Source organism: endosymbiont GvMRE of Glomus versiforme, assembly GCF_003546845.1.
This window is the reverse complement of record NZ_NWVA01000009.1, coordinates 461371-571166: the sequence shown is the minus strand read 5'-3', so window position 1 is coordinate 571166 and position 109796 is coordinate 461371. Positions and strand designations below refer to the sequence as shown.

The 109796-nt window shown below is 29.4% G+C and carries 100 protein-coding genes, 2 tRNA genes, 2 rRNA genes and 3 pseudogenes; 54 read left to right on the top strand and 53 right to left on the bottom strand.

Annotated features, from left to right (window positions below; translation table 4 throughout):
• Positions 1-372 precede the first annotated feature (372 nt).
• Complete coding sequence (locus tag GvMRE_RS14625) at positions 373-495, top strand: hypothetical protein (RefSeq protein ID WP_147411702.1); 123 nt, start codon at positions 373-375, stop codon at positions 493-495.
• A 2548-nt stretch (positions 496-3043) separates the two neighbouring features.
• Positions 3044-3199 carry a hypothetical protein gene (locus GvMRE_RS14065; RefSeq protein WP_172575444.1) on the top strand — a complete coding sequence of 52 codons (156 nt, stop codon included), beginning with the start codon at positions 3044-3046 and terminating at the stop codon, positions 3197-3199.
• Between the two features lie 149 nt (positions 3200-3348).
• Here the strand turns inward: GvMRE_RS14065 and GvMRE_RS13305 are convergent, their stop codons facing one another.
• Complete coding sequence (locus GvMRE_RS13305; RefSeq protein WP_147411701.1) at positions 3349-4044, bottom strand: hypothetical protein; 696 nt, start codon at positions 4042-4044, stop codon at positions 3349-3351.
• Between the two features lie 95 nt (positions 4045-4139).
• The gene (locus GvMRE_RS13300; protein ID WP_147411700.1) at positions 4140-5360 is read right to left on the bottom strand and encodes a serine hydroxymethyltransferase; all 1221 of its coding nucleotides are present in this window, start codon (positions 5358-5360) and stop codon (positions 4140-4142) included.
• A gap of 141 nt (positions 5361-5501) precedes the next feature.
• Here GvMRE_RS13300 and GvMRE_RS13295 point away from each other — a divergent pair, with 141 nt between their 5' ends.
• The 3 genes from GvMRE_RS13295 (at position 5502) to GvMRE_RS13285 (ending at position 11210) form a co-directional block, all read left to right on the top strand.
• The gene (locus GvMRE_RS13295) at positions 5502-8585 is read left to right on the top strand and encodes a hypothetical protein (protein ID WP_147411699.1); all 3084 of its coding nucleotides are present in this window, start codon (positions 5502-5504) and stop codon (positions 8583-8585) included.
• An 85-nt stretch (positions 8586-8670) separates the two neighbouring features.
• Positions 8671-9693, top strand: coding sequence for an AAA family ATPase (locus GvMRE_RS13290; protein ID WP_172575443.1), 1023 nt, complete (start codon positions 8671-8673; stop codon positions 9691-9693).
• Positions 9666-11210 (top strand): aminoacyl--tRNA ligase-related protein, encoded by a 1545-nt coding sequence (locus GvMRE_RS13285; protein ID WP_147411697.1) that lies wholly within the window; start codon positions 9666-9668, stop codon positions 11208-11210. Before GvMRE_RS13290 ends, GvMRE_RS13285 begins: the two co-directional genes overlap by 28 nt.
• Before the next feature lie 1368 nt (positions 11211-12578).
• On the opposite strand, the pseudogene GvMRE_RS14650 reads toward GvMRE_RS13285, so the two are convergent.
• The 4 genes and pseudogenes from GvMRE_RS14650 to GvMRE_RS13270 form a co-directional block, all read right to left on the bottom strand.
• Positions 12579-12791, bottom strand: a pseudogene (locus tag GvMRE_RS14650) (hypothetical protein); the annotation flags it as partial.
• 91 nt (positions 12792-12882) lie between these two features.
• Positions 12883-13836 (bottom strand): annotated as a pseudogene (locus tag GvMRE_RS14645) (hypothetical protein).
• A gap of 234 nt (positions 13837-14070) precedes the next feature.
• The gene (locus tag GvMRE_RS14060) at positions 14071-14211 is read right to left on the bottom strand and encodes a hypothetical protein (RefSeq protein WP_172575441.1); all 141 of its coding nucleotides are present in this window, start codon (positions 14209-14211) and stop codon (positions 14071-14073) included.
• Positions 14212-14835: 624 nt separating this feature from the next.
• On the bottom strand, positions 14836-15783 hold the full coding sequence (locus tag GvMRE_RS13270) for a hypothetical protein (protein ID WP_147411695.1): 948 nt from the start codon (positions 15781-15783) through the stop codon (positions 14836-14838).
• Between the two features lie 223 nt (positions 15784-16006).
• Between GvMRE_RS13270 and GvMRE_RS13265 the strand changes: the two genes are divergently transcribed.
• The 3 genes from GvMRE_RS13265 to GvMRE_RS13255 all read left to right on the top strand — a co-directional run bounded on the left by GvMRE_RS13265 (position 16007) and on the right by GvMRE_RS13255 (position 19567).
• Positions 16007-16714: an ABC transporter ATP-binding protein gene (locus GvMRE_RS13265; RefSeq protein ID WP_147411694.1), complete on the top strand. Its 708-nt coding sequence runs from the start codon at positions 16007-16009 to the stop codon at positions 16712-16714.
• A 33-nt stretch (positions 16715-16747) separates the two neighbouring features.
• Complete coding sequence (locus GvMRE_RS13260; RefSeq protein WP_147411693.1) at positions 16748-18919, top strand: preprotein translocase subunit SecA; 2172 nt, start codon at positions 16748-16750, stop codon at positions 18917-18919.
• Positions 18920-19039: 120 nt separating this feature from the next.
• Positions 19040-19567 (top strand): hypothetical protein, encoded by a 528-nt coding sequence (locus GvMRE_RS13255; protein ID WP_147411692.1) that lies wholly within the window; start codon positions 19040-19042, stop codon positions 19565-19567.
• A gap of 64 nt (positions 19568-19631) precedes the next feature.
• Here GvMRE_RS13255 and GvMRE_RS13250 read toward each other — a convergent pair whose 3' ends face one another.
• The 7 genes from GvMRE_RS13250 to GvMRE_RS13220 all read right to left on the bottom strand — a co-directional run bounded on the left by GvMRE_RS13250 (position 19632) and on the right by GvMRE_RS13220 (position 26029).
• The gene (locus GvMRE_RS13250) at positions 19632-20531 is read right to left on the bottom strand and encodes a hypothetical protein (RefSeq protein ID WP_147411691.1); all 900 of its coding nucleotides are present in this window, start codon (positions 20529-20531) and stop codon (positions 19632-19634) included.
• Positions 20532-20545: 14 nt separating this feature from the next.
• The gene (locus GvMRE_RS13245; RefSeq protein ID WP_147411690.1) at positions 20546-21379 is read right to left on the bottom strand and encodes a TatD family hydrolase; all 834 of its coding nucleotides are present in this window, start codon (positions 21377-21379) and stop codon (positions 20546-20548) included.
• Positions 21367-22782, bottom strand: a complete 1416-nt coding sequence (locus GvMRE_RS13240) for a hypothetical protein (RefSeq protein WP_147411689.1) — start codon at positions 22780-22782, stop codon at positions 21367-21369. The genes GvMRE_RS13245 and GvMRE_RS13240 overlap by 13 nt, the downstream gene beginning before the upstream one ends.
• Positions 22783-23014: 232 nt before the next feature.
• On the bottom strand, positions 23015-24697 hold the full coding sequence (locus GvMRE_RS13235) for a M17 family metallopeptidase (RefSeq protein ID WP_147411688.1): 1683 nt from the start codon (positions 24695-24697) through the stop codon (positions 23015-23017).
• 121 nt (positions 24698-24818) lie between these two features.
• Positions 24819-25232 (bottom strand): 30S ribosomal protein S12, encoded by a 414-nt coding sequence (gene rpsL / locus GvMRE_RS13230; protein WP_147411687.1) that lies wholly within the window; start codon positions 25230-25232, stop codon positions 24819-24821.
• A 20-nt stretch (positions 25233-25252) separates the two neighbouring features.
• A complete protein-coding gene (locus GvMRE_RS13225) occupies positions 25253-25570 on the bottom strand; it encodes a hypothetical protein (protein ID WP_147411686.1) in 318 nt (105 codons plus the stop codon).
• A 246-nt stretch (positions 25571-25816) separates the two neighbouring features.
• Entirely contained in the window at positions 25817-26029 is a 213-nt protein-coding gene (locus tag GvMRE_RS13220; protein WP_147411685.1) for a hypothetical protein, read from the bottom strand.
• Between the two features lie 1228 nt (positions 26030-27257).
• Between GvMRE_RS13220 and GvMRE_RS14620 the strand changes: the two are divergent.
• Positions 27258-27326 (top strand): annotated as a pseudogene (locus GvMRE_RS14620) (ubiquitin-like protein); the annotation flags it as partial.
• Between the two features lie 2472 nt (positions 27327-29798).
• Here the strand turns inward: GvMRE_RS14620 and GvMRE_RS13210 are convergent.
• From GvMRE_RS13210 to GvMRE_RS13190, 5 genes are all read right to left on the bottom strand, one after another.
• Entirely contained in the window at positions 29799-30155 is a 357-nt protein-coding gene (locus GvMRE_RS13210) for a hypothetical protein (RefSeq protein ID WP_147411684.1), read from the bottom strand.
• Positions 30156-30167: 12 nt separating this feature from the next.
• Positions 30168-30944 (bottom strand): hypothetical protein, encoded by a 777-nt coding sequence (locus tag GvMRE_RS13205; RefSeq protein ID WP_147411683.1) that lies wholly within the window; start codon positions 30942-30944, stop codon positions 30168-30170.
• Positions 30945-30978: 34 nt separating this feature from the next.
• On the bottom strand, positions 30979-32556 hold the full coding sequence (locus GvMRE_RS13200) for an NADAR family protein (RefSeq protein ID WP_216361654.1): 1578 nt from the start codon (positions 32554-32556) through the stop codon (positions 30979-30981).
• The gene (locus GvMRE_RS13195) at positions 32528-32716 is read right to left on the bottom strand and encodes a hypothetical protein (RefSeq protein ID WP_147411682.1); all 189 of its coding nucleotides are present in this window, start codon (positions 32714-32716) and stop codon (positions 32528-32530) included. Before GvMRE_RS13195 ends, GvMRE_RS13200 begins: the two co-directional genes overlap by 29 nt.
• A 198-nt stretch (positions 32717-32914) precedes the next feature.
• Complete coding sequence (locus tag GvMRE_RS13190) at positions 32915-33718, bottom strand: alanine--tRNA ligase-related protein (RefSeq protein WP_147411681.1); 804 nt, start codon at positions 33716-33718, stop codon at positions 32915-32917.
• A 463-nt stretch (positions 33719-34181) separates the two neighbouring features.
• Between GvMRE_RS13190 and GvMRE_RS13185 the strand changes: the two genes are divergently transcribed.
• Positions 34182-34724, top strand: a complete 543-nt coding sequence (locus tag GvMRE_RS13185) for a hypothetical protein (protein WP_147411680.1) — start codon at positions 34182-34184, stop codon at positions 34722-34724.
• A 93-nt stretch (positions 34725-34817) separates the two neighbouring features.
• Positions 34818-35471 (top strand): hypothetical protein, encoded by a 654-nt coding sequence (locus tag GvMRE_RS13180; protein WP_147411679.1) that lies wholly within the window; start codon positions 34818-34820, stop codon positions 35469-35471.
• 123 nt (positions 35472-35594) lie between these two features.
• Here GvMRE_RS13180 and lon read toward each other — a convergent pair whose 3' ends face one another.
• The 4 genes from lon to GvMRE_RS13160 all read right to left on the bottom strand — a co-directional run bounded on the left by lon (position 35595) and on the right by GvMRE_RS13160 (position 41819).
• On the bottom strand, positions 35595-38087 hold the full coding sequence (gene lon, locus GvMRE_RS13175; protein ID WP_147411678.1) for an endopeptidase La: 2493 nt from the start codon (positions 38085-38087) through the stop codon (positions 35595-35597).
• 80 nt (positions 38088-38167) lie between these two features.
• Positions 38168-38244: transfer RNA gene (locus tag GvMRE_RS13170), tRNA-Arg, on the bottom strand.
• A gap of 244 nt (positions 38245-38488) precedes the next feature.
• Positions 38489-38596: ribosomal RNA gene (rrf, locus tag GvMRE_RS13165) — 5S ribosomal RNA — on the bottom strand.
• 51 nt (positions 38597-38647) lie between these two features.
• Positions 38648-41819: ribosomal RNA gene (locus GvMRE_RS13160) — 23S ribosomal RNA — on the bottom strand.
• A 778-nt stretch (positions 41820-42597) separates the two neighbouring features.
• Here GvMRE_RS13160 and GvMRE_RS14055 point away from each other — a divergent pair.
• Genes GvMRE_RS14055 through GvMRE_RS14615 form a run of 3 tightly spaced genes read left to right on the top strand, consistent with a single transcriptional unit; the run spans position 42598 to position 43656 of the window.
• Entirely contained in the window at positions 42598-42750 is a 153-nt protein-coding gene (locus GvMRE_RS14055) for a hypothetical protein (RefSeq protein ID WP_172575439.1), read from the top strand.
• Between the two features lie 14 nt (positions 42751-42764).
• Positions 42765-43370, top strand: coding sequence for a protein-L-isoaspartate(D-aspartate) O-methyltransferase (locus GvMRE_RS13150; RefSeq protein ID WP_147411677.1), 606 nt, complete (start codon positions 42765-42767; stop codon positions 43368-43370).
• Positions 43371-43374: 4 nt separating this feature from the next.
• The gene (locus tag GvMRE_RS14615) at positions 43375-43656 is read left to right on the top strand and encodes an Hsp20/alpha crystallin family protein (RefSeq protein WP_147411712.1); all 282 of its coding nucleotides are present in this window, start codon (positions 43375-43377) and stop codon (positions 43654-43656) included.
• Between the two features lie 18 nt (positions 43657-43674).
• Here the strand turns inward: GvMRE_RS14615 and GvMRE_RS13140 are convergent, their stop codons facing one another.
• Positions 43675-43905 carry a hypothetical protein gene (locus GvMRE_RS13140; protein WP_147411676.1) on the bottom strand — a complete coding sequence of 77 codons (231 nt, stop codon included), beginning with the start codon at positions 43903-43905 and terminating at the stop codon, positions 43675-43677.
• 480 nt (positions 43906-44385) lie between these two features.
• On the opposite strand from GvMRE_RS13140, the gene GvMRE_RS13135 reads away from it, so the two are divergent.
• The 7 genes from GvMRE_RS13135 to GvMRE_RS13105 all read left to right on the top strand — a co-directional run bounded on the left by GvMRE_RS13135 (position 44386) and on the right by GvMRE_RS13105 (position 48719).
• Positions 44386-44622: a hypothetical protein gene (locus tag GvMRE_RS13135; RefSeq protein ID WP_147411675.1), complete on the top strand. Its 237-nt coding sequence runs from the start codon at positions 44386-44388 to the stop codon at positions 44620-44622.
• Between the two features lie 59 nt (positions 44623-44681).
• Positions 44682-44969, top strand: a complete 288-nt coding sequence (locus tag GvMRE_RS13130) for a hypothetical protein (protein ID WP_216361653.1) — start codon at positions 44682-44684, stop codon at positions 44967-44969.
• Between the two features lie 532 nt (positions 44970-45501).
• Positions 45502-45933, top strand: coding sequence for a hypothetical protein (locus GvMRE_RS13125; protein WP_147411673.1), 432 nt, complete (start codon positions 45502-45504; stop codon positions 45931-45933).
• A gap of 23 nt (positions 45934-45956) precedes the next feature.
• On the top strand, positions 45957-46304 hold the full coding sequence (locus tag GvMRE_RS13120; protein WP_147411672.1) for a hypothetical protein: 348 nt from the start codon (positions 45957-45959) through the stop codon (positions 46302-46304).
• Positions 46305-46476: 172 nt separating this feature from the next.
• Positions 46477-47166, top strand: a complete 690-nt coding sequence (locus GvMRE_RS13115) for a hypothetical protein (protein WP_147411671.1) — start codon at positions 46477-46479, stop codon at positions 47164-47166.
• A 3-nt stretch (positions 47167-47169) separates the two neighbouring features.
• Positions 47170-47754 (top strand): type II toxin-antitoxin system PemK/MazF family toxin, encoded by a 585-nt coding sequence (locus GvMRE_RS13110; RefSeq protein WP_147411670.1) that lies wholly within the window; start codon positions 47170-47172, stop codon positions 47752-47754.
• A gap of 152 nt (positions 47755-47906) precedes the next feature.
• Entirely contained in the window at positions 47907-48719 is an 813-nt protein-coding gene (locus tag GvMRE_RS13105) for a leucine-rich repeat domain-containing protein (RefSeq protein WP_147411669.1), read from the top strand.
• A gap of 246 nt (positions 48720-48965) precedes the next feature.
• Here the strand turns inward: GvMRE_RS13105 and GvMRE_RS13100 are convergent, their stop codons facing one another.
• Positions 48966-49427, bottom strand: coding sequence for a hypothetical protein (locus tag GvMRE_RS13100; protein ID WP_147411668.1), 462 nt, complete (start codon positions 49425-49427; stop codon positions 48966-48968).
• A gap of 152 nt (positions 49428-49579) precedes the next feature.
• Positions 49580-49900 (bottom strand): hypothetical protein, encoded by a 321-nt coding sequence (locus GvMRE_RS13095; RefSeq protein WP_147411667.1) that lies wholly within the window; start codon positions 49898-49900, stop codon positions 49580-49582.
• A gap of 1430 nt (positions 49901-51330) precedes the next feature.
• Between GvMRE_RS13095 and GvMRE_RS13090 the strand changes: the two genes are divergently transcribed.
• The 3 genes from GvMRE_RS13090 to GvMRE_RS13080 all read left to right on the top strand — a co-directional run bounded on the left by GvMRE_RS13090 (position 51331) and on the right by GvMRE_RS13080 (position 53628).
• Positions 51331-51555, top strand: coding sequence for a hypothetical protein (locus GvMRE_RS13090; RefSeq protein ID WP_147411666.1), 225 nt, complete (start codon positions 51331-51333; stop codon positions 51553-51555).
• Positions 51556-51602: 47 nt separating this feature from the next.
• The gene (locus GvMRE_RS13085) at positions 51603-52241 is read left to right on the top strand and encodes a polysaccharide deacetylase family protein (RefSeq protein ID WP_147411665.1); all 639 of its coding nucleotides are present in this window, start codon (positions 51603-51605) and stop codon (positions 52239-52241) included.
• A 148-nt stretch (positions 52242-52389) separates the two neighbouring features.
• Entirely contained in the window at positions 52390-53628 is a 1239-nt protein-coding gene (locus tag GvMRE_RS13080) for an AAA family ATPase (RefSeq protein WP_147411664.1), read from the top strand.
• 213 nt (positions 53629-53841) lie between these two features.
• On the opposite strand, the gene GvMRE_RS13075 is transcribed toward GvMRE_RS13080, so the two are convergent.
• The 4 genes from GvMRE_RS13075 to tuf form a co-directional block, all read right to left on the bottom strand.
• Positions 53842-54930 (bottom strand): hypothetical protein, encoded by a 1089-nt coding sequence (locus GvMRE_RS13075; protein WP_147411663.1) that lies wholly within the window; start codon positions 54928-54930, stop codon positions 53842-53844.
• Complete coding sequence (locus GvMRE_RS13070) at positions 54921-56096, bottom strand: class I tRNA ligase family protein (RefSeq protein WP_147411662.1); 1176 nt, start codon at positions 56094-56096, stop codon at positions 54921-54923. Before GvMRE_RS13070 ends, GvMRE_RS13075 begins: the two co-directional genes overlap by 10 nt.
• 159 nt (positions 56097-56255) lie before the next feature.
• Complete coding sequence (smpB, locus tag GvMRE_RS13065; RefSeq protein ID WP_147411661.1) at positions 56256-56699, bottom strand: SsrA-binding protein SmpB; 444 nt, start codon at positions 56697-56699, stop codon at positions 56256-56258.
• Positions 56700-56869: 170 nt separating this feature from the next.
• Positions 56870-58090 (bottom strand): elongation factor Tu, encoded by a 1221-nt coding sequence (tuf, locus tag GvMRE_RS13060; RefSeq protein WP_147411660.1) that lies wholly within the window; start codon positions 58088-58090, stop codon positions 56870-56872.
• An 86-nt stretch (positions 58091-58176) separates the two neighbouring features.
• Here tuf and GvMRE_RS13055 point away from each other — a divergent pair.
• A tRNA-Met gene (locus GvMRE_RS13055) sits at positions 58177-58252 on the top strand.
• 68 nt (positions 58253-58320) lie between these two features.
• Here GvMRE_RS13055 and GvMRE_RS13050 read toward each other — a convergent pair.
• From GvMRE_RS13050 to GvMRE_RS13040, 3 genes are all read right to left on the bottom strand, one after another.
• Positions 58321-59172, bottom strand: a complete 852-nt coding sequence (locus tag GvMRE_RS13050) for an RNA-guided endonuclease InsQ/TnpB family protein (protein ID WP_147411711.1) — start codon at positions 59170-59172, stop codon at positions 58321-58323.
• Between the two features lie 278 nt (positions 59173-59450).
• A complete protein-coding gene (locus GvMRE_RS13045; RefSeq protein WP_147411659.1) occupies positions 59451-59792 on the bottom strand; it encodes a hypothetical protein in 342 nt (113 codons plus the stop codon).
• On the bottom strand, positions 59774-60265 hold the full coding sequence (locus tag GvMRE_RS13040) for a hypothetical protein (RefSeq protein ID WP_147411658.1): 492 nt from the start codon (positions 60263-60265) through the stop codon (positions 59774-59776). Before GvMRE_RS13040 ends, GvMRE_RS13045 begins: the two co-directional genes overlap by 19 nt.
• Before the next feature lie 421 nt (positions 60266-60686).
• Here GvMRE_RS13040 and GvMRE_RS13035 point away from each other — a divergent pair, with 421 nt between their 5' ends.
• The 4 genes from GvMRE_RS13035 (at position 60687) to GvMRE_RS13020 (ending at position 64492) form a co-directional block, all read left to right on the top strand.
• A complete protein-coding gene (locus GvMRE_RS13035) occupies positions 60687-62447 on the top strand; it encodes a DUF885 domain-containing protein (RefSeq protein WP_147411657.1) in 1761 nt (586 codons plus the stop codon).
• Between the two features lie 22 nt (positions 62448-62469).
• Positions 62470-63039: an aminoacyl-tRNA hydrolase gene (gene pth / locus GvMRE_RS13030; protein ID WP_147411656.1), complete on the top strand. Its 570-nt coding sequence runs from the start codon at positions 62470-62472 to the stop codon at positions 63037-63039.
• A gap of 90 nt (positions 63040-63129) precedes the next feature.
• A complete protein-coding gene (locus tag GvMRE_RS13025; protein ID WP_147411655.1) occupies positions 63130-63693 on the top strand; it encodes a hypothetical protein in 564 nt (187 codons plus the stop codon).
• A 16-nt stretch (positions 63694-63709) separates the two neighbouring features.
• Positions 63710-64492: a GTPase gene (locus GvMRE_RS13020; RefSeq protein WP_147411654.1), complete on the top strand. Its 783-nt coding sequence runs from the start codon at positions 63710-63712 to the stop codon at positions 64490-64492.
• 1115 nt (positions 64493-65607) lie between these two features.
• Here the strand turns inward: GvMRE_RS13020 and GvMRE_RS13015 are convergent.
• Positions 65608-65931 (bottom strand): hypothetical protein, encoded by a 324-nt coding sequence (locus tag GvMRE_RS13015; RefSeq protein WP_147411653.1) that lies wholly within the window; start codon positions 65929-65931, stop codon positions 65608-65610.
• Between the two features lie 596 nt (positions 65932-66527).
• Positions 66528-66656: a hypothetical protein gene (locus GvMRE_RS14455; protein WP_281267983.1), complete on the bottom strand. Its 129-nt coding sequence runs from the start codon at positions 66654-66656 to the stop codon at positions 66528-66530.
• 778 nt (positions 66657-67434) lie between these two features.
• Between GvMRE_RS14455 and GvMRE_RS13010 the strand changes: the two genes are divergently transcribed.
• Complete coding sequence (locus GvMRE_RS13010; protein WP_147411652.1) at positions 67435-68256, top strand: hypothetical protein; 822 nt, start codon at positions 67435-67437, stop codon at positions 68254-68256.
• 1061 nt (positions 68257-69317) lie between these two features.
• Here the strand turns inward: GvMRE_RS13010 and GvMRE_RS13005 are convergent.
• Positions 69318-69821 (bottom strand): leucine-rich repeat domain-containing protein, encoded by a 504-nt coding sequence (locus GvMRE_RS13005; protein WP_147411651.1) that lies wholly within the window; start codon positions 69819-69821, stop codon positions 69318-69320.
• 499 nt (positions 69822-70320) lie between these two features.
• On the opposite strand from GvMRE_RS13005, the gene GvMRE_RS13000 reads away from it, so the two are divergent.
• The 7 genes from GvMRE_RS13000 (at position 70321) to GvMRE_RS14050 (ending at position 74151) form a co-directional block, all read left to right on the top strand.
• Entirely contained in the window at positions 70321-71682 is a 1362-nt protein-coding gene (locus GvMRE_RS13000; protein WP_147411650.1) for a hypothetical protein, read from the top strand.
• A gap of 20 nt (positions 71683-71702) precedes the next feature.
• On the top strand, positions 71703-72704 hold the full coding sequence (locus tag GvMRE_RS12995) for an AAA family ATPase (RefSeq protein ID WP_147411649.1): 1002 nt from the start codon (positions 71703-71705) through the stop codon (positions 72702-72704).
• A gap of 81 nt (positions 72705-72785) precedes the next feature.
• Positions 72786-72911 (top strand): dihydrofolate reductase, encoded by a 126-nt coding sequence (locus GvMRE_RS14610; protein ID WP_147411648.1) that lies wholly within the window; start codon positions 72786-72788, stop codon positions 72909-72911.
• A gap of 62 nt (positions 72912-72973) precedes the next feature.
• Complete coding sequence (locus GvMRE_RS12985) at positions 72974-73387, top strand: DnaJ domain-containing protein (RefSeq protein ID WP_147411647.1); 414 nt, start codon at positions 72974-72976, stop codon at positions 73385-73387.
• Complete coding sequence (locus tag GvMRE_RS12980) at positions 73388-73639, top strand: hypothetical protein (protein WP_147411646.1); 252 nt, start codon at positions 73388-73390, stop codon at positions 73637-73639.
• Entirely contained in the window at positions 73639-73863 is a 225-nt protein-coding gene (locus tag GvMRE_RS12975) for a hypothetical protein (RefSeq protein ID WP_147411645.1), read from the top strand. The genes GvMRE_RS12980 and GvMRE_RS12975 overlap by 1 nt, the downstream gene beginning before the upstream one ends.
• A 132-nt stretch (positions 73864-73995) precedes the next feature.
• Positions 73996-74151, top strand: coding sequence for a hypothetical protein (locus GvMRE_RS14050; protein ID WP_172575438.1), 156 nt, complete (start codon positions 73996-73998; stop codon positions 74149-74151).
• A 23-nt stretch (positions 74152-74174) separates the two neighbouring features.
• Here the strand turns inward: GvMRE_RS14050 and GvMRE_RS14605 are convergent, their stop codons facing one another.
• Positions 74175-74270 carry a helix-turn-helix domain-containing protein gene (locus tag GvMRE_RS14605; RefSeq protein WP_147411644.1) on the bottom strand — a complete coding sequence of 32 codons (96 nt, stop codon included), beginning with the start codon at positions 74268-74270 and terminating at the stop codon, positions 74175-74177.
• 611 nt (positions 74271-74881) lie between these two features.
• Between GvMRE_RS14605 and GvMRE_RS12965 the strand changes: the two genes are divergently transcribed.
• Positions 74882-75133, top strand: a complete 252-nt coding sequence (locus tag GvMRE_RS12965) for a hypothetical protein (RefSeq protein ID WP_147411643.1) — start codon at positions 74882-74884, stop codon at positions 75131-75133.
• A gap of 135 nt (positions 75134-75268) precedes the next feature.
• On the opposite strand, the gene GvMRE_RS12960 is transcribed toward GvMRE_RS12965, so the two are convergent.
• On the bottom strand, positions 75269-75712 hold the full coding sequence (locus GvMRE_RS12960) for a hypothetical protein (protein WP_147411642.1): 444 nt from the start codon (positions 75710-75712) through the stop codon (positions 75269-75271).
• Entirely contained in the window at positions 75712-75906 is a 195-nt protein-coding gene (locus GvMRE_RS12955; RefSeq protein WP_147411641.1) for a hypothetical protein, read from the bottom strand. Before GvMRE_RS12955 ends, GvMRE_RS12960 begins: the two co-directional genes overlap by 1 nt.
• A 294-nt stretch (positions 75907-76200) precedes the next feature.
• Between GvMRE_RS12955 and GvMRE_RS12950 the strand changes: the two genes are divergently transcribed.
• Complete coding sequence (locus tag GvMRE_RS12950; protein WP_147411640.1) at positions 76201-76842, top strand: hypothetical protein; 642 nt, start codon at positions 76201-76203, stop codon at positions 76840-76842.
• Positions 76833-77288: a hypothetical protein gene (locus tag GvMRE_RS12945; RefSeq protein WP_147411639.1), complete on the top strand. Its 456-nt coding sequence runs from the start codon at positions 76833-76835 to the stop codon at positions 77286-77288. Before GvMRE_RS12950 ends, GvMRE_RS12945 begins: the two co-directional genes overlap by 10 nt.
• A 400-nt stretch (positions 77289-77688) precedes the next feature.
• Here GvMRE_RS12945 and leuS read toward each other — a convergent pair whose 3' ends face one another.
• Positions 77689-80169: a leucine--tRNA ligase gene (gene leuS, locus GvMRE_RS12940; RefSeq protein WP_216361652.1), complete on the bottom strand. Its 2481-nt coding sequence runs from the start codon at positions 80167-80169 to the stop codon at positions 77689-77691.
• A 145-nt stretch (positions 80170-80314) separates the two neighbouring features.
• The gene (locus tag GvMRE_RS14450) at positions 80315-80449 is read right to left on the bottom strand and encodes a hypothetical protein (RefSeq protein ID WP_281267982.1); all 135 of its coding nucleotides are present in this window, start codon (positions 80447-80449) and stop codon (positions 80315-80317) included.
• 123 nt (positions 80450-80572) lie between these two features.
• Between GvMRE_RS14450 and GvMRE_RS12935 the strand changes: the two genes are divergently transcribed.
• From GvMRE_RS12935 to GvMRE_RS14045, 5 genes are all read left to right on the top strand, one after another.
• Positions 80573-83281: a DnaJ domain-containing protein gene (locus tag GvMRE_RS12935; protein WP_147411638.1), complete on the top strand. Its 2709-nt coding sequence runs from the start codon at positions 80573-80575 to the stop codon at positions 83279-83281.
• Positions 83282-83434: 153 nt separating this feature from the next.
• Positions 83435-84691, top strand: a complete 1257-nt coding sequence (locus GvMRE_RS12930) for a GTPase (RefSeq protein WP_147411637.1) — start codon at positions 83435-83437, stop codon at positions 84689-84691.
• Between the two features lie 2 nt (positions 84692-84693).
• Positions 84694-85464, top strand: coding sequence for a hypothetical protein (locus tag GvMRE_RS12925; protein WP_147411636.1), 771 nt, complete (start codon positions 84694-84696; stop codon positions 85462-85464).
• Positions 85465-85599: 135 nt separating this feature from the next.
• Positions 85600-86901: a hypothetical protein gene (locus GvMRE_RS12920; RefSeq protein WP_147411635.1), complete on the top strand. Its 1302-nt coding sequence runs from the start codon at positions 85600-85602 to the stop codon at positions 86899-86901.
• Between the two features lie 1018 nt (positions 86902-87919).
• Positions 87920-88090: a hypothetical protein gene (locus tag GvMRE_RS14045; protein WP_172575437.1), complete on the top strand. Its 171-nt coding sequence runs from the start codon at positions 87920-87922 to the stop codon at positions 88088-88090.
• Positions 88091-88280: 190 nt separating this feature from the next.
• Here the strand turns inward: GvMRE_RS14045 and GvMRE_RS12915 are convergent, their stop codons facing one another.
• Positions 88281-90173, bottom strand: a complete 1893-nt coding sequence (locus GvMRE_RS12915; RefSeq protein ID WP_147411634.1) for an ATP-dependent helicase — start codon at positions 90171-90173, stop codon at positions 88281-88283.
• Positions 90174-90503: 330 nt separating this feature from the next.
• Here GvMRE_RS12915 and GvMRE_RS12910 point away from each other — a divergent pair, with 330 nt between their 5' ends.
• From GvMRE_RS12910 to mutM, 4 genes are all read left to right on the top strand, one after another.
• On the top strand, positions 90504-90701 hold the full coding sequence (locus GvMRE_RS12910; RefSeq protein ID WP_147411633.1) for a hypothetical protein: 198 nt from the start codon (positions 90504-90506) through the stop codon (positions 90699-90701).
• Between the two features lie 110 nt (positions 90702-90811).
• Entirely contained in the window at positions 90812-91741 is a 930-nt protein-coding gene (locus GvMRE_RS12905; protein ID WP_147411632.1) for a lecithin retinol acyltransferase family protein, read from the top strand.
• Positions 91722-92075 (top strand): hypothetical protein, encoded by a 354-nt coding sequence (locus GvMRE_RS12900; RefSeq protein ID WP_172575435.1) that lies wholly within the window; start codon positions 91722-91724, stop codon positions 92073-92075. The genes GvMRE_RS12905 and GvMRE_RS12900 overlap by 20 nt, the downstream gene beginning before the upstream one ends.
• A 469-nt stretch (positions 92076-92544) precedes the next feature.
• Positions 92545-93537, top strand: a complete 993-nt coding sequence (mutM, locus tag GvMRE_RS12895) for a DNA-formamidopyrimidine glycosylase (protein WP_147411630.1) — start codon at positions 92545-92547, stop codon at positions 93535-93537.
• 189 nt (positions 93538-93726) lie between these two features.
• Here mutM and GvMRE_RS12890 read toward each other — a convergent pair whose 3' ends face one another.
• On the bottom strand, positions 93727-93915 hold the full coding sequence (locus GvMRE_RS12890) for a hypothetical protein (RefSeq protein ID WP_147411629.1): 189 nt from the start codon (positions 93913-93915) through the stop codon (positions 93727-93729).
• 98 nt (positions 93916-94013) lie between these two features.
• Between GvMRE_RS12890 and GvMRE_RS12885 the strand changes: the two genes are divergently transcribed.
• From GvMRE_RS12885 to gltX, 3 genes are all read left to right on the top strand, one after another.
• The gene (locus tag GvMRE_RS12885; RefSeq protein ID WP_147411628.1) at positions 94014-94697 is read left to right on the top strand and encodes a GTPase; all 684 of its coding nucleotides are present in this window, start codon (positions 94014-94016) and stop codon (positions 94695-94697) included.
• A 2021-nt stretch (positions 94698-96718) separates the two neighbouring features.
• Positions 96719-97063, top strand: coding sequence for a 50S ribosomal protein L19 (locus GvMRE_RS12880; RefSeq protein ID WP_147411627.1), 345 nt, complete (start codon positions 96719-96721; stop codon positions 97061-97063).
• A 69-nt stretch (positions 97064-97132) separates the two neighbouring features.
• Complete coding sequence (gene gltX / locus GvMRE_RS12875; protein ID WP_147411626.1) at positions 97133-98599, top strand: glutamate--tRNA ligase; 1467 nt, start codon at positions 97133-97135, stop codon at positions 98597-98599.
• A gap of 373 nt (positions 98600-98972) precedes the next feature.
• Here gltX and GvMRE_RS12870 read toward each other — a convergent pair whose 3' ends face one another.
• Positions 98973-99293, bottom strand: a complete 321-nt coding sequence (locus tag GvMRE_RS12870; protein ID WP_147411625.1) for a hypothetical protein — start codon at positions 99291-99293, stop codon at positions 98973-98975.
• Positions 99294-99460: 167 nt separating this feature from the next.
• On the opposite strand from GvMRE_RS12870, the gene GvMRE_RS12865 reads away from it, so the two are divergent.
• Both GvMRE_RS12865 and GvMRE_RS12860 read left to right on the top strand, forming a co-directional pair.
• Positions 99461-99739, top strand: a complete 279-nt coding sequence (locus GvMRE_RS12865) for a YneF family protein (protein WP_147411624.1) — start codon at positions 99461-99463, stop codon at positions 99737-99739.
• Between the two features lie 926 nt (positions 99740-100665).
• Entirely contained in the window at positions 100666-101517 is an 852-nt protein-coding gene (locus GvMRE_RS12860; RefSeq protein WP_147411623.1) for a 2OG-Fe(II)-dependent halogenase WelO5 family protein, read from the top strand.
• 391 nt (positions 101518-101908) lie between these two features.
• On the opposite strand, the gene GvMRE_RS12855 is transcribed toward GvMRE_RS12860, so the two are convergent.
• The 10 genes from GvMRE_RS12855 to GvMRE_RS12810 form a co-directional block, all read right to left on the bottom strand.
• Positions 101909-103483 carry an ATP-binding cassette domain-containing protein gene (locus GvMRE_RS12855; protein WP_342766883.1) on the bottom strand — a complete coding sequence of 525 codons (1575 nt, stop codon included), beginning with the start codon at positions 103481-103483 and terminating at the stop codon, positions 101909-101911.
• A 104-nt stretch (positions 103484-103587) separates the two neighbouring features.
• Complete coding sequence (locus GvMRE_RS12850; RefSeq protein ID WP_147411621.1) at positions 103588-103989, bottom strand: hypothetical protein; 402 nt, start codon at positions 103987-103989, stop codon at positions 103588-103590.
• Positions 103990-104102: 113 nt separating this feature from the next.
• A complete protein-coding gene (locus GvMRE_RS12845; RefSeq protein WP_147411620.1) occupies positions 104103-104441 on the bottom strand; it encodes a hypothetical protein in 339 nt (112 codons plus the stop codon).
• Positions 104442-104953: 512 nt separating this feature from the next.
• On the bottom strand, positions 104954-105190 hold the full coding sequence (locus GvMRE_RS12840) for a hypothetical protein (RefSeq protein WP_147411619.1): 237 nt from the start codon (positions 105188-105190) through the stop codon (positions 104954-104956).
• A gap of 102 nt (positions 105191-105292) precedes the next feature.
• Positions 105293-105622, bottom strand: coding sequence for a hypothetical protein (locus tag GvMRE_RS12835; protein WP_147411618.1), 330 nt, complete (start codon positions 105620-105622; stop codon positions 105293-105295).
• Entirely contained in the window at positions 105571-107235 is a 1665-nt protein-coding gene (locus GvMRE_RS12830) for a class I tRNA ligase family protein (RefSeq protein WP_147411617.1), read from the bottom strand. Before GvMRE_RS12830 ends, GvMRE_RS12835 begins: the two co-directional genes overlap by 52 nt.
• Positions 107236-107426: 191 nt before the next feature.
• The gene (gene rplI / locus GvMRE_RS12825) at positions 107427-107870 is read right to left on the bottom strand and encodes a 50S ribosomal protein L9 (RefSeq protein ID WP_147411616.1); all 444 of its coding nucleotides are present in this window, start codon (positions 107868-107870) and stop codon (positions 107427-107429) included.
• A gap of 129 nt (positions 107871-107999) precedes the next feature.
• Positions 108000-108290, bottom strand: coding sequence for a 30S ribosomal protein S18 (gene rpsR, locus GvMRE_RS12820; RefSeq protein WP_147411615.1), 291 nt, complete (start codon positions 108288-108290; stop codon positions 108000-108002).
• A gap of 6 nt (positions 108291-108296) precedes the next feature.
• Positions 108297-109022 carry a single-stranded DNA-binding protein gene (locus GvMRE_RS12815; protein WP_147411614.1) on the bottom strand — a complete coding sequence of 242 codons (726 nt, stop codon included), beginning with the start codon at positions 109020-109022 and terminating at the stop codon, positions 108297-108299.
• Positions 109023-109041: 19 nt separating this feature from the next.
• Positions 109042-109356, bottom strand: coding sequence for a 30S ribosomal protein S6 (locus tag GvMRE_RS12810; RefSeq protein ID WP_147411613.1), 315 nt, complete (start codon positions 109354-109356; stop codon positions 109042-109044).
• Positions 109357-109796: the final 440 nt, after the last annotated feature.

The following is a 109796-nucleotide window of genomic DNA, read 5'->3' as shown; positions in this document are numbered from 1 at the left end:
TAACTTACTATTCGGATAGGCTTTGAATAAACAATGGATATGGTCGATATCATGTTCTATTCATGGAGAGTTATGTAGTAATTAGGAGCAATGTATTTGAATATCTCTCTTTTAGTCGGTTTGACCTAGCATTATCAATTACTTTTCTCCGATATTTAACTACTAAAAACTAAATTTTTACGAATCTCCAGATTTTAAGAGTTAAATAGGAATAGTTATTTGTTTCTAACAGTTTTTTCTTCAAAACTAAATCACAACAAGTTATAGTCAAAGCGGGAGTAATGCGATGATATAACTAGGTATCATTCTACTATACCGTTTAAAAGTCAGGAAAGAATAGTAGAACATATTGCTAAGGCTGTTTCAGTAAAAATGGGTAAATTAGGAAGTGGGATTCATGAATATTGCTTAGCTAATAGAAATTGTGAACATTTTGCTTTTTCTTGCGTTTTAGGTATTAATTATTCCTCCCAATCAGAAGCAAGTCCTAGCTAAGTAAAGAATTTTTGCTCTTCTAAACATTGTTGTGAGAACAAATAATTTTATTAAAAATTTAAAAAAGCAATAAATAATAGATTGCAATTGCGAAAAAAAGTCTATAAGTAATTTTGATAAAGACTATGATGTTTAAACTCTTGCTAATTAAGGGTTAGAATTGCTTACTTGACAAAATAATAATTTAATTGTTCTTTGTACGATTAGCAAAATTTGCCAAAAAAAAGAATAATGTTAAAAATACGCATTATTCATAGATCATAATTTGATAAGTACAATACAAAAAAAATAAGGCTAAATTTCTCCTTAGATCTAGATAGTACTTTTAATTAAAGAATCAGATCTTGTTTTTGTAAATAGAGATGATTTGCAGCTCAAGAATAATGTTAATTTTTTTTATTTTGTATAATCAGCTTTTAAGTTTTTTATTTGTGAATACTTCTAATACAAAAAGAAAAATACAACAGATAAGAGTTGTTTAACCTAATTAAAGTAGAGTTATTTTTGCGTAGTAACTTTTGAACCCGCAATGAGGAAAAAATAAGAAATTGATTAAATATAGTTTAATTACTAATTTGACAATATTCAAATTTCTCTGATGCAAATTGTATCTTTATATTATAGACTATAGAGCTAATCAAAAATTAATTTGTCTATTGAACTCCACAATCTATTTCTAATTATATCAAATTAAATCTAGATACTTCTTTCTATTTTAGGAATTAATAGTTTTTTACTTATCCGGATTTAAAAGATCTATAATTGATCGTCTGTTATCGTTTTTTATATAAAGCAAAAGAGTAAGATCTAAATTTCATCTATTGTGTTTAAAAATGAGTGCAGAATATTCTCTTATTTCTGCTGATGAAATTCAGAAAGAAAAATTAACTTCAGGATATTTTTTTAGATCGCTCAAGATAGACATGAAAGAAAGTTTTTTAATCATTTTTCATAGTAACAAAACAAGTATGATATAAGAGTTATTTTTTATTTTTGTTCCAGATTTTACCCAAAAATGCCTGAATTCTGCCTGAACGATATTTTTTTAAGTTTGCAGACTTTTTCCCCTTATCATTAACGAAATTAATCGCGAGGGTTTTTTCGAAGATGCTTGTTGCGAAGAAGAAAGTGTTTTCAGCAGCAAATTTCTTCACCGCTTCTACGAAAAAAAATTTTTTTTGGGGAAAAGTGATAAAGAGAAAGAACTTTTAAAAAACGAAAATATTATCATCGTATTAATCGCAGAAAAGACAACCTATGTGGTAAATTTTTTTTAATTTGCGTTACGGGTATTTCCTAATTTCTAAAATCAATTCTTATCTTATGCTTTTTTTTCTTATATCAACCAAAAAAAAGTTCAGTGACAAAAACCTATCCATCGAAATATGCTTTTTTTTCGATGATGGAAGGTATGAAATAATTACTACAGTTCCAAAACACATTACAGCTCATAATTTCTTAAAAAAAGAAATCATTTTTATGCTTTCGGCTGGTACAGCCTATTTAGGTAAGCAAATATTTAATAAAAAACATAAGAGCTTTAAAAATATCTTTTTTTTGTTCTTTCTTTTTTTTCTACCTCCAAAAAAACTTTAATTTAACGAATATATTAATTACTATTAATAAAGGAGTTCATTGCCCACTTTTTTTTTCATGTCTTAAATCATCAATCAGGAGCAACAATGAAAAAAATGCTCTGGAAGAAGGGCTAATGAAATTCTCGAAACTCTATAAAAGCAAAGAAGTGTTTTTATTAGGATTGGTTATTTCAAAACAAAAAGATAGCAAAGAATGGGGAGAAAAAGTAACAGAAGGATCTATGGAGTTAGAAGAATATGTAGCTAAATTTCCAAGTGTTCACATGAAATCGTCGATTTAAATACATATTTAATTTTTCTCCCTTGTTATACACTTCTTGTTTGTGAACTTCTATCGCAAATACTTTTGTAGCAATTTGTCCATAAAATAGTGAAACTTAAAAATCTTAGAACAATTCTTTTAATTTTTATATTCTTTAGTTACCTTCTTCGATCTTTCAAATTAATTATCATGCTTTTTGTTTTGCTTTCAACAGAAATATCCCTATTTTCTTTCTGTTTCATTATTTTTTTATAATGAAGGTAGTATTAGGATTACCAAAAATAAAAGTTTTCTCTGAATATTTTAAAAGAACTAATTTAGAAGATGCTACCGTGTGCAAATTAAATTTCCACTTTTGACTTATCACCAATAGGGTTTTGTTAAAATAATTCATGTGGTAAATAATCAAACTTAATTTAACGAAAAATATTCTAGTAAAGAAGTAAAAGAAATAAAAATTGAAGATTAATATGACTTTGAAGGACAACTAGTTATTGAAGACTATTCTAACTTAGAAAAATTATACCTGCACGATATTGATAGCATAGATAAAGTAATTCTTAAAAACTTACCTCAACTACAAGAATGTACTATCTGAGATTGTGGAGCAAAGGAATTAATTATTGAAAATTGTCTTCAAATAGATAAGTTAAATGTTCGAACTAATTCTTTAACTAGTTTAGAATTTTTGCTTAATCTGAGAAACCTAACCGAACTAGAAATAGAAGGCAATCCTAAATTAATCAAGATTTTAGAACCTTACAAGCAGGATTGAAAAAAATGAAAAGGTCTCCAAATTCATAATCCAAAAGTTTCTTCATACTATATTCAATCCTTAATATAAAAGCACGAGGAAAAGGTAGAGAACAAAACCTCTTTAAAGAAAGAATCTGAATTGGAGACTCAGATAGAAATTTCTCCTAAAAGCGGAAAATAATTTTGCATATTATAGTATTATCAAAATTTGTGGAATGGTTCGGAAAGAAGTAGAAATTAGTAAATTGAAATTCATTTTTTTCAGTTTATTTTCTCTAACTCTTGGTAAGCTTCTTTGACAGCTTTAATTTTTTCAGCAATGCTTTTCTGATCAAGATTTTCAAATTTTCTTCTACTTCAGATAATAGAAAATTTGTGTTTCATAAACTTTCTTTTTATATCATAACCATAAAGAATGTCAGTTCCATAAAAAATGTCAATGTAATCTTTTTTCACTCATTCAGCAACTTGTTCTAGATAGCCAAGAATATTTTCTAAACCTTCTTTGGCTTGATGTAAAATTGCTTTAATTTTTCTTTCATAGATCTCAATAAGTTCCCTCTTTTGTCCTTCACTGAGAGTTAAGAAATATGAACCATCATAGTTTTGAAAACCAATATCTTCAATTGGTTGTAAGTTGTCAACAAGTTGTTTGATATTAAATCCAGTTTTATTATAAACAAAATCATTAGTTTCTTTAGAAAGATTAAGATTTTTATAATTGTTTCTGACTTCCTCAAAGTCTTTGTTGATTTTATCGATTTCAGTTTTTAATTCTTTAGCTTGATCTTGAAGTTGCTGGACTTTTTCCTTAGTTTCGGTCTTAGGGAGTTTTTTTAAGGAATAATAAGGAATGGCGATAATACCTATGGATACTATTATTATTGTTATTATTCAGGTTAATTCTTGTTTTTGTTTTGTTAATTTATTCACGGTTCACTAGTTTCTTTTGGAAAATATGTCTAGTTAAATAATGTAACTGATTTGCAATTTGTCATATCATCACATATTTTAGTTTTTAATTTCAATTAAACTCTTAAATTAGCTAAGTTAACAACTCTCTTTTTCATTATCTTTTTTAGATTATTATCATCAAGATTTTGTAAAATATCATGAATAATTTCACTTATTTCTTCAAACTCTTTTGATCCTAATCCACGATTTGTCAAAGCGGGTGATCCTAAACGGATACCACTGCTAATTATTGGTTTTTCTGTATCATTTGGCACCATTTGTTTATTACAAACTATTCCTACTTTTTCTAATATTTCAGCGGCTTCCTTGCCTGTTAGATTATAACTAGTTTTAACGTCAACAGTTAATAAATGAGTTTCAGTTCCACCACTAATTACTTTTACTCCTTTGCTTAAAAAATAGTCAGCCATAGTTTTAGCATTTTCTAACACTTTTTTTTGATAATCTTTGAAATTAGGTTGTAAAGCCTCATAAAAGCACTGGGATTTGGCCGCAATAATGTTTTGAGCCGGTCCTCCCTGATTACCAGGAAAAACAGCTCGGTCAATTTTTGACCCTAATTCTTTTTTGGCTAAAATTACTGCTCCGCGCGGCCCTCTTAATGTTTTATGAGTAGTAAAAGTAGTTACATCAGCATAAGGGACAGGATTAGGAAACAAATCAACAGCCACTAATCCCGCCGTGTGGGCGATATCAGCCAATAAATAAGCACCAACTTCATCAGCAATTTCCCGAAACTTAGCAAAATCTATTTGTAAACTATAACTACTATAACCGGCAATAATTAATTTGGGATTTATTTCCTGGGCTTTTCCCCTAATTTTCTCGTAGTCCAATTTTTGTGTGTCAAAATCTAAATTATAATGATAAACTTTGTAAATAGAGCCTGAGAAATTAACTTTGGCCCCATGGGTTAAGTGTCCTCCGGCTAACAAATCTAAACTTAATATGGTATCGCCAGGCTTTAAAAGGGCTAAATAAACTGCTTGATTGGCTTGGGATCCTGAATGAGGTTGAACGTTAGCATACTCCGCCCCAAATAATTTTTTTACTAGATTTATGGCTAATTCTTCTATTTTATCAATATACTTACAGCCTTGGTAATAACGGTTTCCTGGATAGCCCTCAGAATACTTGCTAGTTAACGGAGAGCCCACATAAAATAAAACCTTTGGAGAAGGACAATTTTCACTAGCAATTAAATTAAGAGTATTTTTTTGGCGCTTTAGTTCTTGTTGGTAATAATAGCTAAGGAGAAAGTTGCTCTTTATCATTATTCTTTGTTAATTTGTTAGTTAACATAAGTTTATATACATTAATAAGCATGATATAAGTAATAATTTTGATATTATCGAAACTGCCAGGAAAATATTCAGACAATAACAAAAAACATTAAAAAAATTAGGTTAAATAACATGAAATTAAAAATCGAAATTAACAAAAAACTAGAAAGAAAGGTTGAAGTATCGTTTGACAATTTTAAAATAGGAATATTAAAGCTTAGCATTATTAAATCTTCATTATTAGCAGGAGAAAAAGTAGAAAAAGAATTAAAGTATTCAGACAACAAAAAAACATTAAAAATTAATAAAGTAAAGGAAATTTGATTTCGATCACATGTTAAATTAATTGAGAAAATAAACCGCTTAATTAGTTTTAAAGAAGCATTGGTAGAAAAGCGAAATTCCGCTGTTAACGAAGATGGTAATAAATTAATCGTCATTATAGAAAATTTCCAAAATGTTTTTATTGCAAAAGACAATTGCATTGAGTTTAAAGATGATTGTTTCTACGAGAAAACAACACTAGAAATTGATTCAATAAATATTAATATTAGTTCTAATAAAAAGAAAATAGTTCCAGAAGATTTTAATGGTGATGTTAAGGATTTGTCAATTTTTAAGTTAGCCTTTTCAGACCTAGAAAAACTTCTAGATTCACTTGAAGCTAAATATAAAATTGATACTAAAATTAAATCTATTGACATTAAAGCTGATATTGATAATCTAAATCATTATTTAGTTAAAAATAATGATTTAGATGACAATCCAGAAAAAATTCTCTATAATTTAAATACTTCTGAAGGAGAATTATATTATAATAAAAATATTAACTGGTGGATTAAATTACTTTCTGAACTTGAAGTTTGAAAAGCTGGAGGATTTGATACTATTGAGGAAGTGCTGAAAGCCAATGCGAACGGCTTTCATATTTCTTCTAACCGATGTTTAAATCTTACTATTGGCGATGGTAAACTAGTAGAAAAGAAATCAGATGGTATAACTGATGACAATGATTCCAAGAACAATATAAAAGAAATTACCAAAGTTATCAAAAATAAAGAACTCTTTGGATTTAAAATGTTTGAAAATGATCAAGAAATTGAAACTCTTGATTTTGTGAATGATGATAAAAATTATTTTAAAAGTTTATTTGGTGTATTTTTCAAAGCTTCAAAAAAAATTGATTATTCAGCTAGACAATTAACTATTTTTCGTTCGAAAGAATGGTTTGGTGCCGAACATGATGGAATTAATTATATTAATAGGCGTTTGCCGCGACAGTGCCGCGGTTTTAAACCTTCTGATATAAAAGTTTATGATTCTTATGGCAATCACGGAGAAAGCATGAAAGATCTTTTTAAAGATTCTATTTCAAAGGGAAAAAGAATCACTAAAATTGCTAAAGATATTTGATACGCTCCAAGTTTGAAGGAAGCAATTAATTTAGCTTTTTTTGGCAAACACTATTTTGAAAACCCTTTTTCTGAAGAAAAAAATGGAACAATTCGACTTGATGAAAGATACTGGCCTCGATTAGAAAATAATTCTTCTAGTTTGCTTTATTTCAACGAAGTTGAGGAATGAAGCAAACTAGAAACTCTTGAATTTTATTATGATGCTATTAAATCAATAAAATGTGCTGGAAGTGAAGGTGGTGTATACGATAAGAATACTAACAATCTTGATGGAAAAAACGAATGAGGAAATAGAAATGGTTATTTGAACAATAGAAAGAGTAAAGAAATAATCGATAAGGCTTACAATATTGTAAAAAAATTTTTAGAAATAATCGATAAGACTTACATCTACAAACATGAATGAAAAAATGATAAGAAGGAGTTAACAAAATACTTAAAAAAAGCGTTAGAAAGTCCAGATTCTTTTGAGGGAATGATTGGTGAACATTGAAAAAATGAAATAAATAAAAAAATTAATTCAATTAATGAAAATCTTCTTATCGATGATGATAGAACATGAAAAAATAGAGACATTGATATACAAAATGAGATAAAAAAAGATGGTATCAGAAATTCAGATAAAGCTAAAAATGCTTTCGTTTGCCTCTTTAACAAAGCTAAAGACAAGAATGTTTTTGATAGACTAAAGCATTTAATTCCAGTGATATTAAAAGCAGAACTTGAATCAGAAATATTTAATGATGTTAAATTTGAGAGCATAAAGCAAACTCTAACTTCTTTAAAATTCTATCGAAGTGCCGACAAAAATAGTTTAGAAGGCATAGCGTGAAAACATGTTAATACGGAAAGAGGGGGTTTAGGAAAAGACTGAGCTAAAAGTGTCTGAGATTCTTTAGAACTAAAATCAAACGAACTTCTTTCCAATGCTAAAAGATACGCTGAGAATAAAATAAAACCAAAAGAAGCCTGCACTAAAATATTGTCCAATACAAAAATTAAAAATGATCCTGATAAAATCAAGCTTGTCGCAGATATTTTTGAAAAATGTACTGAAATTTGAGAGGGGAGGATAAAAATTGATAAGGAATCAAAGAAGAGGTTAGAAAAGGAATTGAAAAATTTAAAACAAGCAAACGAAGATAACTGAAATTCTATTAATGAGTGAAAATCTACAAGTAATGAAAAATATGCTGATGGAGCTTTGGAAAAAATCTCAAATAAAAATGGTGATAACGAATGATCTTTGGAAGAATTTTTAGAAGAAAAAACAGCCAATGATTTTGATGAAAAAAAAGAACTTGTTTTATCAATCGTTTCGTTAGATGAAAAAAATTTTTTAGAAGACATTCTTTTTCCGATTCTCAGGAAATTTGTCGAAAATAATGAGAATTTAGATATTAATCAAATTGATCAAAAAGAAAAGGAGTTTGTCAAAATATTTAGTAATTTGTCTACTACTCAAAAAGATATATCGAGTTTAGGTGAGGAAGAGTTAAACAAAATTAAAGAACAAATTAACAAATTTGAAACGGCTGAAATTAATTCTGAGAAGAATAAAATTTGAAATAAATATTCTGAAGTACGAACTAATATTAGTAATTACAAAAAAGAAATTAACAATCGTATAGCCGAAATCATAGATAAAAATGATCCTGAAGCTCTATCTCGGGAACAAAAAATATTTATAGGAACTTTAATTATAGCAATATCTGCGTTCATCGCTTTTATTTTATACCATAAAAAAGATAGTAAAAAGGAAGAAAAACAGACAAAGATTAATGATCATGATGCCTTCTAGTAATATTTATAAGCAAAAAAATCACTGAAGGAAATACAAATTTTTTTACTTTAGTTTTGTTTATTTTTTTCTAACATTGCTATTTATGGCAACTAGCATTTCTAACACTAACACAAAAATTAGACAGTTAAAAAAACAACTTGGAATTAAAGACGATTATTCAAGCCCTATTGAAATTGAGATAGGTAATTTAGGATATAAGTTTATTTTTCCCAAAAAAAAAGATCAGAGAAGCAACTGGACAGATGAAATTTATCAAAAATCTATTCGTGATAAAATAAAAAAAAAAATTAACTATTTCAAATTTATTGGTAATTTTCTTAATGAAAAAGCATCTCATACTAATAAAAACATGCTGTTTTTTGGTCCACCAGGCTCTGGTAAAAGTTACTATGCAGAAATACTAGCAAAAAATGAATCAAGCGCTTATACCATTATTTCAGCAGGAGAATTACAACAATATTTCGTTGGTTCAGGAGGATCAAAATGAAAACAAATTTTTGAAATGGCTAAGATATTAGCTAATAACTTACCCGCTAATTCTAAGCCAATAATAATAGTTATAGACGAATTTGATTCTCTCGCGGGAAAGGGTAAAAATAACCCATTTAATTCAAAAGATGATACGTTAGTCAACACACTTCTCACTACTATGGACGAAGTGCACAGATCTAAATTAAACATATGGGTTGTAGCAACAACTAATTATTATGACATGTTAGAAGATGCATCTGTTCGATCTGGTCGTTTTGATACAAAGATAAAAATTAGAAATCCTCGCGACCAAAAAGAATATAGTGAGCTATCAAGTAAATTAAAACATCTCGTCGAAAACGAAAAAAAAGAAATTGAAATATCAGTAGATTTTTGAGAAAAAGCTAAGGAAAGTGTATGAAACATAGCTTCCAGTGATAAAACATTCCTTAAAAAATCAGGCTTTTCTATTCTCTCTTTAAGATCAAAAATTCATGAAATTTTCGCTGATAAGATTCATGATAAATTAAAAAAAATTTTCGTTGGTGTTGATGATATTCCTAAGTTTGAGGAGTCACTTAAAGATGAAATAAAACTTTTAATTAAATGACAAAAAAATGCATTAAAGGAATAGTTGAGGGAGGAATATTTTTTTATGGAGCTACCAAAGGAAGCTTTGTTTTACCACCTCATGGCTATGCTCTCTGGAAAAATATCCAGAATATTCTGGATAAAAAATTTGCGGTTCGAGGAGTTCAGAATGTTCTTCTACCGACTCTCATCCCCTTAGATTTACTAGAAAGAGAAAAAGAACATGTTGCTGGATTTAGCCCTGAGTGCTTCTATGTGGAAAGAATAGGAGAAAAGAAGTTAGAAACTCCCTTAGTTTTACGTCCCACTAGTGAAGTATTATTTTACGAGTGATATCAGCAAATCCTCCGAAGTTATCAACAATTACCTTTTTTGTATAATCAATGGTGTTCGGTTTTTCGGGCCGAGAAAAATACCAGTCCTTTTTTTCGTAATACGGAATTTTTGTGACAAGAGGGTCACACTATTCATGCCAGTGGAGAGGAAGCCCGCCAATTTACCCTAGATATTTTGGCTGATTACCGAGATTACGCTGAAAATGCTTTAAACTTAGCGGTGATAGTTGGTAAAAAAACCGAGGGGGAAAAATTTGCCGGTGCCTTGGAAACTTACACGGTAGAATGCTTGCTACCAGATGGACAATGTTTACAATTTGCTACTAGTCATTATTTTGGAGATAATTTTTGCCGTTTAATGGAAGTCGATTTTCAAAATAAAAATAATAAAATGCAACACCCTTTTTCGACTTCCTGAGGCACTTCCACCCGAGCCATTGGAGCTATTGCTGAAACTCATAACGATAAATTAGGAATAATTTTACCTTTTGATGTTGCTCCGGTACAAATTGCTTTTATTTTGAGAGAAGAAAACGAAGAATTAATTAACTATTATCAAAAAACAAAAAACTTGCTAAACACTTTTCGATGCCAGTTATACAATAAATACAAACAGGCTAAATCAAATATTATTCAAGCTGATAAAGAAGGTTGTCCGCTCAAAATAATACTCGGCAAAAATGAACTGGAACAAAAAATAATTACCCTAGCAAGAAGAGATGATGTAAAAAGAAAAATTACTATTAGTTTGGAAAATAGCGAAACAGAGAAAGATTTTCTTCGTAATTTTGAAAACAATTTGGCAGAAAGTCTAGAAAAATATAATTTAGAGAACAAGACTAAAGAACAATTAATCGTAGAACGCGAAAAAACAGTGGACACAGTAAAAAAAGGATTTAAAAGAGACAAAATTATTAAAGTCATTAAGCAAGAAATAGCCGAATTTCAAAAAATTATTTACCAAAAAAGTGTTGATTTTCGGGATAATCATATTTTTCCAGTAAACGTTTTTTCCGAATTACAAAAAAAAATCAAAGAAGGGGCAAAAGGTATTTTTTTGATTTTTTTTTGTAATAATTTAGATTGTGAAACAAAAATCAAAGAAAAAGTGCCTTCATATAGTATTCGTTGTATTTCTTTAACTGAAAAACCTGAAGAAAGAGGAAAATGTATCTTCTGCGCCGCACCTGCTGTTAATTATGCTTATTTAGGCAGAAGTTATTAAGATAGATAGTATTGTATCAAAAAAATGTCATCGATAAAGCAAACTAAAAATCTTTAGTTTAAAAGAATATATAAACCCTTCTCCTTTTTCTATAACTAGCTGAACTGTTGCATCATGCCCTTTGGTTTTTATTTTATTTAATTCTTTTTTTTTTTCAAGTACTCAAGTTAGATGATATTTATTTATGTATTTTGACAATAAAGGAAATAACAAAACACAACACAAAAATTAATAATTTAAATTTAATTTAACTTTTTTGATGTTATATGGTCTTCAACTAAATATGCGAAGAATTAAATAACAAATACTGCTAAACGATCTAAATATTGATAAAATTGTAACCGAATAAAATACTAAAATGATAAGAAGAAATTTAGAAAAGCTATTTGCGAAAAAATATTTTCAAAACAATATTTTAGTAAAATATTAATTACCGAAGTTCAAATACGGATCATAAACGTTATCATCATCAGAGATATAATTTTTAACATAAGTCTTCCAAAGATCCGATGTGAAAAACAGAATAAGTACTAGATTTGAAAATACCCATAGAAGAACTAGATTTGTCCTAAATAGTTTGTAAAAATCTTCCTTTTTTGTAGCTTTATCACGGCAATATTGCTTTTCGAATTTTTTTGTGTTTTCTTTTAAATCATTTAAAATACTGCTATATTCATCATCAATATCTCTAAAAAACTTCGTAATTGTTATCTTTTGATTATTTTCTTCGGAAGATATGTCTAGTTTTTCAGTACGACAATTGCTGTCACCTTTTGTACCCCAAGAGATATCATGGGTATTACATAGAGCATAAACAGTGAGAACGTTGATATAAAAAGGAAAGAGTAGAATGTATTGAACTAAGCAAGTAAACATGTGCCAAGGGTCACAATACAAAATAGACGCTAGGGCGTATATTCCATAAGTTAAGAAAATTGAAATTATAATGTTCCAAGAATTGTCTTTTTTTAAAACATTCACGATACTAGTTTTGATGCTCGAAAAATTTTTAAAATCGATCGGGATTTTTATATTGCCCAAAGAGATAAAAACATTGTAAGCTGTACAACAAAGCATTGCTATCATAATGATTGCAAAAAGAATGACGCAGAAAAGGTATATAAACTTGTAACCTTGAGGACGATTACCCATTGAGCAAATGAAAATCGTTATCATAATAATTAAGTAAAAGGACTGAGCAATACTAAATATTTGAATGCCGTATCCTTGGAAAAGGTCAGCATTTTGATTGGATATAGTAACTTGAATCAAGAAATAAAAAGTTAAGAAGAAATTTCCCTTTTGTGTATAAAAAAATTAGTAAATCGAATAAAGTAAAAAACTTGAAAAATTCAAAAAAAATAGAGCCTAAATACTTACTAAGCTAAACCAATTGAATAATAATTGAATAGTCCCATATACAATTTCAATTTGTAGCAGCAATTTTCGATATGTTGATTGTCCAGAGCTCCAAATACGGTAAAAACTGAAAACTGAATAAAAACTGACAAAAAAAGATCCATTTAGCCAGCGTCGCCTCTGGGAAATAAACTCTGGAAGATTATCCGGAACATCTGTTTCTGCTTTAGCTGACTAGTTATTTAGAATGATATAATAATAATTTCTTTAATAATACATTTTAATAAATAAAATAATTAGTAAAAGTATACATTTATTTGTTTTTAACAACCTTAACGTATTTTAATTTCCAGGATTCATTTTTTTTCACAATTAATTCAAAGCATAAAATGCGATCCTCTGCCAAATACATATTAGCTTCAAAGACTCCTTTTTTGGCTTCATTATTCGCATGCATTACTTCGCCTTTCAAATAAGCTTCGAGTGGTTTTCCTTTTAAAGCTCTAAATCGGTAAGCAGAAAAAGCGCCAGGTAGCACAGAGATATAACCAAAAATTGATTCTAATGGTTTGTCCAGAATATTAGACATTTTATATTCAAAATTTTGTGAAGCAATTAAAGGATTAATAAGCTTTCGCCATCCTTTTCCTAGTTCAACTTTTATTTCTCCACAGGCTCCACCGGTACTAGGATCGTTTCTAAAAGCTAAACAGAATCAAAAGGTTTTAAAAAATCTCTAATATTGATTAAAAAAAAGTTCATGAGTTTATCTTTTACCTTTCCATAGTCGATAAATGGAGTTATCATAAGGTTTTGTTCCGACATCGAGTAATACACAGACTTCAGGATTTAGCTGAGAAGCAAAAGCATTAAAAGCCCAACGATGAGAATTCAATTTTTTGGAATTTTTTTCCTTTAAACAAAAAATCACTTGAATTGGTACGACATTATCTTTTGCTCCGCGAATGTTAAATTTATTATCCAACATTAATCGAGAAGTATATTCGAATAAGTGCGCCGTAACAGAACTTCCGTTGATATCATTTTTTATGACTCCGCTTTGATAAGCACCTATAGCCCCCAATACTCCCAAAGTTCGTTGATTAATTTTATCGCGTCCATCGGCTATTATTACCACAACTATCTTTTTCCAACTCTCGAATCCCCATGCTTTTATTCCTTCTTTCTTGCAAAAATGAGCTATATTTTTACTGACTGCAGAAATTGTTTTAAGAAACAATTTATCATCTTCATTATACAAGGTCATAATAATCATAATTTCGGTTTTCCTTTCGTAAAGATATGGCCGAAGGCGATAATTATCTCGAACAAAATCGTCTGGATCGCAAGTAACTGCTGTGTACCTCATAGTAATGAATTCTTCACAATTTTCGTTAGATTCTCTCTTTATTTTGTCAGGTACTGGACAGTCAACAGACCAAATTTTTCCTGTTTGTTTTTTCTTCTATTAAATAAAATTTTGTTAGATTTTTTTTATCTTTTAAAGTATTTTTAGAATTTTTTCTTTTTTTTTTACCTCTTCAATTTGTTTTTTAGCGTAGTTATTAAAATAAACAGATGTTGCGCGATCAACTTGTATTTCTTGCATTTCGTAGCGATAATTCAAATCTTGGTATGACATTATTTTATTCTAAAAACGTAAGTCTTTTTTAAACACTTTTAAAAAGTGTTTAAAAAAAATAAAAATAATAAAAAGATATTTTTTTATCAAAATTTTTTCTATTGACTTCACTTTCTTTTCTTTGTAATTTTTGCTTTCTAATATTGCTTTTGGTATCTCAAACTAGTTTTTTTTGTTTAAATATGATATTTATTACTTTCCTAATTTTGATACATAAAAACTCTAGACAGGTTTTATTTCAGCCTAACTAAAAAGAACGCATAAAACAAAAAAAATAAACAATAGAGATTTTTAAATAACAATACTCGTTTCAATTCCTTTCTTTTTGGTCAAGAACAATAAAAACATAAATTAAAAATTTGTACTTAATATGCCACTAAGATGATTTAAAAAAATGTCAAATAAGAAAAAATGTGAAAAGTATGTTTTTGACTTCGCTTCAAACAACCATCATATTTATCAAAAATGAACAATAGTATAAACTCATTGATATTCTTGTTAAGAATCTCGTGAGTAAAAAGATAGAATTAAGTAGGATTTATTATGGTGTTATTTTTTTATATACCCCCCGCTCATTGATATAAAAAAAGAGAATTTCCGATTTCATTACTCATATATAAAAGGTTAAAGATCTTGAATTTCATATCATCAATAATAAGCAGAAAGGAAAATTATTCCGCAAATTAAGGAAAAAGAAATAAACACAAAAGGATCAAAAAAATATTTCTCTATAGCAAAGGGCCAAACAAAGAATATTTTTAATGAGCCTCATATAAACGGAGAGAAAGATAAAATTCCTGAGATCATTCATCCTAATCTATTAAATGCTGAAGTAAAAAAAATATAAGGAGTTAAAAACAAACCAAAAAATAAAATTGGTCCGATGATAACAGTTCATAACAACAATGGGAAAAATCAACTAAACGAAAAAGCATTCATTCATAAATAATACGTTCCGAAAGGAAGGACAAAAAGAAAAAAGTTAGCAATAAAATAAAAAGTAAGAAAAGATAGAATTTTTGCTCAAAATAAATCATTTCTTCTCACTCCAGATGTTAAAATTAAGATATCAGCTTCTTCACCATTTTTTTGTGGATCAAAAAAAACATTATCTACGACATTAAATACTAATCAAAATAAACTTATCAGACCAGTAAGATTTTGCCAGGAAATGCCATTAATTAATCTTAAAAAATCCTTTCATTTAGAATACCTACCACTTTTGCAAAAAAAGAAACAATTATTATTACTGTAATGCAAAAAATTCACTCCTGAGATGCCGCCCTCATTTAAAAATTCTAGCTGTCTCATTTTTAATCTTATATTTGCCAACTTAACTTCGTCAGTACACTCTTTCATATTTTCGATTTCTTCTTTCATTAATTTTTCTGTTTTTTCTCGAAAAATTTTTGTATCTTTCAAAAAAAAATGATTAAAGTCATAAAAACTTTCAATCTCGTCAACTTTTTTTATTATACTCGTGTCAAAATTTTGCCTTCGAAAACTTTCTGTCGCTTCTCTTAAACCAAAGATAAAAACGAGATAAGGAATAAGGAATCAAGAAGTAAACATTAAAAAATTGATAATTAAAAATCTTTCTCAATTTCTTTTAAATATTTTTCTTAGATAAAATTTATATAATTTGCCGATTTGCAGCATATTTGCTTAAATATAAGAGGATTTTATTATTATTATGAGCCGTAATACCAACATTACGGAATTCGGGAGAGGGGGGTCTTTGTTAATTAGGCAATTTAAATATAGTTATACTTTAATAAATGTTTAGAAAAATAAAATGATTGAAGCAAAGCAAATAAGTAAAAAATACGATAGTAAACGCATTCTTAAAAAAATTTCTTTTGTAGTACGAGCAGGGACCATCCATGGTTTTGTTGGCCCAAATGGATCTGGAAAATCAACTTTTTTAAACATTTTAGTTCGACTAGTTTTGCCAGACGGAGGAGAAGCGTATATAGAAAAAAGATTAGTTCAACAAGAACCTTTTTTTAATGAACATTTAGGATATGTTCCAGCCGAGGCTAAATTTCCTCCAGAAATGACTGTAAAAGAATATATTCTCGATCGTGGTTATTTGCGAGATATTTCAACTACTGAGGTTTTGAGAAAAATTTCGATCAGTTCATTAGCTAGATTTTTAGATTGTAACTGTAATGAGCTTTCTACTGGTTGAAAAAAAATTCTACAATTGTTCATTTTAAAGCTCTATAAACCAGCAATAATTCTGTTAGATGAACCTTTCAATGGTTTAGACCCTACTTTTCGTTATGAACTGCTTAATAATTTAAAAAATATAAGAGCAAATGGCAAAACTATTTTAATATCGACCCATATTTTATCTGACTTACAAAAATTGGCAGATGATATTACTATGATTAATAATGGTAAAATAATCTATATTGATCCGAAAAATAGTGATATCGAAATTGCTTATAAAAATATTTTTGTTAATGAAGAAAGAAGGGAGAATTTTGAATTATTATAAATAATTTATTGTCATTTTTATTATTCGTTATTTATGTTTTATTATCTATGAAATAAAAGCACGTTAAAAAAATTTAATTATTTAAAAAACAGAGTGCTTAACCTAAGAAAAAAAGTAAATTCATTAACTAATGAACAGTTACAGATTAAGTTTAACTACTATAGACAAAAGATTCAAAACAAAAAAAAAGACCAGACAAAAGCGCTTAATAAATACTTGGTGCCGGTTTTTGCGCTAGTAAGAGAAGCTATTCATCGCCATACGGGGCTTTTGCTTTTTCCCACACAGGTATTTGGTGGGATAGTTTTACATAATGCTAATATTGCTCAAATGAATACAGGAGAAGGAAAAACTCTTACTGCTTTTTTGCCTATTTGTCTTAATTCTTTACTAAATAGAAATATATTCATCATTACTGTTAACAGCTATCTTACTCAAAGAGACTGGAGTTTAGCAAAACCAATATTAGATTTTTTTCAAATTAGTTCAGGAGTAAATTTGAATAATCTTTCTTTGGAAGAAAAAAAATTCTTATACGAAAATCATACCGTTATATATACCACAGGTAGTGAACTAGGATTTGATTATTTACGTAATAATCTAGTAACGAACATTAAGAATAAAGTAAAACAAGATTATTACTATGCAATTATTGATGAAGTAGATTCACTTCTTTTAGATGAAGGGATGAATCCTTTAATTATTTCTCGATTAGCTAAACAAGAGTCGACTATTCATTCTACAGAGTACCAATTAGCTACTAAACTAATCAACTCTTTAATAGAAAAGAAAGATTACAAAATTGAGCAAAAAGAAAAGGATATTTGATTAACCAATAAAGGGATAAAAAAAATCGAAGAATTTTATAAATTAGACAATCTTTTTGATTTTAAGAATCACCGTTATAATTTCCTAGTTCATAACGCTTTAAAGACTAAACATTTCTATCATAAAAATGTAGATTATGTAGTTGATAAAGAAAACGAACAAATAATCTTAGTTGATGCTCTAACAGGTAGATTAGTTCCTAATAGAGTATATGGATCTGGTATTCATCAAGCCATTGAAAGCAAAGAAAACTTGCAAGTTGGTATCAAAAATAAAACAATTGCTACTATTACTTATCAAAATTTTTTTCGTCTATTTGATAAGCTATCAGGAATGACAGGAACTGCTAAGAGTGAGGCCAAAGAGTTTCGTCAAGTTTATGGAATGGAAGTTATTACTACTCCTCCTTACAGAAAATTAATTAGAAAAGATCACAATGATTTAATTTTTTGAGATAAAAAAAGTAAATATAAGGCTATTGTTGACCTAATCAAAAAAAATAATATAACTAAAAAAAGACCTATTTTGATTGGATCACCTAGTGTAGAAATATCAGAGTATTTATCAACTTTATTAACCGAGGAAAAAATATCTCATAACAAACTAAATGCGGTTAATCACAAACAAGAAGCAGAAATAATTGCTCAAGCTGGCCAAGTAGGGACTATTACTATTTCTACTAACATGGCAGGACGTGGAACTGATATTATTTTAAGTGAGGAAAGTCGAAAAATCGGTGGTTTATTAGTTATTGGAGTAGAAAGAAATACTAGTCGTCGAATCGATAATCAATTACGTGGCCGTTCTGGAAGGCAGGGTGATCCCGGAGAAAGTCAGTTTTATGTTTCATTGGAAGACGAATTGGTGAAAAATTTTGGTATTAAAGAGCAAATAGGGAGAATTTTCAGCCAAAAACAACTAAAAGAACTTTTTTATCGTCCTTTAAGCGGTAAAATGTTTAATTATCTTATTTCAGAGCCGCAAGAAACTTTACGTAATATTTACTCTTATAACCGGCAGTATGTTCTTAATTATGATTTACTTATAAGTCGTCAAAGGCAATTTATTTATAACTACCGTAATAAATTATTAGAAGCAAATAATTTGACTAATTTAACTAAAATAATTTCAAGCGAGAGAACTAAAAGCACTTCAGATGATTTAGAATATTTGAAATCCAAATTGGTAAGAGAAATTGATAACTTTTGATCAGATTATTTAGAACATTTAAATAAGATTCGCACTTTAGTTCATGTTAGATATTATTTACCTCAAGAGCCGCAAGAAGCGTTTTTTTGGGAAAATATTAGCTCATTTCGTTCAGGTTATAGGCAATTAAAAAAAAAATTGAATAATATTCTTCTTATTGATAAGTAGTATAAACTGGAAAAAACAAGAAACGGAGATATAAGATATCAATTGACTACAATATGTAATACCTAGTTAATACTTGGTACTTTTCTTTTTAATCAATGAAAATATGTTAAAAATAACTATATGACAAAGGACGCAAAAAAATACCTTGACGAAAACATCATGAATAAAGGAAAAATTTATTCGCTAGATATTAGTAATCGTGATTTGGCTGAAACAGAAGAAAAAATAGATTTAAAAGAATTTACTAATTTAACTAGAATTAATGCTTCAAACAATAAATTTGCTAACTTAGAATGAATATTTACATTACCGAATAAGGAAAAGTTAAAATGACTAAACTTTTGAGGTAACGAAATAAACCAAGTAGATTTTGCTTACTTATTTAATAATTTTCCTAATCTAAACTTAATAAACTTAGAAAATAATCCTTTAGGAGGAAAAAATCTAAATGAACTAAATCCTCAACAATTTACTAATTTAGTTAAGTCGGTTGAAGAAAAAAAATTAAAAATAAATTCTTGGAAAGGAACTTTTTTAATCGACCTTTTAAAATATACTGAACAATTACTAAAAAAACAAAATCAAACCTCCCAAGAAGAATTAATAGCCCAACAATTTCAACAAACTTATTTGTCTAGAAATGATTAAGTTTAAGAAAAATTTTTTTTACTATTTCCCTAATTCCTGATTAAATTAATTTAATAATATGTAATTATTTCTTTTTCTTTCTCAAAATTAAAGCAATTAAGACTAAAATCACTCCTATTATCATTCCTATTTTAGTATTTTGAAATCCCTTTATTTTTTTAGAGAAAGAATGATTATCATTAGATTTGTTATCATTTTTCGTAGGTTCTGAAAAAACTCCTTCTTTGTCTGGTTTTGAATATTCGCTTTCATCGACTTCTTGCCAGCTATCTCAATCAAAATCTCAATTACTACCAAAAGACAAAGTATTATAACCAAACCTTTTGTCATTTCAACTACCAAAAATCTGACTCTTGATTTTCATAGTAAAAATTTTTCCTGTTGTTTCAGTTAGAATATTGTTGTTATAGAACTTACTTTTTAAGAGTACTGTTGATTCGGAAATTCCTCCACTACAAGAGTCATGGAAATCAAAGAGGAGTTGAGTAATTGGCGGCATTCCTTTTATTCCGAGGTTTAAGGGTTCGATTTTTAATAAATGGACATAATTCGTTTTTCTTATATCCATTTTTTGTTGGCTAATTATTTTAAAAGTAACAGGAGTATCTATTTCTCCTTCCGCTTTTTTTATTTTATTTGTTTCTTTCACTAGCAAACCGTCTCGATATCAAGAATTTTCTGATATTCCTTCGGCAATGTTTATAAAATCAAGCTTAAACTTTAAATTACTGAGAGGAGTGGAAAAGAAATCATCATTTTTGCGATTTTTTATTTGCCTAATTATTGAGGAGTTATCGTCAGGAACAATTAAAACCGGTAATTGACTGCCAACTAAAAATAGAATACTTTTTTCTCTCAAAGGTTGAAAAAGTAAATATTTCTGATTTTCCTGGTATAAAAAATCAGGCTGTTTGCCTAATAATGGCTTAATAAGTCGAAAAGAAACGATTTTTTCAGTATTCATAATATTTTCTTTGCTTAATTTTTAATGAAAGGAGCAAAAAATTCGCAAGTATTAGAGTAAATTTTTGAAGCGATTTTTTCGAGTTCTATTTTTCTAATTTCGGCTATTTTTTTTAAGGTATGAATTATATTAAGGGGATAGTTATTGGGTTGCTTTCCGCGTAATGGTTCAGGAATTAAATAAGGAGCATCAGTCTCTATAACTATTCTTTCTAATGGCATTTTTTCTAATGCTTCTCCTCATTTCTCCTTTCATTTAGCATTTCTATAAGTAATATTTCCGGCAAAGGAGACATAAAACCCTAAATCTATAAATTTTTGAGCTATTTCTCAATCTCCGGTAAAACAATGTAAAATTCCTTTTTTTATTTTCACTTCTTTTACTATTTCATAAGTATCTCAAAAAGCTTTTATGTATTCTTTTTTGTCACCTTCTTTGCCTCTAATATGCAATAAAACAGGCAAATTATATTTTTTAGCTAGTTCTAATTGCTTTTTAAATCAATATTTTTGCGTTTCCTGGGGAGTAAAAGTACGGTAGTAGTCTAAACCAATTTCTCCAATAGCAATAATTTTTTTATTAGTTAGTTTATCTTCTATTCATTGTAAATTTTTTTCCTTTAGATCTTCTTCGCTATTGGGATGCAAGCCAAGCGCGCCATATAAATTAGAAAATTCTTTTAATTGTGTGAGCAACAATAGATTAGTCAACATATCTTGTCCGGTGTTAAGAATATATTTCACACCTGCTTCTTTAGCTTCTTGAATAATTTTTTTGATGTCTTGGCCTCTATATTTTTCATCAGCCAGATGGCAATGAGTGTCAAAAATAGCTTTTATTTCCTTCATGAGGGTTTTTTTACTATTTTCACTACTAGATAACAGACTAATAAAACAATAATAGCAAATAATGATCCATACAATAAGTTTTTTGTCAAACTATCATTATTATTTTTTAACAGATTTTTTTTTTCTTTAGCTATAGTTGCTTTTACCTTGGCAATATCTGTAGACACTCGGTTTTTTATTGTTTCAATCTGGTCTTGCTCTCCGGCTAAGTTAATTTCATTAACAAAATTTTGGTTTTCAGGGGCTAATTTTGTTATTAGATTGCTTAAATCTTTACTTTTATCTAGTGCTTTTAATTCTTTCTCAATAAGTTTAATGTTTAATTTTTTTAAATTAGTTAATAAAACCGACGTTTCTTGATTAGATAAATCTATTTGTTTATTAACTAAATCATTTATTTTTTGAGAATAGTCTAAATAAATTGGTTTGTTGTGATAGGTTTTGATATCATTAATTAATTTTGCTAGTTTCACAGAGTCATTTTCCTTCTGAGCTTGTTTAATTAGAGGAGCTAGTTCATCTTTTTCTAATTCTTCTCTAGAGACTCTTTTATTTCTAATGTCGCTTAATACTTGTTGGCAAAAATCATTGATTCCAGGTTCGCTATTTTGGTTTTTTATGTGGTTTTTATAATCGCGATAAGTGGGGTCTAATTCTTGATAAATTGAAGGAGTTTTGGTCAATTCAGTTTCTATCTCAAGGATAGCGTTTGTTTGGACGGTTTTAATAGCATTAGAAAGGGGTGAACTACTACTACTAGGATGACTACCACCTATAGGAGGATTAGAAGGAGAAGTAACTTGATCATTACCAGCCTTTAATTTCTGTTCGGCATAATTAACCAAATTGTTTATTTTCTTTGAAAAAAAACTACCAGTAACTTTAAAAGGAAAATTAGAATCAACCGAAGACCTATCATAAAAAGTTTTTAATTCTCTCACCAGAATTAAAACGTTATCTGATTTGAACTCAACCTTTTCTAATTCTTTTTCTAATTCTTGGATTGTGACTTTAATTTCCCTAAATTTTTTTGTTTCATTAATATTAAAACGGTCAACAAGGAATATCCAAATATCTCTAATTGCATCTATGTCCCTTCCGTTATTGGCTTTACAAAGATTTTCGAATCAATTTCAATAATCAAGACTACAACTATTCTTAAAATAATACATTTGGAACATTCTATCTTTACCAAATATTTCATTAGATGGATTAATAAATGGAGAATAACTAATAAATAATTTTTCAAAAAAATTATCTTGTTCATCTTGGTCGATATTATCATCAAATCTTGACCCTGTTATTTTTCTTTTTATTTGCTCCAAGATCGACCTTTTTTTCTTGTTTAAAAGTTGAGGGACATCATTAATATCAATAGTCAAAGGATTATTGTTTCCATTCATAAATATTAATTTTATAAATAATTTGCTCTATCTCATTACTTTTATTGGCTTGAACATCACTAAAAATGGGGTCAAGATTAGTGATACTAGTTTTTTTTGTTCTGAATTTTTGATTTCCATAAATTCAGAATTGTGCTTAACCATTTTAGAAACAGGAGGTGTATTAGAAGATAAGCAATAAATAAGAGAATAAGAGTTGTTTTTAAATAAAAGAAAAAAAGTAAATCGGGATTTACTTTTGTAATATTTGAAATAAATCAATCAAAGTTTTTGTCATGACACCTGTTCCTCGTTTGGTTTTAGTTTTATTAGCTGTTCCTGCAATATCACAATGAATAAATGGTAACTTCCCCACAAACTCTTGCAAAAAAGCGGCTCCGTTGGAAGCTCCCATATAACGACTATTACTAATATTACTAATGTCCGCAATAGAAGTATTTTCTTTTAAGGCTTTGGTGTTTTCTGGAATTATTGGTAATTCTCAGTATCTTTCTTGTGATTTAGCAAAAGCTTGGCGTAATTCTCGGTAAAATTTTCGGTTATTAGTCAAAATACCAGTTAAATTTTCTCCTAATGATGCTACTACTGCCCCAGTTAGAGTGGCTACAGTGATGATTTTAGTGGCTTTTTCTTCACGAATAACGTAAGTAATTCCATCAGCTAGCACTAAACGACCTTCAGCATCAGTATTATTAACTTCCACTGTTTTACCATTCATTGATTTTACCACAGTCTCGGTAAGAGTAGCATGTCCTCCGATAGCATTTTCAGTTAAACAAGCAATCGCTACCACATTTATATTTGGATTTTTTTGAATTAAACCTAAAAAAGAAGCACAGACAACGGCAGCTCCTGACATGTCAAATTTCATTCCTTGTAAATATTGTGAAGGTTTTAAATCATAACCTCCGCTATCAAAAGTTATACCCTTCCCTACTAATCCCAAAATGTCTTTTTTGTTTTTTTTATCACCAAAATAGCGTAAAATTACTACTCTTGGCTCGTGATGACTACCAGCATTGACCGCTAATAATAAACCCATTTTCTTTTTTTCAATTTGTTCTTTATCTAAAATTACTACTTCGATATTTTTCAATTTACCAAAATTACCTTTAATTGCCTCGGCGAACTCTTTGGCATGTAATTTATTAGGTGGTTCATCTTGTAAATCGCGGGTTCAATTAACCGCTTCTATTTTAATTAAAGAATTATCTAAAATTGCTTGGGCTTGTTTGTTTTTAGTTATTAGATAGTAATTGGTTATTAATCGTCAATCGCGAGTTAAGCGATATCCACCTTTACTTTTACCATGAATACAAAAATCATATGTTTTTCCTTTCTCTGGTTCTTTTCTTTTTCCATAGCTTTCTAATCCATAATAAAGAATGCCATCTTTGTTGTTATAACTTTTTTTTGATTTTTCATTCTCGGTGTCTTTAATTTTTATTTCATAAGAGCCTTTTGGTTTTTCGTCTTTGTCTTTGTGAACTAATTCACACGACATTACTTTTGCTTGAATTTTTTCTGTAAATTCATGGCAATCATTTTCAAAACAAGAATGTAATTTTTTTTGCTTGTAATCAATAATTTGATGACTACCGAATAATATTCCTTCGCTAACCGCTTGGATTACTGCTTCTTCAGATAGATTTTTGGTGGCAAATGATTGAATATCAACGTTTCAGTTCCTTTCACTATTACCGGCAAAAGACACAAAAAAATTGTAAATGCTGTGGAAATTATAATCCCCATCTTCTTTGTTGAGGTATAAATAGCAAGTTTTTTCTTCGGAAATTAGAGTAGTTTTCCAATTCTTTTTGTCAATTAAAGAATGTAGTTCTTCTTCATTAGCTTCTGTAACCGTTCTTAAAGTTAGAAATTCTTTAGATTTTTTTTGGACAATTGATATGATCATAATAAATTGATAGTAAACGAGTTATTGTATTTTGGTTAATTTTTAGTTAATATTTTAAAAATAGCATCGCAAATATGTAGTTTCACATATCAAAAAAATCGTTTTATTCACCAACGCTAGCCTATTTTTCATTTTTTTTAGTTCCATACAAGGAACGTCCTTGTTTTCTCCCTTTTACTCCTTCAGCATTGCTATGACCACGAATGACATGGTATTTTACCCCTGGTAAATCTTGAGCACCACCACCACCAATTAAAATTCGGGAATTTTCTTGAAGATTATGTTTTTCACCAGGAATATAAACAAGAACTTCTTTTTTATTCTTTAGTCTAACTTTAGTACAAGCACGATTAGCTGAATTGGGTTTTTTTGGTTTACCGACAAATATTTTTATACATATTGCAGACTTTTGAGGACTGTTTTGAACAAAATAAACATTTTTAAGCGAATTTCAACCAATTTTCAAGGCTAGCTCTTTTGTTCTTTTAGTTTTTGGCACTCGTGGATTACGAATTAATTGATTAATGGTAGGCATATGTCTTTATTTAAATTCTACTAATCTATTTTAATATTGTATTTTCGGGATTGTCTTATCTTTTTATTATCAATGCCTTTTGAAAAACTAATTTTTGTTACCTCATTTCTGTCTTCTAGTCAATAAGCTACATTAGAAACGTGGACAGGTATCATAATATTTTCTAACTCACTCTTCTTGCTATCAGTAGTAGATCTAATATATTTTTTTCGGCTAATTTTTTTTAGATATACAAGCTGCTTTTTTAGATCTAGACGTGAAATATAATCAATAGAACCTCTATAGCTACCTTTCATTACTTTTACCTTATCGCCAGTTTTCAACTTAATCTTTATCATAATTTTTTAATTAATATAAAATTATTTTAGTTGTTATTAGTTGGTACAATGAAATTATATCATTTCCGAGTGAATAATTAATTTTAATAAAATGCATGTAACACTTAGAATTTACTTAAAGTTATAGAGTTAAAAAAAACAAAAAAAATAATAGTTTCAAAACAATATATATAATATAATGAATAACAATGTTTATTTATGTTAAAAGTTTTTCAATTTCTCTTGTAATATCGTTTCTTATAAAATCTAACAATTTTTATGTGAAAATAAATTAGTTTTTTGATAATTTCCTTCACTCAGAATTAATAATGCTTTGCTAAAGCTGTTGTTTTTGTTAATTTTATGGTTGTTTTTGTGAGTAGATTTGAGCGATTGTTTTAATATTTGAAGTTTCACTTTTAATTCTTTTTTGTCACCTTCTGAAGTTTTAGTTTTTTCCTCTAATTTCCGTCTTTTCATTTTTTTAATCTTTGCTTTTAATTCTTTCCTTTCTTGAATTTTTCCCTCCCATTGTCGCTTTCTTTGTTCATAAAGATTATCTACTGCTTCTGAATTGACAGAAGCAAATATTATAACATTGTATTTGTCTTTACAATCATTTTTTTCTTTGTTTGTTTTAAGGAAGTCATTATATTCACTTTTCCATACTTCTTCCAGATTTTCTAAATCTTCAAAACATGAACAGATAAAAACGTGAGTATTCTTTTTTTCGTGGATTTAATTAAAAAAAAGTATTACTACATACCATTGTTTTCATTTTCTGCGGTAGTAACTATAATATGGTGATTAGCGAGAAATAAACTAAAGATATTATTATCTTTTTCTTGCGAATTTTTTTTCAATAGATTTAAATATTCCTCTTTGTGATCCTTGCAAGAGTTTATGATTTCAGAATCTATATAGGTTTTTTGAAAAATTGTTTTTAGTAAAAATTTAAGCTTTTTTTTGATCTTTCCGATCATTTTTATTATTTAGCTTTCTAGCGAGATTTGAACTAGAAAAAATTTTTTCAGGACACGATATTTTTCTTTTTATGTCATAAAAAAAATAATTAGTGGATTTCTTTTTTTGCTAACATGAATGACTTTTGATAAAATTTTAAAAGTTAATTACTATGAAACACAGAATCAGAACAATAAAAGTTTTTGACATTGTTGTTGTTCATTTTTTTGTAACTTCTTAATTAGTGCAACAAGATTAATGATATAGCTCTTGTTTATAATTTATTTGATTTTGATACTACTCTGCAAAGAAAATATTGTTCATTTTCAGTTCTTATATTTAAACTAAAGGGTAATATATTTCTTTTAAATTTCTTAGTTCAACTAGCATGAATAATTCTCTGACAATTAAAATAAAGGTAAATTATTTTCACTTTTTAATATTAATTTTCTAAATTTAATAATTCTATACTAAACATAAAATTTATGATAAAAAGACACTTACTGGAAGAGAGGTAAACATAAAGAAAATAACTAGCAAAAAAATATGGATACGTTTTTTTTGTATTCATATCGATATTTTTTTATAGATTGAAATAATTACTGAGAAAAGCGATACGGTAAGTGAAACAAAATGTTAGCATTTCTAAGTTCAAATCTCTTACTTAAACTAACAGGATGTAAATTATTAGCACTGTAATAATATTCGATTAAATTTAAAAAAATAGACAGATGATCTCAAAAAAAAAATTGAAATGAAAGAAGGAATACCGTCTGATCAACAGCGCTTAATTCATGGGGGAAAACAAATGTAAATAGGCATTTGCTATTTGAATTATTTTTAGCGATCCATCTAAAATCATTTTTTTGTTAGAAAGATACTAAACCATTTGCGCGAATTTAGGGAAAATAAAAAAACTTTAACGGAATTAGGAGTAAAAGCAGGCAACTTACTTCACCTTGTGCTTGCTCTTCGTGGTGGAAAGCGAGGTTTTAAACACAAAAAATTTTAAGAAAATGAAAAAACTGAACTGATATGGGTTCTTAAATAATCTCGATACTTAATAAAGTTATATTCTACATTTTCCTTCTCATTCTATACAGCGCTCAGAGTAAGAAATTATATTGCTACGCTAAAATTAATCTGTGAATATTTACCTAATACACGTTAGTTTGCTTATTTTTAATTCCATAAACTAGTGAGAAGTATTCTACTAAATGAAAATGTAAAACAATTTTTCATGAATCGCGCTATGGATATGAATAATTAAAAAATATAATTCTTTGGCTTTTAAAAACATATTTTCTGAATTATCACCTATAAACCAGGTTGATTAATCATGATTCACGATGAGTTTTGAAATTGTTTCACTAAATTTATAAACAAAAAAAACTATTGTCAAAAAGAACTAATAATAGTTTAGTTTTCTATAACTTGTAGTCATGAGGGAGTAAATGTAATCGGTATTTTGTCAATTATGTAACTAATTGACTTTATACATTTTTATTATTTATTATTATGCTATCAATAATTCTTTATAGTTTAATTTTGTTGTAAAACCTTGTTAAACAAGAACTTTTTAACTTTTATGATACTATAAATAATTTCTGATATTGTAATATATTGTATGCACAAGTACATACAAAGAGAATTAGTAAAATCCCAATTTTTCATTATTATATGCTATTTTTCTTTCTTTCATAGCTCTTGTATTTCCACAATTGTAAAAAGATATTTAATTAATGTTAATTAAATAAGGCATTTTTCTTTCTTTAAAACTAGCAAATAGCGAACTTTTAGCACTAAATGAAGCTTAGCTTTTGAGAGTTATTATTTATTATAAATGCCTCGATCTTCTTCTTACATCCAAAATTTGTGCGAAGCGTGGGCATACGGTTTCGTAACAATGGTTGTATAATATAGTTTTTCTTTTTTTTTTTGTTTTATTTATTATTTATCATTAACAGTGGTAATATTTATTGTTTAGGTTTTTTTCCAGAACTTCATTCTTTCCATATTTTTTTATGTAACAAAAAAACCAACCTTAGCTAATTTTTTTAAGATCCCTTTTAATTTTGGGATCTTGATGAGTTATATATTTTTGTTTTTGTCGCGCGTTATTCCAAATGTAAACAGTTCTTATTGCAAGACGGTGTTTCATCTCCTAACAACAGCAACCATCGCTAAGCGACTATTTCTAAATTTGTTCTTTTTAATTCGTTTGAATTTTATTTGTAACAAGAATGGAAAGAGCAAAACAATATACAAAATTAGCTTTTTTTTATTCGCTTTGTGTTTATTTTCTTATGTAAGTAATTAAATATTAAGAAGTTCTGTTTTTCTTGTTTACATATTATAAATTAAATTTTTTTTTTTATTTTTCATTTCTAATTTAATAGACGACACAATTGTACAATACTTTGTCAGTAACCATCTTTCTTCGCTCTTGTGAACCAAAAAAAACCGGATTATTCTACACCATTTCTAACATTACAACATTTATGATTGATACATTAACAATTATTTTTGTTACAACTAATTTACATCAACGTTTTCTCACAGCCAGAAAATTAAAGAGAGAAATTGAAACTCTGCCAGGAGCCAGGATTAGTCCAGAGGAAAAATCTCTATTCTTTGCCGTTATATTTTGTAACTTAGTTCGTTGTTTGATAATAATTATTGCGAATGTTTCAGATGTTTTTAGTTTGTTGTTCGAGGATCACAAAAAACAGAACAAAAATTGCCTCATTATGTACGCTATATCTTCTCTTTTTTGGATTCTTATATCACATATTATAACTAATGATATAGAAATAGTTAAGTTTTTAAAAAGAAAAAATATGACAAAAATCTCTTCTGAACCACAGTCTATTATGAACGTTTAAGCAGTTGGTTTTTCTTTTACACAACCAACTGAAATCTTTAAATATCACACTCTTTTATGTTTTATTTATTCATATTTTTTTTATTCTTTTAAAAGTAGAGTAGTTACATTGGCTATAATAAAACTCACTCTTTTTGCTCTATTAATGTCTGAGAAATCTTCTAAATTTACTTAATTATTTAACATTTTTATTTATTAATGAAAATACTTTTTTTTGTGCTCTCTTTCGTAGTTGGAAACTAAGAGAATTAGAAAGATCTGGGTTTTTATAACTTTTAGATGTCGAGCTATTTCTGACGATTTGAAAGTCTTTTTTGTCATTAGATTACTTTAACAAAGTGAAATGAATATTGAATTAAAAAAAAGTATGAACTCATGCTCCAGTATTTATGTTAATCATTTTTAAACCTTTTTCTTTTTATTATATTCAACCTTCTCTCTGTTTTCTTTTTTTAGGCCGTTTTTTTTGTGCTTAAACAAAATAAATCCATTTGGCGCAAGATCTGAATTATTTTTGATTATATTTTTATTAGTTTTGTTCCGCTGAAATTTTTTTTCTAATTTTTCTAAATCTTTTAAATCAAAATAATTATTATTCATTCTTTTATTGGTTATTTTTCCCTTTCCTATTTTAGTTTTTTTAATTCCAATCAACAACTTTTCTAATCGACTAAAATTTTCTAGATAAGCGGGTATTTCTTTTTTTTTAATTTCTAATTGAATTTTGTCGGCTAGTTTTTTTAATTTTTTTTTATCCATTCAAGTTTGTTACTATTTTTGTGTTAGGGTTAATCCAGATTGTAGGCAGATTTGATAGACTTCTGTATCTTTCTTAATATTAACATACTCACTTTTTCATTGATGATCAAGAATTTTTCCTATTTCTTCTCCATTTTGTTTTCTAAGAGTCAATAGAATATTGATTAATATAATCAACAAGACATATTCGTTTGTCAGTTGATTTAGTTCTAAAAGATTTTTAACAGTAGAAAATCGTAAGACGATGTTTTTTAATTTTTCTGCTTTTACTACAATAACAAATGTTATTTTTTTGCAATGTTCATCTGTTGTGTATAAATCTTTGTTGTTTTCATTATATTCTTCTCTACTTATTCTATCAAGTTTTTTTCAATCAATACTATTGTCAGATTTGCGAGGCATGCTGCATGCCTCTAAGTAATGATAACTTTCTTTTAAGCTCTTTTGAAGTTGTGAGGTAAATTGACTTTCTGAAGTAGGAAAAAAGGTAAAAACGTTCCTTCTTTGACGTAGTACTTCTTCACATCATGTTTCTAAATTGACAAGGTCCTCTATTAAAACGCTTGAATATTTTTTTTTCACTTCTTTAGTACTGCTTACTAAAGGCATTATTTCTTTCTCAAAACGATCTTTTTCTTTAGTGTTTAAACTTTCTAAATATTTTTGCTTGTCGGAATCAGAAGTAATTTTTTTTTGCTTAAAGATATAGAAAGCAAGAACGCAGGTTATTATTGCAGCACTTATGATAATCAGGATTAATTTTTTTGTCCTATGTTTTATGATATTCATGATATTGATTTAATTTTTTAATGCTTTTTCAATATTATCTCTTTTCTTTTAACTTAACAGTAGCAGCATTGCAAAAAGCATAAGTAATTATTAAAATTAGACTAATTATAACCGTTGCAGAAAATCACATTGTCAGATTATTCATTTGGAAAAATTTATCATTTTTATCACGGAGATTAGATTGTTGATTTTTGCTTTGAGTAAATAACTCACAAATTTCTTTTTTTTTCTTTCTTGAAGCTTGTTTTTTGTGGTTAAGTTGGCTGTTAACAAATTTTTGTAGTTCTTTTTTTTTAATTTTAACAGTCTTTTTATCTCCTGATTTTAGGGCTTGTTCGAACTTGGTGACTAATTTTTCTAGGGTTTTTGTTCCAATATCATTTAAAATTTCTTTGCCGATTTCTTTGGCTTGGTTTATTGTATTATTTCAATTCATCAATTTTTGTTGGATAGCTGGTGTTAAGTCGGTCAGTTTTATTCCGCTTTGTTTTAGTTCATTCTCGATATTGTTTTTAATACTTTTTGCTTCTTCTTGCTTATCCTTTTGGGCTAATCTATCCTCAGCCACTTTAATATTCTTTTGTAATTCTCTGCTGGCTTTTTTGTCTAAAATGCTCTTTTTTTTTCTAGCTTCATCCAAAGCATTTTTTATATCTTCAACTTTATCACTATTTTTTAAATTATCATTAAGGTTATTAATTTCTTCCGGAGTTGGTGGGGGAGGAGTTGGTTTTGGCTTAGTATCTTCTCGGGTTTCATCATCGCCTTTTTTAGTTTCATCTTCTTCCTTGGGTGATGTAGTTTCTTCTCCTTCATCGGTGGTTGACTTGGGTTTTTCGGCTTTTGGTGTTTCGTATTCATCTTTCAAAGTTCGGCATTCCCCCCTTTCGGCAATTATTTCTTGGCGGATTTCCATTAATATTTTGCCTAATCAATTTTGTCCGCTACCATTGCCGCCATCACCCCAAAAGTTATCTTTGGGAGAATGTTCGACTAATCTTTTATCCCCAGTTTGCCATAATTTCTCTTTCAATTCAGAGTTCTGAGTAAACTTTTCCCGCACGGCTCATCTCATGGCTCGTAATCTCATGGGAACAACATCTTTGTCATAGGCTCAATCGTTCCTTATCCCTTTTCCTATCTTGTATTCATTCACACTATTACGGACTTCTTTGGGGCTAGGAGTTCTTTCAACAAATCATATTTTACCTGCTAGGCCATTTTGGCAAGAAAGAGAGGAGCCAACGATACCGCCACCTCTTGAATTATCCTTATCTCCAACAAAATTATTAGGGTCAGTTCATCAATCAGTAAGTTTACAAGCTTGAAAAAGATGTTCTGAAGTATATCAATTAAACTCTTTGCCTTCGTTCTTGTTTGGTTGGATAGCATCTCTTTTTAATTTTTTCCAAACTCTAAAATCATCGTGATAAAAATAATTATGTCCTTCGCGTATTCTTCCGTTTTCATCTAGAAATGCTCATGAACTATTTCATTGAATAGGCAATTTAGTGGTTATGGGACTAGGATAAAAGTTGGTTAGTCAATAATAAGGTCTATCTCTGTCGTAAAATCAAATTTCATTATTGGGTTGCTTTGGATATTTGTTCATTTAATAAATTATTTCCTCTGAATTTGTAATTTCCTAAGAGATATTGAGAAGCAACAGTACAAGAATGATTATCTTCTCTTGTTGGTGCTATTTCGAGATATTTGATACATTCTTTTTGCGTTTTTTCATCAATCACTCCACTTAAATCCATTACATGCATAGCAGTGATTGCCTAGCTTGTTCGTATTTTGCAGTTTCTTTTTTTGTTAGTTATTTTTAGTTTTGGATTAGACTTTCTCGTTTTAAGAAATGATTAATTTGTCAAGAACTGGTAAACATTTTTCTTCTTTATTAGTGTAGGGTTGTTTCTTAATTTTTCTTATATCTTTAAGTACTTAAAATCGGAAAGCAAATATAATTATTTTAAATCATTAGCTAAAACGTATTCTTCTATCAATTTAATAACTGGTTCTCATAAATCGATTTCAAAAGTACTCTTTTTGTCTTGCAAAACCATAGCAATTCGCTCTAATCCAGCTCCAGTATCAACACATTTTTCGGCCAAAGGCAGATATTCCTCCCCCTTATGATAAAACTCAGGAAAGACTGTATTACTTATTTCTAAAAACCTTTTACTATCTAAATCCGTAATTTTTTTCGGTAGTCCTTGGTCAGTTTGAAAATCGTAGTATATTTCAGTATTAGGTCCGCAAGGTCCATCGCCCATATCTCAAAAATTAGTTTTTTTTGTCCCCAAAATTATATGACTGCTTTTTATTCCTTTTTGTTTTTGCCAAATTTTGTAACTTACTTTATCGTTTTCCCACACAGTAATAAAAAGATGTTGAGGATTCATATTTAACCATTTTGGGGAAGTAAATCATTCTCAAACAATTGGGATTATTTCCGGCTTAAAATTACTACCAATGGAGAAATTACCTAACATTTCAAATAAAGTTTGATGATAAGATTGAGCATTAATATTTGCTATGTCGTCAGTGCGAATTACTCTTTGACAATTAGCCATATTACGAGCTGGAGCCAATTTAGGATTATTGAAATATTTTTTTAAAGTGGCTACTCCGGAATTAATTCATAATAAAGAGGGGTCATTTTGAGGAATGAGCGAGGCAGACTTTAATAAATAATAGCCTTTTTGTTGAAAAATATCTAATCAACTTTGTCTGATATAATTAATAGTAAATTTAGTTTGTGAGTTCATTATTATATTTTCTTGTTTAATGATCGGAACTAACCCTTTTAACAAATTGGAAACAAGTGAAAAAAACTATCATTATCCAAAGTTGCTTCTAAACCATTGGCAAAACGATTTAAAGCATTTTCACTAACATTAGGATAATTGACTTGTTAGGTAGATTTCAGTGATTAGTTTTATTTTTTTGAAAAGTAGGGCTAATTTTTTAGATTCGTTAAGAGGTAAACTTGCAAGAATGATTATATAGAAAATATCCTAATAAAAACAAGGCAGAATTAATTGATTTTGCTGATTTGAAAGTTGATGAAGAAAGTGAATTAGGTCATTTATCAATGACCTAAATTTAGAGAAAATCAAAAATGATAACAAAAATAATTTATAAATTACTAGTTTTTTTTGTATTTCCATGAAACGCAAACTATTACAAAAAAAGCAAATAATTCTCTTGTTTGTTATAATTAGTTTTTTAATGATTGGGGGAATTGTTTGAAAATATACTCAAAGCGATAACAATGGTCAATTATCTGAAGAAGAAGAATTGGAAAAATATCTTTTAGAAAAAAGATTAGAACTAAAAAAATATTTTGTGTTTAATTTGAAAGAATTGGTAAAAGGAAATTTTATTTTTAAAAGCGGTGAAAAAACGAAGGTTAGTGAAATGACACGTGGACTAACCTCTTTGCTTTCCCGAGATTTGACTAAGTTAACTGGTAAACAAAAAAAATTTATTTATTTTTTCGTTCTTTTTGTAGATAGTCCTGGTCTAAGTAATGGAAGTGAATTAGACCAAAAAATTATGGCCGGGAATCATTATATTGTTTTTGATAAAACAAAAATTAATAGTAAACAGAAAGAAAGCTGATTTAGGGATTTTGTTTGATTATATCGGGAAGGATTCAAAACCTTTTCTGATGGTATTTTTTTCGAACCTTTTAAACGACCATGAGTTCAGATTTTTGATAGTAAAGAAAAAGTTTTGGATTTTCTGAGAAAATATGACTTCCTTCTTTAAATTTCCTTTCGGAGTTATAGTTTAAATAAAGGGATAATAAAATAAAATTTATTGAAATGGATATCAATGGATAAAAAAAGTAATTTAATAAATATGAATGAAAAAATTATTAGAGATAGAATATTAAAAGAAATAAACAAGAAACGTTTAATTAGAAAAAATAAGGAAAGCGGTGAAGAATTAAAAAACTTTTCTTGACCCTCCTTATTTGCCGGAGAAGAATATAATTTGGGGTTTGAACTAGAATTAAGCCAAAATCTAAAAATCAAGAATCAGACCAATCTTATTGATTGTGAAAAGATAAATAATAAAAGTAAAGAATTTTTGGAAAATAAACTAAAAGAGATTTTCGATAATTCTCAGAATCAGCAATTAATTAAAAGTAAAGAATATCCAATAATTTGATTTAAAAATATTAATAAAATTGAAAATGAATCTTCATTTCAAAAATGTCTGCTGGCTGTTTTTGATACAGCTCAAAACACCTCTTTGTTCATTAAGGGGGAAAAAGTTAATTTGTCCCAGTTTATTTTGCTGGCAACGATTTCTACGCATGATACTAGTCAACTACCTAATCCTATTTTTTCTCGTCTAGACTGTGTCAACGTAGACACGGCTAAACCTAAAGAATTTTTTTTAGATAAATATTTTTATCCTATCCTGACATTCTCTTTTTTGATTTTTTTGGTTCTTATATTATTATCATTTCTACAATGAAAAAAAGATAATAAAAATCCCAGGTTTTAGTTTTATGTTAGCTAACGCATTAACAAATGATTCTTTTTTTTTAGCAAGTTTATCTTTTAGAATCATAGGCACAAAAGCATTTCACAACGAATATTTGTTTTTTCTTAAATCATATCATATATACTAAGTATCAACTTTTTTTTCGTTTCTCCTCTTTCTTTTGGCATCTCGGTGGTAAACAGATTTTTGGAGATTTTTAATAGAGTTTGTTTGTTTTTTGAAGATTATTTTTCAGACTTCTTCATAATCCTCTACGGTGATAATTTTTAATTCTTGCCGAATTTCCGCTGGAATATCCTCGATGTCTTTTTCATTATTCTTAGGAATGATGATGGTTTTTAGTTCACTACGATGAGCCGCAATGGCTTTTTCTTTTAAGCCACCAATCTCTCCTACATGCCCATGAAGAGTAATTTCTCCTGTCATCCCTATATCAGAAGGGATAACTTTACCGGTCAAAGCCGAAATAATTGCCGAAGTTAGAGCAACACCGGCACTGGGTCCTTCTTTGGGCGTGGATCCTTCGGGAGCATGAATGTGGATAACATTTTGGGAAAATACTTTAGGATCAATATTAAATTTCTTGCTTTGACTAGTGGCAGCTCTTAAATAATTAAGAGCCACTCGACAGGATTCTTTCATAATATCTCCCAAATTTCCTGTAAGTTCCGGATCACTTTCTTTACGGGGATAATAAACAACTTCTATTGGCAAAATGTCTCCTCCATAGCCAGTTCAGGCTAATCCAGTGGCTGACCCTGCACGAGGATGTTTTTGTTTGGTAGTAAACTCGAAATATCCTTTTTTTTTCAGGTACTCTTTTTTTAAATTTTCGGGGGTAATAGTTATTTTTTCCTTTTTATTTTCAGTAAGTTCAACAATAAATTTTTGGATAATTTGTTCAATTTTTCCACTTAGTCCCCGCACCCCTGATTCACGAGTATAATGGTTTATTATTTCTCTAATTGCTTCATCAGAAAATTGTATCTTTTCTTCCTCTATTCCCTTTTGATTTTCTTTCTTATCAACGGTAGTTCAGTGGTATCTTTTTAAAATAGTAGGAATTAGATAATTTTTGGCAATATTGAATTTTTCAACTGGAGTATAAGAAGAAAGATAGATAACTTTCATACGGTTTAATAAAGGAAAAGGAATTTCTCGTAACTCATTAGCCGCACAAATAAATATAACATTCGACAAGTCATAAGGAACCTCCTGACCTAAATAATAATCAATAAATTTTTTATTTTGTTGAGGGTCGAAAACTTCTAATAATGCATAAGACGGGTTGCCTCGAAAACTATGTTGCCCTATTTTATCTACTTCATCTATAAAGATAAGAGGATTTTGAACTTGAACTTTTTTCATTACTTGAATAATTTGGCCTGGCATAGCACCAGAATAAGTGCGGCGGTGTCCTTTTATTTCGGCTACATCATCAAGTCCCGCTACAGAAATACTAGCAAACTTACGCCCTAGTGCTTCGGCGATAGAAGACGCTATGGAAGTTTTTCCCACTCCTGGCGGACCACATAAAAGCATAATTTGTCCTAAAGGTTCTTTAGCCTTTCAAGAGGCGGCTAAATACCTACTAATTTCTTCTTTTACTTCTTCCAAACCATAATGTTTTTCATCTAATTTTTGCCGCACCAGTACCAAATCTTTGGATTCGGTGGTTTTTTGTCATCAAGGCAAGTTAATTAACCACTCGATATATTGCTTGACGATACTAGCTTCAGTCGAATTACTAGTGAACAAATCTCCATGGCGTTCTATTTCTTTATAAATAACCGTTTTTACATAATTAGGGTAGGGTTCTTTTTCTAATCTATCTAGATATTCTCCTATTCCACTACTCGTGCGAGATTTTTTTTCTCTCAGCTTTTTCTCAATGGTCTTTAATTTTTCTCGCAAGTAGTATTCTTCTTGTTGATTTCTAATCTCTTCTCGGGTTTCATCTTCGATGGTTTTTTCAATTTTTTGCTTGTTAGGTAAATTGATTAGGATTTCTAATCTTTCTCTCACGTCTAGAGAAGTTAATATTTTCTGCTTATTTAACTTATCAACATCTTGACTTTTTTGAGCAATAAAATCAATAACATTACTAATGTCTCCTTTCATCATAGTCATAGTCATAAAAGGAACCTTTTCGATTGAGCTTAACTTAACCTTCTTAAGGATGTTAGGAAGATTGCGTGCTAACTTTTCAGCTAATTCTTCTAATATGTTCTCATCTAACTCCGCTTCAGACAAAACTTGATATTCTCCATTTAATATCTTATCCTCTCTTTCTCAATCAGTTACTTTTACTCTTTCTAAGCCTTGCAATTTAATCTCTTTAAGATCTTTAAGAAAATTAACAATTGTTTTAAAATCAACTTCAAGGGGAATTCCTAAGTTTATTTCTGCTAGTGTTCCAACAGGCGAGAAACTTTGGGGCGTATTTATGTTAAAAGTTTTTTCCTCTCATGAAACAACTATCAGTTTTCCTTGATAGTTGTTTCATGCTATAGAAAGCAATTCTATTAAATGATTAGCATCATTAATAGATAAGTAGTTACTGCACTTTGGAAATAAAAAAAAGTCGTCTATTGATAAAATTGGAAGTGTGTTCATATTTTTCTAATAAAATTATTGACAATATCAATAACTTTCTGGCAGTCTATATAAATAATTCATTTTTTTAATCTAAATCATGGTGCCCATGAAGAGAATCGAACTCCTGACCAAACGCTTAGAAGGCGTTTGCTCTAATCCACTGAGCTACATGGGCCCATTAGATAATTTTTATTAGTTCTTGTTAATTATCATCACTTCACGATAAAAATTACATTTAAGCTTTTATCCTAACTACTTTTGGTAGATGGAGGGGGAAAAACTTGGATATCATAAAGAATCGGCTTTTATTTCAGTTAAAACGTCAATTTTCAGGATCAACAACATATTGAAATTCCTCTTTAGCAAAAATAATTTTGTTCGTGACTGATTTTAAAAATAATAATGATAAATCTAAAAAGTACTGGCAATGAGCTATTTTCCTTGTTGAAAGTATCTTCGCCACGTAAATGCTTGACTTCTGTATTCGGAATGGGAACAGGTATTGCCATTTAGTTATTGTCACCAGTACAGCTCATCAAAATCCTCTCAAAGCTGAGCGCAAACTATGAAGAATACCTCTAAATAAGTCCTCGATAAATTAGTACAATTAAACTCAATGTATTACTACACTTACATTTATTGCCTATCAACCTCCTAGTCTAGAAGGTATCTTACTCCTAACGGATGGGAAATCTTATCTTGAAGTTGGCTTCGCACTTAGATGCTTTCAGTGCTTATCCATTCCTAACGTAACTATCCAGCCGTGCCATTGACATGACAACTGGTGCATCATTGGTTAGTCCACTCTGGTCCTGGCGTACTGAGAGCAGATCTTCGCAAATTTCCTACGCCCACAACAGATAGGGACCAAACTGTCTCACGACGTTCTAAACCCAGCTCACGTACCGCTTTAATGGGCGAACAGCCCAACCCTTGGTAGCTTCTTCACCACCAGGATGCGATGAGCCGACATCGAGGTGCCAAACACTTCCGTCGATGTGATCTCTTGGGAAGTATTAGCCTGTTATCCCCGGGGTAACTTTTGTCCGTTTGGTGACGGCCTTACCACTAAGAACCGCCAGATCACTAAGTCCTACTTTCGTATCTGCTCGACTTGTAAGTCTCGCAGTTAAGCATCCTTATACCTTTACGCTCTACATAGGATTTCTATACCTATTGAGGATACCTTATGAACGCCTCCGTTACTTTTTAGGAGGCAACCGCCCCAGTTAAACTACCCACCAAACACTGTCCTTTCGGCTGTAAACCGACAAGTTAGAATTTTTTGCTCCTAAGAGTGGTATTCCTCCGACGACTCCGCTAGAACTGGCGTCCTAGCCTCACAGTCTCCCACCTATGGCTATCCAGTACAAAGAAGAAAAAAACCCAATATCAGGCTGCAGTAAAGCTCCACGGGGTCTATCCGTCTAGTTGCGGGTAACCGGCATCTTCACCGGTACTAAGATTTCACCGAGTCTATAGTTGAGACAGTGCACGAATCGTTACGCCTTTCATGCGGGTCAGAACTTACCTGACAAGGAATTTCGCTACCTTTGGACCGTTACAGTTACGGCCGCCGTTCACTCGGGCTTCAATTCAAAGCTTCATTAACAATTGCTTGTTAATTAACCTTTCCTCTTAACCTTGGAGCACTGGGCAGGCGTCACCCCCTATACATCCTCTTACGAGTTAGCAGAGAGCTGTGTTTTTGGTAAACAGTCGTTCGTGCCTCTTTACTGTGACCTAGGTTGCCCTAGGCACCCCTTCTCGCGAACTTACGGGGCTAATTTGCCGAGTTCCTTAACTATAGTTTGCTCGCTAGCCTTAGGATATTCTCCCTGACCACGTGTGTTCGTTCTCGGTACGGGTACCATAATCATATCTTTAGAAGTTTTTCTTGGAAGTAAAGCATTCAGATAATTCGTTGCCTACCCATCATATTTCAAGGTTATGCCTGGCGGATTTTCCTACCAGACCCTCTTTATACTTGGACCAGAATCAATAACTGGTTTATCTTAGCTGACTTCGTCGCTCCATCAGTAATTATGGTGAGTACAGGAATATTAACCTGTTGTCCATCGACTACGCCTTTCGGCCTCGCCTTAGGTCCCGACTAACCCAGGGTAGACGACCTTCACCCTGGAAACCTTGGTCATACGGCTAGAAGGATTCTCACCTTCTATCGTTACTCACGCCGGCATTCTCACTAGTAAAAACTCCATTAGTCCTCACGGTCTAACTTCAATGATTTTACTACGCTCCCCTACCGCTAGTTGGCAACAAAAAAATATTTTTAAACACCCTTAAAAGGACAGACTAAAACAACTAAAAAATAAATAAAAATAAAAGAAAATCAAGATTGTCTATTTTTAGCATTGCTCTATATCTTTTATATCGTTTTACTTCACACGCTGTTCGTCCGTTTAGATTCCGGACCTTAATAATTCAAGTTTATAAAGATGACTAATCTCTTTGTACTTTTTTGATAGTGTTTTAATAATAATTCTTTTATTACCAACTAGCCTATGGCTTCGGTATAGTATTTGAGCCCCCTTACATTCTCGGCGCTACCGTACTCGACCAATGAGCTGTGACGCACTCTCTAAAGGATGGCTGCTTTTAAGCCAACCTCTTGGCTGTCTTTGTACTGTAACTTCCTTCTACACTTAATACTATTTAGGGACCTTAGCCGATAATCTGGGCTGTTTCCCTCACGTCTATGGAGCTTATCCCCCATAGACTGACTACAAGATATTAAATAATGGTATTCGGAGTTTGATTACAAATGGTATCCGATTAAGGACCCTTTCATATTCAGTGCTCTACCCCCACTATTCTCAACTCTTGCGCTAGCCCTACAGCTATTTCGGGGAGAACCAGCTATCTCTAGGTTCGATAAGCTTTTCACTCCTAACCACAAGTCATCCAAGAGCGTTTCAACGATCACTGGTTCGGCCCTCCGTCAGATTTTATTCTAACTTCAGCCTGCTCATGGTTAGCTCACCTAGTTTCGGGTCTATAACTATTGACTTAACGCTCTATTAAAACTCGCTTTCGCTGTGGCTCCGTTTCTAAAAAACTTAACCTTGCCAATAACTATAACTCGCCGGCTCGTTCTGCAAAAAGCACGCTATTAGGCTTTAACGCCCTTTAACTTCTTGTAAGTGTTATGGTTTCAGGTTCTATTTCACTCCCCTTCCGGGGTTCTTTTCACCTTTCCCTCACGGTACTAGTTCACTATCGGTGACTAATGAGTATTTAGCCTTACGGGGTGGCCCCCGTTGCTTCCCACAAGATTTCACGTGTCTCGTGGTACTCAGGATTATAACAAACCACAATCAAAAGAATTATTAATTTCGAATACTAGGCTTTCACTTTCTTTGGCTTAGTTTTCCAACTAATTCTTCTATCAATAATTTTTGTAACTTCTGATTGCTTAATTATTATCCTACAACCCCAGTTGCTAAAACTACCAACTGGTTTGGGCTGTTCCCCGTTCGCTCGCCGCTACTTAGGGAATCACTATTTGTTTTCTTTTCCTCTGGGTACTAAGATGTTTCAGTTCTCCAGGTTTACTTTTAAGCATTATGAAACTTAAATATTGCTACATTACTAGCAATAGGTTGCCCCATTCGGAAATCTCTGGATCAAAGCCTATTTTCCAGCTCCCCAAAGCTTATCACAGGATATCATGTCCTTCGTCGCCTATTAGTCCCAAGGCATCCACCATACACTCTTAATAACTTACTATTCGGTAAAATCTTTTTTTGCGCTCAGTTTTCAAAGAAAGAGGGATAAATATATCCCTCAAAAATAAATAGAAGGCTTCTGCTTTCTGCTCATTTTTGAGGGATATATTATGGATCATCATTATCATTTTATTATCGATTTCTAATATATATAATATAAATTTTATGTGTTATCGTTAGTTAGTAAGTTATTGATAGAGAAGAAACATTTTATGAAAAAACGTTTCTCTTGTATTACTATTTTATATTTTTTTAGCATTGATATAAAAAATTTAATCAAGATGATAAACCTCAAGTTTATTACACTACCATATTAACAATTTTAAAAAGTTTAAACTGAATTAGTATGTTTTGCTACTCATCAGGTTGTAAATGGCGTACCTTTACCAATATCGCAGAAAGTCTTAGGACATTCCTCTATTAGAACTACTGCTTCATACTGGAAAAACAGTGAGGATCCAAAAGAAAAAGTTATTAGTGATAAATGACTAGTAGGGAAATTACCACCAAAACCTGTTAAAAACAAATCCCGAGAATTACCAAAACTACCGGGAAAAGAAAATAGAGAAAAAATTAACCTTTTTATTGAGAATAACCCAAGAAATTCCCCGCAAGAATTCTTAATAGCTAAAAAAAAACTTTTACAATCCAAAGTTAAGCAATTAGAACAGTAAATTAACCAAGTTAATTCTTTATTAGAAGCATCTAATAATGAAAAAAGAGCACAAGAACAAATTATTATTAATTTAAAAAATGATAAAGAAAACTTAACTAAACAATTGACTCAAGTTCAAAAAGAAAAAGAAAATTTATTAAAACTACTTTCGAGCGATCTCCAAATCCAACAAGCAAATTTATCTAATAAAGAACAAAACATCCCAGAACTCCATCAGCAATTAATCGCTCAAATTCAAGTTCTTACTAAAAACTAGTTAGTAAAACATAAATGAAATATCCCTATCCCCACTTAGAAGTCCAAGGTATTACTAGCCAAAAAGTTTTAACTACTATTCGTTCCCTACCTAGAGAATTGTTTATTTCTTCGGAATTCCAAGAAGTAGCCTACTGTGATTCAGCTTTACCGATTGACTGTGGTCAAACCATCTCTCAACCATTCATTGTCGCCTATATGACGGAAAAATTAGAGTTAAAAGAAACTGATAAGGTGCTGGAAATTGGCACCGGGAGTGGTTTTCAAGCTGCTGTTTTAGCACAATTAGCCAAGGAGATATATACCATTGAAGTTCACGAAGAACTTAGCAAAAAGGCCCAGTCATTATTAAATAAGTCAAATTTTAATAATATTCACTATAAAATTGGAGATGGTAAAAAAGGATGATTGGAACTTGCTCCTTTTGATAAGATTATTATTACGGCTGTTGCTACTGAAATCCCTTCTTTATTATTAGAACAGTTAAAAGTGGGAGGAAGAATGATTTTACCTCTCGAATTAGAAACTGAAGAACAATATTTAGTGTTAGTTAAAAAATTAGCAGAAGACAAAATAGAAAAACAAAAACTAATTCAGGTGAAGTTTGTAAATTTAAAATAATAAATTAATACTAAACGCTGAGTTACCGGGAGTTCCTAAGGAAAAAATTGATATTGAATTAGTCAATAATCAATTACGAATTCATGCTGAAAAGGAAGAAGAAAAAGAAACAACTAATAAGAAATATCATTTTTCTGAAATTAGTTATGGGTCTTTTACTAGAACTTACAATTTACCTCGAACTGTTAATAGTCAAAGTATTAAAGCTGATTATAAAGAGGGGGTCTTAACTGTTACTATTCCTAAATCAGAAGAAAATAAAGGTAAAAAGATTAGGATAGAATAATAAAAAAACTATCCCTCCCTAATCAGGAAGACAGTTCAAATGTTCAACACTTTTTAATCAGAAATCCAAGCCATAAACTGAACTTTCACTTTTAGTGACTTCATTCGCATAATCACTAACTCATAAGCGATAGTTATTTTTACTAATGTCTTGATCAGTAATAAATTTATCACAGTAAGGACATTGGAATTCTTTTAAATAACTGGATCTTTCAAAGGATCCACTAAATTTTAATTCAACTGCTCCCATGATTACTTAATAAATGCCAATTGCTTTTTGCTAGGTTGGGTTCTTTTTGGGAGACTAACCCCTTTCTTTTTTGCTTATGAAACTTTTCATACTTAAAAATAAGTCAACAAAATAAATTATTAAAAATTAATTTAAAAAACTAACTTTTAAACTCCTAATTTTAGGAAAATTTTCTTTACTTATTACTCAGTAATAAAAAAATTAGAAAATAGTTTGCTAGATGATAGGCTTTTTGCCGATCTGAATTTTCACTAATTAAAACTACGACTTCAAGGCTTTTATTGCTAATCGTGAAAATTTTTCATGATGTCTTTGGTATTCTTTTTAAACGAGAATTTGTGCTAATTGTTTGGCTTCTTCTTTGCTTAAATGTAAAATTATTTATATGAAAAGGAAAATTTCTCTTAATTATTCAACAGGTATTTTCTAAAAAAAATGATCTGAATATTTGGTTTTTCAAATCTCAATTAATCCTCTGTAATGAATAAAGAAGAAAAAAGAAGAATGATAGTGGTTTTTTTAGTCTTTTTATTAGCAATGATTGCTTCTAGAATTTTTATTTATAAAGTTTCTAAAAACACTAGGGATAGTAGTCAACAGTCTGAGAAACAAATAGAGAAGGCAGAAATTCCTCTCCAAGTTTTGTTAAAAGAACGCGTTAGAAGATCTGACTGAGAAAGCATAAAAACGAAAGGGTTTGTTTATTATCTCAGATAAAACTAAAAGCAAAAGGGTAATTTTTCCACTAAAAGTTAAAAAGTTCCTGGATCATGATCATGGAGGCAATTATCGTCCGAAGTGAGAGCGAGCGGGACGAGAGTATGCCGCTTTTACTATTGAGACTAAACCAATTAAAGTTGATTGAGAAAAAAAGGAGTTTAATAATAACCGACTTAGCGATTGTTTGAAAAGGTAAAAACAACGAAATTTCTGATATAGACTCTATCTTTCATGAAAGAGCAGAGATTGAAATAAAGTTAAGTGCTGATTTAGGTAAAGGACGAAATTTGGGAAAAAATTGGTTATTACGAGAAAACTGACGATGAACGAAGATTAGTTTTTAATAGAGAGGACAGAGAAAATTCGAGAACTAAATTACTGTCTCATTTAGCACAATTTCAAATAGTTTATAAACCAGCAAATTTGGATTATTTAAATTCTAAGATTGATGGTTATATGACTGACATAGAAAAATTGCAGAAACAGTATATGTAGTAAATAAAAGAAATTCAGATCACAATTTTTCAGCAATTAACCGCAGATGATATTAAGGCTTCTTTTTACTCTTATTCTTTTCAAAATCCCTAATTGACCAAATAGCCAAGGTTTTATTTATTAATTACTAAAATGATATACGTAGTATATAAGATGTAGAAAATTCAAGTAATTATTATGGTAAAACAATTTCAAAGGTGAATATTTATCACTAGTAATCGCAAAGTCACGCCTTAATGGCGGTAAAAGAAATATCAACGAAAAAAGGCTAAGCCTTGTCAGAAAAAACTTTAAAAAACCTTGATATTTAAGCATTTTTAATATATTAAATACGAAATAAAAGAATAATAACAAAAATGTCATGAAAAAAACATATCATGCATGTTGATATTACGCAATTTAGTGGACACTGAAAAGAAATTTATTTGGCAAATGAATGAAGAAAATGTTGGTCTTTATATAGAGACAGAGAGTAATTGAGATAAACATTGCGAAGCTAATGATTTGGTAAATTCTTGTCTAAGAAAATTAAGAAGAAGTGGCGGAGTTTCCTCGACTCTTTCTGGAGTTGAAGTGCAGAATGAAGATTATCTCCCTTTCCTGAATAGGTTAAGACTGTTCTTGCCAGAACACGAAAGAAATTCAAAGCATAAAGACAAGCTGGAGAAGACACTTCTCGCTTGTATTGGTTCAGTTAAAGAAGAACAAGAACACGAAAGAATTAGACAAGAATTAAAACAAAAATTAGAAAGAAAACAAAAGCAACAAAGACAAGAATATCATGTCTATCAAATTCAACTCAACTATAGATAATATTATTAATAATAAAAGAAATTATGATGGTGGCAAAAGAGTGTAGCTGAGGAGAAAAATTAAGAAAGTTATTGGGATTATTTCTTGTTTCAATATTGATTGGGATATTAGTTTCCTCTTTAAAAATTGTTTTAGATCAACTAGGGTCTTTACTCGGTGGTCGTAAATGTAAAAACAATTTCTGAGGTGCAATGATCGCTTTTTCTTCAATGACTTTTATTTTTTGTTTATTTTATTGGTTTTTCTCCTTCCCTCCTTATCCTTTTTCAAAAGCGCAGCAAAGGAATGAAAAAATAAGAAACATGTTACTAGTACCGGTGTTGATTATGATTTTATTAATTTCTCTGTGGAGAAAACTAGTAAATGTCTAATTAGAATAACTAACTAATAATCACTCCTAGTAGATATCATTGGCTTAATTGTCTAGTAGTGGTTTTTTTAAAAAGTATAAATAAAAACAAATAAAATTATGCCAACATTTAAAGTTTTAAAGAATTTCACTTTGACTAAACAATTCAAAGAAGTTATATAACTAAATTAATTATGGCTAACTATTCCTATAATGATCTAAAAATAGAATTTGAAGACTTGCGGGAGAATTGAATGCCGGCTACTTTTCCTCTTTTTCAGTCTCCCCCTGGTGATAATACTAGTGATGCTGATTCAAAGATTTACTCTAGAGTTGAATATAGTCAGACAGTAAATTTTTTTTCGGATGAGCAAGCCTTTAATCCTTTTTGCAAGCGAGTAAATTGTTATAATGTTAATTTACAGCACACTCATGCTCATCCTGAAACTAAACAAGAATACACGAAAAAAGTGGTTAGACTTTTAAAAAAGTGGCAAGATAAAGCTCGTTCTGATGGTAAATTAAATCAAGCTGAATTAAACCAATTAAGTAAGGTAATTGAACTTTGAGAGAAAAAAAATCCTTTTCAAGCCCAAGAAAAAGCTGTGCGTGAACATTGAAATAAAACTGTTTTTAATGTTTATCAGCCTGGTAGTGACGTATGTTTAAATATAGTTGATAAACTTAAAAAAGAAATTAAAGATGGAAATTTAAATGATTTAAAAAAAGGTAATAATCAGCAAGAGTCAGGATATGGCAAGCTTCTTTTTTATGGAGGAATTGCCGTGGTGGTTGTTTGTTTGATAGGATTAATTGCTTATAAAGCCTTAGAAATCTTCCTGAATACCAAAAAGAAACAGAAGAGTGAGAAGCCGCTAACTTAGAAGATGTTAAAAGTTAGTTCGTCCGAGATACCTCGAAGAGTTAAAAGAGGAGAAATTTACTGGGTAGAATTAGATCCGGTTAAAGGCAACGAAATAAGAAAAACCCGTCCTTGTCTGATTATCAGCAATGATGAACAGAATGAAGTCAGTCAAAGAGTAATGGTAATAAGAACTATTTTTTGCTTATTCTTAATAGGAAAAGAAGCAGTTTTGCGAGTAAGTAAAGCAGTTTCTTACAAAAAAACCAAAAAAGAACTAAATATTAGTCAAAGTATTGAGTTAATACCTCACACTTTAAGAAGATGTTTTGCTACTCATCAGGGTTACTATAATGAATGAAGGGAAAATCCATTTACACACGAAGAATGTAGCATAGAACAACAAGAAAAAATAGTAATAAAAGCACTTTTGGGAGATATTGAATTATTGAGTAGATTGCAAGATTTGCCTTATTTTCTTTTTAAAGGGATAAGTGAAGAAGAAAGACAAAAATTAGAGTCTAAATTGGTTCAATTAAGGGTAGAAATAAAACCAAAGAAAAAGAAGAATTATCCAAAAAAATTTTTTCAAGTACTCAAGAATGATTAGATCAGAATTATCCAGACAAAGAGGATGTAGAAACTATTGATTTCACTAATTTAATAACCGGATGGGAAGAAGAATGCGAATTAGTAATTGATAATTATCCTAATTTAAAAAAAATAATTACCACAACTGATTCTCAAAAAGCGTTTAAAACTTTGATAACCGAGGTAACTATTACTAATTGTCCTGAATTAGAATCGATAGATATTAGTACTTTTGTAAATAATCAACGATTAGTTTTAAATGGATTGTCCAACCTAGTTTCACTAAGTTGTGATTCAAACAAACTTACAGAATTAGAGATCAATTCCTCATTTCCTAAATTAAGAAGTCTAGTGTGTAGCAGAAATGAACTAGTTAGTTTAGATTTAGGTAATTTTAACAAATTAGAAACGGTTGAGGCTCGAGATAACTTTTTGCAAGAAATTAAATTTTCTCCTTCAAGTCTAATAAGACAATTAAGCCTTACTAACAATAATTTTCCTGAGCAAGATTTATCAATATTCAAAGATTTGACTAATTTAGAATTACTAAAAATAGCTAACAAATACTCCCCTAACTCTTATTATATGTTAACAAATGATGAAAAGATGAAAAAAGAAAAAGGCATTTATAATCGCTTTGTTGGTAGTTTGCAACTGCTAAAGGATTTGACTAATTTAGAGTATTTAGACATTAGCAATACTGATATTAGTTCAGGATTAGAATATTTACCATCAGATATTAAGTTTATTTATGGAATTGATAAAAAAAACTGGTCAAACAGTAAAGTCAAAAAAATATCTAAAGAACTAGAACTTTATCAAGGAAGTGTAAAAGATTGACAAGAAGATTTTAAAGAAAAACAACTCCACGATGAAGGGTTGCTAGATTTAGACTTTTCGGATGAAGAAAGTTCAATTCAAGCTCAGATAGAACAAAGCACTTCTTACTCAGCAAGTAAGATAGAAATTCCTCCTAAAAAATAGTTATTACTAGCTTACTACTGAAAAAATCTAGAAAAAGCAAAATATAAGCACAAAACAAGCTAATTTATTTTCGTTTTTTATAACATTAAGCAAAAATCGGATCACCAGCTTTACAGTTATTGTTTTGAGCATCACATTGCCCAACACTAAAAGTCTTTTTATTGCCGTCGCTGTTGGATTTATCAGCACACAAATTATGCTATAGAAAATAAGTGAAGCAAAAAGAAGGATAGAAATTAATTACAGTTACCGATTAAAATAATAATGGTTCAAATGAAAGTAACTTACTTGAATATCACATTGACGATTATGAGCAGCACCAATATTCTGGAATTTAGATCCATTAACTTCAAAATTGGCACCAGAATTAGAAGCTAATTTTTTTATCAGCGGCATTTGGATTCCGCCAAGGGGATTAGCAAACGCAACATTATTAGGAACGTTTGTAGCACTAGGAATAGTATTTGTAGATTTAATGATTGAAGCGTTAGGGCCATTTGTGAAAGTGACTATGGGACTTTTAGGTGCAATATCTGTGGCGGTAGGTGCGGAACTTGTGGCAGCAGGATCTTGGGCCTGTATTAACCCACTGAGTTCCTTATTTCTTGGTTTTCTATTGTAATGTTTAATAATATGAGTAACAAGATATAACCATGCAAGACCTAGCGCAATATACATACCTATTACACAGCAAGGATGGTTGACCATTACCAGGAGTATTACGTTCAAGCTTTCGATAATCTTGTGCGGTTTTAATAAGTTTTGTTTCCCTATCTTTAGCATCTGAAACTTCTATGGACATCAATATAAAAATAAAGGCATTAAATGCAATCTAAAATCCTTCGTCATGAATTTCTAACTTACGCAAAAAAGATAACTACTATAAATAATTTACCCTTTCTTTCATTTTGGCCAATTCTTCTTGCAATGTCAATAGTTAAGTCGGCAATGTCTTGTTGGTCACAAGCAGGAGCCTTGGCTAAAAGTGCCCTAACAGCGGCTCCTGACAAATTACCAAGTTCGGCTTCAAAACCAGTACCACTAGAGAGATCTTTCATGTTCTGGAAACATGCATCAGCCTGGGAAGTATGTTCTTGACCAAATCTTCTTTTCTCAAGATTTATTGCGCTAACGACTGACACAAGAGTTAAAACAACCAAAACAACAATTGAAAACTTCATAATGGATACTATTTTATTTAAGCTGCTTGAACATAAAATAGAGAATTTAGAATATTTCGTTATCGAGAGCAATTTAAGTAGAGAAAATGTAAAAAAAGTGCGGATCAAAAGCAGATTGTAATTTGGTGAAAAATTGAAAACCAAGATGAGATAATATATTTATAATTTGATCCAATTTTTTTCTTATTGATCATAATTATTCTTTATTTTTATTCGAAACTTATTTGAAACATAATCAAAATGAAAAAGCCTTTTTCATTTTGAGCTTGTAAATTTTTTGCTTCAATTATTGTTTGAATTTTTCACAAAACTCAAGGAGATATTAACTAACAAATAATATGTTTGAATAGTGTTTTAGCTAAATAATAAAGTTTGTTTTTTCGAGAATAATTTAATACATGTTATAAAAAAATACAGGTTTATATAATTCCATAAAGGTAAACTTTATTACTTTGTAGTTATTTTGTATGATGTTTCATGCTAAGAAGGTAACATTTTGACAAACTAACAAGGGAATTACAAATATTAGGTTTGTGTAACATTAGTAAAACGAGTTGTCTTGCTGTTCTCTCCTAGAATGTAAGCACAAACAGATTCTACACAAACACCTCTCAAAATAATTGAAGGACCATAAGAAGGATTACAAGTAAAGTTCGTTCCGGTACAACCATTATTATCTTGGACACATGTGTGAACAGAATTTTGATCTTGAAAAAGACATAGCAATAAATCATTGGGATCAGTGTTTGGATCAAGAACTTGATATACTCCCGGTCTAAAATTTTCTGGATCTATTATTAAGGGCGATAAAGATGGGCAGCTAGACGGAGTGAGAACATTTATTTAAGCCGTTGTTAAACTTTTTATCCTAAAAAGTAAAGAAAAAATTAGTTTTAACGAATATTGTCATAAATTGGAATAAGCATATCGCTTACCAACAAATATCATGATAACTAAGATAACTAAACTAAATTGCTGAATAAACTTTCATTTTTTTAAGCAGGATGATACACAACATCACATGTACGTTTTATTTATCATATTTTACAAACAAAAAAAGTACAAGAAATAAGATAAGAAAATAAAGAAATTTAATGCATATATTAATATTTAATATTAAAATGATTATTTTAGAAAAGAGAACAATAGCAAAAAAAAAATCTCTATTGCTTTTCACAATCTAAAAATTTGTCATATTATTTTTACTTTGTTTTACACTTATAGTAAGAACGTTTTTTTAAAAAAATAACAAAAATTTATCATGAAACAATTAATTTAAAACGATACGAAACAATATTTTATTCTGTGTTGCTGTTATCAGAAAACAAACATAAACAACTTGACATTTTTCGCGCAATTAAAAATCACAGTTCTTTCAGAAAAGAGAGCATTTTAATGAATTACCTGAGCAAAGTATTTTATTTGAAAAAATGACTAAATTAAATTCGTTGCAGAATTTAATTTTTTTTTTTATACTTACTTACTTTTCTTCGTTTTCATCATCTAATCCAACAAAAAAAGGAAAAAGTGATTTACAAGCAGCCTTTTTTACTAATTGTGCAGTCAATAATTCAGTAGCTTTAACTTTTGACGATGGCCCGGCTGAAGTAATAAATTTTAACTATTTAACGCTAATTTTCCGTAAATTAAACTAACTCAATATTTATTAAATTCTTATAATTAATCGCAGTTTGGTGATGAGTTACTTGACCTATTAAAAAAGGAAAACGTAAACGCAACGTTTTTCATCAATGGAAATAACTTCAATTGTATCTTCAACAAGACAGAAAATTTGCAACGAGCTGTAAACGAAGGACATCAATTAGCATCTCATACTTGGTCCCATCCTAACATGACAAAAATCAACAGAGAAGAAATTATTTATCAAATGAAAACTTTAGAAAATGCGATGCGTAAAATTGTTGGTCTAGTACCAAGGTACATGCGTCTACCTTTCGGAGAAGGTTTTAATAATGAACTAATTATGAAAACTCTAGGTGAATTAGACTACACGGTTGTGCAATTTAATTTAGATTCTGGTGATGGTCTTGGTATTAGTGTTATTGAGCAAAAACAGCGCTATATAGATGCTGTGAATAACAATCTTTTGAGTCCATTTTTGATTCTAAGCCATGAAACAAAAGAAACAACTATTAAAGAAGTCGTGCCCTTTGCTATAGATTTGTTTAAAAACAAAAATTATACCTTTTTAACAGTCGCTGAATGTTTAGGAAATGATATAAAAAACACCTGGTTTAAAGAGCAAACTATACCTTCTCAAAGGGATAAAACTTGGGTCTGCACTGAAGAAGACAAGCATATTGAGGAAATTAAAGAGTAAAAACAAAAACTAAATAAAACGATGAATTAGAAATATTTAAAGAGCAATCTTAATTATTTTTTTTAACAGGCTAATAAATCATCTTAAACTTTGAATAAAAAAAAAAAGAAAGTGAAATAATAAAACAAACTAATAATAAAAAATAAAAGTGACTAAAGCGGTTATTGAAAGATTAAAAAATAAAAAAGAATATTTAGAAGAGAAATGTAAATTGTTATTTAATCCTAGCATAGCAAAAGTTATTCTGCAAAACAAAATAAATATGCTTAACGAGCTAATAAATTCTTATAGTTCAATTTCTCCTCTAGCGTCTTTAACAAATGCTCGGCAAATATTTGAAAAACAAGTGGGATTTGAAGAAGAAAAAAAGAATATTTTAGAAAGGATAGAAATTGCAGAATACTGAGAGCCAAAAGGTGTTAAAAAAGAACCCTTTATTTTATGCCTAGTCGGACCATCAGGTATGGGAAAAACTACTTTTGCTCAAGTTGTAGCTCAAGCTCTAGAAAAGAAATTTTTTTCAGTAGCATTAGGTGGAATATTTGATGTTTCTACTCTTATTGGAAGTGAAGCTGATTCACTAGCTAACAATGCTGGGCAATTAACCCAAGCATTAATAGAAAGCAAAGTTTGCGATCCTGTAATTTTGCTAGATGAAGTTGATAAAACTAGCTCTTCTATCAAGAACTGTTTGTTAAATGTTTTAGATAATAAACAAAATCATGAAGTTTTAGATTATTACTTAGAAGTCAAATTAGATTTTTCTCAGGTAATTTTTGTAATTACTGCTAATGACCTAAAACAAATTGGTAAAAATTTGAGTGACCGAATGCTAGTTATTAACCTAAAGCCTTATACCCTTGAACAAAAGAAAGAAATTGCCAGCGTAATTATTCAAAAATGATTTACTAGTAACGCAGGTTTTGACAAAAATGAATTTGATATTACTAATGAAGCTCTAGAAAATTTAATTAGTAAGACAAACGAAAAGGGAATCAGAAGACTGGAAAAAGCTATAGATAAAGTTTTTGACTACTGTCTTCTCGAATGATTAAAAGAAGCAAAGCAAGGAAGAAAAAAAAGTAAAATAATCATTACTAAAAAAATAATAAACCAGATAATTTCTTATGATTTTTCTAATGCTTATCAAGAAAAGCCAGAAATTGGCTTGATAAAAAAAATAGGAAAGCAATTATGAAATTTAGAAAATAAAGTCCGAAACCTGCAAAATTGTGAGAAATTTAATCGAAATGTTAATAACCTGTGATTTGTTTTGTTTTTTATAATTTTAATATCAAAACTAATTTGTAGTTACTGAAAGAAAATTAAAAGTGAAGAAACCAAAAGTAAGAAAAAATGAAGTGCTTTAGAATCAGCAAAAAATTAGTGGTAAGAACAAGATAATCAAAAATGAAAAACTGAAGTTGCAAAAAAAGGCGCACTTCCGCAGATCATGAAAATTTAGACTTCTAATTTGCCAAATTTACGTAAGGATAATTGATAATTGCGGAGAAATTCATAGATGCTCAGTGTGGATGAATTCAATAACTACTATTTTTTTTATGTTATTCTCCATAAGAAAATTAAACAATTGGATTTACTAAAATGCTAATCGCTGTGAAGAATGAAGATTCTTTTTTTTATTGTTTTTTCAATAAAAAAAGCCAAAACCAACTAATCCTACGATTACTATCATAGTTATGCCTCCGATTAATTTCTTTTTATCCCCAAAAAACTTATTATCTGCGGTTGTAGTTGTTGAATAGAGAGAACTTTGTTCTTTTTCTAATAACAATTGTTGAACTTTTCTCTTTTGCTTTTCATAAGCCTGTTTTTTCTGACGAGATTGGCTGCCGATGAAGTTTTGTAATTCTTTAAATTTACTGTCAATTTGCTTTTTATCTTTTGTTTTTAGAGCTTGCTCGACAGCAGCGATGATTTCGTCTAGGTCTTTTTCTACTAACTTTTCTAATTCATGTTGCAATTCTTTTTTTATCTTCATGAGATCGCCAGCTTGTTCTACTAAAAGCGCGAGTTTTTCTTCTAATCCTTTTTCTTCATCTGGTTGGTTAGTATTAGTATCATTAACTCTTCTTATCGGCCCTTTTAATATACATTTCCTTTCGCCACCTATTGTTCCTTGCCATTTTGCTCGTCCTCTTCAACTAATAATATGCTCCTCGTTTTCTCTTATATAATCAAAAGTTTTATCGAGGTCGCTAGCATTATCAAAATCGAGTAAAATTGCCAACCTGTCGGATTGTGGAGTCAGATAACCACTGCCTGCTAATCAGTCTTCTTTTTTTTCTATTTGTAAATTAATTCTATATTCATTTAAATCCTTAGAGACTTTAATTTGTTTTGATTTCTTAATTACTTTAACTCATAATTCACTTGGAGCGGTATTTCAAAAACTAATTTTAGCTTTTCCGGATAAATCCAAAATATCTTTTCGAAACCTAGTATCCATTTTAAGTTTATCTTCATCTACCTCTATAACTACTTTATTATTTTCTATATCATTATGAAGAAATTTTTTATAATAGTCTTTGAGTCAATCTTCAAAACTTATAAAATCAATCGTGTTACCTTGATAATTAAAAGGTGCGACCTTTAATTGACTTCAGATTTTAAATTCTTCCTTGTTCTCATTCTCTGTGAGTATTCAGGTAATTATTTTTACTGTCATAGATTATTACAATGTAAACAAAGATTATTTACTAAATCCCGATAATTTCAACACCTAATACATTTTTCTTTATCAGTTTTTTTTACTTTAACCAGATAAAAATTGCCTTCTTGCATGTCTTCTTCTCTTTTTTTTTTAATTTCAACTTCGGATACTAATAATAATTCCTCTAAGTTAAGTTCGGAATAATTTCATTTATTTTTTTCTCTGAGATAAATTTCCAAACTGGCTTGGGAGTTAGTGGCGATAATTTTTTCTTGACGGGCTTTTTCGAGGGCTTGGTAAGCATTCTGACGTAAAGGTAAAAAAAAATCAGTAATTATGGCAAGATTTTTTTCATTATTAGAAGGAAATTTTAAGTTAGAAAAATTTACCAAATAAATGCTTTCTTGACCAGCAAAACCAAACCGAAAAGGAATATTTTGGTAAACTTCTTCTGCCAAAAAAGGCAACATTGGAGAAATAATTTTTAATAATCCTGCTAATAAATAATAAAGAGTGGTAATAATTTGTTTTCTTCGTAATGAATTTAGACTATCACAATATAAACTATCTTTGCTAATTTCAAAATAAAAAGAACTTAAATCATTAATACAAAAGTTCAATAAAGAGGAGTAGGTAGGATTAAAATTGTATTCATTATAATTTTTTTGTCTTTCCGCTACCAATTTTTCTAACTTATGAAGAATATAATAATCAATTAAGTTTAATTCTTTTTCTAAATCTTTTTCACTTTTTAATTCTGGTGTTATGTTTGTTAAATTACTAAGCAAAAAGCGCAAGGTATTCCGGATTTTTTGATAACTTTCTCGTAAGTTTTCCAAAATTGGAATGCTAACTTTTACTTCTTTGGTGAAACCAGAACTAACTACTCATAAACGGAGAATATCAGTCCCAAACTTTTTGATAAGGTCTTCGGGGTCAATAACGTTTCCCAAAGATTTCGACATTTTATATCCTTTTTCATCGACTACGAAACCGTGCGAAAGAACTTGCTGATAAGGTGCTTTACTAGTAAGTATAACTGAAGTGACTAACGAAGAATTAAACCAGCCTCGAAACTGATCTTGGCCTTCCACATAAAGAGTTGCTGGCCAATCAATTATTTTTTTAGTGCTGGGTAAACATACAGAAAGTTTATTGTTACTACTAATTTTTTTATTCATATTTTATCTATTTAGCCCTCTTACTAATGAAGCGCAAATAAAGCTAACTTAAGAAACTAAAACGGCGATTAAAATACCTAGTTAAAAAATCAAAAAAAAGTAGGGAAAAACTAACGGTCCGACCACATCGACCACATCAAGATTTTAAGTCTTTTAAGTTTAGTAAAATTCTTCTGGAAGAAAATCCTTTTCTTGTTCCTTTTTTCTAATTTGGTGTTTGCGTAAGTGTTGAGCCAGTGCAATTTCTAATTTTGCTCAACCTTTACTACTAATAAAAAGTTGTAAAGGGATAAGAACGTATTTTTTGGCTTTCATAACATTAACCAACTTATTTATTTCTCTCTTTTTAAGTAATAATTTTCTTTTTTTTTCAGCGCTATGAGTTGATTCTATAACATAAGAGCATTTATAAGTTGCAATATGCATATTTATAATATAGAGTTCCTTTTTTTGTGGTAATACATAAGCTTCGCTAATTGAGACCTGATAATTACGAAGTGATTTTATTTCATTACCCGTTAATACTATTCCTGCAACATATTTGCTGATTATTCGGTAACTATAGAGATATTTTCTGACTTGAGTAATTACTTTTTTTTCCATTATTACCACTTAAAAGCTTTAGATCTAGTAGGAATAAAAGTTACTTAATCATAGTCAAGAAAATCCACTATTTTTCCATAATAATTTTTAATATTTTAAGTTCTCTTTTTTTTTGTTTTGTTGAGAAATTTTTAATATTCCTTTTGCACTGATCTAATCATAGGTTTTTTTTATTCAATAACTTTTGTAACACTTCCTGTACCAACAGTGCGTCCTCCTTCTCGCATAATAAAATTGTCACCACTTTCGATAGCCATTGGCTTAATTAATTCAACTGTAAATTCTACTCTACTTCCTGGCTTTGCTTCTTCATCTTTATTTTCCAACACTATTGTTCCAGTTATGTCAGCAGTATTAAAATAAAACTGCGGACGATAGCCACTTTTAAAGTTACTATGTCGCCCCTTCTCCTCTTCAGATAATACGTAAGCATGGGCAAAGAATTTTTTATAAATTTTAGTTCCTTCTTTCTTACCAATTACTTTTTTAAGAATTTGACCTCTCTTTAAGCTTTCTTTTTTAACTCCTCGTAAGTTTATTCCAACATCATCACCAGCTCTAGCCTCTTCCAGTTCTTTATGATACATTTCTATGCTGACAGCAATGGTTCTTATAGCATCACCTTTTAAACCTATCACCTCTACTTCATCACCTTTTTTTAACACGCCTTGTTTTACTTTTCCACTCACTACCGTCCCACGGCCAGAAATAGTGAAAATTTCTTCAATGGGCATTCTGAAAATAGATGTTTCATCACGCTGTATGTCAGGAATATAATTATCAATTGCGTTTAATAGATCGATAATTGACTTTTCTCCCAACTCCGGATTACGTTCTTCTAGAGCACACAATGCCGATCCCGCAATAATGGGAGTATTTTCTGCATCGTAACCATGTTTTTTTATTTCTTCTTTAATTTCTTCTTCTGCGAATTTTATCTGTTCTAAGTCTAAAACAACGTCCACTTTGTTAATAAAAACTACCATGTACTTAATTCCCATTTGCTTTGCTAAAAGCAGATGTTCCTTAGTCTGAGGCATAGCTCCATCTTCTGCCGAAACAACCAATATTGCTCCATCCATTTGAGCAGCTCCACTAATCATATTTTTAATATAATCTTTATGTCCTGGACAATCAATTCAAGTATAGTGTCTTTTAGAAGTTTCAAATTCAACATGAGAAGTGTTAATCGTTATTCCTCTCTCTTTTTCTTCAGGAGCTTTATCAATCTCGTTATAATCTTTGAATTGTGCTAACTTTTCTTTTGCTAAATGTTTAGTTATTGCAGCTATAAGAGTTGTTTTGCCATGATCAACATGACCAACACCACCAATACTTATATGAGGTTTAGATCTATCGAATTTTTTTCCGCGAACTATATTTTCTGCCATAAATGTTTATTTTTTATTATATTGAATATATTTATTATTTTACTGTTTTGCTGAAAAAAGATAGAGGAGACTAAAATTTATCTAACGGCAGCGTAGCTCAGTGGTCAGAGCAAACGACTCATATTCGTTAGGTCGGAGGTTCAAATCCTCTCGCTGCTACCATAAATAATTATGAATATCGCCGAAAAAAACTGTCTTATGAACCCACTTTAGGTTTCAATTGCCTATGATTATAACACATTTCAAAATGTTTTTCCTCCAACTTCAGAAAGAAGGCTCTTATCGAACCCTAATTTGTAAATATTTTTAGCTGAGTTTATATCTCTATCATCTTTATAATTGCAATTTCAACATTCAAAAGCTCTCTGTGCTAAGTTAAGTTTTTCCTTACTTAATTCACCACAACAACTACACATTTGAGTAGTGTTTTTAGGATTTACTCGAACTAATCTCCGACCAGCGATTGAAGCTTTGTCAGAGATAACTTGGAATAAAATAGCTCATCTTGCCCTTTGAATAAATTTGGCTAAATTTCCTTTCTCTATCATTTCTTTTACCTTTAAGTTTTCAACAGCAATCTCATCATATTTCTTAACTAGTTCATTTACTACTCGATAAGTTTCGTGTTTAGCTTGATTAACCACTTTTTCTCATTTTTTAGTTAATTGAAGTTTAGTGTCTTTTCAGTTTTGCGAACCCCGAACTTTTTGGCTTAATTTTTGCTGAACTGTAACTATTTTTTTTTCGTTATATTGAAAAGTAGTTTTATAAGTATTGGGATGTTTTTTCTTATTATCTAACTGTTTAAGCCTCTTATAATCCTGCCAAGTTTTACAAACTCTCCTCGCTACATCTTGGAGTATATGAAATTGAACTTGTTTAGGTAAAGGATTACCATTTTTTATTTGAATTAAAGAATCTTGTAACTCAATTTTAGTTGGTTGTTTATCTCCTCTTTGGTCTCGTTTTCTAAATTGTTCTAAAAGGTAATTATAAAATCAAGAACAAGCTTCGAGAATTTGATTTATGGTTGCTTTGGTTTTATTATTTGGATAAACCCTATATTCGTAAGTTTTCTTCATTGAGGAAATTTTATTTGAAAATGTAATATTTATGCCGTTTAGGTTATTACTACACAAAGGAAACTCATTTGGAAAACTTTAAAAATGTGATGAAGTTGAGGCTTCTCAAAAAGTGAATTGAGTATAGGAGGATGGGGGTATGTTTAGACTTTAAAATTGGCTAACTGGGAACACAGATAGAAACTAAAGCCAGTTAGCCAATTTTAAAGATTAATAAGTAGCCAGCCAAACTCTACTTTTAGCTGGCTTAAAGTGGATTTGTTTATTGGAATGAGATATTAAGACCAGGTTTTTTTTAATTCCTCAATAATCTGATGGTCAATTTTATCTAATTTACGTTGGCACCAAGGCAATTTAAAATAATACCTATTGAGTGAGCGAAGCGAAGTAACTAGGAATGAAATAGCAAAAAGAAAAAATAATCCATAAAATAAGTAATCATTTCTTTTTCAAAAACTAGCACACAAAACAGAGGAAGTCGACAACTGCATCCAAAAAATCTCTTTTCAACTTTGACTAACTAAATCATGCTTTTTTACTTCTAGATGGTGTTTTTTGAGAAAAAACTCAAACAAACGGGAGTCTTTAGGAAAAGTTTTTTTTACTTCCTTATTTTCCATATTTCCTTACCACTAGGAGTTTTACATCCAGCACAAGCATGACCCGAACTACCAATAAAACTTCCACCCATGCTTCCTACTGAGCCAGCCATGCCAATAACTTCACCAACCTTCGCTAAATCCTCATTTTCACTAATCTCACCAACTACTTTTATTCCCAATCCTGTCGCGGTGCAAGCAGTTGACATTGCTCCCCCTAATGGAGGACAAATAGCAGTAGTAATTACCAAACCAGCACCAATTCCTGCACTAGCAGCAGTCTGCTTTGACTGCTTGTTCCCTGGACCATACTGGGAACCATGTAATAATCTATCCTGTCATTCAGCTTCGGTAATAATATCAGTTTCCTCATTTGGCTCATAAGTTTTCATAAACTCCTCATAACTTTGAGGTTGATAATTTTGGTCTAAATATGTAATTTCTTCTGTTTTTGGTATATTTTCTTTTGGAATTATATATTTGCTATTTGTCATTTCTTTAAATATTCATATATTAGTTAAACTAATACAAAGATAATTTTATGTTTTTGCTTTTGTCTCGAGTAATAATTAACTAATATTACATAATATTACAAAAAGTTCAAAAACACGCATTGGTGTTTCTGGATTTATTCTTTATCAAGGAAAAGAAAAACCACTACATTTATGGAGTTCGAATAAGTTTAAAATAACAATTATATTAGCATAGTTTTACTGATAGCTTTTATTATTTCATTTCTCAAAATATCTTAAAAGATCTATTTTGTTTTTTTTGGAGCTATGAATAGCTTTTTTTGTTTGCACAAAACTGACTTTAATTTTCAATGAAAATTTGATTTTTACTTTTAGAAAGACAAAAAAATTTATTTATTACTTACTTTAAAAACAATCTAATATAATTTTTAATTATACTAATATGAAAATTTACTCATCTTCTCTTAAAAATTTTGCTGTTGAATGCCAACTAATTTCAAAAAATGTTCAAAATAAATCAGTCTCTTCTCGTTTGAAGGAATTATTTGATCTAACTTGAAAAGAAGATTTACAGGATTTTCCCGAATTTGCTACCTATTTAGGAACAACAGATCATGATCATCGTTGAACTGACCTTTCTGAAGCTAAATTACAGGAGTACCACCAAAAAAATCAAATTAAGTTACAAACACTCAAGAGTATTCCTTATAATGAACTTGATGCTTCTGAACAGTTAAATTACGATCTATTTCAACAGCAACTTGACAATGAAATCAAATCCCACTTTTTTCATAGCGAATATTTAATATTGGACCAAATGTCTGGTGTTCAACAAGATATTGCTCGCATTTTGTTAATAATGCCCCAGCGAACAGAAAAAGATTGAGAAAATCGCCTTCAACGCTTAATTTCATTGCCTCTTTTGATAGACCAAACTATTAGTTTACTGCAAAAAGGTCTCGAAAAAAAAATTACTCCTCCCCAAATTACTCTTCGAGATGTTCCATCGCAGGTTAAAGAGCACACCGTGAAAGATTTAGAAAGAAATCCCCTTTTTGCATCTTTCAAGCAACTACCTATCAATTTTTCTGAAAAATTTCAAGAAAGAATCTTTACTCAGGCTAAAACGTTATTATGAAAAAAAGTTATCCCTGCCTACGAAAAACTTCATAACTTCCTAACCCAAACTTATCTTCCTAATTGTCGAACGGAAATTGCTTGAAAAAGTTTGCCACAAGGTCAAGAATGATATCAATTCTTGGTCGAAAAAATGACTACTACTTCTCTTACTGCTTCCGAAATCCACCAAATTGGATTAACTGAAGTAAAAAACATTCAAGAAAAAACGGACGAACTTTTAAAATCTACTGGTTTTCCTGGGACTTGTCAAAAATACTTTCAAAAACTCCATCAGGAACCACAATATTTTTACACTAAAAGAGAAGAAATAATCCAAGGCTATCAAGAACTTTCTCGAAAAATTGAGCCTAATTTACCCTTGCTTTTTGAGAAAATTCCGCAACTGGGCTACAACATAGAGTCCGTGCCAGAGTACTCTGAAAAATCTAATCCTGCAGCCTATTATATACCAGGAGCTATCTCCACACAAAGGCCAGGCATTTTTTTTGCTAACACTTACCAACCTGAAAAACGTCCTAAATGAGAAATGAAAGCTGTCTTTTTGCATGAAGCGATTCCTGGTCACCACTTCCAAATTTCTCTCGCCCAAGAAATAGAAAATATTCCTGAATTCCGAAAACATATAGACTACACTGCTTATGTGGAAGGTTGAGGTCTCTATGCTGAAAAATTGGGTTACGAACTAGGGGTTTACCAAAAAGACGTAGAATCACAGTTTGGACAATTATTTACCGAACTTTTGCGAGCAGTTAGATTAGTAATAGACACTGGGATTCATGAATTAGGTAAGAGCCGCAACTGGGCTATTCAATATTTTTCAGATAATTGTCATATGGAAAAACATGAGATTATTGTGGAAGTAGACCGCTACATAGTTTTACCTGCCCAGGCCTTGGCTTATAAAATAGGAGAACGAAAAATTTTAGAACTTAGGAAAGTAGCCGAAAAGCAGTTAGGAAAATCTTTTAACATTCGCAAGTTTCACCAGCTTGTTTTAGGTTCCGGAGTTTTACCTCTCAATGTATTAGAAAAAAGAGTACAGGAGTGAATAGCTAATCACTAAAATAAATGATTTATAATTAGCAATGAAATTAATTGTAGGCCTTGGCAATCCTGGCAAAGAATATGAAAATACTAGGCATAATTTAGGTTTTCAAGTTGTCGAATATTTGGCTAATAAATTAGGAATAAAACTAACTAAAAAAAAATTTAATGGCTTATATTGTTTAACTAATTATGCTGAAAAAGAGTTTGTTTTATTAGAACCGCAAACTTATATGAATAATTCAGGAGAATGTGTTTCGGCTTTTAGAAATTATTTTCAAATACCTTTGGAAAATGTTTTGGTTATTTATGACGATTTAGCCTTACCACTGGGAAAATTTCGTTTTCGCCCTCAAGGTTCTGGTGGAGGTCATAATGGAATAAAAAACGTTATTGAACTATTAAAAAGCAATAATTTTAAGAGGTTAAGGATTGGGGTTGGATATGATAGAAAATTCACTATTTGTGATTGAGTTTTAGGAAAAGTTAATTCCGAAGAAAAAAAAGAAATCGAAAAAAAACTACCTATTTTATTAGAAAGTCTATGTCTCTGAATTGAGCAAAATAATTTTGAAAAAATTATGAATAAATACAATAATTTTGAACCTTAAGTTTGTAAAATTGTTTGTAACTTATTTTTGTCAGGAAAAATGAAGTGCCAAAAAAAAATATTAATTAGCGCTGCCTTATTATCGATAGTTATGTTGGCAATTATGGGTTTTCTGGTTTTGAAGTCAAGAAAAGTAGATATTCCTAAATTTAACCAACAAGAAGAGTGGGGCAAAATTCATAAACTCTTTGAAAAAAATCCTGGATGAGTGGAAGCGTGAAAAAAAGAAGGTTATAATTATGAAGAGGCTCGGAAATGGATCTCAGTGGGAATAAATCCCTGAGAGTTGATTTTTTTATATTGATTAACAGAAGTTTTAAAAAAAACACGACCAGAAGTTTCTCCAACTTGATGGAAAGCCAAAAGTAATAAAGAAGAAATAAAATGAAACTTTAGAAAAGCAGCGGTGGAAAAAATTACTAATCCTGATAAAGATATTAGTCTCTCTGATTTAAAGAATGAAATAAAGAATTTTTGCTTGATTCCGGCGATTTTTGAGCTTAAAGTGAGTCTTGAAGAGGGTGAAGAAATGATGAAATTTACTGAACTTTCCCAATACGAAGAATTTTTGCAGAAAAAAGGAAAAAAATGGGAATACTATGAATTAACAGAGAGTTTTCTTAAAAAATGGAAAGAGGTAGAAAAAAATAATTAAAATTTTTGTAAATAACATGAGTAAAGATAATAATATAAAAAACATTTTTTTAATAGGAACAACGGGCAGCGGAGTGTCTACTCTTGGTAATGTATTGGTTAATAAAGATGGTAATTTTGAAGAGGTATTTAAAACCGAAAGAGGTCTAACGAGTATTACCAACGAAATTGAAACAGCGGAATTTGAAAAAAATGGCATCAGATATCGCGTGATAGACACTCCTGGGTATCTTAACGCTAACCTAACCCTGCAACAATGAGCCAAAAAAATGTCAGAAGCTTTTCAAGCGGCTCCAGAAGGAATAAACCAAATATTGTTTGTTTTTAAATCAGTAAGATTTTCCAAAGAACAAGTAGAACTATACAATTTTTTAAAACTAATAGACAAAAATATTAATCAATATATTACCGTGGTTGCTACTAAATTTGAGAGTTTTAAAAACCGAAAAAAATGCCAAGAAAATTATGAAGATTTAAAAGATGAAACCAAAGTTAACTCGGAAATTGCTTCTATATTTCGAGAAGTCCATGGCCTTATAATGGTTGATAATTCTTCTGAGAAAAAAAGTAAGGAAAAATCCCGAGAGAAATTAATCAATCATTTAGTAGCTAATTGCCAAGATAATTTTCAACTTATTAACGTGCAAGGAGGAAAGAAATTAGCAGACAAAAACAAATCCAAAGTTATTCTTATCTTTTTTATTATGGCTTTCATTCTCGGACTACTCGGAATTTTTTCAGTTCGACAACGAGAAAAAGCAAAAAAATCCAGGCCTTTAAGCAAACAAGTAGTTAGATAACTTAAAAAATTACTTAGAATAAAAAATTTTTGTCAAATGATATTAAAAAAGCAAAGATATTTAGTAAAGAAACTGTTGTGGAAAATAATTTTTGAAAAATATAGATAATGTAAACCAGAAAAAAATATAGCTAATCCGACATTTTTACATAACCAAAAAATACTGAAAAGAACAAATAATACTTTATTTATTATCTACTTTAAGTTACTTATTATCGGGGTCATTGTCGACCAAAATGTAATTGGTAAATCATGAGATAGATTAAGCACCGGAAAATGAAACCCTAGTTTTGAAATATTTAACAAGGTGGGGTTATTAAAAACTTTGGAAAATTGCCATATTTTCTATTTTTTATGGACATTTTAATCGCTTATTTATTGTCTGACCATTATTGTTTGTGTCTATTACGCTCCTTATTTTGCTAATAAAATTAGCCGTGACTTGCGAAAAAAATTAATGAGTAAATTTTTTTCGCCTTCGCGACGGAACCTATGATAAAAAAACTTTAAATATGATGCTGAATGTTTTATAGCAAGTGTCGTATTTACATCTAGCCAGTTATTTTGTCTAATTTTAAGTATTATTTATGCTTTTAGTTTAGTAAATGTTCTGGTGATAAGGCAGTTTGAATATTGGGTTTAGTTTAACTTTACTAATAATGTATAACTACTATACATTTTGCTGATATTTATTGATAAATTTTATACAAAAGAAGATTTAAATCTTCAAAAACTCTTAGAAAATCGAACTAAAAAAGAAGATATTTAGATAAATAAAAAGGATTTAATAATTAAAAAAGGCTTAACTAATAATTTCTACCAAGATTACAAAAAAACGGTTAACTATGTTCGAAAGGTAGCTAATAAAAGAGAGTAAATTCATACCCTTTTTCTTAAATAATTCTTAATTTCTTGTAGGAATGTTTTTACTATCTTTTACTCTTTACATATTTTTTTCAATTATTTTTTTGCTATTTCTTATCTGAAGAAAAAACATTTTTCTTATGAAAACAAAACCATATTAAAAAGATGTTTACATATTTTAATAGTTGATTAACTTGTTTGAATCATACATAAGGAAGTTATTTATTGAATCAAGTGTTTACTTTATTGAAACTAAACAAGCTTGAACCATATCTCAAAAAAATCTTCCTTAGTTTTAGTTTGGTTGAATTCTGCTTGCGTAATTAACCCGAGTAATTTGCTGATAAGACTGCCGAAACCTACGTCTTTAATTAAATCACCAACTTCCTCAAAAAAATTGTTATTACTTTTTATTGCCATTTTTTTTACAATTTTACCACTAACATAAAGAATTGTGCCAATTAAAAGAGCGATTATCATTCCATCTATAGCAGCTATTGATGCTCCCACGGCTTCTATTATCGCCATTTTTCCGACGAATTTTACCGTTTTACGAGCTGCTTTCCAAAAGTTCATAATTTTATTAATTTGTTAAAGAGAGGATAAAAAAAGATCTAGAAAAAATTATATAATTAGTCGGTAAAAAAATAATTTTTTAAAACCACTTTTATTTCATAATTTCATATAGAATATAAAGAAAGCTCACTATTTTATTTTAATCTAAAAGAATAAAGGGACAAATTACTTCGAATTTGTCCTATTTAAAAAAAATTAAAAATATGATTGGCCTCACTTTTTTCTCTAAATATAATGCTTAAGCATCATTACATAAAAAAAACTAGTATCACTCGTTATTAACGATGATTATCATAGTGAGAATGTAAATTACTTTCTTTTCGAAAGTCCAGATGTTGTTCACCTCTCCTATTTGAGCAACCATCTCTTTTTTTTCTTATGTTTAAAGCAAAAATTTCCGACTTTAACTAAGTTTTTTAGTTAGAGGCAAAAAGCTGCATTAGTTTGGTTGATGGAATTCCTAGTTTCTGTTTTTAGGCTTTGTAAAAAAAGAGCATTTTTAGTGGTAAACCATAAAAATATTATGAATTTCAGCATTTTTTTCCATTTTAGAATTACCTCAATTTACTGTACCATTAAATATTTACATAATATTTTTATGGATCGGTTACATTAACTTCTTTATTAGTTTTTTGCGATTTGTAATAAAGGAATTGGGCTGAATTTGTTATGCCCGAAGAATGGTTGACTTTCCTTTTTTTAGCTGGGCTTTTTTTATTGTTCATCAACTACTTCTAGTTTTCTAAACCAATCAAATTAGCGAGGTGTATTGGCAATGATCTTTTGTTTATTTTTGAAAGTTATTTTTTATAACAATGATTGTTTTTGAACAGAGATTAACAATCGTGCTTTCAAAAACTTGTTTTCAACATACAGATTTTATAAAGATAATATAATTTTGCTTTTTGGATTAGCTGCATTTTTTTTCTTTCTCTAATTCACATTAAGTTGGCTTTCAGAAGATTTTTTTACCACTGTTTTAGTTAAAAAACTATTTTTATTTTTATTGTAATCAATCCATTGTGACAAAACTTATTTTAGGACTTAAAAAAAATAGTCATTAAAAGAATTAAAATGTATTCCTAAAAAAAGAGAAAAAAAATAGTAAGGTGGTAATATTTTTCCCAACATTGCATTATTCCATAATCATTCTTGTTTGGTACCTCTATAAGATATTCATAATATTCTATTCTAAATTATTTTTGTGTTTCATAGTTCAGAAAAAGTCCTGTTTCTAGTACTTTTTCTATTCTTTCTGTACTTCTCTATTTCATCTTTTAGAACAAATAAACAACTAGTTAAGCGAGGTTTGCAGCCTTTACAAGGATGTTGTTATCGGCTTCATCTGCTTATTTTTTTAAATAGTCGCTATGGTTGTAAGTATTTGTGATTTATTAACTTTATAAGGACATTAAGTATTACAGAGACTTAGCAAAAATAGCTATGGCTGAATATAGCACTATTTGTGAACGATGCATCGGAAAGTTTTAAAATGCTTTTTATATGGTAAATGCCCAAAACTGAATAAACGACGACATCCCTTTTAGTCAAAGGAACAGTATTCGCGAATTATATATTTGACCTGTTAGCATTCAACAAACTAACCCAAGATATATAAGTCATTCTCAAGATAGTCCTAATAGATATTTTTTCCCCGACAACAATAAGTTAGAAGGAGTTCTGGATTTGTCTACATTTCCTAATTTAGAACAAATAACAGTAGAAAGCCAATTGATTACTGGTTTAATTTTGGTTAATTGTCAAAACATAAGAAGAGTTTGTGCTAATGATAATCTTTTAGAAGAAGTAATTTGACCTATTCCAAATTCCAATCAAGTTATACCGTTAGAGAATATCCAACTGACCAACAATAATTTCTTTGGTTGTGATTTGTTTGAATTTAGTAATTTTATTCATTTAAAAACTTTACTCTTAGGAACTGATGAAAGAGCTAAAATAGACCAAGGTATCTTTAATCGTTGAACTGGTTCTTTAATCCATCTTAGAAATATGGTTGGTTTGTTGGAATTAGATATCAATTGCACCGACATCAATTCTGGACTAGAATATTTGCCTGTTGATGGCGGTTTATACCGCTTTACTTTTGGCAAAATTGGAAGAGAAGAAGCAAGAGTAGAACGATTGCAGAACATTTTGCTTAGAGATATACCGAACGAAATAGTTTTTGAAGGAAGCAGAACTATCGATGACTGAGCCTTTAAAGGAACTTATGCTACTGAAAACTATTTCCGTAGTGGTTGAAGTAAAGCAATTGATATTAGAATATGGCAAAATCAATTTCAAGCTCAAATCCAATCTAACTAAAATGAAAATTATCAAATGTGAAATTACATTGAACTATTTCTACAGTTGTTTACAAAATTTTCATTTAAAAAACTTCCCCATTAAATGCTCCTTGTGATTTCATTCATCAAGGAGCAAAGTAACTAAAATTTTCTATCCGTTCTGATCAGTTAATATCATTTATGCTCGCGACCTATTTCGTTAATCATATTTATCATATCAAAAATCAGTTTAATCAGCTTTGACGATATATTATATTATTTTTTTATAATGTTTAAAAACTGGAGCATGATGTTTTAGCATTTGATATAAAATAGTCTCATAAACCAATTTGAGCGCCTATTTTAGAAACTAGGGTTGAGCACCGCATGTGAAAGACTTTATTATTTCCTAAGTAGATGGTCACATGATATGGAACTACCTATTGTTTCACTTTTTTCTATACTTTTATAATGTCTAGAGGTTTAAGATAATTTTCAGGATCTTCCGGATAGCCACAAGTTTCTATTTTTGTAACATATAATAATAAAATCTTAATCTATTGTTTGACAGTGATTCACTTATGAATAAGAACTATCATAAAAAGCTAATACTAGATTATCTCCTTTTAGTTTTCATTTTTCATTTGATCTCATCGACTTTTTCTTTCAGCATCAGATAATTATCAGATTTCTTCTTTTACATATTGTTAATTTTTGTATTTCGATACTTTGGCTCAAAGAAATTAATCATACAACTGCAAAGTTCTATTAAATCAAGTTTCAAAAGTTTCTAGTTTACGAATATTAGGGCTAGAAATATTTTCTTTTTTTTTGAATTTACTTAAATATTCTTTTATGATAAGAACAATAATTATTTCAAAAATAACTGGTGCTTAGAAAATGTTTATTAACGTTGTTTTGTAAATAATTTAGCAATAGAAATCCCTAAAAACTCTCTATAACATATATATAAAGGAGAAAAACATACTCCTGAGTTGATTAACTAGAATAAAAATTATACCTTACCCTATTCAATAAAACTATTAGCTATTCAACTAACATTTTGCTAAATATTAGATAAAGTTTAAAAAGAATAGAATATTATTTAAGAGGAATTTCAATTTGAGCCTCAAGTTGTTGTTTCAGCTTAATATTTTCCTCTCTTATTTTTTTTATGTGCTTTAAAAGGTCCAACAAAGGAGTGCCTTTTCAAGAATTAATTTTGAATTTGTTTGTCTCGACTTTTTCTACTAATTGAAAGAAATATTGATTACCTAAATCGCCTAAAATACTTAGATTTAATGGATTGTTCTCTAAATTTGCTAATTCTAGATTAGGAAAATTATTAAATAATTTGGCAAAATCTACATTTTCTATTTTATTTCCTCATAAGTTCAATCATTTTAGTTTTTTTTGACCTTCTTCTGGTAAAGTAAATAATCAATCTAGACTAGTGAATTCATTTCCATCAGCTTTAATGCTTGTTAAATTAGTAAATCCTCTCAAATCTATTTCTCCTGCTAATTCTTGTTTACTTAAATTAAGAGTGTACTGTTTCTCCTTATTAATAATCTTATTAACATATTCTTGAGCGTCTCTAGTCATTATCTCATATTTTAATATATATAATTTTAATTTTTCTAAACATCTATCTGTTGATGACAAGTAGAGTAGGCGATACCAGGTCAGTCTTTTCATTTTAGATGCTAAACACATTAGCAATTTGTGAACTAACTCTGCTTAATCCTTATGGATTTGAAGGTTGGGGGTCTTCTTGCGAAGGCATGATAAATTGGTGCAAAATCAGTATGTTGTTGCCAAAATTATAAAACTACAATATATAGCGTAAATAGTAATAAACATTTGATGTTACGTTTGAGGCTATATGAATTTTCTATAAAACCAGTTTTTCTGTTTATAACGTTTTAAACAAGTTCCTGGTTCAGCTCAATTCTTCTTTATGTTTTTTCTCATACTTATAATAGCATTTTTTTTATTAGCGGCTATCTCTAATCTTTCTGGCAGATGGGGCATTCCTAATTTTTGTAATGGTAAAGTTGGATTGGGTGATGTCCTTCCAATGATATGAAAAACTCTTGAAGATATGTTTTCTTTCAAAGAGGAAGGTTCAGGATATTTGATGATTGCCATGGCTTTTCTCACTTATGCTCTTTTTAAGAGCCAAGCAGTTCAGTCATTGTTAGCTTCCAAGAAAAAGTGGTTACAAAAGAAAAGGTTTACCATGGTAGTTATAATTACTATTGCGGCCTCTTTTTTATCTGCCATTATTGATTGAGAGAGTGAACTAATTCATTTTTACCCCACGTTACTTCCGCTTTTCTTAGACCTGGGATTTGATGCTTTTTCTCCTTTCCTTTGTCTTTACGGTGGATATGTGGCCGGGTCACTAGTCTTTTTAAGTCCAGAAAATAGGACTATGCTGCTAAACCGTTATGTTAACAAGTATGTCGGAAGCACTAAATTCACTATGGTCGATGCTTTGCCTTTTAGTATTCTTTGTTGAATAATCTTTACTACTATTGTCGTTCTGTTTAATGTTTGATACTGTAATAAAATCTCGCATAATTCTTCACGAAACCTTCAAGAGTTTTCCAAGAAAAAGTCCGAGAAAGTTCCACTCTTCAACTGAAAACGAAAACTTACTTTATTTCTAACTTTTTTCTTTGTTTTGATTGGAATTCTAGGATCAATTAGTTATTTCGCTAGTAAAAATAAAAATAAAAAAGAGTGAACTGCCGAAGAAAAAGAAAACTATAAGATAATAACTAATGAAGATTTAAATACCGAACCTAAATATACTGAATTAGGTAAAATAAAAATAGGAGAGGGAGAAGAAAGTGAAATGAAAATAGCCAAAGTTGAAGAAGAAAAAAAGAGTTATTGAGGGAAATTTGGCGAATGAGGTGCTAGACAATTAACTTATTGATACACCATCGGAGCAATGGTTATTTGTTTACTAAACTCGTTAGAAATTATTGAAACTTTAACCAAATCAGTTATAAAAACTGTTCCCCTTATCATCAATTGAACTCTGATTGCTACTACTTTTGGTATCCTAGATATAATGCGAATAAATATCAATTTTGGATTCCTGAAAGTTGATTCTTCTTATGCTCGCTTTTACATTCTTCCAGCCTTATTTGTGATATTTTCTATTTCAACTGTTATTCTCGGTTTTGTCGGTTATCTAGTTGGGCCACTAACCAAAATTTTAGCAAGCGTTTCCCGAAGAACGGCACTTTATGGATTTTATTCAATCCTTATGTCGCGTTATATTGCTACTAATGTAGGCCACTCTAATGTTAACCTTGATGTTTCTTTGCAGGCTGTTAAAGTGTCAAAAAAAGAATATTATAAAAAGACTTGATTATTGTGATTGATTTTATTTATAACTGGCTTAATTATTGTCATAACTACTCCTTGATTTATTGAACGAACTAAATAAAAATTAAAATTTACAATAATATGAGTGGTAATAATAAAGACCAAGAAAAAAAAGAATTAGAAACTGCCCTTAATAATTTGAAAATTATTGATAGTGTTAAGAAAGCAGAAAACAGATTAAATGAACACATTGGATTTGAACAAGAAAAAGAAACTTTTCTTGATCATATCAGGGTTTACAAAATGACTAATGGAAATTTCTGACCAGTAGAGAAGGTAATTTGTTATTTTAGTGCTCCCGGCATGGGTAAAACGACCTTCGTACACGCTCTGGCTGAGGCTATGGGTCGAAAATATGAAACAATATCTCTATCCGGTTTTCAAGAAACCGATGAATACTCAATTTTAGGTGATGAAAGCAAACCAAGTTTAGTAGCTTGAGCCATTAAAAAAAATGGTTGTAAAAATCCAGTTATCTTGTTAGATGAATTAGAAAAAGCCGAAGACCCCAAAGTTCAACAAGAGTTATTAGAACTTTTTAAAAAGTATCAAAGTAAAGAAAAATTTACGGATAAATACTTTCAAAAAGAAATAGAATTAAAGCATATTACCTTTTTTGCCACCATAAACTGAATTGATGACTTGAATCGAGAGTTGAAGGAGGAAATTGAAGTAACTGAGTTGGTAGACTTCACTCGAGACGAAAAAAAAGCCATCTTACGATTGAAAGCGGATGGTGTTCAAAAAAGTTACCAAGAATTAATTATTTCAGATCAAAATATTGAAGAAATACTTAACTACGTAAAAGAAATAGGAATTCGGCAATCTGAAAGAGTTTTGTACAAAATTGAAGAAGAATATATTTATTATAAAAACAAGAACAAAAAACCTGACTTTATGAAAAATTTCCAAATTTGGATAAAAAATAATGTTTTCCCTTACCAAGAAGAATTTCAAATTACTTTAAAACACTATTTGCTTTTTTCTCTTTTGGGAATTAACTTTGTGTTTTTAGCAAGTTTAATTTTTAGAAAATTCATATTGAAAGGAGACAATAATAAAGTTCTTTATGAAGAAAAATAAAAAATAAACCAATTTTAAAAAACATTTGAGCTATGGATCAAGATTTTCCTTATCGATAAAGATAATAGCTTATCCTGAAGAATGTCCTCAGAAATAAAATATTTTTCGCAAATCGCTTCTAATGGTATTGTTTTAATGGAAAGTAAAAACTTTGAAAGTATTGATAAGCTGTTAAAAAGCAGATTTAATATAGTTATTAACTCCTAGTGAAGACATAACAAGTGGAAATATGAAAACTAAAAGAGAAGACAACCCCGAATTATTAAACGATGGAAAGAGACGAAGCAGTAAAAATTTTAGAACTTGCCAGCCAAGCCACTAATTTAGATATTAAAAAGGCTTATCGGCGTTTATCTTTATTATGACATCCCGATAAATACGAACAAAATCCCGCCAAACATCTTGCTAAATCCAAAAAAGAAGCCGAAGCCAAGATGAAAGAAATTAATCGGGCTTATGGAATTTTAACTGAAAAAGTAAAGAAAATAAATAATGATTCTGAAATTTCTGATAATGATATTTGACTAGCCAAAACTAAAATTGAAGTTGCCTTGGAAATTTTTGATTTAGACTATGAGGATGTTTTTGAAGAAGGAGATAACGACTATCTGGAAATGCTTAATAAATGCCAAACCAAACAAGAATTAGACGACCAAGTTCAAAAATTATTATTAACAATTTAAATGTTCGCTCGTGCTTATGAAAATGGTTATCTTAAAAAAGATAAGGAGAAGAAAATAGATAGAGAACGAAAGGAAAAAGAAGATTTAGAAGAACAGAGGAAAATAATGAAGGAATTAGAAAAAAAGTTAGAAGAATTAAAAGAAATTAACAAGGAAAAAGTAGGAAATGAATTTATAATAGCAGTGATAGTGGTAATTGCTTTTTTAGGTTGGTGAGTCTGGCGGAAAATAAAAGGAGTTTTTTTTAAGTAATGTGAGGAATTATTAGAAAATATTTAATTTGGTTTTTTTTGGCAATAGTGGCTATTTTGGCTTTTTTCTTTTTCTGACCCGCCAGAAATAATAAAAACCAAGAACCAAAACGATTAAAAACAATAATTATTCAGTCGATCGAAAAACACGAAAAACAAGTCGGAACTGTTATTTTTTCACATGGTTTAGGCGAGATAACGCCGAAAAATGACAAGATTGATTAAATTCGCTTGCTAAAAACAATCCCCAAGTTAAACTTATTTTTCCGCAAGCTTCTTGTAATTATAATAGTTTTGCAGGTTGGATAGTAAATAGTTGGCATAATATTAAAGGTAGTAGGAAAGATGTAATGAATTTTGAAGCAAGACAAAGAAGGTTTATTGAAATCGGTTAAACAAATCGAACAAATTATCCAACAAGAAATAAATAAAGGCATAAATCCTGAAAAGATATTAAGGAATTGATTTGTTGAGACTTACTGGGCTGTTTTTGTTTCCCTTTATAAGCAATAATCCTTTCTTTAAGGAGTGTTTTGTTAAGAGAACAAAGTTCAAGCAAGAATTCAGTTAAAGATTTGTTCTTCCTTTTTGGTAGGATATAGTCTGTATTTATAAGTTGCCTTAATTTCCATAGTTGCTTGGTTAGAGTTCTAAACTCAATAAGTCAGACAATCCCAAGCGACTAAACTCTAATTGACTGACTAATTCAGTTAAAATTATGTTATAATTTTAACTCTTTTCGCAATTCATCTCACCACTTATAGAAGTGGGAGTATTCTTGCTAGGATTTAGATAAAAGTAATTTACGAAGGCAATATATTATTTTCTTTTTGATAAAGTTGACAAAGTCAAGTCATGATGAAAATTAAATTAAAATTGATCAAAAGGGAAAAATTTCTTAATTTTTCTGCTTACGCTTATAAGAAGATTTATAGTGCGTTTAAATAATTTTGATATATACGATGAATATATAAGAAAAAGGCTATGAAAAAAAAGAGTCACTAAAAAAAAAATAAAATTTTCCTATATTTTCTTTCTTGAATCTCTTTAAATCTTGTTATCTCAACCTTGTTTGTTGAACCTTATTTACGTTCATTTCTTAAAAATATCAAACCTCGGCGTAAATATTTTTCGTTGTTCTCTTTTGGGTTGGTTGCTTTACTGTTATTTCTTTTGTTTGCTTTTGGAACAATGGCAAACAAAACTTGAATACATTCCAAGCATGTAAAGAGAAGAATAAGATATGACTCAAAATGCAAAGTTTGCCAAACCAAACTATAGAGAAGTCCAGGAAAAATTTTTATCCGAGTTCGATTTATCTGGGCACTCGGAATTGGTTAAAAAAGATTTTTATAAAAAAACTTTACCTCGTTTGTGACTTTTTATGTTTACCGTGGGACTTGGAGGCATGGTGATGTCAATATTTTTTACTGAGCCAATACTGGAAATATCTTTTAAGCATAATTTATATAATAGTTCTTTGCCAATTCATTAACTAGTTTAACAAACTAGTTAGATTTTATTCTCTCCTGATTCTTTGCTATAAGAATTTGAGAAGGAGCTTTCTTAGCTAGTTGTGGTAAATTTACTAGAAAAAATAATTTTTACTTAAAATTACAGTTAGAACAGGCTAAACTCGCGAGTTAATTAACTCTTGAATTTCTGGTAAAGTTCACAAAAAAAGTTCCAATTGTTCGGTTAATATTCGGTGCCTTGAAGTATGAGGATCATCGATGTTAAGATAACCAGGATCATAGTCGAGTAAGAGACAATGAGATATTTCGTGAGCAATAGTTCGAACAAAGTGGGGAAAATTATAATCTTCATCTGTATTGACATTCATTAATTGCAAAGCATACTTATAATTAAAATGAACATTTTTGGTAATGATTTCAACCTTGCCTACTACTTCTCTAGTTAGTCTAGTACGTCCTTTTCAGTTATAACTCATTTCTCAGCCTCCAAATTTAATGTAAGAGGAAGAAATTGGAAGAGGCGAAATAAAAAAAAAAACTAAAGATCGACATTTTTGATAGACCTTGTTGATAGTATGTTCGAAAAAATCTTGTAGCATTACTTTTTACCTTTTTTTGGATAATTTGGTTCGCCAATGTCTTTTTGCGTACAATTAATCTCGCTTACTAAGCTTGAAATAGTTCTCTTTAGTAAGGATTTATTAATATCTCTTTTAAACTCTTCAGCAAAGTCTTTAAGCCATTTTTTATCCTTAAGAGGATTTTGTGTAACTGATTTGTTTGTTGTTACCATAATATAAATAGTTTTACTGAGGTAACGTTGTTTAGAAGAAAAATAGTAAAAAAGGAAGCTATTGCTATATTACTTCACTTTTTTTTGGTAAAAATTAGAAAATTATAATAATTTTCCTCATGAAAATAAACCTTACAAAAAGGACTTTTTTTAAGATTCTGGATTAACCATATTTTTAAGAGGAAAACGTTTCTAAACCATTATTGTTTTAGAAAGATTAGTTTTTTTTGCCAACATTAATTCGTAAAAATAAAAAAAACATTTTCTACTAGTAAAATGATGTAAAATGTAGTTATGATAAAAGCACAAGAGTGATTAGATAAAAATTACCCCAAAAACCAAAGAGGGGATATTAAGAAATTGGATATTTCAAAAAAAAACCTAGAAGGAACATTAGATTTAAGTGACTTTGTTAATTTAGAAGAATTGGATTGTTCTAATAATTTTTTTACTTGTATAACAATCGTGCACAACAACAAGCAATTATTAACTAATCAGTTGCTTGATTGAGAAGAAAAGGAGGAAATTGCTGAATCAAATTCTTCTAAATCTTCATCTATATCTGAAGAAATAAGAGAATTAAACAAATTAATGAAAAAACTAGCTAGAGTTGAAGAAGAAAAAGATCGAAAAGAAAATGCTCAATCACAAGTTGAACTTAATCGAATTCTTGTCCCAGATAACCTTACTAGTTTAGATATAAGCAATAACAACTTTTTACAGCAGGATTTAAGTATTTTTAGTTGACTAGTTAGTTTGCAAAGATTATTAATAGGAAACAGTGATGAAGAAAAATTTCAAAGTGGTATTTACAATAAATTCTGCGGTTCTCTGTCGTACTTAAAAAGTTTGACTAAATTAGAATGCCTCGATATTTCTAATACTGATGTGGATGGAGGATTAGCTGAATTGTCTAAAAATGAAAAGTGGATGTAACTAAGAGAAAATTAAATTTATATAAATTTGCTCAACCGAAAGAAAAAGGCAGTTATTATGATTATCAAGAATGAAACAAGGCAGAACGAGAATTGAGAATTAAAATTAAAAGTTATTATTCGTCTCTTAATCTAGAAGACAAAATCATAAAATGAAAAGAATTGTTAGAAACTATCAAGGGTCAAACAGGTGATCAAAAGGTTGTGAGTTTTACTGAACTTCTAAAGACAGATTATAACAAAACTAAAGAACAAAAATCAGATGGAAAAGAAATAAATGCAGGAGAATTTTTAATCGGAGCATTAGCGGGAAGAATTAGTGAAACAGTAAGAAAACAATTAGTAAAAATTTCCCAAGATTTAAAATCAGAAGAGTCAAAAAAAAAACTCGCAGAACTGCAAAAAGAATTAGTGTTCGAATATCTTCAAGAAAATAAGAAATTTTAGAAAAAGTTCAGTTTCAACGAGAGTTCAAAACAATAAGGTTTAGTTTGCCAAATAGCGTACTAGTTGATAAAAGAAGAATTAATAAACAAATAATAAATAACACAAACTTGATAATATAATAAACATACCTTAGTAAATGCTTACGAATAATAATAACGTCTTAGGTTTGTGTAAATAAACGCTTCTTGATTTTAATAGCTTTTCTTAAACCATTAATTTCTTGGTCTATTTCCAGGGTAGTAAGATTATTGTCCTCCTTGCTTGTAATAATTAATTTGAAGAGATAAAGTGAGATTTTTTTTAAGATTGCAACAAGGACTAGGGTAATTATGTGATAATTTTCATAATGCTAAATTCAGCAACACTTTTAATACTGTTGTTCATGCAAATCACCAAGAAGTTAAATAACAAAATTAATTAATTTGTTCTTTATAAAAATAGTTTTTGCGATTTTTTGTCCTTCTAGTATTTCGCTTATTTTAGGGTCATTTTTAGCTAGTTTTTCTATTTCTTTTTTTATTTTATTTTTGGGTATATTTATTAAACTTTTTTTCTTTCCATTAATTTGAATCACTATATTCACTTTTTCTGGAATAATCGACAATTCCTCTATTTTAGGCCAACTGCTTTTATTAATGGAATTTTCACTGAAATAATTTCATAATTCTTCGCTAACGTGAGGAGCCAAAGGGTTTAATAATTGACAAAAGGTTAAGGCATAGTCAATTGGTATCAAATCAGCTTTATAGCAACCATTAATAAAAGACATTAGCGAAGCGACCACTAAATTAAGTCTAACTCTTTGATAACCATCATCAACCTTTTTTACCATTTTGTGATAAGAGAAAGTTAATTCGTTGTTTTCGATATTTTTAGTAAACTTATGCTTATGAAGAGTAAAAAGGTTATAAATTCGGTCTAATCATTTTTTCATGGCTCACACGCCCTCGATATTAAAATTAGTAGTTTGTTCGATAGGTCCGATAAAAGCCTCATAAAGCCGCAAAGCGTCAGATCCATAATTTTCTACTAGTTCATTAGGACTAACAATATTACCTCGTGACTTAGACATTTTTTCGCCGTCGGCTCCTAAAATCATGCCCTGACAAATCAGTTTTTTAAAGGGTTCGGTTTGAGGAACTAAGCCAATTTTGTATAAAATTTTGTGTCAAAAACGAGCATATAATAAATGTAAATTAGCATGTTCTTGTCCGCCAATATAGATATCTACCGGCAATCAGTTTTTTATAATTTCTTGGCTCTCTTCACTATTAAGGGCTAAATAATTATCATTTTTTCTCAACAAAAAAGCAATATAATATCAACAAGAACCCGCTCACTGAGGCATAACATTAACATCTCTTTTTCCTTTTAGGCCGTTTTTATTTTTAATATTTACTCAATTTTCCGCTTTTTGTAAAGGAGAATAATAACGAGGATTGGGGGCAAAGTCGGTTAAAGGAGGGAGAATTAGCGGTAAGTCCTTTTCGGACAAAAGTTCTTTTTGGTTATTTTCTCAGTGAATTACTGGAATAGGTTCTCCTCAATATCTTTGCCGCGAAAAAATTCAATCTTTTAAATGATAAAACTCGCCTTGGTGTCCTTTGTGGGCTTTTTCCAAATTTTCGTTTATAACTTCAATTGCTTTTTCTTTGCTATCTAAATTATTAATTAAAGGCGAATTAATGAAATAACCGCTTAGTTTTTCTCCTTGTTCGTTTATTCGAAAAATCTTTTTTATCGGCAAACTGTATTTTACTGCAAAAGAATAATCAATTTGTTTATTTTGTTTTAATTCTTTTTCGCTAACTAAATTAGGTATTTCTTGATATTTAAATACTTCCGGAGAAAAAGCATTAATCATTACCGCTCCGGTTCCATATTCGCTTATAACAAAATTGGTTATTCAAATGGGTAATTTTTCATTAGTTAAAGGGTGTTGAGCGTAGTTTCCGGTAAATTCTCCGTATATTTCTTGGCTTTTTCTGTCTTTTCAAGTAGCACAAAACTCATTTATTTTAATTTTCCTATCAAAAGAAGTAATTTGAGTAATAAGAGGGTGATTAACCGATAAAACCAGAGCGGTTACTCCATAAAGAGTTTGAGGACTTTTAGTGAAGACAGTAATAGTTAAATCTTTATCTACTACGGAAAAGTTAACAAAAGTGCCTCGATTAAGACCAATTCAGTTTTTTTGTAAACTTTTAATACTATTCGGTCAGTCTAATCCGGATAAATCCGCTAATAATTGAGGAGCACATTGAGTAATTTTTAAAACTCACTGGGGGATTTTTTTTTCTACCACAGGGTAATTTCCGCGTTCCGAAAATTTTTGTCCGTTTATTGTCTTTATTTCCTCGTTGGCTAACACTGTCCCTAGTTTTTCACATCAATAAACTGGTATTTCTTTATGTTCGGCTAATCCTTGACGATATATTTGACAAAAAATCCATTGCGTTCAATGGTAATAATTGGGGTCGCTGGTATTTATTTCCTTGCTTCAATCATAAGAAAAGCCCATTTTTAATAATTGCTCCTTGAAGTTTTGAATATTAGCGTTAGTAAAAGTTGCGGGGTGATTATTAGTTTGGATAGCATACTGTTCGGCAGGTAAACCAAAAGCATCCCAACCAATCGGCATTAAAACGTTGTATCCCTTTAAGCGATAAAAACGGGCTAGGGCATCAGTAATAGTATAATTACGGATGTGTCCAACATGTAAACCACTACCTGACGGATAAGGAAACATTGCTAAAATATATTTTTTTGGCTTGGAGTTATTTGATAAGTCAGTAAAAAAAGTTCGGTTTTTCTCCCAATATTCTTGTCATTTTTTTTCGATTTCCTGGTGTGAATAACTCATATTAATTAATTTTTTCATTTCTTGCTATTTTTTTATTAAAAAAAAATTGGTACTATTAAGATTATGAAACACAACCATTTTCTGCTTTTATAACTTATCTTTGATACATAAATCTATTTTCAGTTTCGATGATTTTTGCTTGTCTCTACTTCCATCTTTATAACTAATTAATTTGATGACTACCGAATAATATTCCTTCGCTAACCGCTTGGATTACTGCTTCTTCAGATAGATTTTTGGTGGCAAATGATTGAATATCAACGTTTCAGTTCCTTTCACTATTACCGGCAAAAGACATAAAAGCGAAATCAACTAGTTTTATAAACTAGTAGCATTAATTGTTTAAAATATAATTATGATTTAGTATTTGGTAATTTGAGTGAATTAGTTCATTTTTCACGTATATTAAACAAAAAACATTATGACATGAAAACAGTTTAAAACCTGACTAGACAAAAACATAATTATAAGTGAAGGACTGGTAGTGAAAATTAAAGAGAGAAAACAAGATAAATATGGTAAAATATCGGTGGTTACTCTAACTAATTTCTACGACAGTTTGGAAGCAACACTAGACAAAAATAATTATTGTCACTTATTCCCTGCTTTCAGTAACAGTAAAAGTTTCGAAGAACTATTTTCTCCTTTTGTTTGTTGCTTTGGTAATAAAACTAACAAAGAAAAAGTAAAAGAAATCGACTATGCTTTGTTAGAGAAAATGTTTTATGATTGAAAAAAGGAAGTTTCTAATAGTGAAGAAAATAATTCTATTAAATTCGTTATTAGTTCAATCAAAGAATACCCTGACTGATGTAAAATTGAATTAGATCGACCAATTACCTTTCGTAATGGCCAAAAACAAAGTTACTTTTATTCCGCTAACATTTATCCCTTTAATAATTATCAAACAGAAGACCAGGTAGAGATTGAAATCGAAAGATTAAAAGAGCTAGGTAATTTAGAAATCATTAGTGATTTTTCTTTGCTAAAAAGATCTAATCAGCAAGATCAAGTCAAAGCAGAGAAAATAATTGGTAATTATGTCACCAAGCTTCATGAAAAAATTAACGGCAGTAAAGAAAAATTACTAATTAATTGAAAAGAACTAGAAGAAATTAATAAATGAGCAAGTAAGTTAGAAATATCAAAGATAAATACAAAAATTACTAACTTTAAAAAATTAATCGAAAATTACAAAATATTAAAAAAAAAGAGAGAAGAAAAAGAAGAATTAGAAAAACAATTGATAAACAAGAAAAAAGCTTTGATTGATTCACAGAAAGAGAATGAAATATTTATCGGTCTACAAGAAAAAAAAACCCAATTAGAAAACGAAAAAGACAATATTATTTACTCTATTCAAACAACTAAAGAAGAACTAGAAGAAAATAAATATTTAGCAAATATTAAAGTAGAAATAATAAAATTAAAATTTAAAAAGGAAAAGATGTTTTTGGAAGAAGCCTTAGGGGAGGCATCTTCAAATAGCCAAAACAAAGTAGAAAGACAAAAAAAAACGCCTTATCAGATGCTAGAGATTGACAAAGATGCTAACTTAGAAGATATTCAAAAGGCCTATCGAAAATTGTCTTTGATATATCACCCAGATAAACAGGCTGGAAATAGCAATGAACAAAAAATTGAAGCTGAAAAAAAAATGCAAGAAATTAATGAAGCGTATGAACAATTAATTGATAATAAGCGTGATGAAGGCAAAAATCAAGAAGAACTGAAAAAAAGTTGAGAAGAACGAGAAAAAAATCTAAAAGAGATATGAAGGAAATTTTTGGCTGATTATTCGGGAACTACTACTATCAGAAACATTTTAGTTGAATACGTAGAAAAAGGTTTTACTAGTTTAAGATTTCGTTTTTTTCTATTGAAAATACAATTATCATTGGATAGAAGAAAGTTCGCTAAATTAAAAGGAAAAGTAAGTGAATTAAATAAAAACGCTCAAAAACAGAGAAATTATTTTTTAAAACAATCTTTTTATGAAGAACAAGCAGAACTATCTAATTTAGTAAAGGCCAAAACCAACATAGCTGGTAACATCAAAGAGGTCATTCGATTTAAAACTTGATGAAATAATAATCTAGCAACAGTGATCAATTATCACGATAATTATTATTGAGTTTTTTTAGTGGTTTATGAGCCAGAATACAGAAATATAAAAGAAAATTTAACAGTGTTTCCTAAATATAAAAACTGCAACTGTTGAGGAACTGACAAAAGAAAAAATCATAACAATGTAAAAGGAGCTCAAAAAGAAGCAAAGTGATTAAGAGAAAAGTTAAATGAAGAGAATCCCATGCTAACGGTTCATCATCAAGCAAATAAATGTGTAGATTTTAGTATTGTAATCACTGAACCTTATATAAAAAGTAAAAATTTACCCTGCAAATGAGAAACTAAAACTAAATTTACTTCATTTTTAGACGGTAGCATTTACCAACCCACAATTTTTACCAGCAAAACAATAGAAGTGAATAAAACAGTTTCCAATCAAAGTCCTGATGAGTACTTAAAGCCTTTAGATATAGTGAAAGTAAAAAACAACATAGCAGGACTATTTGATTTTTATCATGTGGGAGTATATCTAGGTAATAATCAAGTTTGTCACTTTACTAGAGAAAAAAATAATACTACTATTGATTCATGGGAATATTTTGTAGATGAGTGTATAGATGGAGAAGTAATCAAATATCATCCTATAGTCCCTTTTAAGCACTATAAGAAAATAATCAGTAACATTGTTTGAGCAGAGTCAACTAATTTTCGAGTAGATAGATATGATTTATACAATCGTAATTGTGAACATTTTGCTAATATGCTAGTTTATGGGATTAATTATTCAGAGCAAATAGAGAAAAGAAAAAATACTATTAAAACAACTTCGTCACTCTATTCTAAAATTATTGACCTTGGAACCATTGGTTATAATACTTCTACTACTTCTTCTGTTATAATAAATAACGATAAAGATTCTACAATTAAACTAGCTGATGAAATAAGAGAAACTGATAATATTCTTGGCTGTGTAGCTGCTGATCATCAAAAAACAAAAGAAATGGAAAGACAATATTTACAAGAAGTGCCTCCTCCAAAGCAAGAATGTAGTATAATGTAATTAAAAATATGGTCGGAAGATACGTTTATATTATAAAATTAACAAAATATTATTGAAATTATTTAAAAATTACTAGTATTCTTTAAAAGAAATGTAATAGTAATCATTTGAAATTAGTACTGAATAACTTGGCAAAATCAAAAAAAAAAAAACATGGTAACTGTAAACAAAAACATACTACTAATTGGTAGAACAGGAAGTGGAAAATCATCACTAGCAAATGTGCTGAGTGGAACTGATGAATTTGTAGAAAGTGCTAATGGTACAAGCGAAACAAAAAGTATCAAAGAAAAAAGATTTGAGATTGATGGTGTTAAATATTGCGTAATTGATACAATTGGAATTGGTGATACACAACTAGATGATACTAAAAAGGTTTTATTCAGATTAGGAGAAATAGCTCGTTTTATTGAAAATGAAGGTTTGAATCAGATTTTTTTTGTAACCGGTAGTCGTTTTACTAAGGAAGAAATAGAGACTTATAAATTGCTAAGTTCAATCATTTTTGACCAAGATGTTTTCAATTATACAACAATAGTTAGAACTAATTTTCCTGCTTTTGAAAATGAAACAGAATGTGAGAAAGATAAGGCTAAACTTTGCAATGAAAGCAAGGAGTTAAATGAAATATTTAATCACGCGAAAGTTATTTATGTTGATAACCCAGCCTTGTTAGGAAGGCCTGCTGCCATTGCTATAAATAAAGAGACACGCGAGTTGTCAAGAAAAAGATTAATCACTTATTTAGGAGCTATAATTCATAAAAATTATCTCCCAGCTAATTTGAAAGAGGTAAACGATAGGATCAGAGATTATATGACTGAAAAAGAGAGGTTGGAAAAAGAGTTAAAAGAAAAAGAAGAAATGATCAAGAAAATGCTTGAAAATCATGAAAGAAAGATAAAAGAGATTAAAGAAGAAATAGATAAAAAAATGAAAGATTTAGAGGATAAAAAAGATAAAGAAACTAAAGATTTAAAGTTAAAGTTAGATGAAGGTATAGAAAATTTAAAAAAGGAGGGTAAGGCAAGTAAAGAAAAAATTACTAGTTTAAAGAACCAATACGAAAAAGAAAAGAAAAATTCAGAGGAAAAATGAAAAAAAGAGATAAATAAAATAAATAAAGAAAAAGAAGAGGCTGACAACAAAATGAAGATTTTGCTGAAAAAACACGAAGACGAAATTAATAAGTTGAAAACAAAAAACAAAGAATTAGTAAAAAAGGTTGCTGATGAAATAGAAAAACGAATTAATCAAAAAAAAGATTTAGGATTGGCTGGATCGATGTTTGCGGGAACGGTGACAGGAGCAGCTGCAGGAAGCATCATTCCAGGGGCAGGAACATTGGCTGGTGGTACAGCAGGATTGGTTGCTGGCGCAGGAGTGTGAATTGCCAACAAAATTAAATAATAATGAAATTCTACCAAAAAATAAGTCTTATCTTAATCTTTCTGCTACTGACATGTTTTTTTATTTTAAGACTTACTCCTCAGCAACAAGATAAAAAAAACACCGACAAAGAACAATTTATTAGAGAATTTTCTAAACGATGAAAAACAACTCCCAAAAAGGCTAAAGCTTTTATTAAGTCTTTAGCTCAAAGAACTGATTTTTTGGAAGTGAAAAAAGAAGATGATGATTTCACTTCAAATTTGGATTCGGTATTAACAGAAAGATTAAAAGAGGTTGATGAAGACATTTTTTCTTCTTTTCCTAAAGATATCACAGAATTTCAATATTTAATAAATGTTTTTACTTATAGAAAGCATGCTTTTTTGTTAGCTATGTCATTGCCACGTATTGATGGAACCAGATGCATAGATTGAGAAAAATTATCAGAAGAAAAGAAAAAAGAAGAAAAACTAAAAATCGATAAAAAAAAATGTAGGAAAAATATGGCAAATCTTGAAGAAATTGTACGAACTCGTATTAATCCCGGTTTAAAAGCTAAAGCTGAAACATTCGATAAAATTAATGATGTTTCTGAACTTAACACTTGAGTAAATGAGTATTCAAATTTATTCATTATTAGTGAAAACTTAATAAGTCTTAGAAATTATTTAGCAGAAAAACATTCAGAAAAACAGATTTCTGCAACTCCAGAAATGTATAAGATAGTTAATAATCCAAAACTAGGTATTGAGATGAGAGTTGATGTATTTCTGACAACGCCAGAAAAGTAAAAAAACAAATGGAACACATCAAAACTTAAGTGAGGAGAAAAGAAAATTGTTGAATAATGAAAGGATATGATTCTTGTCTTAAAAACGGTGAACTAAATGGCAATTAAAAATTATTCGTAACAAGAGAAAAAAAAGATGACAAACAAAAAAAATAATTTTGAAGAAGTTTTTAAAGAAAGTGCTGACAGTGCTAGCAAAACTAGAAAAAATCTGTACGATTGGTGGTACAATGGTATCGATAGTAACGAAAAAGAAAGACTAGAAAGAATTGGCATAAATTCTAGTAGTTCTAGTTCGAGTATTTATTCTCTTAGTGATTTAAAAAAAATACTAAAACTTGAAGAAGTAGCAAGATCAAATAAAAATGCTTTTTCTTCTGAAGTAATAAGTTCGATTCTTTTTTTCTCGACTTGGTTCAGTCCAAATTGTGTTTTGATTATTAATGAAGTTAGCGTAGAAGAAAAAGTTAGCGAAGCACTTGTATCTACGCAAGATATGATATACAACATGGCAAGAGCAAAGGGAGAGGATTTTCCACAAGCCTATGCGGTTGTTAATACAGCTTTGAATTCGCAATCAATTGAACGAAATGTTCGAGAAACATCAAGAAAATATAAAAATTATCGTATCAGAGTAGTTATTTTTGACTCTTGTTTTTACAATTATCCTTTTGTTTTAAGAGTTGGTACAAGAGATTTTGATAGTTTTAATGAAGTTAAATCTAAGGCATTTTCGATAATGAGAGATTTAAATGGTGACCATCCTGCTTGTGCTGTTTTAGAGAATACAGATGAGGTCTTTAACTTACCTTTTAGTGGTGAAATAGTAGGAGTAAAAGGGTTTAGTTTATCGTTTAATAGAAATGAGCCGGAACGTTATATAGAGCCGCTTGACATTATTAGGGTAAAGAAAAGCGTATATTTTCATGCAGGGATCTATTTAGGCAAGGACGATTATGGTAATCATAAAATAGCACATGTGACAAGAAACAGAGCTGAAATTGCCAATTGAAGCGAACTTTTTAATTCTAGTTCTTCTGCTGTTTCTTATTACCACCCTTTTCTTCCTTATAAAAGACCAGAATTAATTAAAGAACATATTGCTAGAGCTGTTTCTAGCAAAAATTATGATGTCAGTTATGATCCTTTATTCGGTGCTTCGGATTATAAGAAAGGAAATTGTCATCATTTTGCTAATAGATCTGTTTTAGGTCTAAATTTTTCTAATGAAGGGAGTTTTTTTAAACAAGGTAGAGAGTTAAGGGAAGAGATTGAAAGAACAAACAGTCATTTTAACCTTTTAAACATTAAAGATTATAGTGGATTAAATGATGTTCGTACGGATATAGAAAAATACATGCAGATAGCAGATTATGAGAGTTATGAGGATAGGTTTGAGAATTATGTTGAGGTAAATTCTAATTGCAAATTGCAGTAATTTATGGTTTTGTTAAACATATTTGTACTTGCTTTTCTTTGAAATCTTCTCTATACTCTATTATAAAATTCACTTATATATGATATTTCTTTCCTCTTTTACTCAACTTCTAATTTGTTTTCTAATTGTTTCTACTATCTATTTATTATTTAAGCTTCCTTTACTTTGATGATGAAAGAGATTAAGTTTATGAGATTTATTACTTGTTGTTCTTGTTCTTTCACTTTATTTATGAATTCTTTTAGGGAATACTATTATTTTATAGTTATTTAAAAATTTTGTAAAAAGTGTGATAATTTCTTTTCTTAAGTCTTTATGCTATTTGGTTAACGGTGGATTATATATACCTCCTATTATTCACTTTTATAACTACTTTTCATGCTTCAATAAACTAAAATAATGAGTTAATTTATGGAAGCGGTTTTTTAGCATTTTTGAGGAACTAATATCTAAATAACAAGTCGGCTCATTGGTTAGAAAAATTATAAAATTAAATCATATGATGATTTTTTTGTTAAACATTTTTAACATATTTGTACTTGCTTTTCTTTGAAATCTTCTCTTATTTTTTGTATTACTTTATCTTCTTTATAAGTTGTTTATTTTTTTCAAATATCGAAAAAAATTTGAATGAAAAGATTATGCCTTGATTGTTTTTTGTTTTTTTTTAGCTTTCACTCTTCATGTTCTTAAGGCACTTATTTTTCCGTGAAGATTCGATTGATGTGGTAAATAATAACAATGAGTAAATTATGAGGACAAGATAGTCAAGACCATTTCTTTTTTCACTCTTGCTGATAAGTTTCAGAGCCAAAATCCTTCGTTTAGAAAAATCTGGATGAATATCCGTTCAGTCCTTTTTAGCAAAAATAGTTTTGATTTTATCTTTTATTTTTTTTAGATTTTATATATTAACCAAAGATTAACCGCTGAAACAGAGATTGATGGTGTTTTTTCAGCTTTGTCATCTTTTTACAGTTCGTTAGGAATTAGTTCAACAGATTTCTCTTCTAAGAGTTTGGTAGGTAAGGTTTACTATTTAAAAAATGAGTTTGAGAGAGCGGTAGGAGAAAGAGAAGACTTACGAAAAAACAGGGATTATTGGCAAGCAGAAGAACATAAGGAACGAGTAAAAGCAGACCAATTAGAAGCGAAAATTTATCAAGAAGATGATTGCAAAATCATATAATAATCCTCGTGGGTTTGAGTTTATTTTAAGTGTAGATAGATTACTATTTAGGTTTATTAGTAAGTTATGTTGTGACTGAAATTCTTTTAGTATAGCTTTAGCAATTTTATTGACCAGTTAGAAATATTTATATTCGAAGAGAAAGTTTTAATTTCATTTCTTGTTTTCTTTAATATTTTCATTATTCCCTCTACATTTTGTTTAAAAAAGAATGTTCTAACTCATCTAAAAACGGAGAATATAAGGCCTTGCTGCTTAGCAAATATAGAAGTTTTTTAGCTCGAGTAATTCCCACATAAAATAATCTTTTTTCTTCCGTTAAGTCTTGGGTTTCTTTATAAGGGAGCGTTCCTTGGTCTAAATAAACAAAAAATACTACTTCAAATTCTAGTCCTTTAGCTTGGTGAATAGAGGAGAGAATTAAATTATTCCGAGTTTTAATTAGTTTCTTATCCTCAAAAGCAATTATTATCCATTGCAAAAAAATATTGAGTAGTTCTCCCAAGTTAGGATATTCTTTTTTTCGCTTCTTTTCTCAATTCTGAGCAATATTAATAAATTGTTGAACATTCTTTTCTCTTTCGGCCGAGTTAATTCGAGTTTTTAGATGTTCTCAATAATTAAAGTCATTAAGAATTCCTAAAAGAAAAGTATCTAAGGATCCTTCTTTGGTTAATTTTTCCTTTCAATTATTGATTTTAAAAATAACTAGGCTAATCTTTTCCACTTGTCCGGCTGCCAATTTTTCTTGCGTTAAATTATTAATGGTAGCAAAATTGTTGAGATAATTGTAGACGCTAATTCCTTCTTTTTCACTGTTTTGCTCAATTTTTTCGATGGTTCGTGCCCCAATTTTTTCTTGAAGACTAAACATTCTTAAAAGAGAAAGGTTATCTTGATAAACGATAGTTCTCAGGAGAGCTAACACATCTTTAATTTCTTCCCGTTGAATAAATTTAAAAGATCCTAATATTTCGTAAGGAATCTTTTGAGCAATTAATTCTTGCTCTATTCGGCCAGAAAGATAATTATTCCGGTATAAAATGGCAATATCACTGAATCCAATTTTCTCACGAATGATTATCCAACGGATTTGGTTAACCATCGAACGTATTGATCGACCATTAAGCCAATTTACTTTTACTCCGTCTTGTTTCGAAGCATTTAGAAGATTATTAACTAAACTAGGTTGATTTTTTTGGATAAAAGAATTGGTTAAACTAATAATATTATTAGTTGATCGATAATTAGTATTTAGATAGATAGTTTTTCAATTTTTATCTTTGCTAAAAGAAGAAATTAGTTCAGGTGTAGCCCCTTGAAAACCATAAATAGCTTGGTTAGGATCTCCCACTAAAAAAACGTTTTGTTTATCACTTAAAATTAACTTAATTATTTCTCATTGAATAGCGTTAATGTCTTGAAATTCGTCTAGTAGAATGTGGCTAAATTGTTTTTGGTATTCTTCTCGGACTTGCGGGTAATAATTGAAAAGAGTAATTGTGTGAAGGAGCAAGTCATTAAAATCCAAGGCTTTATTAGTTTGCAAGTATTCTTGATATTTTTGATAAATTTCATATCTTTTTTTGGTCAATTCATCAAATTCTAAAGGATCATCAGAACTAAGTTTACCATTTTTTCAACCGCTAATATAAGCAATAATGGTATTGATTTCTTTTTGATCAGCATTATAGTTAAGTTGATAAACTATTTTCCGGACCATGGCTTCTTGTTCGTGGCGATCGTAAACTGGAAATTTACTTCCTGGGAAACCTAACAAATAAGAATGTTTATTTAAAACGTGAAAACAGAAAGAATGAAAGTTATAAATATGCAAATCTTTAGGGGAAGCAGTAGTAATATGAAAAAAAACCCTTTCTTTAATTTCTTTAATGGCTTTTTTAGCAAAAGTTAGAACTAAAATATTTTGGGAAGAAATTTTTTTTTTGGTTAACAAATAAATAAAGCGACTAACCAATGTTCTGGTTTTTCCACAGCCTGGCCCAGCTATAACGCATATTCGCGGATGTTCTTCGTAAACAGCTTGTTTTTGCTTCTCATTTAGTTCTTGAAAAATTTCCATCTTTATTAGTATTTTAAAATTTTTTTTTTGATTTCTTGCTTACATAAATAATTCGTAGTCACGTACTTGTTTAGAACGAAAGTCCTAAACATCAAAAAAACAAAGCAAAAAAAAAATCTCTCTATCTCACTTATAAAAAGCATTTTATCTAGACCGAAAAACTAAACAAACAGGCTAATTTTTAGTCAATAATTATCAGAAATCAGAGACTTTGAAGATTTATATGAGGTAATTTTCACTACTGATGACTTTAGACATATTGAACTGGAATGACGAGACAACAAGAAGTATATCAAAGCCCCAATCGAGCCAATGGATTCTGATATCAACATGACTTTTAACGATATAATGGAAACCAAATATTTTATGACCCAAAACCGAGAAATAAGAATTTGAGTACATACCCAAGAGAGTTTGAGAGCTAATGAAACTTATGACAAAGTTTTTTTATGGTGTGGTTATGATCAAACTGCTTACAAAGGTTTTTTAAATAAAAAAAAGATGGTAGTGGTTGGATTTCTTATTTAAAGGTTAAACCGCAAGCGAGTTCAAGCCAGTCATAGTTTCCTTAGAATCTTTTTTTTGGGAGAACCAAATATAAAACGAGTTTAGAAAAAAATTATATAATGTATTATATTATGACAAATAACTGATACTGCAAAAATTGTAAAGAATATAAAGACAGTTGAGCAGAACATCAAAATTATGAATCTGATAAAACTTACCGGAGAGACATTAAGTGTTATAGTTGTGATAAACACAGTTTAATCTATACCGATAGTCAAAAATCACGTTATAAAGATTTAGCAAAACAAAGAACTTCTATTTTAGGTAGAGTGGAGGAAGTGGAGATATTTTCCACTTGGTGAAGTAATAATATCGCAACAACAATTGTTTATCATGGTAGTCGTTATTGAGTATACTTGCTAGTTTATGATCCTGTTTATAACACTTCTCGACCAGTAGTATTTCCTACTAGTTCTGATTGTGCTTACTGAGGAGACAGTAGTAGAGGCAGAAAAGGACATAATTATCTTTCTGATGCTAGGAGTGAAGCTAATTGATTAAGAGATGAGTTAGCAAGTAGTTATGGAAAGTATAGAGATAATCCAATGTTATTAATTCATCCTTATTGTGATTGTTATAAATCATTCAATAGTTTTGTTACTGAACCTTATGTAAAAAAAAAATATTCAACTAGTTATCTTAAACCTTTTGATGTTGTCAAAACAGACATGACAATGTTTGACCATGTTGGGGTATATTTAGGTAAAATAGACGGAGAATCTAAGGTTTGTCAATATACTAGAGAAAGACAAAATACTACAATTGATAATTGAAGTTCTTTTTTAGAAGGAAAAGTAACTGCGTATCATCCAATCATTCCCTTTAAGAATTACAAAGATATTGCTAAGCAAATAGTTTGAGCTAAAGATAATGATTATCGGAAGAATAACTATGATTTGCATCGTAGAAACTGCGAGCATTTTGCTAACATGCTCGTTTATGGGATTAATTATTCAGGGCAGATAGAGCAAAAAAAAAAGAATGCTTATGGCCTCAGTTAATGTTCCGGCTGGTGCTACTATGGGAACTATAACAGGATTAGGACTTTTTAATGTTATTGGTTCAGTTGCTTTGGCTCCTGCTACCGGTGGAGCCTCTTTATTATTGGGAGTTGCTTCGGCCGGACTAACAGGAATGGGAGTCGCTGTTACTTCAAAAATCTGTGTTAATATTGATGACAGTGATGCTAATGACAGAAAAAAAAGTGTCAATTTAAAACATGAAATAAAAGAAACTGATAACAGATTAGGAAGAACATCTGATTATGAAACTGAAAAATATGAACAACAATATTTACAAGAAGTTCCTTCTAAGGAATGTTGTAGGATAATGTAACACTATGTTAGGTTTTCCGATAATTTTGATGTCAATAGTTGGTTTTAGTTGAGGTCTTTTAGTTATATTTTTTCTTTTTTCCAGAAGAAAGGTTTTCAAAAATAATTCTTTGGGATGGGTTAAATGATTTTTAATCTTGTTTTTCATCTTTCTTGTAATTGGTTTTTTATTTTTTGTTCTTCCTTATACAAACAGGATGATGTAAGGTTTAAGTAAAGAGGATTAAGTCTAATAACTAAGCTTCCCCTTTTCCAAAAAAAAGAAACAAAAAAAAAATTACTAACTAGACAATTCAGAAAAAAATGACAAGAGATTAAGTTGAAAACTGAAACATTAACAAACACCGAATTCCTTATTACTGAACTCCTGGAAATTGTTTAGTGCCAATTCCTTACTGGTTGATTGGGTTAATGGAAGGTGGGAAAATTTATCACCAAGGTGATTTATTAGAAAAAAATAATTAACTAAAATGCCAGAATTACCCGAAGTTGAAACTGTTCGCCAAATATTAAGATCTGAAATAATTGGAAAAACTATTCAAAAAGTAGAAATTTATAAGCCAAAAGACGAAGCGAGAAAGCGGATAAGTTTAGTCAAAGAAATTAGTGAAGAAGAATTAGTTAACTTATTGATAGGCAAAACTATCTACGAAATAGACAGAAAGGGTAAATGTTTATTTTTTATTCTAGGCGTCCGCACCTCGGATACCCAAGATATTCATCAAAACACCTATGTTCTAATTAGTCGTCTAGGAATGACCGGAAAGTATTTTATAGAAGAAAAAATACTTACTCCTACTTCAGAACAAGAACAAAAGGATTTATTTAAGAAACACAACACTGACGATTCAAGGGTCTTAACTTTTTACTTAGATAATGGTCAAGAGTCAACAAAATTAATTTATTGTGATTCTCGCCGATTTGGAAGTTTTCGTTTACAAAACTTTAAGGATTATAAACAATTAGAACCTTACAAAAATATTGGAACCGATTTGCTGGAAGAAAAAGTAAACACCAAACTACTATTCGAACATTACCAAAAACGCAAAGTCTCTATTAAAAATGCTTTGTTAGAACAAAAAGTCATTAGTGGCATTGGCAATATTTACGCTTCGGAAATACTTTTCGACACTAAAATTCATCCTTTAAAAAAAACTAACCAACTTACTTGTCTGGAAGTAGAAAAAATAATTTCTTCGGCTCAAAATATTTTAAAAGAAGCCTTAAAATTAAAAGGAACTTCAGAATTTGATTTTGTTAATCCTTTAAGCAAAGAAGGCTCTTATCAAGAGAGATTAAAAGTTTATAATCGAGCAGGTAAACCTTGTCCTAATAATTGCGGAGGTTTAATTGAAAAAATAAAAAAAGAAGAAAAAGAAATTAATAAAGGAAAAATAAACGAAAATAAGCCGAAAGAAAGGAGTACTTTTTTTTGTCCGCAATGTCAAAAATTAGAGTTGTAGCCATAAATTACATTTAATAAAATTATAATAATGTTAGCAAAAAATAAAAAAAACAAATTAAATTGCCAGGCATTCTCACCCTGTTATGTAACATAGAGGATCAACAAAGTTCTCTGCAAATTAATTAAACAATTTTGCAAAATATCCCTTTTTCTATATCATTAGTTCGCGTGTTTAATATATTGTATCTTAAAGGGGAAAGAGAAAGTCCAAGATAATTGTTCATTTTGAATTAGCCAATCCTTTTGTTAGCATTGAACTTTGTTTCATCTCCTTTTCATCTCTCATATTCCCCGAATTCTTAATCATTCCGTAAATTTCCTCAGTAATATCCTCATACTCTTTCGCTAATTCCACAACATATTTATCAGTCTCCAAATCACTCTCGCAACTGCTTTTTCCGTGTTTAACTAATTGGATATAATGGCTTAATTCATGAGAGCAAGTTTCTAGTACTTTACCAAAATCAATAATACATGACTGATAAAAATAAAATTAAAACAATCCTATTAATTGGAAAGACTGGAAGTGGTAAATCTGCTCTTGCTAACGTAATATCTGGCACTGATAATTTTAAAGAAAGCGAATTGAGTGTTAGTACAACAAAAGAAATTCAGAGTAAAGAATTTAGAGAAGATAATGTTGATTATTGTGTGATCGACACTCCTGGAATCATCAATGCTGATTGGTCACAAAAGAAATTATTAATCATGATAGCCAAGGTGGCTTATTTGGCTAAAGATGGGATAGATCAGATTCTTTTTGTTACTCATGGTAGATTTGACCCAGTCGAAGTACCTATTTATGATTTACTTAAAACAATAATTTTTGATGAAAGTATTGCCAAGCATGCAACAATAGTTTGCACTGCTTTTAGCAATTTTAAAGACAAAAGTGAGATAAAAGAAGATATTGATTTAATACTAAACTCAGAGAGCAATATATCTGAAATAGTTAGAGAATACGAAGAAAGATGTGTTCATGTTGATAACCCTTCAATTGAAGTCGAAGATGTTGGAGAATTAAAAAGTAATAAAAGAAAAAGAAACAAATCTAGAGAAATACTATTAGAGTATTTAAGTAAAAATTGTCAGGGTGATCCTTACAAACCTGAAAAACTAATTCAATTAGGCAATAAAATTACTAAACTCAGATGTTAGTCGAAATCATAAACTTACCAAATTAACTTGTGATAACGATCAATACATTAAAGCTCTTGAAGATTTTATCAAAAAGAACAAAAGAGAATAGAACCAAGAAAATGCAGAATTACTACAAGAATTGTTCTACAAATTATTCTGAATTTATTCAGTTTAAAAGAAAAGAATGAGGCTATCCCAACTATGGTGATAGATGTGAAGTAATATGAAGATAAATATATGGAAATGAAAAAGGTTAAGAAAAAAAGCAAACTAAATGACCTTGCTAAATTAAATAAACTCTTAATTAAAAAGCACAAAACAAATAAAAGAACGCTGCATTACATTAATCAATTAAATCCACAGTAGATATATCATTAAAGTTTTTTCAATGCTAAGCGTCTATCTAATAAACTTTCTCGATATCATAAAGATAAAGAAATACAGTCTATAAAAAGCAAGAGTATTGTCTTCTATAATATCTACTCATTATTGTTTAACCTGTGCGATTGTGCGAGTTATTCAATATTATTAAATTCATACATGTTCCTTCACATGTATATAAACAAAATTGGTTACTTGTGACTTGATAGTATTTATTTGTACTGGACCGGAGTTATTTAAAAATTATATAAATGGTGTTTATTTTTGCTTGTTTGTTTTTTCTGAGTATTATATCTCCTTTTTTTCAAACTATGATATATGATATGATGATGTATGCCTTTCATATTAAGTAAGTGTGATAATGAGATAATTATTATTATCATTTAATACGCAATAACTCTTTACTATATTTCTGCTCTTGTCCTTATAGAGAGAATATTTTTGTCACTTCGCCATGTTCATTAAGACTATATGGTAATAAATTTCAACACTATATGGAACTATACTAGTTCTCTATGAAATCAAAGCTATAGAAGATAAAAAGTCAAGAATGCAAGAAAAAAAACACACAAAATTCTTTTAAAAATGTGCTCATTTTCTGTTTTTTAATCTTCGTTATAATGTTGTATCTATAATTATCCTTATTTTTTTTGTTGTTTGTCTCTCATTTTTTTATTTTTATATTTTTTTCGCTTATGTATTTTATTGCAACTTATTACATTTTCTATCTATTTTTACTCGTAAATCCTTCCCTGCTTCGAGTTGTTTAACATTCGTTATAATAAAAATTCTCCGATTTTTGCTCGAAATTAAAACAAAATGACAAGTTTATGACAAATAAAGACGATTCACTAGTACTATAATTAGCAAAAAAAAATCCATTTAACAATCATTAACATTTTGTTTTTCATTGGTGAAATGAAGAAAATGAAAGAATTAATAAATGAGTTGTGTCCAGCTGATGATTACGTTGTTTTTATTACTCTCTGCCTAGCAGCTTTTGCAGTTGGAAAAGCAAAATATTAAAGGAGATAGAAAAATAACTTAATTATGAATTCTGCTAAATCATTCGGTAGGAATTATTAATCAAATTTAGCGTTCTATCATTAAAAATTATTAGTATTAAGTAAGTAAATATATTATAACTAGGTGTGAAAAATAAAAGCAAATAGAAGATAAAAAAGTTACTGAAACTATTATTTTTGGAACTTTGCTAATGATATAATTGGAAATAGTAGTGTTAACGAAGAAGAGTAAAAGGTTAAAAAAAAAAGAAATTAATTTTGCTCAGGAAAATATTAAGCACATAAATTATATGAATTATACTATCCAAAAAAAGAAACAAATACGCTAATTATTTAGCTCCCAATATTTTTCATTATAATTTGCATTATAACCTAATCTTCTTTTAATAACTCCGTAAAAACCGTCCAGACGTTTATGTTCATGTTTGACGGTTCTTTAATGAACTCTGTTTTTTTTTATTTTTTTAAATTTAGTTTTTTTTTAGCTTTCATCTTGCTTAATTATTGCCTTATCAAGGCCATTAGAATAAGCATGAATAGCTGAAGTCTCAATAAATGATCTTTATTAGTTGTCTTAACCTTTTAAAATAAATAATATAATAAACTACCTAGATTAGTTAAAAAAACATAGTTATGGATTCTTTACAAGAAATAAACAAGCAATATTTCCGCACTGACTTGCCATCCTTAGAAATTGGTGATATAATAGAAGTAAGCATCAAAAACTTTGATAAAAATGAAAAAGATAAATTTCGTTTAACTCGTTTTAAAGGAGAAATAATCGCTCAAAAAAATAAAGGGCAAATTAGTTATACTTTTTCAGTATTAAAAGAAAGCGACAAAGTAGTGATTAGGAGCATTTTTTCTTATCATTCGCCGTTAATAGTGGAGATTGAAAAACTACCTCATGCTAAGCGCAAAATTCGCCGCGCTAAATTATATTACTTGGAAAGAAAAATAATTAAAAAGAAAGATTAATGAATAATTTCTTTATCTGACAGACATTAAAAAAAAAGTTTCAAAATTCTAATAAAAGAGAAAACCAAAATGATTAAGACTCGCTTTGCTCCTAGTCCCACCGGAGAATTACATATTGGTGGAGCCCGCACGGCTCTTTTTTGTTATCTTTGAGCGAAAAAAAATCAAGGTCAGTTTATCCTTCGCATTGAGGACACTGATCAAGAACGAAATAAAGAAGAATTTGTTAACAATTTATATAAGGATTTAGTATGATTGGGGGTAAAACCCGATGAATCAATTTTCCAAACTGGCGAACATGGCCCTTATCGGCAAACTCAAAGACTAGATATTTATCGGAAATATATTGAAAAATTATTAGAAGAAAAAAAGGCTTATTACTGTTTCTGTTCTCCTGAGGAGTTAGCCCAAGAGAAGGAACGGTTTATCAGAGAAAATAAGCGAAGTAATTACCAATACTCGCGAAAATGTTTACAATTGAGCGAAAAAGAAATTCATTCTTTTCTCCGCCAACAAACTCCTTATGTTTTGCGCTTAAAAATACCCCAAGAAAGAAATTACTCTTTTCCTGACTTAGTGCGGAAAGAAGTAAATTTTCAGGGTAAGGATATTGAGGATTTTGTACTTTTTCGGCAAAATAGTATTCCTAATTTTAATTTTGCATGCGCGGTTGATGATTATTTAATGAAAATCAGTCATGTTTTACGGGGCGAGGAGCATTTATCTAATACCGGCAAGCAACTAGTGTTGTATGAAATGTTTGGGTGAAATCCCCCTTTTTTTAGCCACATTTCAATAATTCTCAATAAAGAAAAAAAAAAACTTTCCAAACGAGATAAAGAAACTAGCCAATGACAGTTAATTAGTCAATTACGAGAAAAAGGTTATTTGCCTTCCGCCATAGTCAACTATTTACTATTTTTAGGTTGACATCCAGGAAATAACCAAGAAATATTTTCTTTATCAGAGGCAATTAAAATTTTTAATTTAGAAGGATTTCATGCGAGCGGAGCCGTGTATGATTTGGAGAAACTTAACTGGTATAATAATCATTACATTCGCCAATTGCCAGAAAAAGATTTTGCGGAACACGCTTGACAATTTTTAGGAAAAAAATACGATTTAGAACCAAAAAAAAAAGCATGAGTAAAACAAATCTCCTTATTATTTCGCCCGCAACTCAATAATTTTCAAGAACTAATTGATTTAACTACTTATTTTTTCCAAAGACCCGCCCCAAAAGTAGAGATTAAAGAAAATGAAGTTTTATGAATAGAAGAATTAAGAAAAGAATTAAGTAAATTAGATAAATGAGAAGTAGAAAACATTAAATCGGTTCTTAAATCGGCCTGTCTAAATAATCAAGCACCCAAAAAAGAGTTTTATTTGTTGGTAAGGAACCTATTAACGGGAGTGGACAAAGGACCAGAATTGCCCCAAATTATTTACTTATTAAATAAACTAGAAATAAATAAAAGATTCAACATATCTCTAGCAGGAAGAAAATCTCCAATTTCAAATTCTTTTGAAAATTAAGTCAAGATAAATTGGTAAAGAAACTTGTACAAAATTTTTTAGAGGCTTATGGTGTTTTTATCCTCTTTTGACTGCTAATTTCTAATAAATTCTTTACCAAAAGTGCCATCATAAAAGGAATTATTATGATGTTTCGAATGATCGTGTTAATATCTATCTTCATCTATTTTTTTATCTTTAATGGTTCATGAGCGGAAGTTTCTAAAATAATTCTAACTTCTTTTTTTCATCTTGAGTAAGAGTGGATCATTAGTTTTATATTGTTCGAATGGAAAATATTTTTTATATTTAGTGATACTTTTTCCTGTTAGATAGATTTGCTTTATTCCATAACCTTTCTTATTCGTGTTTAGTATGCATTTAAATTAACAGATTAGCAACTGACAAAGAGAAAACAAGAAGAATGTGGACCTTGGCTAATTATTCAAGCTGGCAATATTTCATCAATAACAGGAAAGTAAATATATCTCCCTTCTTTATGTATTTCCATTTTTTCCAATTGTTCGGGTTTAACATTTTTATCTAGAATGCTTTGTTCGGCTAGTAAAGATACCAAAATACTAACTTCCCTCCCATCATCTAGTTGAGTTATTAATTTTCCTTCCTTTATTTGGCAATTAATTATTCTAGTTGAATACCTTTCTTTTGGTGGTAATTGTTCTTGTTTTGTTTCAATTTTATTCAGTCTTGCCATATTATATTATTTTTCTTTCTCTTAATTCATTTTCTACTTTATTTTTAATTTTTGCTCTTTTTCACACCTTAAACATTCCTCATTTTCTCCTAACGCTTAACTACACTTGCTACAAAACATAACGTAATTTTTTAAATCCTTTTGCTGATACATAATAAAATGCTTTTATGATAAGTCTTCCAACAAAATTCTCAATATTTTTTTTTTATTTGATAGGATCTTTTTTAATAGGAGTGTTGCTAAGCTCAATTATTTTTTTCTACTACGCAAAAAAGCAAGTAATGAGATTACAAAAAGAAATAAAATCGTCAGAGAAGGATCAGATAAAGTATATGCTAAGCGCTCTTGGTCAAAAACCTTCAGAAGAAAAAATAAATAGAATATTAAGTATGTCTAAAAAGCTTGAGGAAAAAAAAAGAAAAAGCAAAAAAATAAATACAATGTAGACAAAAAAGGCAGATAAGTTCTGGCAGATTTACCTCTATCTCACTTTAAAGTAAACAAAAAAATGAAGAAATATAAAAAGTTTCTTGCCTAATGAAACTTTAGCGAAAGAATAAAACAATAAAGTAAAAGAATAAGAAGAAAAAAATATTCAACTGTTCCACGATTTTGTTTTGGTGAATTTTCAATATTAACTTTTATTTGGTCTTGTTTTTAATTAATTAATTTTTTAATGAACATACCATTTTCAATATTACCTAATCATTATTGAAGCAAAAGAAGATAAAAGTGGCTATTATGTCATGTTCGATAAAACGATTTTTCATCCACAAGGGGCGGACAACCTAGTGACCAGGGATATTTTAAAATAGAGAATAAAGAATTTGCAGTTGAAAAATTAGAAATTTCACAAAATTTTAATAAAGAATTTTTCTTGATAAAGCATTGTAATATGAATCTAAATTATCAAAAATACGACTAGGAATAATAAAATCGAGTTATAAAATTATTCTTCCATTTCTAGTTTCATAAATTCTATATTATAAAAGTTTTTTCTGCGGGTGTAGCTAGTCTAAATAATCTTAAGTATTATTTTTTTCACATTGAACGCAAAAAAAACGCCAATTACACAAATAGAAAACTTTTTTTAAAAAGCATTTTTTGAAAGTTAATAAAAAAAACAAGAGATCGATAGAAACAATGATCATAAACAATTGAATTTTATAACAAGAAGATAACTAGTGATACACACTAAGCTTTTTTTATATTATTGCTCTCTAAAAATCAATTTTAGTCCATTTTCGTTTTTAGTTCTTTTTACACAATTAGTATCATTAAGTGTATTGAGTAAAATAGCTACAATATCATATTATTCTTTTAAATTTAATATAAACCATTCAATAATTTTTAGGAGAAAATTGAGTTAAAAATGAATAAATTATTGCCAAAAATTATTGAACCGCGCTTTTTAAATACCATTATAAAATCTAGAACTTATCTTCCTACAACTGAAATAATTAGAGTCGATAGTTTAAATTATCAATGTCTTTGTGATTTTTTTGATGGAAAAATCTTTGTTTTGCGTGTTCCTAAATTTTGTGACAACAATATTATAAAACATGGTTTGAAAAATATTCAAAAGCATGAGATCATTGATTATTCTAACGTAGTAGAAGTCGGAAAAATTAGAGATTTGGGTATGGCATATTATGAAGTTAAAGACAGACCAAGTAAAAATCTTTACTATGAACAAGTAACAACTTCAATTAATGCTCTTCGTAAAGCATTTTGTCCCTTCTTATCGCCTATTGACAAAATACGCCTTTTATTAGATGAACAATGGGAAAGAGGAGCTTCAAGATTAAATTTAGGTGGAGGAAATATGTTTGTAGGATTGATGCGTGCGTCGGAAGAAGAACTTTTTCCACATGAAGATAAACTAGAAAGAGATGATAGAAATGTGATTTCAAAATTTAATTATATGACACAAGCAGCCTTTAACTGTTATCTAAAAATCCCTGAAACAGGAGGAGCTTTGCAGCTGTGGAATACAAGTTTAGAAGATGATGAATATAAAATATTAAGCGACGGCTGTTATGGAATAAAAAACAAAAGTTTACTTCCGCCTCCTGTTGTAACGATTTATCCGGAAGTAGGCGAACTTATTATTTTCCATTCACGCTGCCTTCATGCAATAACAAAAAGTTCAAAAACACGCATTGGTGTTTCTGGATTTATTCTTTATCAAGGAAAAGAAAAACCACTACATTTATGGAGTTAAAAAAGATTAATTATAGTAATCTATTTGCATCTTGTTAGTTTTATAGTTACCCACATTTTTTTGTCTTTGGACAATTTTATAAAACACAAATTTAGCACTCTCAACAAAAAAAATATAGATCCAATGATTACATCGATAAATATTTGTCTTTCTATTTTCTTAAAATTATTTGTTTTAAAAAAATATTAATACTTTTCTATTAAGTTAGAATCTATAAACAAGATAAGAAAATGGCTTGTTTCTGTTAATTGACTTTCACTAATTATTGTTTTTCCTTGCGTTCTTAGCAAATTTGATATCTTAATATATGATTAATATTTATTAAATCCTAATTTATCTCTTGATGATACTAATGATAAAGTTTTTTAATTAGTGTAAAAAAAGCTTTTGTTTATTTCATTAAATCTGCGGAATCTTTTTTTACACTAATTAAATTTTCGCCTGTAAATTGATAGATATAGTCAACATACTGAAATATTTCGTAATGATGGTCAATTACTAATACGGTTTTGCCTTTTAGTCTGGTAAATATATTGCGTAAAATAGTTTCTTTCAAGTCAGGGTGAACATTACTTAATATTTCGTCCAAAATATAAACATCGTAGTCACTAATAAACATTTTCATGGCCGAAATTTGTTGTTTTTGTCCTTCGGAAAGGTCACTCCCCCCTTCCCTTAATACCGTATCGAATCCTTGCGGTAGTTTGGCAATAAACTCATAAATACCAACTTTTTTAGCCGCTTGCACTAATTTATTGTGGTCTTCTTTATTATACTTGTTAGGATAATAAACATTCTCGGCAATGCTCAGGCGGAAAAATGCTGTTCGGTTAGTTTGGTAGCAAATGTGTTGGTGGAGGCTAATGGTGTCGATCTCTTGAATATTATGTTTACCAATGAAAATTTGCCCAGCTTTTAAGTCATAAAGTTTGAGAGTAGTTTTGATAATAGTGCTTTTGCCAATGCCATTCTTGCCAGCAATACCATAACTTTTGCCTTGTTGAAAGGCAAAAGAAAAGTTTCGCAAAATATCTTGTTGAGATCTTTTAGGATAAGCAAAAACTACTTTTTGAAAAATTATTTCTCCGTTTTCGAACGGAAGATTTTTCTTAGTGCTTGAAGAAACAAGAACAAGATTATTTTCTTTTAGAATTTTTGCGCTTTCATTAACAATTGTTAGAGTACTAGAAAGTTCGTCCAGAGTTAACAAGGCCTCAATTACTTTGTTAACTTCGTTATTTAAATTTCTGACCGAAAAAAAGTAGAGACCAAAGTTGCTAATTAAAAAGACCATTCCCATCTTACTACTTTCGGAGTAAAAAGCTAAGGTTAAGGCCATAAAAAAGGTTGGAATATTAGGAATAATGACATATTGTGGAACCGCTTTAAATAAAGTGCTATATCAGAGCGATTTTTTATTCTGACGAAAAGTCGAATCTAGTTGCCGGCTAACTTTTTCTTCTTCATACTTTTCTCCAGAAACTGCCTTAATATATTCTAAATTATTAATTCGTTCGTAAATAATTTTATTATCTTCTTCTTGTCTCTTTTTGGCTGCCATATTTAATCTGCTCGCTTTTTTGAAAAGTAGTATTTCAACAATAATCAAGACCGCAAATAATCCTAATACAATTGCCAAGAGCCGCAAAAAAGTTCCTTCTCCCCCAAAATTAAAGTCAAATCCGAGCACAAAAAATATCGAAACTGCTACATAAATTAAACGATTGGGGATAAACCAAATGCTATAAGCAATTTCGTCTAAATCGTCGGCAAATTGGGTAATTAAATTGCGAGAAATTTCCACCGAATTAGCATATTTAGCCCGAACAAAGTGGCTAAATAAGTCTTTTTTTAAATCCTGTTCGATCTTATCGTAAGCATAATTCATTCAATAATAATGAATAAAGGAAAAGAAAGATTTAGCTACTAAAATGAGAACTAGCAAGTAAGCAATAAGTCCCCAAATAGTTAAGGTATTAGTTTTAAATCAGCGTAAGCCGAAAAAATTAAACTCAAATTCGAAATCCCGTTGGTCAGTAACTTTACGTCCGTCTATGCTGGCATCTTCAACTATTTTTTGGCATCCTTTTTTGCCAAAGAACCATCTTCTTTTATTTTATCCTTAATTTTTTCTTTGACTTTTTTTTGCTGTTCATTATTCTCAGTGGCTTTTTTTTCTAATATTTCTCTTATTTTCTTTTTCTCTATCTCCTCATTTTTTTCTCCTTCTTCATTTTCTATTTCTTTAATAACATGCTCGCTCAGAGTTTTTTCCTTGCTGAAAAGAGCATGCTTTATGTTAACACCAATATTAAAATTGACAACGGCAGTGATTATGGCTAGTAAAGAACAGAAAAAAAATAGTAAGGGATTATTTTTAATAACTTTCCCTAAAACCAGAAAGAGCAGTTTTATTTTATTTTGTTTTTTTGTTTTGAGAACGGGCTTGGTAAATATTGTAGAGTAATTCATTGAAATACTAAAAATTTATCATAATCAACATAGTTAGCTTTATAATAAAGTTTATTTAATATTTAAACATATATAGCGGATTTTGTCAGAGAAATTTAAAAACAAGTATGTGTTTAGACATTCGAAAATAATTTGCTCTTTTTTGGTAACAACATACCGCTATTGCCATAACGTCATAGTAACGCTACATAACGTTTCTTTTGTACATTTCAATAGGAATCTCCGATATAACGATAATTATTGTATCTATCAGAAAAAGACAAAGTAACTAAACAAACTTCTTTTTCTTGTAATTTAGTGATCAGAGTGAATTTAGCTCTTTTTTTATTAATTGGTAATAGTTTTTTTTCTTTAGTTAACAAATAGATTCATTCTTTTTTCGTTTCTCACTCAAGTACAATTATTTCATATTCCCTTTGAAAATTTTTAATTTCTTGAAAGTATTTAATCATATAGGTTTTAACATTTACTAATAAATGAGTAGAAATTCGCGAAAGATTAAAATTAAAAAAATTTATTATAAATTTCTTTGTTCTTTACTACTTTTGTGGTTTCAATAGTCCTTAAGATGCGCAATTATAGAAAATTAGCAAGTATATCAGAAACAAAAAACATTCAAACTATCTAATATAAAATATGTAGAATAATCGGATTTTAGCGAACTACTTTTTTTTAAATTACCAAAGTATTCAAGATAGTTATTACTGTTTTTAAGAATATCGAAGTATTTCTGCAAACTTAAGGTTTCTTTTCCTGGATCACTAATAGTGAATATAAAAGATTTAATTGTGTAAGTTATGCTTTATGCTCATGTGAGTTTTCAACATGTACTTTTTTAAAACTTTTTAAAATTGTTTGATTTTCTTCTAACTTTTCATTCATAGAATTATAACTAATATTTTTTATGATTTTTAATTTACATTACTAAATTCTTTTATGTTTTTCCAGTTACATTTTTCGTATCTTATCCCGCTGAACTCAAATGTCTAAAAATGTCATTACTTATATCAGGAGCAATACAATTAAGTAAAAAAGCAATAATCTTTATTCCATTAGATAAATAGTTTAATGTATGGTTTAAAAGAATAATATCGCCTTTTTTGGTTAATTCTCACGGGGCCAAATCAGAGATTAATTTATTACTTTCATTTAGGAGGTTTTGAATTTGAGAAAAAGCGTCCGTAAGTTCATATTGGTTCATTTTGTCTTGATTCTCCTGAATGTGGATATTTTGATAAGTTTTTTTCGCTACTTTCTTATTTTTATTACGGTTCGTGTTATATAAAAAAATTAGGAGAAAAAACTATTTAAGTGGTTCGTATAAATGCCTTACTAGTGGATTTACCTTAATTCCGTTCATGAAGTTAAAATCTAGACAATTATCCCAATTAATCTTTTCATTATCAATATTAAAAGTTGCTAAAATCTTTTTGCTGGTTTGTGACACAATACAATTAAGTAAAAAAGCAATAATCTTTATTCCATTAGATAAATAGTTTAATGTATGGTTTAAAAGAATAATATCGCCTTTTTTGGTTAATTCTCACGGGGCCAAATCAGAGATTAATTTATTACTTTCATTTAGGAGGTTTTGAATTTGAGAAAAAGCGTCCGTAAGTTCATATTGGTTCATTTTGTCTTGAAATTCTTTCACGGCAATTTCACACTTTTTTTGTATTCAACTAATTTTTCGTTTTTTACTTCTCCTTTTAATTCTGGAATAACCCCCCCATTATATAAATGAAGCATTTTATTTACTCGTGAAACTAAATTACTTAAATTATTAACAAAAAAGTAGTGGTAAAAATCTTTTAATAAATCCTCATCACATACTCCATCTTGTAAAAAGTTAATTTTGGCAATAAAGTAGGCTCGCAAAAAATCTTTTGGGTATTTTTTTGATTTTAATAATTCTAATGGGTCAATAACATTACCTTTGCTTTTACTCATTTTTCCTTGGGGGGTGGTTAATCAACCATGTGCTAAAATTTTGTTTGGTAATCGCTTATGTAAAGAAAAAAGGATGATAGGTCAATAAATAGCGTGAAAACGAGTGATTTCCTTCCCAATAAGATGGACAATTTCGCAAGACTTCAATTTTTTCAGTAAATATTCGTTTACCCTATCTGGAAGTTGAGAATTAATTTTCTCTATTTCGCTTATTTTAAAAAACTTGATTTCTCCAATTGTTTCTTTTTCTTTGATTAGTGGTTCTCCTGAGTATTTTTTTGTTCGGTAAAAATGAAACTTTCACCAATTATTATTAATGTAAAAATTCTCTTCACCAATTTTCTCTAAATCCTCAATTACTAAATTAGTTTCTTCAAATATTTCTCTTTTTGTGGCTTCCTCGGCGTTTTCCCTTTTCTCTAATTTACCACCAGGAAATTGTCACTGGCTGTATTTTTTATTGTAAACCAAAAGATATTCACCATTTTTATTCTGGATAACCGCACAAGCGACTTCTTTCACGTTGTCGATTTTCTTTTTTTCAGAAAATTCAGAAAGGAAAAATTTTTCCCCTGGTTCGGAATTAAGATAATTAAGCAAAGCCTCAAATCAAACATAAATCACCATTTTCTCATTATTAGGGACCGGAATACCTCATTTAATATCGCTGCGGGTAATACATAAATCACGAATATCATTTTTGAGAAAATTTTTGAATAACTCTTTTTTAATGTTGGGGGGTAAAAGAAAGTCGGGATTTTGCGAATAGTATTTTACTAGTTCAGGATGATATTTGCTAACTCTCAAAAAATAGGCCGGTTCACTAACTTTTCGTAGTTCGGTTTGACAATTAGGGGTCGGACAAAAATTATTGTCAATAACTTTATCATTGCTCACATAATCCTCGCAAGCAACACAATATTTTCCTTGATACTCGCCTAAATAAATGTAGTCTCTGTTTAATAATTCTGTGAAAATTATTTGAACTTTTTCTTTATGAGTTTTAGAAGAAGTGCGATAAAAAATATGCTCAGAAATACCTAATTCTTTTCATAGCTGTTGAAAAAGTAAAACATTTTTATCGACTAATTCTTGGGGAGAAATTCCTAATGAACTAGCTTTTTTTTCAATTTTCTCCCCATGCTCATCGCTGCCAGTTTGTAAATACACTTGATAACCCTGACTTTTTTTATAGCGAGCAATGATATCAGCCAGAACCACGGTATAAGCATGACCCAAGTGTAGGCAGTCATTAGGATAAAAAATTGGAGTGGTTATATAAAAAAACTTTGTCATATTTAGTTTATGTTATTAATTTTCTAAACAAAAGAACATATAAAAAACTGAAAATCTCGTTTGTAATAATGATAGAAAGATTTGCTGTATAGTCTTTTTTATATTATAAGCAATTAAAATAGTGATTTTGTCACTTGCTTTGCTAAACTCATTAGTAGAAAGTTAAAAGTATTTATTCATAGCACTTTTTGTTAATTAATGATTATTTTTAAATTAGCAACGAGTTTATTACTTAACTTTACTTTTACCATGTTTTCGCCTAATTTATTAAGTGGACAAAATTCCAACAATTGATTTTTTTTAAAACTAAAATCTGATTTTTTCAGCTCAGATAAAATTTCCCTAGAACTAACTGAACCAAAAACCCTACCTTTATTATTTTTTTTCAAAATAAACGTAAGAGAAAAATTGTTTATTTTTTTGTATAGTTCTTGCGCTTTTTCTTCAAATACCAAATTATCTTTTTTTTTCTTTTGATTTTCTAATCAGAAAAGGTTTTTTTTATTGGCTAGCAAAACTTTCTTTTTTGGCAATAAATAGTTGACAATAAATCCTCTGCGAAGATTTTTTACTTTTATATCTCCTTTCTCACCACCAATTGTTGAAAGAAATATTACTTTTTCTAGTTTTTTCATTCTTTTTGTTAATTTAAATATGTATGCTAAAAGTTTATCAAATGCTTTTATGATAATAATAATTGCTAAAGCAAAATATATATGCGATTTTTATGAAAAAAAATATTAAATAACCATTTGCATGACTATTTATTTTTCGATAAATTTGTCATCTTTTTCTTTTTTTATCTCTCTAGTCTCTTTAATTGAATAAGGCAATAAAGCCATTTGTCTAGCTGTCTTAATAGCTTTGTTTATTCGACGTTGTGTTTTTTGGGTTAACAGTGTATTTTTACGTAGAACGATACGTCCTTGATTGTTAATAAATTTACTCAAAACAGATATATCTTTATAATCAATATATTCAATACCTTTACTAACAAAAAAATCAGTCTTGTGACTGATTTTTTTTTTTGATCGACTGGTGAAATTTCTTGACATTCTTTATTAATATTTTTCTTTTGGTTTATCAAAATCAATTTTTTCTACTTCTTTAAACACTCGAGTGAAATTCTCTAAGTTGCTACTGAATTGACTTGCTGAATCACTATCTAAAAGAGTAAAAGCCTGGCAAATAACAGTAGATTTTCTGGAAATATTGTTTCCATTCACTAATTTTTTTGTTTGCAAGTATCCTTCAAAAATAACGATGTCATTATTTTTTAATTTTGAGTTAGCTTCGAGAGCTAACTCTCCTCTAATATTGCAAAAAAAAGAAGGCAAAGGATTTTTATCGCGAGGAACGGAAATTCTAACATCTAGTCTCGATTTACTTTTTTCTTCATTTTCTCTAAAATCAAAATCAAATACTCTCCCTAAGAGTTGCACCTGATTAACGTTAATAGTATCTCGAGGCTTTATATCTATTTCAACTACTCTTATTATTATTTGAAAACCAAATTTTTCATTACGTAAGTACCCTTTTACTTCTACAACTTCTCCTTTTCCAATTTCTTTTCCTATTTTCTTAGCCTTCTCTCCTCTTATTTCACATCTTAATATAGTCAAAGAATTACTAGGATTAAGAACTAATAAACTGAAATAAGCCAAACTTTTGTCAATAATTTTCTTTTCTAACTCAATTCCTGTGTCGTTAGTTCTTTCTTCTTCTTGCTTTTCTGTATTTGTTGTTGTTGACAAGATTTCGCCAATTACTCTAATTTTATTTAACATTTTCTTATATTTTTTAATACTATTTTATCCTTATTTTCATATTAGTTAAGTTGATTAATTTATAACGATTAAGAAATTCCTTGGGAACAAATTGTAGAAAAGTTTCTTTTAATTTTTCGACCTTTTCTTTTTTGGAATTAAAGTAAATAAGCATATAGTAACCTTCGTTCATTTTCTTTATTTTATAAGCTGGTCTTCAATCTTTTTCTTCAATTTTTTTAATGCTTCCTTTTCCAAGACAATTTTCGATATTGCTAATTAATTCCTCTAGTTTACTTTTATTTTTTTCTTTCTCATTTAAAAGACACAACAATTCATAGTGAAATTCTTCCATAATAAATATTACTGAACGATATGTATGATTAATTTATTTTAATATACAGAACTATTTTTAGAACCATGCTTTTTGCTTTTATACAGACAAAAAGATATGATAAAACTAAAAAAAGTAAATTTCAACAATAAGACAGATACTAGCTTAAACAACCATCAACCCTCCAAGGCATAACCACTTTCCCAGTAGAGTTTTTTTAAAAATAGACCAACAAGAAGAGAATATTCTCCTAGTCTTTAGGATAAAAGATAAAAAAAGTAACTGATTTAAAGAATGAGGACATAAAGACATTAAGCCCCAACAGAAAAATATGAGATTTGAGAGGGTAAAACCATTTATTTTCCTTTAATAGATGTTCATGTAGGAGTAGAAGTATTTACCAAAGGACTAAAAGTTATTTGTCCTGACTACCCATTAAAAGAACTAACTAAATAACACTT